Source organism: Streptomyces sp. NPDC093071 (genome assembly GCF_044754545.1).
In the GTDB taxonomy this organism is placed as follows: Bacteria; Actinomycetota; Actinomycetes; order Streptomycetales; family Streptomycetaceae; genus Streptomyces.
In genome coordinates this window covers 622,273-736,949 of record NZ_JBIVPH010000002.1, presented here as the reverse complement: position 1 = coordinate 736,949, position 114,677 = coordinate 622,273, and the positions used below count along the sequence as shown (strand labels likewise).

Annotated in this window: 93 protein-coding genes and 1 pseudogene (2 of these 94 only partly in view); 35 read left to right on the top strand and 59 right to left on the bottom strand. The window is 74.6% G+C overall.

Going from position 1 to position 114,677, the window contains the following annotated elements; all coding sequences use genetic code 11:
• A protein-coding gene (locus ACIQD7_RS09070) for a molybdopterin-dependent oxidoreductase (RefSeq protein WP_402440876.1) crosses the window boundary here: on the bottom strand, positions 1-523 show its start. 3,710 nt of this gene lie to the left of the window's left edge; the window shows 523 of its 4,233 coding nt (coding positions 1-523); its start codon is at positions 521-523; its stop codon lies off the left edge, out of view.
• Between the two features lie 231 nt (positions 524-754).
• On the opposite strand from ACIQD7_RS09070, the gene ACIQD7_RS09065 reads away from it, so the two are divergent.
• Complete coding sequence (locus tag ACIQD7_RS09065; protein WP_402440874.1) at positions 755-1,153, top strand: molybdopterin-binding protein; 399 nt, start codon at positions 755-757, stop codon at positions 1,151-1,153.
• Positions 1,154-1,208: 55 nt separating this feature from the next.
• Here ACIQD7_RS09065 and ACIQD7_RS09060 read toward each other — a convergent pair whose 3' ends face one another.
• Positions 1,209-2,738: a PucR family transcriptional regulator gene (locus ACIQD7_RS09060; protein ID WP_402440872.1), complete on the bottom strand. Its 1,530-nt coding sequence runs from the start codon at positions 2,736-2,738 to the stop codon at positions 1,209-1,211.
• 261 nt (positions 2,739-2,999) lie between these two features.
• On the opposite strand from ACIQD7_RS09060, the gene ACIQD7_RS09055 reads away from it, so the two are divergent.
• The 5 genes from ACIQD7_RS09055 (at position 3,000) to ACIQD7_RS09035 (ending at position 10,568) form a co-directional block, all read left to right on the top strand.
• Positions 3,000-3,836 (top strand): FAD binding domain-containing protein, encoded by an 837-nt coding sequence (locus ACIQD7_RS09055; protein WP_402440870.1) that lies wholly within the window; start codon positions 3,000-3,002, stop codon positions 3,834-3,836.
• The gene (locus ACIQD7_RS09050) at positions 3,833-6,646 is read left to right on the top strand and encodes a molybdopterin-dependent oxidoreductase (protein ID WP_402440868.1); all 2,814 of its coding nucleotides are present in this window, start codon (positions 3,833-3,835) and stop codon (positions 6,644-6,646) included. The genes ACIQD7_RS09055 and ACIQD7_RS09050 overlap by 4 nt, the downstream gene beginning before the upstream one ends.
• Positions 6,647-6,763: 117 nt before the next feature.
• Complete coding sequence (locus tag ACIQD7_RS09045; RefSeq protein ID WP_402440866.1) at positions 6,764-7,294, top strand: molybdopterin-dependent oxidoreductase; 531 nt, start codon at positions 6,764-6,766, stop codon at positions 7,292-7,294.
• A gap of 389 nt (positions 7,295-7,683) precedes the next feature.
• Positions 7,684-8,499, top strand: a complete 816-nt coding sequence (gene modA, locus ACIQD7_RS09040) for a molybdate ABC transporter substrate-binding protein (RefSeq protein WP_402440864.1) — start codon at positions 7,684-7,686, stop codon at positions 8,497-8,499.
• Between the two features lie 92 nt (positions 8,500-8,591).
• Positions 8,592-10,568: an ABC transporter permease gene (locus ACIQD7_RS09035; RefSeq protein ID WP_402440862.1), complete on the top strand. Its 1,977-nt coding sequence runs from the start codon at positions 8,592-8,594 to the stop codon at positions 10,566-10,568.
• Positions 10,569-10,570: 2 nt separating this feature from the next.
• Here ACIQD7_RS09035 and ACIQD7_RS09030 read toward each other — a convergent pair whose 3' ends face one another.
• On the bottom strand, positions 10,571-13,891 hold the full coding sequence (locus tag ACIQD7_RS09030) for an AfsR/SARP family transcriptional regulator (RefSeq protein ID WP_402440860.1): 3,321 nt from the start codon (positions 13,889-13,891) through the stop codon (positions 10,571-10,573).
• A gap of 305 nt (positions 13,892-14,196) precedes the next feature.
• On the opposite strand from ACIQD7_RS09030, the gene ACIQD7_RS09025 reads away from it, so the two are divergent.
• On the top strand, positions 14,197-14,649 hold the full coding sequence (locus ACIQD7_RS09025) for a hypothetical protein (protein WP_402440858.1): 453 nt from the start codon (positions 14,197-14,199) through the stop codon (positions 14,647-14,649).
• 362 nt (positions 14,650-15,011) lie between these two features.
• Here the strand turns inward: ACIQD7_RS09025 and ACIQD7_RS09020 are convergent, their stop codons facing one another.
• The gene (locus ACIQD7_RS09020; protein WP_276209179.1) at positions 15,012-15,707 is read right to left on the bottom strand and encodes an NADPH-dependent F420 reductase; all 696 of its coding nucleotides are present in this window, start codon (positions 15,705-15,707) and stop codon (positions 15,012-15,014) included.
• Positions 15,708-15,813: 106 nt separating this feature from the next.
• Between ACIQD7_RS09020 and ACIQD7_RS09015 the strand changes: the two genes are divergently transcribed.
• The gene (locus ACIQD7_RS09015) at positions 15,814-18,405 is read left to right on the top strand and encodes an MDR family MFS transporter (RefSeq protein ID WP_402440857.1); all 2,592 of its coding nucleotides are present in this window, start codon (positions 15,814-15,816) and stop codon (positions 18,403-18,405) included.
• A gap of 30 nt (positions 18,406-18,435) precedes the next feature.
• Here ACIQD7_RS09015 and ACIQD7_RS09010 read toward each other — a convergent pair whose 3' ends face one another.
• The 6 genes from ACIQD7_RS09010 to ACIQD7_RS08985 form a co-directional block, all read right to left on the bottom strand.
• Entirely contained in the window at positions 18,436-19,839 is a 1,404-nt protein-coding gene (locus ACIQD7_RS09010; protein WP_402440855.1) for a DEAD/DEAH box helicase, read from the bottom strand.
• A gap of 214 nt (positions 19,840-20,053) precedes the next feature.
• Positions 20,054-20,257, bottom strand: a complete 204-nt coding sequence (locus ACIQD7_RS09005) for a cold-shock protein (RefSeq protein ID WP_015031667.1) — start codon at positions 20,255-20,257, stop codon at positions 20,054-20,056.
• A 217-nt stretch (positions 20,258-20,474) separates the two neighbouring features.
• Entirely contained in the window at positions 20,475-21,305 is an 831-nt protein-coding gene (locus ACIQD7_RS09000) for a DUF817 domain-containing protein (protein WP_402440852.1), read from the bottom strand.
• A 104-nt stretch (positions 21,306-21,409) separates the two neighbouring features.
• Positions 21,410-22,855, bottom strand: a complete 1,446-nt coding sequence (locus ACIQD7_RS08995) for a glyceraldehyde-3-phosphate dehydrogenase (protein ID WP_402440850.1) — start codon at positions 22,853-22,855, stop codon at positions 21,410-21,412.
• A gap of 176 nt (positions 22,856-23,031) precedes the next feature.
• A complete protein-coding gene (locus tag ACIQD7_RS08990; protein ID WP_402440848.1) occupies positions 23,032-24,063 on the bottom strand; it encodes a serine hydrolase domain-containing protein in 1,032 nt (343 codons plus the stop codon).
• A 165-nt stretch (positions 24,064-24,228) separates the two neighbouring features.
• Positions 24,229-26,034: a VanW family protein gene (locus ACIQD7_RS08985; RefSeq protein WP_402440846.1), complete on the bottom strand. Its 1,806-nt coding sequence runs from the start codon at positions 26,032-26,034 to the stop codon at positions 24,229-24,231.
• Positions 26,035-26,676: 642 nt separating this feature from the next.
• Here ACIQD7_RS08985 and ACIQD7_RS08980 point away from each other — a divergent pair.
• Together ACIQD7_RS08980 and ACIQD7_RS08975 are read left to right on the top strand one after the other, a co-directional pair.
• Entirely contained in the window at positions 26,677-27,711 is a 1,035-nt protein-coding gene (locus ACIQD7_RS08980; RefSeq protein WP_402440844.1) for a LacI family DNA-binding transcriptional regulator, read from the top strand.
• A 73-nt stretch (positions 27,712-27,784) separates the two neighbouring features.
• The gene (locus tag ACIQD7_RS08975) at positions 27,785-28,087 is read left to right on the top strand and encodes a hypothetical protein (RefSeq protein WP_402440842.1); all 303 of its coding nucleotides are present in this window, start codon (positions 27,785-27,787) and stop codon (positions 28,085-28,087) included.
• Between the two features lie 19 nt (positions 28,088-28,106).
• On the opposite strand, the gene ACIQD7_RS08970 is transcribed toward ACIQD7_RS08975, so the two are convergent.
• A complete protein-coding gene (locus ACIQD7_RS08970; RefSeq protein ID WP_402440840.1) occupies positions 28,107-28,352 on the bottom strand; it encodes a hypothetical protein in 246 nt (81 codons plus the stop codon).
• Between the two features lie 148 nt (positions 28,353-28,500).
• Here ACIQD7_RS08970 and ACIQD7_RS08965 point away from each other — a divergent pair, with 148 nt between their 5' ends.
• The 4 genes from ACIQD7_RS08965 (at position 28,501) to ACIQD7_RS08950 (ending at position 33,933) form a co-directional block, all read left to right on the top strand.
• On the top strand, positions 28,501-29,574 hold the full coding sequence (locus ACIQD7_RS08965) for a phosphatase PAP2 family protein (protein ID WP_402440838.1): 1,074 nt from the start codon (positions 28,501-28,503) through the stop codon (positions 29,572-29,574).
• 44 nt (positions 29,575-29,618) lie between these two features.
• Positions 29,619-31,841, top strand: a complete 2,223-nt coding sequence (locus ACIQD7_RS08960) for an NADP-dependent isocitrate dehydrogenase (protein ID WP_402440836.1) — start codon at positions 29,619-29,621, stop codon at positions 31,839-31,841.
• Between the two features lie 97 nt (positions 31,842-31,938).
• The gene (locus ACIQD7_RS08955; protein WP_402440834.1) at positions 31,939-32,229 is read left to right on the top strand and encodes a hypothetical protein; all 291 of its coding nucleotides are present in this window, start codon (positions 31,939-31,941) and stop codon (positions 32,227-32,229) included.
• A gap of 147 nt (positions 32,230-32,376) precedes the next feature.
• Positions 32,377-33,933: a sigma-70 family RNA polymerase sigma factor gene (locus ACIQD7_RS08950; protein ID WP_402440832.1), complete on the top strand. Its 1,557-nt coding sequence runs from the start codon at positions 32,377-32,379 to the stop codon at positions 33,931-33,933.
• Positions 33,934-33,945: 12 nt separating this feature from the next.
• Here the strand turns inward: ACIQD7_RS08950 and ACIQD7_RS08945 are convergent, their stop codons facing one another.
• The 4 genes from ACIQD7_RS08945 to ACIQD7_RS08930 all read right to left on the bottom strand — a co-directional run bounded on the left by ACIQD7_RS08945 (position 33,946) and on the right by ACIQD7_RS08930 (position 37,918).
• The gene (locus ACIQD7_RS08945) at positions 33,946-34,656 is read right to left on the bottom strand and encodes a CAP domain-containing protein (RefSeq protein ID WP_402440830.1); all 711 of its coding nucleotides are present in this window, start codon (positions 34,654-34,656) and stop codon (positions 33,946-33,948) included.
• A gap of 138 nt (positions 34,657-34,794) precedes the next feature.
• Entirely contained in the window at positions 34,795-35,667 is an 873-nt protein-coding gene (locus ACIQD7_RS08940; protein WP_402440828.1) for a universal stress protein, read from the bottom strand.
• A 146-nt stretch (positions 35,668-35,813) separates the two neighbouring features.
• Entirely contained in the window at positions 35,814-37,304 is a 1,491-nt protein-coding gene (locus ACIQD7_RS08935) for an acyl-CoA dehydrogenase (RefSeq protein ID WP_402440826.1), read from the bottom strand.
• Positions 37,305-37,462: 158 nt separating this feature from the next.
• Entirely contained in the window at positions 37,463-37,918 is a 456-nt protein-coding gene (locus tag ACIQD7_RS08930) for an RrF2 family transcriptional regulator (RefSeq protein ID WP_401290480.1), read from the bottom strand.
• Positions 37,919-38,393: 475 nt separating this feature from the next.
• Between ACIQD7_RS08930 and ACIQD7_RS08925 the strand changes: the two genes are divergently transcribed.
• The 3 genes from ACIQD7_RS08925 to ACIQD7_RS08915 all read left to right on the top strand — a co-directional run bounded on the left by ACIQD7_RS08925 (position 38,394) and on the right by ACIQD7_RS08915 (position 42,233).
• On the top strand, positions 38,394-39,254 hold the full coding sequence (locus ACIQD7_RS08925; RefSeq protein WP_402440824.1) for a glutathione S-transferase C-terminal domain-containing protein: 861 nt from the start codon (positions 38,394-38,396) through the stop codon (positions 39,252-39,254).
• 145 nt (positions 39,255-39,399) lie between these two features.
• Positions 39,400-39,642: a DUF5133 domain-containing protein gene (locus tag ACIQD7_RS08920; protein WP_121833566.1), complete on the top strand. Its 243-nt coding sequence runs from the start codon at positions 39,400-39,402 to the stop codon at positions 39,640-39,642.
• Between the two features lie 203 nt (positions 39,643-39,845).
• Positions 39,846-42,233: an ATP-binding cassette domain-containing protein gene (locus ACIQD7_RS08915; RefSeq protein WP_402440821.1), complete on the top strand. Its 2,388-nt coding sequence runs from the start codon at positions 39,846-39,848 to the stop codon at positions 42,231-42,233.
• Between the two features lie 43 nt (positions 42,234-42,276).
• Here the strand turns inward: ACIQD7_RS08915 and ACIQD7_RS08910 are convergent, their stop codons facing one another.
• Positions 42,277-43,698 (bottom strand): D-alanyl-D-alanine carboxypeptidase family protein, encoded by a 1,422-nt coding sequence (locus ACIQD7_RS08910; RefSeq protein ID WP_402440819.1) that lies wholly within the window; start codon positions 43,696-43,698, stop codon positions 42,277-42,279.
• Positions 43,699-44,154: 456 nt separating this feature from the next.
• Between ACIQD7_RS08910 and ACIQD7_RS08905 the strand changes: the two genes are divergently transcribed.
• Positions 44,155-45,411: a cytochrome P450 gene (locus ACIQD7_RS08905; RefSeq protein ID WP_402441383.1), complete on the top strand. Its 1,257-nt coding sequence runs from the start codon at positions 44,155-44,157 to the stop codon at positions 45,409-45,411.
• Positions 45,412-45,427: 16 nt separating this feature from the next.
• Here ACIQD7_RS08905 and ACIQD7_RS08900 read toward each other — a convergent pair whose 3' ends face one another.
• The 5 genes from ACIQD7_RS08900 to ACIQD7_RS08880 form a co-directional block, all read right to left on the bottom strand.
• On the bottom strand, positions 45,428-45,673 hold the full coding sequence (locus ACIQD7_RS08900; protein ID WP_121833892.1) for a hypothetical protein: 246 nt from the start codon (positions 45,671-45,673) through the stop codon (positions 45,428-45,430).
• Positions 45,674-45,735: 62 nt separating this feature from the next.
• Entirely contained in the window at positions 45,736-46,212 is a 477-nt protein-coding gene (locus tag ACIQD7_RS08895) for an NUDIX domain-containing protein (protein ID WP_402440817.1), read from the bottom strand.
• Positions 46,213-46,298: 86 nt separating this feature from the next.
• Positions 46,299-47,519 (bottom strand): FAD-dependent oxidoreductase, encoded by a 1,221-nt coding sequence (locus tag ACIQD7_RS08890; protein WP_402440815.1) that lies wholly within the window; start codon positions 47,517-47,519, stop codon positions 46,299-46,301.
• Positions 47,516-48,964, bottom strand: coding sequence for an FAD-dependent oxidoreductase (locus ACIQD7_RS08885; protein WP_402440813.1), 1,449 nt, complete (start codon positions 48,962-48,964; stop codon positions 47,516-47,518). Before ACIQD7_RS08885 ends, ACIQD7_RS08890 begins: the two co-directional genes overlap by 4 nt.
• Positions 48,961-50,427 carry an FGGY family carbohydrate kinase gene (locus ACIQD7_RS08880; RefSeq protein ID WP_402440811.1) on the bottom strand — a complete coding sequence of 489 codons (1,467 nt, stop codon included), beginning with the start codon at positions 50,425-50,427 and terminating at the stop codon, positions 48,961-48,963. Before ACIQD7_RS08880 ends, ACIQD7_RS08885 begins: the two co-directional genes overlap by 4 nt.
• A 305-nt stretch (positions 50,428-50,732) precedes the next feature.
• On the opposite strand from ACIQD7_RS08880, the gene ACIQD7_RS08875 reads away from it, so the two are divergent.
• The 4 genes from ACIQD7_RS08875 to ACIQD7_RS08860 all read left to right on the top strand — a co-directional run bounded on the left by ACIQD7_RS08875 (position 50,733) and on the right by ACIQD7_RS08860 (position 55,127).
• Positions 50,733-51,707 (top strand): hypothetical protein, encoded by a 975-nt coding sequence (locus ACIQD7_RS08875; protein WP_402441382.1) that lies wholly within the window; start codon positions 50,733-50,735, stop codon positions 51,705-51,707.
• Positions 51,708-51,773: 66 nt separating this feature from the next.
• A complete protein-coding gene (locus ACIQD7_RS08870) occupies positions 51,774-53,306 on the top strand; it encodes an amino acid permease (RefSeq protein WP_402440809.1) in 1,533 nt (510 codons plus the stop codon).
• A 101-nt stretch (positions 53,307-53,407) separates the two neighbouring features.
• Complete coding sequence (locus ACIQD7_RS08865) at positions 53,408-54,148, top strand: class I SAM-dependent DNA methyltransferase (RefSeq protein ID WP_402440807.1); 741 nt, start codon at positions 53,408-53,410, stop codon at positions 54,146-54,148.
• A 73-nt stretch (positions 54,149-54,221) separates the two neighbouring features.
• Positions 54,222-55,127, top strand: coding sequence for an ADP-ribosylglycohydrolase family protein (locus ACIQD7_RS08860; RefSeq protein ID WP_402440805.1), 906 nt, complete (start codon positions 54,222-54,224; stop codon positions 55,125-55,127).
• A gap of 61 nt (positions 55,128-55,188) precedes the next feature.
• On the opposite strand, the gene ACIQD7_RS08855 is transcribed toward ACIQD7_RS08860, so the two are convergent.
• A complete protein-coding gene (locus tag ACIQD7_RS08855) occupies positions 55,189-55,941 on the bottom strand; it encodes a GntR family transcriptional regulator (RefSeq protein WP_402440803.1) in 753 nt (250 codons plus the stop codon).
• Positions 55,942-56,124: 183 nt separating this feature from the next.
• Here ACIQD7_RS08855 and ACIQD7_RS08850 point away from each other — a divergent pair, with 183 nt between their 5' ends.
• Positions 56,125-57,465, top strand: a complete 1,341-nt coding sequence (locus tag ACIQD7_RS08850; RefSeq protein WP_402440801.1) for a DUF2252 domain-containing protein — start codon at positions 56,125-56,127, stop codon at positions 57,463-57,465.
• Positions 57,466-57,519: 54 nt separating this feature from the next.
• Here the strand turns inward: ACIQD7_RS08850 and ACIQD7_RS08845 are convergent, their stop codons facing one another.
• From ACIQD7_RS08845 to dhaK, 6 genes are all read right to left on the bottom strand, one after another.
• Positions 57,520-58,911 (bottom strand): NAD(P)/FAD-dependent oxidoreductase, encoded by a 1,392-nt coding sequence (locus ACIQD7_RS08845; RefSeq protein WP_402440799.1) that lies wholly within the window; start codon positions 58,909-58,911, stop codon positions 57,520-57,522.
• A gap of 70 nt (positions 58,912-58,981) precedes the next feature.
• Positions 58,982-59,521, bottom strand: a complete 540-nt coding sequence (locus ACIQD7_RS08840; protein WP_121832754.1) for a PadR family transcriptional regulator — start codon at positions 59,519-59,521, stop codon at positions 58,982-58,984.
• A gap of 232 nt (positions 59,522-59,753) precedes the next feature.
• Positions 59,754-61,769 (bottom strand): FAD-dependent oxidoreductase, encoded by a 2,016-nt coding sequence (locus tag ACIQD7_RS08835; protein ID WP_402440797.1) that lies wholly within the window; start codon positions 61,767-61,769, stop codon positions 59,754-59,756.
• Positions 61,770-61,919: 150 nt separating this feature from the next.
• Complete coding sequence (locus ACIQD7_RS08830) at positions 61,920-62,321, bottom strand: PTS-dependent dihydroxyacetone kinase phosphotransferase subunit DhaM (protein ID WP_402440795.1); 402 nt, start codon at positions 62,319-62,321, stop codon at positions 61,920-61,922.
• A 56-nt stretch (positions 62,322-62,377) separates the two neighbouring features.
• Positions 62,378-63,001 (bottom strand): dihydroxyacetone kinase subunit DhaL, encoded by a 624-nt coding sequence (dhaL, locus tag ACIQD7_RS08825; protein WP_402440793.1) that lies wholly within the window; start codon positions 62,999-63,001, stop codon positions 62,378-62,380.
• A gap of 48 nt (positions 63,002-63,049) precedes the next feature.
• Positions 63,050-64,042 carry a dihydroxyacetone kinase subunit DhaK gene (dhaK, locus tag ACIQD7_RS08820; protein WP_402440791.1) on the bottom strand — a complete coding sequence of 331 codons (993 nt, stop codon included), beginning with the start codon at positions 64,040-64,042 and terminating at the stop codon, positions 63,050-63,052.
• Between the two features lie 258 nt (positions 64,043-64,300).
• On the opposite strand from dhaK, the gene ACIQD7_RS08815 reads away from it, so the two are divergent.
• Entirely contained in the window at positions 64,301-67,240 is a 2,940-nt protein-coding gene (locus tag ACIQD7_RS08815; protein ID WP_402440789.1) for an AAA family ATPase, read from the top strand.
• Here the strand turns inward: ACIQD7_RS08815 and ACIQD7_RS08810 are convergent.
• Positions 67,234-68,985, bottom strand: coding sequence for a putative Ig domain-containing protein (locus ACIQD7_RS08810; RefSeq protein WP_402440787.1), 1,752 nt, complete (start codon positions 68,983-68,985; stop codon positions 67,234-67,236). The two genes, ACIQD7_RS08815 and ACIQD7_RS08810, sit on opposite strands and share 7 nt — an antisense overlap.
• Positions 68,986-69,351: 366 nt before the next feature.
• Here ACIQD7_RS08810 and ACIQD7_RS08805 point away from each other — a divergent pair, with 366 nt between their 5' ends.
• Positions 69,352-69,852, top strand: coding sequence for a hypothetical protein (locus tag ACIQD7_RS08805; RefSeq protein ID WP_402440785.1), 501 nt, complete (start codon positions 69,352-69,354; stop codon positions 69,850-69,852).
• A 281-nt stretch (positions 69,853-70,133) separates the two neighbouring features.
• Here ACIQD7_RS08805 and ACIQD7_RS08800 read toward each other — a convergent pair whose 3' ends face one another.
• From ACIQD7_RS08800 to ACIQD7_RS08785, 4 genes are all read right to left on the bottom strand, one after another.
• A complete protein-coding gene (locus ACIQD7_RS08800) occupies positions 70,134-71,261 on the bottom strand; it encodes an MFS transporter (protein ID WP_402440783.1) in 1,128 nt (375 codons plus the stop codon).
• Between the two features lie 45 nt (positions 71,262-71,306).
• Positions 71,307-71,483 (bottom strand): hypothetical protein, encoded by a 177-nt coding sequence (locus ACIQD7_RS08795; RefSeq protein WP_402440781.1) that lies wholly within the window; start codon positions 71,481-71,483, stop codon positions 71,307-71,309.
• 20 nt (positions 71,484-71,503) lie between these two features.
• Positions 71,504-72,169: an SDR family NAD(P)-dependent oxidoreductase gene (locus ACIQD7_RS08790; protein WP_402440779.1), complete on the bottom strand. Its 666-nt coding sequence runs from the start codon at positions 72,167-72,169 to the stop codon at positions 71,504-71,506.
• Between the two features lie 94 nt (positions 72,170-72,263).
• The gene (locus tag ACIQD7_RS08785; protein ID WP_402440777.1) at positions 72,264-73,280 is read right to left on the bottom strand and encodes a zinc-dependent alcohol dehydrogenase family protein; all 1,017 of its coding nucleotides are present in this window, start codon (positions 73,278-73,280) and stop codon (positions 72,264-72,266) included.
• A gap of 208 nt (positions 73,281-73,488) precedes the next feature.
• Here ACIQD7_RS08785 and ACIQD7_RS08780 point away from each other — a divergent pair, with 208 nt between their 5' ends.
• On the top strand, positions 73,489-74,373 hold the full coding sequence (locus ACIQD7_RS08780) for a helix-turn-helix transcriptional regulator (RefSeq protein ID WP_402440775.1): 885 nt from the start codon (positions 73,489-73,491) through the stop codon (positions 74,371-74,373).
• A 134-nt stretch (positions 74,374-74,507) separates the two neighbouring features.
• On the opposite strand, the gene ACIQD7_RS08775 is transcribed toward ACIQD7_RS08780, so the two are convergent.
• A complete protein-coding gene (locus ACIQD7_RS08775; RefSeq protein WP_402440773.1) occupies positions 74,508-75,788 on the bottom strand; it encodes an MFS transporter in 1,281 nt (426 codons plus the stop codon).
• A gap of 339 nt (positions 75,789-76,127) precedes the next feature.
• Between ACIQD7_RS08775 and ACIQD7_RS08770 the strand changes: the two genes are divergently transcribed.
• Positions 76,128-76,277 (top strand): hypothetical protein, encoded by a 150-nt coding sequence (locus tag ACIQD7_RS08770; RefSeq protein WP_402440771.1) that lies wholly within the window; start codon positions 76,128-76,130, stop codon positions 76,275-76,277.
• A gap of 68 nt (positions 76,278-76,345) precedes the next feature.
• Here the strand turns inward: ACIQD7_RS08770 and ACIQD7_RS08765 are convergent, their stop codons facing one another.
• From ACIQD7_RS08765 to ACIQD7_RS08745, 5 genes are all read right to left on the bottom strand, one after another.
• Positions 76,346-76,909 carry a hypothetical protein gene (locus ACIQD7_RS08765; protein ID WP_402440769.1) on the bottom strand — a complete coding sequence of 188 codons (564 nt, stop codon included), beginning with the start codon at positions 76,907-76,909 and terminating at the stop codon, positions 76,346-76,348.
• 255 nt (positions 76,910-77,164) lie between these two features.
• Entirely contained in the window at positions 77,165-77,635 is a 471-nt protein-coding gene (locus ACIQD7_RS08760) for a hypothetical protein (protein ID WP_402440767.1), read from the bottom strand.
• 113 nt (positions 77,636-77,748) lie between these two features.
• Positions 77,749-78,324, bottom strand: a complete 576-nt coding sequence (locus ACIQD7_RS08755; RefSeq protein ID WP_402440765.1) for a hypothetical protein — start codon at positions 78,322-78,324, stop codon at positions 77,749-77,751.
• Between the two features lie 137 nt (positions 78,325-78,461).
• Positions 78,462-78,941, bottom strand: a complete 480-nt coding sequence (locus ACIQD7_RS08750) for a hypothetical protein (RefSeq protein ID WP_402440763.1) — start codon at positions 78,939-78,941, stop codon at positions 78,462-78,464.
• A gap of 229 nt (positions 78,942-79,170) precedes the next feature.
• A complete protein-coding gene (locus tag ACIQD7_RS08745) occupies positions 79,171-79,845 on the bottom strand; it encodes a carbonic anhydrase (RefSeq protein WP_161372477.1) in 675 nt (224 codons plus the stop codon).
• A gap of 257 nt (positions 79,846-80,102) precedes the next feature.
• Between ACIQD7_RS08745 and ACIQD7_RS08740 the strand changes: the two genes are divergently transcribed.
• Positions 80,103-80,981 (top strand): DUF4394 domain-containing protein, encoded by an 879-nt coding sequence (locus ACIQD7_RS08740; protein WP_402440760.1) that lies wholly within the window; start codon positions 80,103-80,105, stop codon positions 80,979-80,981.
• A 23-nt stretch (positions 80,982-81,004) separates the two neighbouring features.
• On the opposite strand, the gene ACIQD7_RS08735 is transcribed toward ACIQD7_RS08740, so the two are convergent.
• The 3 genes from ACIQD7_RS08735 to ACIQD7_RS08725 form a co-directional block, all read right to left on the bottom strand.
• Positions 81,005-81,751 carry an anti-sigma factor domain-containing protein gene (locus ACIQD7_RS08735; RefSeq protein WP_402440758.1) on the bottom strand — a complete coding sequence of 249 codons (747 nt, stop codon included), beginning with the start codon at positions 81,749-81,751 and terminating at the stop codon, positions 81,005-81,007.
• Positions 81,748-82,314: an ECF RNA polymerase sigma factor SigK gene (sigK, locus tag ACIQD7_RS08730; RefSeq protein ID WP_402440756.1), complete on the bottom strand. Its 567-nt coding sequence runs from the start codon at positions 82,312-82,314 to the stop codon at positions 81,748-81,750. The genes ACIQD7_RS08735 and sigK overlap by 4 nt, the downstream gene beginning before the upstream one ends.
• A 406-nt stretch (positions 82,315-82,720) precedes the next feature.
• The gene (locus ACIQD7_RS08725) at positions 82,721-84,220 is read right to left on the bottom strand and encodes a glutamate synthase subunit beta (RefSeq protein ID WP_402440754.1); all 1,500 of its coding nucleotides are present in this window, start codon (positions 84,218-84,220) and stop codon (positions 82,721-82,723) included.
• A gap of 267 nt (positions 84,221-84,487) precedes the next feature.
• Between ACIQD7_RS08725 and ACIQD7_RS08720 the strand changes: the two genes are divergently transcribed.
• Genes ACIQD7_RS08720 through sbnA form a run of 5 tightly spaced genes read left to right on the top strand, consistent with a single transcriptional unit; the run spans position 84,488 to position 92,588 of the window.
• A complete protein-coding gene (locus tag ACIQD7_RS08720; protein ID WP_402440752.1) occupies positions 84,488-86,998 on the top strand; it encodes a Pls/PosA family non-ribosomal peptide synthetase in 2,511 nt (836 codons plus the stop codon).
• A 41-nt stretch (positions 86,999-87,039) separates the two neighbouring features.
• Positions 87,040-89,502, top strand: coding sequence for an amino acid adenylation domain-containing protein (locus tag ACIQD7_RS08715; RefSeq protein ID WP_402441381.1), 2,463 nt, complete (start codon positions 87,040-87,042; stop codon positions 89,500-89,502).
• 25 nt (positions 89,503-89,527) lie between these two features.
• Positions 89,528-90,529, top strand: coding sequence for a TauD/TfdA family dioxygenase (locus ACIQD7_RS08710; RefSeq protein ID WP_402440750.1), 1,002 nt, complete (start codon positions 89,528-89,530; stop codon positions 90,527-90,529).
• A complete protein-coding gene (sbnB, locus tag ACIQD7_RS08705) occupies positions 90,526-91,572 on the top strand; it encodes a 2,3-diaminopropionate biosynthesis protein SbnB (protein WP_402440748.1) in 1,047 nt (348 codons plus the stop codon). Before ACIQD7_RS08710 ends, sbnB begins: the two co-directional genes overlap by 4 nt.
• Positions 91,573-91,631: 59 nt before the next feature.
• Positions 91,632-92,588 carry a 2,3-diaminopropionate biosynthesis protein SbnA gene (gene sbnA / locus ACIQD7_RS08700; protein ID WP_402440746.1) on the top strand — a complete coding sequence of 319 codons (957 nt, stop codon included), beginning with the start codon at positions 91,632-91,634 and terminating at the stop codon, positions 92,586-92,588.
• A gap of 5 nt (positions 92,589-92,593) precedes the next feature.
• Here sbnA and ACIQD7_RS08695 read toward each other — a convergent pair whose 3' ends face one another.
• The 13 genes and pseudogenes from ACIQD7_RS08695 to ACIQD7_RS08635 form a co-directional block, all read right to left on the bottom strand.
• On the bottom strand, positions 92,594-93,415 hold the full coding sequence (locus ACIQD7_RS08695) for a DUF1295 domain-containing protein (protein ID WP_402440744.1): 822 nt from the start codon (positions 93,413-93,415) through the stop codon (positions 92,594-92,596).
• Positions 93,412-94,698: a class I SAM-dependent methyltransferase gene (locus ACIQD7_RS08690; RefSeq protein ID WP_402440742.1), complete on the bottom strand. Its 1,287-nt coding sequence runs from the start codon at positions 94,696-94,698 to the stop codon at positions 93,412-93,414. The genes ACIQD7_RS08695 and ACIQD7_RS08690 overlap by 4 nt, the downstream gene beginning before the upstream one ends.
• Positions 94,695-95,972 carry a class I SAM-dependent methyltransferase gene (locus ACIQD7_RS08685; RefSeq protein ID WP_402441380.1) on the bottom strand — a complete coding sequence of 426 codons (1,278 nt, stop codon included), beginning with the start codon at positions 95,970-95,972 and terminating at the stop codon, positions 94,695-94,697. Before ACIQD7_RS08685 ends, ACIQD7_RS08690 begins: the two co-directional genes overlap by 4 nt.
• A 95-nt stretch (positions 95,973-96,067) precedes the next feature.
• Positions 96,068-96,844 (bottom strand): DUF1365 domain-containing protein, encoded by a 777-nt coding sequence (locus ACIQD7_RS08680; RefSeq protein ID WP_402440740.1) that lies wholly within the window; start codon positions 96,842-96,844, stop codon positions 96,068-96,070.
• Complete coding sequence (locus ACIQD7_RS08675; RefSeq protein ID WP_402440738.1) at positions 96,838-98,097, bottom strand: NAD(P)/FAD-dependent oxidoreductase; 1,260 nt, start codon at positions 98,095-98,097, stop codon at positions 96,838-96,840. The genes ACIQD7_RS08680 and ACIQD7_RS08675 overlap by 7 nt, the downstream gene beginning before the upstream one ends.
• Before the next feature lie 118 nt (positions 98,098-98,215).
• On the bottom strand, positions 98,216-98,425 hold the full coding sequence (locus ACIQD7_RS08670; RefSeq protein WP_121833869.1) for a Trm112 family protein: 210 nt from the start codon (positions 98,423-98,425) through the stop codon (positions 98,216-98,218).
• The gene (locus tag ACIQD7_RS08665) at positions 98,334-99,365 is read right to left on the bottom strand and encodes a hypothetical protein (RefSeq protein ID WP_402440735.1); all 1,032 of its coding nucleotides are present in this window, start codon (positions 99,363-99,365) and stop codon (positions 98,334-98,336) included. The genes ACIQD7_RS08670 and ACIQD7_RS08665 overlap by 92 nt, the downstream gene beginning before the upstream one ends.
• A gap of 5 nt (positions 99,366-99,370) precedes the next feature.
• On the bottom strand, positions 99,371-100,066 hold the full coding sequence (locus ACIQD7_RS08660) for a class I SAM-dependent methyltransferase (RefSeq protein WP_121833867.1): 696 nt from the start codon (positions 100,064-100,066) through the stop codon (positions 99,371-99,373).
• Positions 100,067-100,215: 149 nt separating this feature from the next.
• Complete coding sequence (locus ACIQD7_RS08655) at positions 100,216-101,520, bottom strand: condensation protein (RefSeq protein ID WP_402440733.1); 1,305 nt, start codon at positions 101,518-101,520, stop codon at positions 100,216-100,218.
• The gene (locus ACIQD7_RS08650) at positions 101,520-105,785 is read right to left on the bottom strand and encodes an alpha-(1->3)-arabinofuranosyltransferase family protein (protein ID WP_402440731.1); all 4,266 of its coding nucleotides are present in this window, start codon (positions 105,783-105,785) and stop codon (positions 101,520-101,522) included. Before ACIQD7_RS08650 ends, ACIQD7_RS08655 begins: the two co-directional genes overlap by 1 nt.
• Positions 105,782-106,501, bottom strand: coding sequence for a class I SAM-dependent methyltransferase (locus ACIQD7_RS08645; RefSeq protein WP_402440729.1), 720 nt, complete (start codon positions 106,499-106,501; stop codon positions 105,782-105,784). Before ACIQD7_RS08645 ends, ACIQD7_RS08650 begins: the two co-directional genes overlap by 4 nt.
• Positions 106,498-107,700, bottom strand: a complete 1,203-nt coding sequence (locus ACIQD7_RS08640) for a glycosyltransferase family 4 protein (RefSeq protein ID WP_402440727.1) — start codon at positions 107,698-107,700, stop codon at positions 106,498-106,500. Before ACIQD7_RS08640 ends, ACIQD7_RS08645 begins: the two co-directional genes overlap by 4 nt.
• Before the next feature lie 226 nt (positions 107,701-107,926).
• Positions 107,927-108,911 (bottom strand): annotated as a pseudogene (locus tag ACIQD7_RS08635) (DUF3068 domain-containing protein).
• Positions 108,912-109,088: 177 nt separating this feature from the next.
• Here ACIQD7_RS08635 and ACIQD7_RS08630 point away from each other — a divergent pair.
• Together ACIQD7_RS08630 and ACIQD7_RS08625 are read left to right on the top strand one after the other, a co-directional pair.
• On the top strand, positions 109,089-109,241 hold the full coding sequence (locus tag ACIQD7_RS08630; RefSeq protein ID WP_163013872.1) for a hypothetical protein: 153 nt from the start codon (positions 109,089-109,091) through the stop codon (positions 109,239-109,241).
• On the top strand, positions 109,238-110,452 hold the full coding sequence (locus ACIQD7_RS08625) for a CdaR family transcriptional regulator (RefSeq protein ID WP_121831315.1): 1,215 nt from the start codon (positions 109,238-109,240) through the stop codon (positions 110,450-110,452). Before ACIQD7_RS08630 ends, ACIQD7_RS08625 begins: the two co-directional genes overlap by 4 nt.
• A 122-nt stretch (positions 110,453-110,574) precedes the next feature.
• On the opposite strand, the gene ACIQD7_RS08620 is transcribed toward ACIQD7_RS08625, so the two are convergent.
• The 4 genes from ACIQD7_RS08620 to ACIQD7_RS08605 form a co-directional block, all read right to left on the bottom strand.
• Positions 110,575-111,189 (bottom strand): TetR/AcrR family transcriptional regulator, encoded by a 615-nt coding sequence (locus tag ACIQD7_RS08620; RefSeq protein WP_402440724.1) that lies wholly within the window; start codon positions 111,187-111,189, stop codon positions 110,575-110,577.
• A 141-nt stretch (positions 111,190-111,330) separates the two neighbouring features.
• Positions 111,331-112,926 (bottom strand): succinic semialdehyde dehydrogenase, encoded by a 1,596-nt coding sequence (locus ACIQD7_RS08615; protein WP_402440722.1) that lies wholly within the window; start codon positions 112,924-112,926, stop codon positions 111,331-111,333.
• Between the two features lie 32 nt (positions 112,927-112,958).
• Positions 112,959-113,945 (bottom strand): acetoacetate decarboxylase family protein, encoded by a 987-nt coding sequence (locus ACIQD7_RS08610; protein ID WP_402440720.1) that lies wholly within the window; start codon positions 113,943-113,945, stop codon positions 112,959-112,961.
• Between the two features lie 71 nt (positions 113,946-114,016).
• On the bottom strand, positions 114,017-114,677 hold the 3' portion of the coding sequence (locus ACIQD7_RS08605) for an NADH:flavin oxidoreductase/NADH oxidase family protein (protein WP_402440718.1). The gene runs 584 nt beyond the window's last position; 661 of the gene's 1,245 nt are visible here — the last part of the coding sequence; its start codon lies beyond the right edge, outside the window — the gene reads right to left on this strand; the stop codon is at positions 114,017-114,019.

The following is a 114,677-nucleotide window of genomic DNA, read 5'->3' as shown; positions in this document are numbered from 1 at the left end:
CGTCCGCGTGGTCGAAGTCCCCGTACGAGCCGGGCGGCCCGTCCGCGCCGAGCGACAGCTTGTAGCCGGAACCGGCCGACGCCATGCACAGTCGCGAGTTCGACTCGATCTGGTTCGTGCGGACGAAGCCCTTGGCCAGTTTGTTCGCCAGGTACTGCGCCTCCAGGGACATCTGTCCGGAGACGTAGAAGGACAGCGCGTCGGGCCCGTGCTCGTCCAGGATCGCGCGCAGCCGCTCCGCGACCCCGGCGACGGCGGCGTCGACGTCCGTCTCGACCGGCTCGCCCCCGCGCTCCGCCCGTACCAGCGCCTTCCCGATCCGGCCCGGGGCCGCCATCATGTCGGCGCTCGTGGCGCCCTTCGTGCACAGCCGTCCGGAGTTGGCCGGGTGCGCCTTGTCGCCGGACGCCTTCACGATCCGCCGCAGCCCGGTCGCCGGGTCGCGGGCGACGTCGAGGACGATGCCGCAGCCGACCCCGCAGTACGAGCAGACCGTCCGCGAAGTCCCGCCCTCCGGCTCCATCGGCACCCCTCCTCATCGCCTCCCGGACGGGAGGTCTCCCACGGCCACGACCGTAGGAAGTCCCGGTTTCCGGACGATCACGCCCCTCGCGCACGGGGCGTTACACCGGACGCACCACGAGGGGCGGAGCGCCGTGAGCACCGCGCAGGTACGCCATTCTCCCCGGTCGCGGCGGATGCCCCGGCCGCGTCCGCCCGACCCGGTCGGCACGACACCCCCTAGAGTGCGGGGATGCCGTCGTACAGCATGGGGCAGGCCGCGCGGCTGCTCGGAGTGAGTTCGGAGACCGTTCGCCGGTGGGCGGACGGGGGCAAGCTGGCCGTGGAGCGCGACGGGGCCGGCCGGCGGGTGATCGGGGGCGTGGCCCTGGCCGCCTTCGCCCGGGAGCGGGGCGCCGGGCCGCACGCCGTCCCGGAGGACGAGGTGGCGACCTCCGTGCGGAACTCCTTCGTGGGCCTCGTGACCGGGGTGCGGGTCGACGACGTGGCCGCCCAGGTGGAGGTGCAGGCGGGACCGCACCGGCTGGTGTCCCTGGTGACCCGCGAGGCGGTCGAGGAGCTGGGGCTCGACGTCGGGACCACGGTCACCGCCCGGGTGAAGTCGACCAGCGTGCACATCGACCTGACCTGACCCCGTCCGACCCGTTCCGTTCCGATCCGTTCCGTGTCGATCCGTACGGACCGGGTCAGCGGCAGAGGAGGGCGGCGCGCAGGTCCACCCGGTCGTCGAGCCGGGACAGGTCCCGGCCGGTGAGGGTCTCGATGCGCTCGACGCGGTAGTGGACCGTGTTGACGTGGATGTGCAGCGCCTCGGCGGTCCTCGCCCAGGAGCAGTCGTGCGCCAGGAACACCTCCAGGGTCTCCAGGAGCATGGCGCCCGACCCCCGCCCGGCGCCCAGCAGGGGGCCGAGGACCGTCGCGCGGTAGACCTCTCGTACGCCGGAGGGGACACCGGCGAGGAGCAGGGCCAGCCCGCCGAGATCGCGGAGCCCGGCGACCCGGGGCGGCGCGGCGGGAGCCGCCGCGAGTGCGTAACGGGCCTGCGCCAGCGCGGTGTTCAGCGACGTGGGCTCGGTCACGGGCAGGCTCAGACCGACCCGCCAGGTGCTCTCCGGCCGGCAGTCCCGGACCAGCGGCCACGCCGCGCGCAGGCCCTCCTCCACCTCGTCCGCCGCGTCCCCCTCGTGGGCGAGGACGGCCACCGCCTCGCCGTCGGCGCCCCGGGCGACGGCGAACGCGGCGGACGGCAGGTGGCCGAGCGCCTCGGCGAGGGCGGCGACGCCGTCGGCACCGGCGTCCCCGTCCGGCTCCAGGGCCGCGGCGACCACCGTGTACGCGGCCCGGTCCGCCAGGCCGCAGGAGTCCAGCGCGCCCCGCAGCCGGTCGGTGTCGGCGCGCAGGGCGCCGACGGCCTCCACGAGCCGGGCGGAGGCGAGGTCGCGCGCCGCCCGGTGCCGGTCCCGGCCGCGCCGGTGCCGGCCGAGGAGCTCGGATATCTCCTGGAGGACCCTCGGGGGCACCCGTCCCTCCTCCGGCAGGTGCAGGTGCCAGGTGTCGAAGTCCGTGCCCTCGGCCTCGACGCGCAGCGTCGTCCCCCGTCCGTCGCGCAGCGCTTCCGCGGCCTCCGGGGCGGAGAGGACGGCGGCGTCGCCGGTGCGGGCGACGGTCCGGCCGGTGGCGGTGAGCAGGTGGCAGACGGGCGCGCCGAGGTGGGCGAAGGCCCGGCCGAGGAGTTCGCCGGTCGTCGCGCCGCTCTCCAGGGCGTGGTCGAGGTCCCGGCGGACGTTCTCCGGCAGGGCGTGGTGGCCGCCGGGGGCGCCGTGCCGGCCGAGCTCGCCCCACTGGCGCAGGTAGACGGCTTCGGTGACGGCCCGGAAGCTGGTGTGCGGGGGCACGGAGACGAGGGCGACGCGGTGCCTGCGGCACGCGTCGACCAGCTCGCGCGGCACGTGCCCGTGGGTCTCCTCACCGGCGAGCAGCGCCACCGCCCCCGCCCGGCGCAGGGCCGACACGAAGCGGTCGGTCTTGGCCGGTGCGTCGTCCCGGCTCCACCACACGAGCCCGCTGAGCACGACCTCGCCCGGCTGGAGGAAACGCGTCGGGTCCTCCAGATCGGTCGCGGTGACCCCGGCGATCTCCTGGCCGAGCAGCGTCTCGTCGCCCCAGACGAGGGAGAGGTCGAGACGGTCGAGTCGGAGGAGGTGGTCGACGTGCATACGAGGCTCCTTGCGCGGTCGCGGGACGGGCCCGCCCTCACATTCACGAGGCGAATGCGGGTCGCTGCATCGTAGATGCGCGGCTCCGGGCGGAGAACGCCTCCTGGTGGATCATCCAGCGCGGGGGTCCGGGAGCCGGACGATTTCCGGGTTCGCGTCCAGTCGTGCCGAGGGCCCCCGCCGGGCTTCACTGGCCTGAACGAACCGGTCGGAAGCCGGCGGTCGGAACGCGGAACCCGGCGGCCAGGAGGCAGGGGTGGGATGGATCTGAACACGATCACGGACGTGAGGGACGCGCGCCGCGCCGAGCCCTGGCGCCCCGGGGACGCGTGGCTGGGCGGCGGGACCTATCTGTTCTCCGAGCCCCAGCCCCACCTGCGCCGTCTCGTCGATCTGGGCCGGATGGGCTGGGAGCCGCTCACCCGCCACGCGGACGGCTCCCTGGAGATCGCCGCGACCTGCACGATCACCCAGCTGTCCCGCTTCGGGCGGCGCCTTCTCGACGCCCCCGCCGCCCCGCTCTTCGAGCAGTGCTGCCGGGCCTTCCTCGCCTCCTTCAAGATCTGGAACACGGCCACCGTCGGCGGGAACCTGTGCAACGCCCTCCCGGCCGGGCCGATGATCTCGCTCGCCGCCGCCCTCGACGGAAGTTGTCTCCTCCGGGCGCAGGACGGCTCCACGCGCGAGGTGAAGGTGGCCGGATTCATTCGGGGCGCGGGCCTTAAGGACCTCGCGGAGGGCGAACTCCTGCGCTCGGTGACGCTGCCCGGACGCGCACTGGAGTGCCGTACGGCCTTCCGGCAGGCCTCGCTGTACGGGCTCGGCCGGTCCGGGGCGCTGGTGATCGGCACGCTCGACCCGGTGGACGGCTCGCTGGCGGTCACGGTGACCGCCGCCACCACCCGTCCGTTCCGGTTCTGGTTCCCGCTCCCGCCCACGCGCGCGGGCCTCCGGTCCGCGATCGACGCCGCCGTACGGGACGAGGACTGGTTCGACGACATCCACGGACTGCCCGAGTGGCGCCGGCACATGGGCCTGCGCCTCGCCGAGGAGGTCCGCCGCGAGCTGACCCGGGACCGGGGGAAGGACGACCGATGAGCTTCGAGGTCCACGTCAACGGACGCCCGTCCGACATCGAGCCGCGCGCCGGCCAGTGCCTGCGCACCTATCTCCGCGAGCGCGGCTGGTTCGGCGTGAAGAAGGGGTGCGACGCGGGCGACTGCGGGGCCTGCACGGTCCACGTCGACGGCGAACCCGTGCACAGCTGCCTCTACCCCGCCGTGCGGGCGGAGGGCCGCTCCGTCACCACGGTCGAGGGGCTCGCCTCCCCGGACGGCGAACTCCACCCCGTACAGCGGAAGTTCCTCGACGCCCAGGGCTACCAGTGCGGCTTCTGCACCGCCGGGTTCCTCATGACGACCGCCGCCCTGGAGGCCGAGCGGGACACCCCGCACGACGACGGCAAGCTCGACGACCTGCCCCGCGCCTTCAAGGGCAACATCTGCCGCTGCACCGGCTACCGGGCGATCGAGGACGCCGTACGGGGCGTGAAGCACACCGAACGGCCCCGCGCGGGAAAGGCGGTGGGCCGCAACGTCCGCGCCCCCGCCGGCCCCGGGGTCGTCACCGGCACCGCCCGCTACACCTTCGACGTCGAGGTCCCCGGCCTGCTGCACATGAAGCTGCTGCGCTCCCCGCACCCGCACGCCCGGATCCTCGCGATCGACACCTCCGCCGCGCTCCGCGTCCCCGGCGTGCACGCCGTCCTCACCCACGAGGACGCCCCCGCCACCCTGTACTCCAGCGCCCGCCACGAACACCCCACCGAGGACCCCGACGACACCCGCGTCCTGGACGACGTCGTCCGGTACGTCGGCCAGCGGGTCGCCGCCGTCGTCGCCGACAGCGAGCGGGCCGCCGAGGAGGGCTGCCGCCGGATCGAGGTGACGTACGAGGAACTGCCGTACGTGATCGACCCGGAGGAGGCCATGCGCCCCGGCGCGCCCGTCGTCCACGCGGGCAAGGGGCCGGAGCAGCGCATCGCCCGGGTCGCGGACAACGTCGCGGGCGAGGTCCACGGCGAGATCGGCTCCGTCGAGGACGGCTTCGCCGAGGCGGACGTCGTGTACGAGGAGACCTTCCGGACCCAGCGGGTGCAGCACGCCAGTCTGGAGACGCACGGCTGCGTCGCCTTCTTCGAGCCGAAGGAGGACGGCACGGGCGAGCGGCTCACCGTCCGCTCCTCCACCCAGACCCCGTTCCTGACCCGGCGGGCCCTGTGCGCGCTGTACGGCCTGCCGGAGGACGGGGTGCGGGTGGTCGCGGGCCGGGTCGGCGGCGGCTTCGGCGGCAAGCAGGAGATGCTCACCGAGGACGTCGTCGTCCTCGCCGCCCTCAAGCTGCGGCGGCCGGTGAAGCTGGAGTACACCCGCGCCGAGCAGTTCCACGGCGCCACCACCCGCCACCCCTTCACCGTCCGGATCAAGGTCGGCGCGCGGAAGGACGGCACCCTCACCGCCGTACGGATGCGGGTGGTGTCCAACACCGGCGCGTACGGCAACCACGGCCCGGCGGTGATGTTCCACAGCGTCGGCGAGTCCTTCGCCGTCTACCGCGCCCCGCACAAGAAGGTCGACGCCTACTCCGTCTACACCAACGTCGTCCCGGCCGGAGCCTTCCGCGGCTACGGCCTCGGCCAGGTCACCTTCGCCGTCGAGTCGGTGATGGACGAACTGGCCCGTCGCCTCGGCATGGACCCGCTCGTCTTCCGGGAGAAGAACGTCATCGGCCCGGGGGAGGCCATGCACAGCCCGATCGGCGAGGAGGAGGACCTCCACATCGCCTCGTACGGACTCGACCAGTGCCTCTCCGTCGTGCGGAACGCCCTCGCCGGGGACCGCAGCGCCGAGGACGCCCCCGAGGGCTGGCTCGTCGGGCAGGGCACGGGCCTGGCGATGATCGCCACCGGACCGCCCGGCGGCCACTACGCCGACGCCCGCGTCTCCCTCCTGGAGGACGGCACGTACGACATCGCGGTCGGCACGGCCGAGTTCGGCAACGGCACCACCACCGTCCACCAGCAGATCACCGCCGGCGCCCTGAACACCACCGAGGACCGGACCGCCGTCCGCCAGTCCGACACCGACGTCGTGCGCCACGACACCGGCGCCTTCGGCTCCGCCGGCACCGTCGTCGCCGGCAAGGCCGTCCTGCTCGCCGCGACCTCGCTCGCCGAACGGCTGCGCACCCTCGCCGCCCGGCACACGGGCACGGCCCGGCACCTGTGCGTGCTCGGCGCCGAGTCCGTCGACTGCGCGGGCCGCACGGTGACCCTGAAGGAGCTGTACGGGGCGGGGCACGCGCTCGGCGCGGCGGAGGAGCTGGCGGCGGACGGGCACTGGGGCGGCTCGCCGCGCTCGGTCGCCTTCAACGCCCAGTGGTTCCGGATCGCCGTCGACCCCGGCTCCGGGGAGATCCGCGTCCTGCGCAGCGTCCACGCCGCCGACGCCGGCAAGGTCATGAACCCGATGCAGTGCCGGGGCCAGGTCGAGGGCGGGGTCGCCCAGGCCCTCGGCGCGACCCTCTTCGAGACCGTGCGCGTCGACGGGCGCGGCGAGGTCACCACGGCCGCGTTCCGCCGCTACCGCCTTCCCCAGTACGCCGACGTGCCCCGCACCGAGGTCCACTTCAGCGAGACGACCGACGCCATCGGCCCGCTCGGCGCCAAGTCGATGAGCGAGAGCCCCTTCAACCCGGTCGCCCCCGCCTTCGCCAACGCCCTGCGGGACGCCACGGGCATCCGCTTCACCGAACTGCCGCTGACCCGCGACCGCGTCTGGCTCGCCCTCGACCGCCGGGCGCGGGACGTCGGCGGGAAGGACGGGCACGTAGGAGGCGAAGCCTCGTAGGAAGCTCACAGATGCGGCGGTACGAGCGGGATTCGGGTGGCAATCACGGTTCCCCGCTCCGGCGGCCGGGTATCACTGCGCGCAGCCGCAGCACCGACCGCCGCGAGGGGACCGACGATGAGCCGACCGAACACCGCACCCCGACCGAACACCGCACCCCGACCGACGCCCGCCGCCCCGCCCGTACCCGCCGGATCCTTCGCCCTGTGGGGAGACGTGGCCCGCCCCGTCACGCTCGCCGTCGCCGACCTGCGCCGGGGAGGGGAACAGCACCGGGTCGAGGTCGTCTTCGACTGCGCCACCGACGGACCGCGGCGCCACACCTTCGCCGGACCCCTCCTCCGGGAGGTCGTCGCCGCGGCGTGCCCCCGCTTCGACCCCGCCCGCCGCAAGGAGCGCTCCCGCTTCCTGCTCGCCGTCAGCGGCGGCGACGGGCACCACGCGCTCCTGTCGTGGGCGGAGATCGACGCGGACTTCGGCGACGCCCCCGTCCTGCTCGCGACCCGGATGGACGACCGCGACCTCGACGGGGACGGCCCGCAGCTCGTCGTCCCGTCCGACCGCTGCGGAGCCCGCTACGTCAGCGCCGTCACCGGCATCTGGATCGGCTCCGCCCGGCTCGCCGGAGTCCTCCCGTCCGGGACGTGAGACGGGAGCGCCGCTCCTCGTGGATTCCTACGACCCTCCTCTCATCCGCGATGGAGAGTCCCACCAGTTTGTTGCAGATGAGAGGGATCGAGGCCTAACGTGTCGCACATGCAGCCCCGTACCACCGGGCGCGTCGCGCGGGAACGGGCACCGGAAACCGACACGCGGGCCACCGCCCGCGCACGGCCGGACGGCGTGCGCACCGACCGCACCTGACCGCCCCTCACACGGCTCCGGAACCACGCGACTCCGGACATCACGCGGTCCCGGAACCACGCGGTCCCGGAACCACGCGGTCCCGGAACCACGCAGTACCCGAACACCGCGGCCGTCGGCGCGGCCGGCCCGTCCACGCACCTTCCGTTCGTTCCCAAGGAGTCCAGATCCCCATGTCCCTCACCCCCGCCGGGCGCCGTACCGCCGCCGCCGTGCTCACCGCCGCCCTGCTCGTCCCGCTCGCCGCCTGTTCGAGCGACGGCGGCGAGAAGGACACCGGCGGCTCCACGGCCACCGCTTCCGGCTCCGCGAGCGGCGCCCCCGCGGCGAAGCTCACCGTGCTCGCCGCCGCCTCCCTCACCGACGTGTTCAAGACGGCCGGCGCCGCGTACGAGAAGTCCCACCCGGGCACGGAGCTGACCTTCTCGTTCGCCGGTTCGCAGGAGCTCGTCGCCCAGGTCTCCCAGGGCGCGCCCGCCGACGTCCTGGTGACCGCCGACACCAAGAGCATGGACAAGGTGAAGGCCGACACCGGCGCTCCGGCGGTCATCGCGAAGAACCGCCTCGTCATCGCCACCGGCGAGGGCAACCCGCACAAGGTCGACGACCTGAAGGACCTCGCCGACACCAAGCTGAAGGTCGTCCTCGCCGCCCCCGAGGTGCCCGCCGGCAAGTACAGCAAGCAGATCCTCGACAAGCAGAAGATCACGGTGAAGCCGGTCTCCCAGGAGCCCAACGTGCGCGCCGTGCTCAGCAAGGTCGAGCTGGGCGAGGCCGACGCCGGACTCGTCTACAAGACCGACGCCGAGAGCGCGAAGGACAAGGTCGACGCCGTCGAGATCCCCGACGACCAGAACGCCGTCGCCCAGTACCCCGCCGCCACGCTGAAGGACTCCGAGAACGCCGAGGCGGCCGCCGCGTTCGTCGCCTGGCTGTCCTCGCCCGAGGGGCAGAAGATCCTCCAGGACGCAGGCTTCCAGAAGCCGTAACGTACGGGATCGTCCACGATCGGGAGGGGCTGCCCGTACGGAAGAACGGGCAGCCCCTCCGCTCCACGCCTCCACCTCTCCGGGACCGAACGATGAAACGAGCAGGCACCCGCGTCTCAGGGAGGCGTCCCGGGACCTCCCGGCCGCCCCTCGCCCTCGCGCTGCCCGCGCTGGCGGCCGTGGCCTTCCTGGCGCTGCCCCTGGTCGGCATCCTCGTACGGACCGAATGGGGCGGGCTCGCCGGCCACCTGACGGCACCGGGGACCGTCGAGGCGCTGCGGCTGTCGCTCCTCGTCTCCTTCTGGGCGCTCGGCCTCTCGCTGCTCCTCGGCGTCCCCCTGGCGTGGCTCCTCGCGCGCGTCCCCTTCCCCGGCAAGGCGCTCGTCCGCTCGCTCGTCCTGCTGCCGATGGTCCTGCCGCCGACCGTCGGCGGCGTCGCGCTGCTCCTGGCCTTCGGCCGGCGCGGACTGCTCGGGCCGTGGCTGGAGGACACCTTCGGCCTCACCCTGCCGTTCCACACCTCCGGCGCGGTGGTCGCCGCCACCTTCGTCGCGATGCCCTTCCTGGTGATCAGCCTGGAGGGCGCCCTCGGCGGGCTCCGGCCCCGGTACGAGGAGACGGCGGCCTCCCTCGGGGCCTCGCCGGTCCGCGTCTTCTTCACCGTCACGCTCCCGATGGTGGCGCCCGGGATCCTCGCCGGCGCGGCCCTCACCTGGGCGCGGGCCCTCGGCGAGTTCGGCGCCACGATCACCTTCGCCGGGAACCTGCCCGGCACCACCCAGACCCTGCCGCTCCAGGTCTACCTCCTGCTCCAGGAGGAACCCGGCGCCGCCACCTCGGTCTCCCTCCTGCTCCTCGCCATCGCGATGGCGGTCCTCATCGCCCTGCGCGGCCGCTGGACCGGCACCCCGACGGACCGGAGGCGCCGGCCCGCCCCTGCGGAGGAGCCGGTCGCGACGGGACCGGCCGCGGCGGGATCCACCACGACGGGACCGGTCGCCCCGGGACCGCCGAACGGAGGCGCCCCCGGCGGCCGGTGGGCGCTGCACGCCGACGTCACCGGCTTCACCCGGCTCACCCTGGACGCCGGACCCGGCACCACCATCGCCGTCGTCGGCCCCAACGGCGCCGGCAAGACCACCCTGCTCCGCGCCCTGCTCGGCCTCACCCCCCGCGCCCACGCGGACCTCCGGCTCGGCGACGAGGACGTCACCGCCCTGCCCCCGCACCGCCGCCACGTCGCGTGGGTGCCGCAGGACGGCGCGCTCTTCCCGCACCTGTCGGCCCTCGCCAACACCGCCTACGGCCTGCGCGCCCAGGGCGTCGCCCGGGCCGGGGCCCGCCGCGAGGCACAGGCCTGGCTCGACCGGCTCGGCGTCGGCCACCTGGGGCACCGGAAGCCGGCCCAGCTCTCCGGCGGCCAGGCCCAGCGGGTCGCCCTCGCCCGGGCGCTCGCGGCCCGCCCCCGGCTGCTCGTCCTCGACGAACCCCTCGCCGCCCTCGACCAGACCACCCGGGCACACGTCCGGCACACCCTGCGCACCCACCTCGCCGGCTTCGGCGGCGTCTGCCTCATCGTCACCCACGACCCGGTCGAGGCCGTCTCCCTCGCCGACCGCGTCCTCGTCCTCCAGGACGGCCGCACCCTCCAGGACGACACCCCCGCCGAGGTCACCCGCCATCCCCGGTCCCCCTGGGTCGCCCGGATGCTCGGCCGCAACGCCTGGCCCGGCACGGCCACCCCGGACGGCCTCGCGCTCGACGGCGGCGGCACCCTGGTCGCCGCCGAACCCCCGCCGCCCGGCACCCCGGCGCTCGCGATCGTCGCGCCCGAGGCGGTGTCCCTGCACCGCGAGAGGCCCGCGGGCAGCCCCCGCAACGTCTGGCCCGGCACCGTACGCGAGATCACCGCCAGCGGCAGCCGGCTCCGGGTCCTGGTCACCTCGCCCGACGCCCCCGACCTCGTCGCCGAGATCACCCCGCAGGCCGCCGCCGAACTCGGCCTGGCGGACGGGGTGCCGGTCTGGACCGGCCTCAAGGCGACCGAGACGACGATCGTGGCCCTCTGACGTCAGGAACCCTCCCCCGGAGCCGGAGCCGGAGCCGGAGCCGGAGCCGGAGCCGGAGCCGGGCTCGGAGTCGGGGTCGGGCTCGGAGTCGGGGTCGGGACCGAGGGCGTGGCGCCGGCCAGCCCGTCGCGAGCCAGGCCGTACTCGTGCGGATGGCTGTCGGCACCGGGCAGGGCGAGGACGGCCTCGAACTCCCGGCGGGCCTCGGCGTGCCGCCCCGCGGCGGCGTAGGTGCCGCCCAGCCGGACCCGGACCTGCATCTCCAGCCACGTGCTGGTGTGCCGGGTCAGCGCGGACAGGGCCTCGTGGTGGGTGTCGACGGCCGGGCCCAGACGGCCCCGGGCGTGCTCGGCGGCGGCGAGCCGGGAGAGCGTCGCCGCCCGCAGCGGCGGGTCCTCGGCCTCGCGGGCCAGATCGGCCGCCCGCCGCAGCAGCCCGACGGCCTCCGCCGTCCGCCCCAGGGCCAGCTGCGCCTCGGCGACGAAGCACAGACTGCTGGCGACCGGACGGGGCCGGCCGCTCTTCTCGGCGAGCGCGAGGGCCGTGGTGTAGTCCTCCAGGGCCTCCTCGTATCGTCCCCGCCGATGGTGGATCGCGCCCAGGTTGCAGTGCACGACCCCGGTCAGCCAGTCGTCGCCGAGCCCGGCCGCCCGCTCCACCGCCTCCTCCAGCAGGGCCGTGCCCTCCTCGACGCGGCCCTGCGTCCACTCCGTGACCCCCATGCCGGCGACGGCCCGGACGCGGTCCCGGGGGTCGCCGTGGCCGGAGCCGTGGCGCAGCGCGTCCGCGAACCAGGAGTGCGCCTGCGGGAACCGTCCCCGGTGCACGTCGAGGAACCCCATGCAGTTGCGCAGCGACGCGGGCATCCGCAGGTCCGACGACCGGTCCGCACAGGACAGGGCAAGCTCCAGGGCGGCCCGGCACTCGTGGTGCTGGCCCTGCCCGAGCAGGTGGTCGACCAGCGCCTCCGCGATCCAGCAGGCGTGGTCGAACTCCCCGGCGGCGACCGCGTACGCCACCACGTCGACCAGCTCCCCGCCCGCCGCGCCCAGCCACGCGGACGCCTCCCGCCAGTCGGCGAACGGAGCGTCGCCGGCGTCCTCGGGCCCGGTGGGGAACGCGTCCGGGCCCCAGTCGGCGGCGAGCCGCCCGGCGGCCGTGTAGAGCCGCAGGACCGCGTCCCGGTCCGCCGCGGCCTCCTCGGGCGCCTCCCCGGCGAGCTGCCGCGCGTGGGCCCGTACGAGATCGTGCAGCCGGTACCGGCCGGGGTGCGGCTGCTGCACCAGGCTCGCGTCGACCAGGTCCTCCAGGACCTCCTCGGCGTGCCGCCGGGAGCGGCCCAGCATGACGGCGAGCACGAGGTCGTCGAACCGGGCCGTCGGAGCCAGGCCCACCGCCCGGAAACCGCGCCGCAGCCCCGGGGCGAGCTGGTCGTACGACAGCCGGAAGGCGGCCTCCACGCTGCGGTCCTCGGCCCGCAGCTCGCCGAGGCCCCGCGCGTCGTCGGACATCCGCCCGGCCAGGAACGCCAGGGTCCACGACGGGCGGTTCTGCAGCCGGGCGCTCGCGATGCGCAGTGCCAGCGGCAGTCCGCCGCAACGGCGGGCGAGTTCGCGGGCCGCCTCGGGCTCGCGGTCCGCCCGGTCCGTGCCGAGGAGCTCGCGGAGCAGCCCGACCGCGACCCCCGTGTCCAGGGGCTCCACGGTGAGCCGCACGTCGGCGTCGAGTCCCGGCAGGCGCTGCCGGCCCGCGACGAGGACCCGGCTCCCGGGTCCGGCGGGCAGCAGCGGACGGACCTGCTCGGCGCTGCGGGCGTCGTCCACGACGAGCAGCAGCCGCAGCCCGCTCGTGGCGGCCCGCCAGGCCGCGACCAGCTCCGTCAGGTCGTCCGGACCGTCCCCGTCCTGTGCGCCCCGCGGCTCGTCGGGGACACCGTGGCCCCGGTCGCGGACCGCGCGCAGCAGCCGGCGCAGGGCCCGCCGCGGGTCGACGGCCTCGTGGGCGGCGCCGTGCGCGTGCAGGTCCACGAACAGGCAGCCGTCGGGATGGGCGTCGGCCAGCGCCCAGGCGGCGCGCACCACCAGGGCCGTCTTGCCGACCCCCGCCGTACCGTCGACGGTCATCACGGACACCGCTCCCGGGGCCACCGGGGCGGTGAGCAGGGCGAGTTCCGCCTCGCGCCCGATCAGACAGGCGGTGTCGCCCGGGAGTTCGTTGCGGTGCCGGAGGGGGCGGCGCGGCCGGTCGGGGTGACGGGGGCGGCCGGGGCGCTCCTCGTGCCGGGGGCGGGGGAGACCGGAGGGGGCGGAGCCGTCCGCGAGGTGGTGCTCGCCGTCCGAGCTATCCGTACCGCTCGTACCGCTCGTACCGCTCGTACTGCCCGCACCGCTCGTACGGCCGAGGGGGCGGGGCGCGCCGTCGTGCCCGGACTCGCTCCCGGCGGCGGGCCGGTCTCCACCGCCGGAACCCTCATCGGACCTGGCGTCGCCCCGGGTCCCGCCCGCCCCGCCGAGCAGGAGTTCGTCGTCCCGCCGCAGGACGGCCCGGTGCACGCGGCGCAGCTCCTCGCCCGGCTCCACGCCCAGTTCGTCGAGGAGCCGGCGGCGCGTCTCCCCGTAGACGGCCAGGGCCTCGGCCTGCCGTCCGCTGCCGTACAGCGCGCGCATCCGCAGGGCGGCGAGCGGCTCGTCGTGCGGCGGGTCCTGCGGCGCCGCCATGAGCCCGTCCAGCGCCTCCGCGTGCCGCCCGAGCAGGACGAGGCACTCCGCCCGGTCCTGGAGGAGCGCGCGCCGCTGCCGGGCGAGGCGCTGCCGCTCGCTCCCGGCGAGGGGCCCGGGCAGTCCCGGCAGGGGCTCGCCGTGGAGCAGTTCCAGGGCCCGGCCGCCGTGGTCGAGCGCCGCGTCGAGGTCGCCCGCGGCCTTCGCCCGCCGGGCGCGGGCGGTCCGTTCGGCGAGTTCGGCGAGATCGGTCCCGGCCCCCTCGGGCACGAAGCGGTAGCCGCCGCGCCCGCCGAGGATCACCGACCCGCCGGGCCCGGCGTCCGGCGCGTCGAGCGCCTTGCGCAGCGCGTAGACGTAGCTCGGCAGGACCCGGTGGCCGGTCCCGGGCGGCTCGGCGCCCCAGACGTCGTCGAGGAGCCGCTCGTACGTCACGAAGGCCGGCGCGCGCAGCACCAGGGCGGCGAGGACCGCCTGCCTGCGCACCGGACCGAGGGCGATCCGCGTTCCGCCGCGCCGGGCCCGGACGGATCCGAGCAGGTCGATCCGCAGGCGTTCCTCCGCACCGGCCGGGGCTCCGCCCGGCCCCGTTGCCCGCTCGTCCACTTCGCGTCCCCGTGTCTTCCGTGCGCCCCGTGCCCGCGTAGTTCTTCAAGGTCCTTGCTTCAACAGGATTTCATCGCCCTTGCAACGCGGTGCGCCAGGGTTGGCCGAGTTGTGTCGGGTGCCCACGCATCGACGGGGGGCGGAGGTGCCGGGTGACGACGCACAGGGCGGGGCGGCAGTGTCGGCTGCCGCCCCGCGGCCGTCGCGGGACCGGACCACCGTGACGGTACGGATCGCGAACGCGGCCCGCCCTCCCCGCCGAACCGCCCACCGCTCCACCGTCGAACTGTCGAGAGAGGTCCCCCATGTCCTCGTCCCCGCCCCCGGACGCGTCCGGCGCGCGGCCCACCCGCCGTGGCGGCGGCTGGGAGCGCTACCGCGTCGCCCGTCCCTTCTCCGCCCGGGACCGGGTGGGCCTGTGGGGCGCGATCGCGGGCGTGATCGCCCTCGCCCTGCTCCTCGGCCGGGCGCTCGACATGAAGGGCGGCGTCGTCAGCGTCGCGGCGGTCCCCTTCGTCATCGGCTGGTACGAGAACCGGCGCACGGCGTTCCAGTTCGACGCGGCCGGCGCCCGGTTCGGCACCGCGCTGCTTCCGTGGAGCGACGTCCCCCAGTCCGTCGTGGCCGAACCGGCCCATGTCGCCGTCCCGCGCGCCGAGTTCGATCTGGCCAGAATGGTCCGCAAGGCGCGCGCGTACGCGCCCCCGGACGTGCGGATCGTGGTCGCCGACCCGTCCGGCGAACGCGCCGCGCACTGAATCGCATACCGCACCGAGCACCACACCGCGCACCGAATACCGCACCGCGCACCGGGTCCGGCCGGCGTGAAGAAGGAGAAAGACCGATGGAGCGCCCGCCGCGGCCCTGGTACGCGTCACGTCCGACGCCGACCGCACCCCGCGCCCCCGCGACCCCCGCCTCCGGGGACGCCGCGCAACTCGGCCTGTACGCGGGCACGTCGGCCTCCGCGCACGGCCGGATCGTCGTCGTACCCTCCCTCGTCGACGGCGCCGGCACCGGCGCGCCACGAGGTCCGCAGGGCGTCCTCCGCCCCGGGGGAGGCGCGAGCGGCCCGGCCCGGGACCGTGCGGTCCGCCGGGCCGGGCGCGGTGCCGCGCGCTCAGCCCCGGAAGGCGGCGGGGCGCTCGGGGGAGGCCTTGGCGAGGGCCTCGGTCACGGCGTCGACGCCCGCGCGCAGCCCGTACACGGGGGTGTCGGGCTGCTGCCGCCAGGAGTCGTCGATGCCGCCGGCGTCGACCGTGTCGAAGCCGAGTTCGTCGATGAGGGCGCGGACGGTCTCCTTGGCCGCCTCGTCGTCACCGGCGACCGGCAGGGCGATCCGCCCGGGGTCGCCGGCCGGGCGCGGCAGGTCGAGGATGTCCTGGGCGTAGGTGCCGTTGAACGCCTTGACGACGGGATGGCCCAGGTGCTTCTCCGTCCACCGGCTCTCGGTCAGGCCCTCGTCCTCGATGGCGGCGATCCGCCCGTCGCGCTCCCTCGGGTAGTAGTTGTTGGTGTCGAGGACGACGAAGCCCTCGGCGGCGCCGGAGAGGACGTCGCCGGGCAGGTCGGGGACGTTCTTCAGGGGGATGGTCACGACGACCAGTTCCGCGTCGCGGGCGGCCTCGGTGACGGGGACCGGGGTGGCCCCGGTCTCCTCGGCGAGCGCGGTGAGCGTCTCGGGGCCGCGGGAGTTGGCCACGGACACGTCGTGCCCGAGGGCCGTGAGACGACGGGTGAGGTTGCCGCCGATGTTGCCGGCGCCGATGATGCCGATCTTCATGACACGTCCTTCGTGAGCGCGGTGGGGGCGGATCCGGAACGGCCCGGTAGCGTGTCCCGGGTTCGTCCGGAGGGGCGCCGGTGAGCGCCGTGAACCCCCCGTCGGTGAAGAAGAACGTCACGACCCGGAGGTTTCTTCCGTGGAACAGCTGATGTCCGAGGACCCGGCCGCCATCGGCCCGTACCGCATCGTCGCCCGCCTCGGCGCGGGCGGCATGGGCCTGGTGTACCTCGGCCGCTCGGAGGCCGGGCGGACGGTCGCGGTGAAGGTGGTGCAGGCCGAGCACGCCCGGCACCCCGAGTTCCGCCGCCGGTTCGCGCGCGAGGTGGCGGCCGCCCGCCGGGTGGGAGGGGAGTGGACGGCGGCCGTGCTGGACGCCGACACCGAGGCGCCGGTGCCGTGGGTGGCGACCCAGTACATCGCGGGCCCCGACCTGACGACCGTCGTCGCCCGGGACTTCGGGCCGCTGCCCGAGCACTCGGTCCGCGTCCTGGCCCACCGGCTCGCCGTGGCCCTGGGGTCGGTGCACGGCGCCGGTCTGATCCACCGCGACCTGAAGCCGTCCAACGTCCTGGTGACGGTGGACGGGCCGCGCGTCATCGACTTCGGCATCGCGCGGGCCATGGACGGCCTCGCCGGGGACAGCCTGCACACCCGTACCGGGATGCTGATCGGCTCGCCCGGCTTCATGTCGCCGGAGCAGGTGCGGGGCCGCGAACTCACGCCCGCCAGCGACGTGTTCTGCCTCGGCGCCGTCCTCGTGTACGCGGCCACGGGGCGGCTGCTCTTCGGCGCCACGGAGACCGGGCTCAGCGCGCACCTCTTCCGGATCGCGGAGGAGGAGCCCGACCTCACGGGCGTGCCGGAGTCGCTCGTCGACCTCGTCCGCGCCTGTCTGGAGAAGGACCCGGCGCGGCGGCCCACGCCCGCCGAGGTCGCCGCCCGCACGGTGCCGGACCGGGACGAGGAGTGGCTCCCCGGCTCCGTCCTGGCCCAACTCGGGCGTCGCGCAGCCCAGTTGCTGGACTTCGCGCCGGAGGTGCGGGCGGTGGTGCCGGATCCGAGGATCCCGGCCGCGCCGGTCCCGCAGCCCCGCCCGGTCCCCGCCCCGCCCGCGTACGCGCCCACGACCCCGGCGGCGGGCTTCGGCCCCGCCATCGGTGCGGTGCCGGGAGCCCGGCCGGGCGCCTGGTCGGCGACTCCCACCGCCGCCGACGCTCCCGCGCCGTCACCCCGGCGCTGGTGGGGCCTGACGGCGGCGGTACTGGCCCAACTCCTCGTGGTCATGGGCGCGTCGACCGTCGACGCGGCCCTGCCGGCCATCAGTTACGACCTGGGGCTCGCCGCGAGCGGCCTGGGGCTGATGTACCTCGCCCACGCGCTGGCGTTCGGCGGACTGCTGATCCTCGGCGGACACGTCGCCGATCTCCTGGGGCGAGGGCGGGCGCTGACCGTCGGCTCGATCGGCTTCGCCGGGGCCTGCGCGATCGGCGCCACGGCGGGCGGCTCCGTCCAGCTCGTCGTCGCCCACGCCCTGCAGGGCGTGTTCGCCGCCCTGCTCTCGGCGGCGTCCCTCGCGCTGGTCTGCGGCGGGTTCACCGACCCGAGGGAGCGCGGCCGGGCCTTCGGGATCTACGCGGTGACCGTCGGCGGCGGCCTCGCGATCGGCGCGTACGCGTCCGGGCTGCTGGTCGACGCCCTCGACTGGCGGGGGAGCCTGTACGCCGCGGTGCCGCTCGCGGCGGTGGTGGCCCTCGTCGCGAGCCGCCTGTGGAACGACCGCCCGGACCGCGCCTCCGTACGGTTCGACGGGCTGGGCGTGCTGCTCGGCACCGGCGGGCTGCTCGCCCTGGTCTACGGCCTCCACACGGTCGCGGGGACGTACGGCTCCGACGGGCGCGGCTGGAGCGACCCGTGGACCGTCGTCCCGCTGGTGGCGGGCACGGTCCTGCTCCTGGCCTTCGCGGGGTGGCAGACCCGGACGGGCGGCCCGCTCGTCGCCCCGCGCGTCCTCGCGGACCGCCACCGCGCGGGCTCCCTGCTCGCCCTGCTCTTCGCGGGGGCGGGCGCGCTCACGCTGTTCCTGCTCCTGTCCCGTTACCTCCAGGGCTTCCAGTACCGCACCCCCGGGGCGGTCGGGCTCCTCCTGCTGCCCATGGCGGGCGGGGTCCTCCTCGGCTCCACCCTGGTCGCGGGCAACCTCCAGCACCGGCTGCCGCCCCGCCACCTGATCGCACCGGGCCTGCTGCTCGCCGCGGTCGGCACGGCGCTCCTGACCGGTCTGGACGCGGACACCTCGTACCTCCCGCTGCTCCTGCCCGCCACCCTCCTCGTCGGCCTCGGCCTCGGCCTCGCCCTGGGCCCGCTCCTCGCCACCGCCACCGGAACGGCCACCCCCTCCCACGCCGGAGGCACGGCGGCCACGGTCCTCACCGCCCACAACCTGGGCGGCTGGATCGCCTTCCCCCTCCTCGGCACCGTCCTCGCCGCCCTGATCCCGACCCGGATCGGCCCGGAGCAGAACATCCCGCAACCCCTGGTCGAGGCGGCGAAGAACGGCTTCCCCCTCACCGAGGACGACCTCCCGGACGCCCTGGCGGACTCCGTCGCCCAGCTCAACGCCGCCGTCCTCGACGGCTACTCCGTCGCCTTCTGGTGCGCGTCGGCCCTCCTGCTCCTGGCGAGCCTGCTCGCGGGCACGCTGATCACGACGCGGACCCCGGAGCGCTGAGGGGCGGACCGCTACGGCCCCCCGCCGGGGTCACCCGCCCCGGCGGACCTTCGCCGCTCGGCGGGCCTCGGCGGTCTGGCGGGTCTCGGCGGCGCGGCGGGACTCGTTCTTGGCGCGGCCCGGGCGGCCGGGGACCGTGCCGATGCCGCGGAAGGCGGCGCCGCCGCGCTTGGGGCCCTCCTGGGTGGGGGCGCTGCCGGCGACCGGGACGCCCGAGGGCTTGCGGGCGCCGGTGATGCGGGTCAGTTCGGCCTCGCCGGAGCGGACCCGGGTGACGTGGGGGCGGATGCCCGCGTCGGCCATGACGCGGGCCACGTCTCGGCGCTCCTCGGGGGTGACCAGGGTGACGACGACGCCGGACTCGCCGGCGCGCGCGGTGCGGCCGCCGCGGTGCAGGTAGTCCTTGCCGTCGGCCGGCGGGTCGACGTTGACGACGAGGTCGAGCGCGTCGACGTGGATGCCGCGCGCCGCCACGTTGGTGGCGACCAGGACCGTCACCTCGCCCGTCCTGAAGCGGTCCAGGGTGCGGGTCCGCAGCGGCTGGGACTTGCCGCCGTGCAGCGCCGCCGCCCGGACGCCGCTGCCGAGGAGGTGCTTGGTGAAGCGGTCCACGGCGTGCTTGGTGTCCAGGAACATGATCACCCGCCCGTCGCGGGCGGCGATCTCCGTGGCGGTGGCGAACTTGTCGGGGCCGTGCACGTGGAGCACGTGGTGCTCCATGGTGGAGACGGCGGCGGCCGACGGGTCGACCGAGTGCACGACCGGGTCGCTGAGGTAGCGCTCGACGAGCAGGTCGACGTTCCGGTCGAGCGTGGCGGAGAACAGCATCCGCTGCCCCTCGGCGCGCACCTGGTCCAGGAGCTCGGTGACCTGCGGCATGAAGCCCAGGTCGGCCATCTGGTCGGCCTCGTCGAGGACGGTGACCGCCACCCGTTCGAGCCGGCAGTCCTTGCGCTCCACCAGGTCCATGAGGCGGCCCGGCGTCGCGACCAGGACCTCGGCCCCGTCGCGCAGCGCGGTCGCCTGCCGGCCGATCGACATGCCGCCGACCACGGTCGCCAGGCGCAGCCTCAGCGCGGCGGCGTACGGGGCGAGCGCGTCGGTGACCTGCTGGGCCAGCTCCCGCGTGGGCACCAGGACCAGGGCGAGCGGCCTGCGCGCCTCGGCCCGGCGTCCGGCGGTCCGCACGAGCAGCGGAAGGCCGAAGGCGAGCGTCTTGCCGGACCCGGTCCGTCCGCGCCCGAGGACGTCGCGGCCCGCGAGGGCGTCGGGCAGGGTGGCGGCCTGGATCGGGAACGGCTCGTCGACACCCTGACGGCCGAGCACCCGGAGCACCTCGGCCGGCAGGCCGAGCTCGGCGAAGCCGGTGACCGGTGTCGAGGACGACGCGCATTCGTCCTTCCGGGCGTCGTCCGTACGGGGTGTGCTGTTCATGTGACCTTCCTCGAAACGGTGCGCTCCGAGGAATTCACGACGGGTCGTGGACCCGTGAATCATCGCGACGTACCGAAGGGCGTGTGCGGTACGGATCCGGACGCGCCGCGGGCGCGGCGAACGGCCTTCCGGTCCGTGGGAAATCCGGAAAACGCGACGGGCCGGTGTCCTCACCACACGGGTGAGGACACCGGCCGCGTCGGACGTGTCAACGTCAGGCGGGGAGGATGTTCTCCGCCTGCGGGCCCTTCTGGCCCTGCGTGACGTCGAAGGTCACCTTCTGGCCTTCCTGGAGCTCACGGAAGCCGGAGGTGGCGATGTTGGAGTAGTGGGCGAACACGTCCGGGCCGCCACCCTCCTGCTCGATGAAGCCGAAGCCCTTTTCCGAGTTGAACCACTTCACGGTGCCATTGGCCATGTCAATATCTCCTTCGGGGCGTAGCCCTGGGAACCGCACTGTGCGGAACCCGGAGTCGCCGTGATGATTGCCCCGTCCGGAAACTGCACCGAAAACAAATCAAGTGCCTGACGATGTCGAATCGTCGAAGGCACTTGTAAGTATTTGGGAACCACAACTGCAACTGACGTCGACTGTAGCACGTCGGCGGCTCCGGCGCGGGAAATCCACAAATCTCTCACCCGGGCGCGTCGAGAACAAATTTCCGGCCACCGCCCCGGCCACCGCCCTGGTCACCGTCCCGGACCCCGTCCCGCCCGCCGCCGCCCGCCACCAGGACGAAGGTGACGCTGATCAGCAGCGCCCACGCGCCGAACTTGGAGAGGGGGACGGGCTCCCAGCCGCCCAGCTGGTGCGGATAGCTCCAGGCGCCGACGTACGTGGCCGCGTTCTCCGCGACCCACAGGAAGAAGCCGATCAGGACGAACGACAGGGCCAGCGGCATCCGGTGCTCCCGGGCCCCGACCCGGAACCGCACCCACGTGCCCGCCGTCGCGACGAGCAGCAGCGCCGCCAGCGCCCAGCGCGCGTCGGGCAGCCAGTGGTGGCTGAAGAAGTTCACGTACACGGCGCCGGCGAGGACCGCCGTCACCCGGGGCCGGTAGCCCGTGAGCCGCAGGTCGAACAGGTGCCAGGCCCGGCACACGTAACTGCCCACGGCCGCGTACAGGAACCCGCCGTACAGGGGGACGCCGCCGAACTTCGTCAGCGCCTCCTCCGGGTAGCTCCACGAGCCCATCCGCACCTTGACCAACTCGAAGAGCAGACCGATGGCGTGGCAGCAGGCGATCACGGCGACGTCCCGGCCGGTGTCCCAGCCGAGCCGCCACGCGAGGAGCGTGAGCCCGATGCCGTACAGGAGGAGCAGGTCGTAGCGGGCGATCGGCAGGTCGGGCAGCAGCGTCGAGGCGGCGATCCCACCGACGAGCGCGACGGCGAAGGCGCAGCAGCGCACCTCCAGGACCGCGAAGCGCAGCAGCTGGCGTGTCCCGTGGACGAACGTCTTCATGGCGGGAGGGACGCCGGTGACCGCGCCTCCGGTTCGCCGCCCCGGGAACGGGAGCGCGCCGCACCCCGGCGGGGGGTGCGGCGCGCTCGTCGGCGTCGCGGAGGTCAGACCGCCGGAGACGGGAAGGTCGGGTACTCCACGCCGGAGACGTGCTGGACGACCCGGATGACCTGGCACGAGTAGCCGAACTCGTTGTCGTACCACAGGTACAGGATCGCGTTGTCGCCGTCGACCTTGGTCGCGCCGGCGTCGACGATCGACGCGTGGCGCGAGCCCACGAAGTCCATCGAGACGGCGTCGGGGGCCGTGGTGAAGTCGATCTGGCGCTTCAGCGGCGAGTGCAGCGAGACGTCGCGCAGGTACTCCAGGACCTCGTCGCGGGTGGTCTCGCGGCCCAGGCGCAGGCTCAGGATCGCGATCGAGACGTCCGGGACGGGGACGCGGATCGAGCTGCCGGTGATCGGGGCCTTCAGCTCCGGCAGCGCCTTGGCGACGGCCGAGGCGGCACCGGTCTCGGTGATCACCATGTTGAGCGGCGCGGAACGGCCGCGGCGGTCGGCCTTGTGGTAGTTGTCCAGGAGGTTCTGGTCGTTGGTGAACGAGTGGACGGTCTCCACGTGGCCGCGCAGCACGCCGTACTCGTCGTCCATCGCCTTCAGCGGCGGGACGATCGCGTTGGTGGTGCAGGAGGCGCAGGACAGGATCCGCTCGTCCGGCTTGACCGTGTCGTGGTTGACGCCGTGCACGATGTTCGGCACGTCGCCCTTGCCGGGCGCGGTCAGGACGACCTTGTCGATGCCGGGGCGCAGGTGCTTGGAGAGGCCCGCGCGGTCGCGCCACTTGCCGGTGTTGTCGATCAGGATGGCGTTCTCGATGCCGTACGCCGTGTAGTCGACCTCGGAGGGGTCGTTGGCGTAGATCACCTTGATGGTGTTGCCGTTGGCGACGATGGAGCTGTTCTCCTCGTCGACCGTGATCGTGCCCTGGAACTGGCCGTGGATGGAGTCGCGGCGCAGCAGCGAGGCGCGCTTCACGAGGTCCTGCTCACCGCCGCCGCGCACCACGATCGCGCGCAGTCGCAGGCCGTTGCCGGAACCGGCCTTCTCGATGAGGAGGCGGGCGACGAGGCGTCCGATGCGGCCGAAGCCGTAGAGGACGACGTCGCGTCCGTCGCGGCGCTCGATCTTGTTCTCACCGGTGGCGCCGGCCACGGCCTCGGCGGTGAACTCCGCCACCGAGAGACCGCGGTCGTCGCTCTTGTAGTCGGCGGCCAACATGCCGATGTCGATCTGGGAGGGGCCGAGGTCGAGGGTGGTGAGCGTCTGGAGGAAGGGGAGCGTCTCGGTGACCGACAGCTCCTCGCCGGCTATCTGCCGGGCGAAGCGGTGGGTCTTGAGGATGCTGACCACCGACTTGTTCACCAGGGAGCGGCTGTGGAGGAGGACGGTGACGTCCTGCTCCCGGTGCAGCTTCCCGATGATCGGGATCATCGACTCCGCGATCTCCTCGCGGTTCTTCCAGCTGGTGAACGAGTCGTCATTGACAGTCACAAGTTTATCTTTCGAGCTAGGCGGCGCTCATATGGTAACCCCCGGCCCGTTCGATCGATCAAGGGGTACGGGGTGTGACGAGGGCCCCTCCGTGCCCTGTTGACGGGACGGGGGCGGGGCGGAGGCGGGGCGGAGGCGGGGCGGGGGGCAAGACGGGGGACAGGACGGGCGGCCGGTCAGGAGAGGGCCAGGGTCCGGAAGGCGTCCCTGACCCGGGCCAGCGGTCCGGGATCGCGGGTGAGGTAGAGCCGGTTGGTCAGCAGGACGGCCCAGCGTCCCCGCGCGGGCGAGACCCACAGGCCCGTGCCGGTGAAGCCGAAGTGCGCCCAGACGTCGTCCGCCGGACCCGTGCCCGGCGCCGGGTGCCAGAAGAGCCCGCGCGGCGGGTCGAGCGGCCCGGTGCGCACGCGCAGCGATGCGGCGGTCCACGCGGCGGAGAAGGTGCCGGGCACCGGATCGAGCAGGTGGCGCAGGAAGCGGCCGATGTCCCCGGTGGTGGTGAAGACGCCCGCGATGCCGCAGGCCCCGCCGAGGAGCCGCGTCGAGAAGTCGTGGACGGTGCCCCGGAGCCGGGCGCCGCTCTCCTCGTCGTACTCCGTCGGCGCGCACCGCTCCCGGAGGGCGTCCGGCAGCGGCCCGTAGCGGGTGTCGGTCATGCCGAGGGGCGTCCAGACCCGGTCCCCGGCGAGCCGGGGGAGCGGCCGGCGCGTGAGGTGCTCGGCGAGGTAGCCGAGGACGAGGGCCGCCCGGTCGGTGTACGCGACGGCCTCTCCGGGCCGGTGCCGCAGCGGCTCGGACAGCACCCCGTCCCGTACGTCCTGCGGGTCGGAGCCGTACAGGTGCCGCAGGTTGGCGCGCAGCGGCAGGCCCGCCGTGTGGGTGAGGAGGTGGTGGGCCGTGACGTCGGCGAGCGGCCGCCCGGCGGCCTCCGGCCAGTACGAGCCGAGCGGGGCGGACGGGTCGAGCTTGCCGGCGTCGACGAGGGTGCCGGTCACGGCCCAGACGGCGAGGACCTTGGTGAGGCTCGCGACGTCGAAGAGGGAGTCGGGGCGCGTCGGTCCGGCGGGGTCCGCCGGGTCGAGGAGGCCGACGGCCCCGGCCGACAGGGTGGTGCGGGCGTCGCCCGCGGCCCACGCGGCGCCGGGCACGACGCCCGCGCGCACGGCGTCGCCGAGCAGCCGCTCGCAGGGGTCGGTGCGCTGTGCCAAGGCGGGCCTCCGGCGGATCGGCCGGCCCGCCGGGGGGGTCCGGGGCCCGGCCGGAAGGCCGCGCCCGGCCCGTGGTGTCCGGGGGCGTTCCCGGCGGGCCCCTGCGGGCCGCGCTCCGAAGTCATGCCCGGGCCGGACGGGAAGACACCCTTCCGGCGGCGCGCGTCAGCGCCCGTCGGCGATCTCCTGCGGAGTCTTCGCCGGGGCCTTCTCGGGGGTTTCCCCGCCGTCCACCGTGCAGGTCACCTCGTCGCGCGGGGTGTAGTGGGTCTTGAAGGTCTCCCGCTTGACCTCGGCGCCGCCGTTCTTGAACACCCGGTCCACCGAGATGTCGAAGCCCTCCAGCGGGGGCTGCGGCACGCAGGCCTTGCCGGTGCCCTCGCGCTTCGTCGGCTGCGTGAGGTGGGTGCGCGGACCGGCGACCGCCTCCACCGAGTCGTACTTCTTCGTCCCGAGGAAGCTCACGGTGACCGAGGAGTCCGTCGCGCTCGCCTTGATGTAGATCGGCTTGCCCGTGTCGTTGCGGAACTTCAGGTCCAGGCTGCCCCAGGCGACGGTCGCCTCGCGGCCGGCCGGGTAGCGCTCGATGTAGAAGGAGTGGGCGCCGTACTCGACGGGCTTCACCCCGGCGAAGAACATGGCGTTGAAGACGGTGGTGGCCATGGCGGACACGCCGCCGCCGGGCGCGGAGCGGTACTGGCCGTCGAGGATCATCGTGCCGTCGACGAAGCCGTTGTCCGGGGTGCGCTCGCCCACCGTCTTGTTGAAGCTCCACACCGCGCCGGGCTGCACGAGCGAGCCGTTGATCAGCTCGGCCGCCCGGCCGATGTTCGTCGTCCGGTACGGGGCCGAGGGGAAGTTCACCGTGAACGACGACATCTGCTCGGTGATGCCGAGGCGGGCCAGCGAGTCGGAGGTCAGGTCGGGCTGCGTGACCTTGGTGGCCACCGTGGCCGTACGGGCCGCGTCGCCGGTCTTGGTGAGCAGCGGGCGGACGGCGTCGCCGAGGGCCTTCGCGGTCACCTCGTGGCCGGGCCGGCCCTCCGACTCCACGACGACCTTGCCGTTCCGCACGCCGAGGGTGGACTGCGTGGGCGCGTTCGTCAGGGAGGAGAGCGGCCGTGCCACGTCCGGGTCGCGCAGCAGCGCGTCCGCGTCCAGGTTCCCGCTGAGGTGCCCGTCGTCGTTCTTCACGGTGAGGTGGTCGCTCAGGGTGGCGGGGGAGATCCGCAGGCGCTCGCTCCCCGCCGTGAGCGTCACGGGGCCGGAGAGGGCGGGCTTCGCGTACGTGTCGAGGAAGCGGTTCACCTCGGCGGCGGGCAGCTTCGGCTGGGTCAGGGCGACGGGGAGGGCGACCGGCGCCGCGCCCGTGGCGGCCGGGTAGGCCGCGCGGAGGGACTCGACGGCCCGGCCGGTGTCCAGCTTCCGGCCGGTGACCGGCTGGGTCGCGACGGCCTTCCCGTCGCGGAAGGCGACGGAGCCCTCGCGGACCGCGCGGTCGTTGCGCTTCGCGAGGTCGGCCACGGTGGCCTTCGCCTTGGCCTCGTCGTACGCGAAGACCGGCCGGAGGTCGCGCTCGCCGGAGGAGAAGAGGCGCCGGACGACGGTGACCGGGTCGCGGGAGGGGTCGGCCGCCTGCTCGGCGGTCTTCGCCACGTCCACGGTCAGCCCGGCGGCGGCCGGGTCCACGGTCGAGGCCTCGTCGCCGAGCCGCACGGGGATCGGCGCCTTCCACTCGGCCGGGGCCTCGGCGGCGAGTCTCGCCTCGGCCTGCGAGCGGCTCATGCCGCCGATGTCTATGCCGGCGACCCGGGTGCCGGCGGATATGTCGTCCCCGGTGGCGAGCAGGCCCGCACCGTACAGGCCGCCGGCGGCCACCGCGACCACGCCTGTCGCGATCGCGGCCGTCCGGAGACGCGGACGGCGCCCCTCGCGGGGCGTCGGGGCATGGTCGGTCGTGGAGCGGGGCACGCGCTCTCCCGGGGCGTCGAAGAGTAAGGGAACCCCACGACGGTACGCCGAAAGAGTGTCTTATGCACATAAGGCCGGTTTGACCTGCGGCAATACGGAGGGCGGCGGAGACGGTACGGAAAGTGGCCTCCGGACCTCCCGGCACCCCCGGCGGCGCGGTCCGTGCCGACGCCCGGAGCGGGTTCCGCCCCGGCCCCGCCCCGCGATTCGAGCCGGGCCCGGGCCGGGGATCGGGTGGTGCTGGGACGGGCCCGGAACGGAGGCCCGGACCCGGGATTCGGGAGGGGCCGGGACGGGACTGAGGCGGAGATCCGGACCCGGCTTCGGGCAGGCCTGGGACGGGGTTCCGGGCCGGGCTCCGGGCAAGGCCGGAGCGAGGGTGAGACGGGGGGCCCGGACCGGGCTCCGGGCAAGGCAGGGACGGGGCTCAGACGGGGATCCGGACCGGGGTTCGGGCAGGGCTGGGGCGGGGTCCGGACCGGGGTTCGGGCGAGGCCGGGGCAGGGGCCCGGACGAGGTCGGGGCGGGGCCCCGGGCCGGGCTCCGGGCCCTTCCCTCAGGCCCCGGGAAGCGCCCCGCCCCGCCTGATAGGTTCGCGGGCGACGCAGGCGGGGGCGACGGCCCGAGGGGGAGGAGCGGCACATGGCGGCGAGCGGGCGGCAGACCGGCAGGCCCACCCTGGAGGAGGTCGCCGCGCGTGCCGGAGTCGGCCGCGGCACGGTCTCCCGGGTCATCAACGGCTCCCCGAAGGTGAGCGAACAGGCCAAGGCCGCCGTCGAACGGGCCGTCGCCGAGCTCGGCTACGTCCCCAACCGGGCCGCCCGCGCCCTCGCGGGCAGCCGCACCGACGCCGTCGCCCTGGTCATCCCCGAGACCGAGGCGCGGCTCTTCGCCGAGCCGTACTTCCTCGACATCATCCGCGGTGTCAGCGCCGAACTCGCCGACGCCGACAAGCAGTTGCTCCTCACCCTGATCCGCAGCGAGCAGGAGCGGCAGCGCTTCGAGCAGTACCTCGCCGCGCAGCGCGTCGACGGCGTCCTCCTCGTCTCCGTGCACGACGACGACCCGCTGCCCGACCAGGTCCGCGCCCTCGGCCTGCCCGCCGTCCTCAACGGCCGCCGCTCCCAGGGCGAGAGCGTCGCCTTCGTCGACTCCGACAACACCGGCGCCGGCCGGGCCGCCGTCGCCCACCTCGCCGCGCGCGGCCGTCGCGCCGTCGCCACCATTACCGGACCGCTCGACATGTACGTCGCCCGCTGCCGCCTCGACGGCTACCGCGAAGGCCTCGCCGAGGCGGGGCTCGCCGCCGACGAGGGCCTCGTCGCGAACGGCGACTTCACCGAGGAGGGCGGCCGCCGGGCCATGCGGGAGCTCCTGGACCGCCGGCCCGGCCTGGACGCCGTCTTCGCCGCCTCCGACGTGATGGCGGCGGGCGCGCGGGCCGTCCTGCGCGAGGCGGGCCGCCGGGTCCCCGAGGACGTCGCCCTCGTCGGCGTCGACGACTCGGCCGTCGCCCGGCACATGGACCCGCCGCTCACCAGCGTGCGCCAGCCCATCGAGGAGATGGGCCGCGCGATGGCCCGCCTGCTCCTCCAGGAGATCGCCTCGCCCGGCGACCCCGACGACCAGCCCCGCCGGATGCTCCCCACCGAACTGGTGGTCCGCGCCTCCTCCTGAGGGTCCGGTCCGTCACCCCTGTGGCATGATCACGCCGACCCCGGCAGGGCGCCGGGGACACAGGGGGTGGACCGTGCCCTGGCGATCCGCGTACCTCGCGCTGCCCTCCGGGATCTTCGCGCTGCTGCTCGTCGCCGCCGGCGCGGCGGCCTTCCGCACCGGCCGGCTGCTGCCCCCGCAGCGGCGGTACGTCCAGCGGGTCGAACTCTTCGGCCGGGCCCAGCTGGTGACGGCGGGCGCGTTCGCGGTCCTGACGGTCTCGGCGCTGCTGGACGACCCCGCCCTGAGGAGCGGCGTCGGCACCCTCGGCTTCGTCGGCGTCTTCTGCGCCCTCGTCCTCGTCGTCCGCGCCCAGCTGCCGCGCCGGGACCGCTGACCGCCCGGCCGTGCCCCCGTCAGGGGCGGGGCCCCCGGTCCTCGTCGTGGAGGAGCCAGCGCCCGTCCCCACCCCGGCCCGGCCGGAACCGGCGCCCGTCGGGCCGGTGGGAACGGTGCGACTCGCTCATCGCCTCGAAGGCCACGAACCCCGCGATCGCCAGGGCGATCACGATCGCGCCCAGGACGTACCAGCCGTTCGGCGCCAGGAACCCGAACGCGATCAGGACCAGCAGTCCGATTCCGATCTTGCGCGGCATCGACATGTGAGACGTCTCCCCCCGGAGTGTGCGTACGGTCTCCGGGGCAGACGCGGGGGCCGCCCGCCCGGTTCCCGCTCCCGGCGCGCCGCCCGGCGTGTCGTTCGGACGAGCCCAGCGGGCGGGGCGGCCGGGCGTGGGTTCGAATCGGGGCATGGCTTCCTACGACAGGCCCCGCACCGGCGGCTCCCCGAGGCCGCTGAGGGCCGGTGACACCTGGTGGTACGCCGCCGTGGCGGGCGAGGCCGCCGGCTCGTTCGCCACTCGCGTCCGCACCCGCACCCGGCGCGGCTGCCTCGGGGCCGTCCTCCTGCTCACGGTCGTCTACGCGGGACTCGTCCTCACCGCGACCGGCCGCCGCTGGGGCGACGCCGCCACGACCGGCCGCCGCGCCGACACCGCCGTCGCCGCCCTGCTCCGCGACCACCCCTCCCTCACCGGGCTCACCACCCTCTCCCTGGCCCTCGGCTGCGTCCTCCTCCTCGCCGTCGGCCTCATACGCAGGCGGTACGCGCTCACCGGCCTCGCCGCCGGCGGAGTCGTCACCGCCCTCGCCCTCACCGGACTGCTCCGGCTGTACGCGCCGCGCCCCCGCCTCACCGACACCGGCGGCGCCCTGCTGCCCAGCGGCTTCCCCAGCGCCCAGACCGTCCTCGCCCTGGGCGTGGCCTTCGGCCTGGTCCTCGTCGTCCCCCACCGGCTGCGCGCCCCCGCCGTCGGCGCCGCCACCCTCTGGGCCGCCGCCGTCGGTGCGTACACCCTCGCCGACGGCCGGCACCGGTCCGGCGACGTCATCGCCGCCGCCCTCCTCGTCCTCGCCGTCTTCTGCGGGATCCTCGCCCTGCGCGCCCGCAAGGGCGACGTGCGCCCCGGCCCCCGGCGCCTGCCCGCCCCGGCGGCCCTCCTGGTGCTCCTCCCGCTCGTCCTCGTCGCGGCCGGCGGCCTCACCGCCGGGATCTGGCTCCTCGGCGACACCCTCGCCCTGCCCGCCACCGCCCCCTACGACCCGGCCGAGCTCCGGCTCGCCCACCGCTGCGGACAGGCCCTCGCCGCCGGCGTGACCGCCGCCGCCGGGATCGTCCTGCTCCTGCTGCTCCGCCACGTCGACGTGGACGGCCCCCCGCCCCCGTACCGGCTCGGCGGCCCCTTCGCGGAGGCCGCCGGGGCCCCGGAGGACGAGGAGCTCGTGGGGCCCTTTACCGAGGACCGCGATCACGAGATATCTTGATGTCGAGCAATCTCGCATACGCAGACGTGGAGCGGAGCACCCTGGTGACTGACTCGACCATCATCTACACCCACACCGACGAGGCGCCTGCCCTGGCGACCTACTCGTTCCTGCCCGTGGTCCAGGCGTACGCCTCGCAGGCCGGAGTCACGGTCGAGACGCGGGACATCTCCCTCGCGGGCCGCATCATCGCCGTCTTCCCGGAGTACCTGGAGGAGGGCCAGCGCATCGCCGACGCCCTCTCCGAGCTGGGCGAGCTGGCCAAGACGCCGCAGGCCAACATCATCAAGCTGCCGAACGTCTCGGCGTCCATCCCGCAGCTCAAGGCGGCCGTCGCCGAGCTCCAGGCCCAGGGCTACGCCCTCCCGGCCTACCCGGACGACCCGAAGACCGACGAGGAGCGCGAGATCCGCGCCCGCTACGACAAGATCAAGGGCTCGGCCGTCAACCCGGTCCTGCGCGAGGGCAACTCCGACCGCCGCGCGCCGGCCTCGGTGAAGAACTACGCCAAGGCCCACCCGCACCGCATGGGCGCCTGGACCCCCGAGTCCAAGACGAACGTCGCCACCATGAGCGAGAACGACTTCGCCTCCACGGAGAAGTCCGTCGTCATCGACGCGGACGACACCCTCCGCTTCGAGTTCACCGCCGCCGACGGCACCGTCAGCGAGCTCCGCGACCCGCTGAAGGTCGTCGCGGGCGAGGTCGTCGACGCCGCCGTCATGCGCGCCGCCGCCCTGCGCACCTTCCTGAGCGAGCAGGTCGCCCGCGCCAAGGCCGAGGGCGTGCTCTTCTCCGTGCACCTCAAGGCCACCATGATGAAGGTCTCCGACCCCATCGTCTTCGGCCACGTCGTGCGCGCCTTCTTCCCGGCGACCTTCGCCAAGTACGGCGAGGCCCTCGTCGCCGCCGGCCTCTCCCCGAACGACGGCCTCGGCTCGATCCTCAACGGCCTGGACGGCGTCCCGCACCTGGGCGCCGAGATCAAGGCCTCCTTCGAGGCCGAGCTCGCCGAGGGCCCCGCCCTCGCGATGGTCGACTCCGACAAGGGCATCACCAACCTGCACGTGCCGTCCGACGTCATCGTCGACGCCTCGATGCCGGCCATGATCCGCACCTCCGGCCACATGTGGGGCCCGGACGGCCAGGAGGCCGACACCCTCGCCGTCCTGCCGGACCACAGCTACTCCGGCGTCTACCAGGCCGTCATCGAGGACTGCCGCGCCCACGGCGCCTTCGACCCGTCGACCATGGGCTCCGTACCCAACGTCGGCCTCATGGCGCAGAAGGCCGAGGAGTACGGCTCCCACGACAAGACCTTCGAGATCGCCGAGGTCGGCACCGTCCGCCTGGTGAACTCCGCGGGCGACGTCGTCCTGGAGCAGGAGGTCGCCGAGGGCGACATCTTCCGCGCCTGCCAGACCAAGGACCTGCCCATCCAGGACTGGGTCAAGCTCGCCGTCACCCGCGCCCGCGCCACCGGCGACCCGGCCGTCTTCTGGCTGGACGCCGAGCGCGCCCACGACGCGCGGCTCATCGCCAAGGTCGAGCAGTACCTGCCGCAGCACGACACCGAGGGCCTGGACATCCGCGTCCTGTCCCCGGTCGAGGCCACGAAGTTCTCCCTGGAGCGCATCCGCCGCGGCGAGAACACCATCTCGGTCACCGGCAACGTCCTGCGCGACTACCTGACCGACCTCTTCCCCATCCTGGAGCTGGGCACCAGCGCCAAGATGCTGTCGGTCGTCCCGCTGATGGCGGGCGGCGGCCTCTTCGAGACCGGCGCCGGCGGCTCCGCCCCGAAGCACGTCCAGCAGCTCGTCAAGGAGAACTACCTCCGCTGGGACAGCCTCGGCGAGTTCTTCGCCCTGGCCGCCTCCTTCGAGCACCTGGCGACCACCACGGGGAACACCCGCGCCCAGGTCCTCGCCGACACCCTCGACCGCGCCACCGGCACCTTCCTCAACGAGGACAAGTCGCCGACCCGTCGCCTCGGCGGCATCGACAACCGCGGCAGCCACTTCTACCTGGCCCTGTACTGGGCCCAGGAGCTGGCCGCCCAGACCGAGGACGCCGACCTCGCCAAGGCCTTCGCCCCGTTCGCCGAGAACCTCGCGGCCAACGAACAGAAGATCGTCGACGAGCTGATCGCCGTCCAGGGCTCCCCGGCCGAGATCGGCGGCTACTACCAGCCCGACCCGGCCAAGGCCGCGGCCGTGATGCGCCCGTCCGCCACGCTCAACGAGGCCCTCGCGTCCCTCGCCTGATCCGGCGCGCGGCCCCGTACCGCCCCGGCCGGAGTCTCCTCCGGCCGGGGCGGTCCCGTCGGTGGCGCATACGGCATCCGGGTGTGAACCTGGATGGATGAGTTGGGCATCTTGGACGACCACCGGTGTCTACACCGGGCGAGGTGGGGTGCTGACCGACGAGGCCGGGACCGTCACGGGCGATCTGACCGTGCACACCACCTGGACCGAGCGCGAAGCACGTGTGGCCGTGCAGTACAGCGGCGCGTCCGACTGGTTCACCATGTCGGGCAGTCCCGTCCCCTGCGCATCGGAGGAGGAGAGCCGCGAACTCCACGACGCCGTCGTGGAGGCCGTCCGGGAGGGCCACGGGGCCACGGTCCCGAGACTGCCCGGGCCCCTGGTGTAGGACCCGGCGGCCCGGTGCCGCGAACACCCGGACCCCGGGGGAACCCGCACACGACACACATCCGGTACCGCGAGAAGTGTTATCCCTCCCGCGCCCACGGGTCTCCGGAAGACGGGGGACACGGACCCGGGACGAGGGAGCAGATCCATGCACAGCGACGAGCGCCGCACCACCGCCCTTGTGGAGGCGGCCGGGGCCGGTGACGTCCACGCCAGGGACGAACTGGTCCGCGCCTACCTGCCGCTCGTCCACAACATCGTCGGCCGCGCCCTCGACGGCCACGCCGACACGGACGACGTCGTCCAGGAGACGATGGTCCGCGCCCTCGACGGCCTGCCCGGACTCCGCGACCCCGCCAGGTTCCGGTCCTGGCTCGTCGCCATCGCGATGAACGGCATACGGCGCCGCTGGCGCGAACGCCAGCAGGCCCCCGTCCCCGGCCTCGACCACGCCGCCGGCCTCGCCGACCCGGCCGGCGACTTCACCGAACTCACCATCCTCCGCCTCGGCCTCTCCGGACAGCGCCGCGACGTGGCCCGCGCCACCCGCTGGCTCGACGCGGACGACCGGGAGCTCCTCGCCCTGTGGTGGCTGGAGGCCGCGGGCGAGCTGACCCGCGCCGAACTCGCCGAGGGCCTCGGCGTCCCCCCGCAGCACGCCGCCGTGCGGGTCCAGCGCATGAAGGAACGCCTGGAGACCGGCCGGGCGGTGGTCCGCGCCCTCGACGCCCTGCCGCCGTGCCCGGAGCTGACGGAGGTCCTCGGCCCCTGGGACGGCGCCCCGGCCCCGCTCTGGCGCAAGCGGATCGCCCGCCACCTGCGCGCCTGCGCCACCTGCACGGCCCGCGCGACGGGCCGCCGGGGCCTCGCCCCCGTCGAGGGCCTCCTCGTCGGCATCGGACTCGTCCCACCGCTCGGGATCGCCGCCGTCACGGCGACCGGACCCGACATGGAACCCGCCGGGTACGGGGACGGGACGGGCACGCCCCTCGACACGGCCCGTGAGCACGCCGCCACCGGGAGCGGCCCGGCTGACGGGCCCGCCATCCCCGCGAACGGCTCCGCCGGCCGGTGGGCGCCCGGGCGCGGGGCGGTCCTCGCCGGGGTCGCCGCCGTCGCCGTGCTCGGGGCCGTCTCCCTCCTCGTGCCCTCCGGACCGGAGGCGCGCGTGCGGCCCGAGCGGCCCGTCGCCGCGCCCCCGGCGCCACCCGCCCCGACCACCACGCCCCCGGCCCCGCCGTCCACCACCCCGGCCCCCGTGCCGACGACCACCACCCCGACACCCCGCCGCACCACCCCGCCCCCGCCGCCGCCCACCCCCGGCGAGCGGGTGACCCGCCTCGTCAACCGGCTCCGGGCGGAGGCCGGCTGCGCCCCGCTGCGCACCGACCCCCGGCTCGTCGCGGCGGCCCGCGCCTACGCCCGCGACATGGTCGCGCGGGGCTACTACGGCCACAGCAGCCCGGAGGGCGACTTCGCGGACGCGCGGATCACCGCCGAGGGGTACGACTGGAGCGCCTGGGCCGAGAACCTGGCCAGGGGCGCGGCCGATCCCGAGGCCGTCGTCGAGGACTGGCGGGACGGCTCGATGCACGAGGAGAACATGCTCGACTGCCGCTACCGGGACACCGGCGTGGCGTCGGTGCCAGGCCCCCGGGGCACGGTCTGGGTGCAGAAGCTGGCCGCGCCCGCCCCCAACCGGTGACGACGGCCGGACTCAGCGCCGCGCGCCGAAGTTCTGCACCCACCAGGGGCCGCCGGAGTCCAGGGACACCCCGACGCCGATGTCCTTGAAAGCGCAGTTGAGGATGTTCGCCCGGTGGCCGGGGCTCTCCATCCAGTCCGCCACGGCCAGGGCCGGGCTCTTCGGCCCGCGGTGGATGTTCTCCCCCCAGGTCGACCACGCGTAGCCGGCGCTCCTCATCCGGTCGCCCCCGTCCCGGCCCTCCGGACTGCCGTGCGCGTAGTAGTCGCGGGCGGCCATGTCGTCGGCGTGCGCCTGGGCCGCCGCCCGTAGCCGCTTCTCGGAGCGCAGCCGCCCGCAACCGGCCTCCGCCCGCTCGGCGTTGACGAGGGCGACGACGTCCCTGGCGTACCGCTCGGCCTTCCCGGCGCCCGCCGTCCCGCCCCCGGGGACCGGGACGGGCCGCGGCTCCCGCAGCTGCGCCCGCGCCTGCCCCGGCCGGAACTCCGGTTCCGGTTCGGCCCGTACGGGCGCGGGGGCGGGGGAGGAGGTGACCGCCGGGCCGCCGGCCGCCGTCGAGGCCAGGTACGTCCCCGCCGTCACCGTGAGCGCGAGGGCCGCCGCTCCCGCGACGGTGACGACCGTGCGGAAACCCGGGCGGCGGCGCGCCCCGTCTCTGCCGCGGTGCCGCCCGCCCGCCCGCGCGGGCCGGTCGGAGTGTCGGGGACGGACGTGGTACCGCATGGGGCTCCGCTCTCTCGCCGGGGTCGCCGGACGGCCGGCGCTGGGGAGAGCCGCCGGGGCAACGGTGACACCTCTTTCCGGCCCCGGCCGTCCCGACACCCCTCGTCAACCCGGCGCGTCAGCTCACGCGGAAGCCTTTCAGCCCTGCGGAACGACCGCCACCGGGCAGGGAGCCAGATGGAGTGCCGCGTGCGCCACGGAGCCGATCCGCGGACCGACGGCCCCCCGCCTGGCCCGCCGCCCGACCACGAGGAGCTGCGCGGCCCCCGACTGGGAGAGCAGCACCTGACCCGCGCTGCCCAGCTCGACGTGCTCCTCGACCCGGACCTCCGGGTACTTCTCCCGCCAGGGGTCGAGCGCCTCGCGCAGCGCCTTCTCCTCGTACGGGACGAGCCCGCCGGCCTCGTCGGCGAGGCGCATCGAGGCCGGGCTGTACGCGTAGAGGGACGGCAGGCTCCACGCCCGTACGGCCCGCACGGACGCTCCGCGCGCGGCGGCGGTCGCGAAGGCGAAGCCGAGGGCGGCAGCGCTGTCCTCCGGGCCGCCGAGCTGGCCGACGAGCACGTGTCCGGCGGGCGGTTCGGCCTGCTCGCCGTCGCGGGAGCGGACGGCGACCACGGGGCGGGTGGCGCCGGCGATGATCTGCTGCCCGTACGAGCCGAGCAGGAATCCGGCGACGGGGCCGTGGCCGCGCGAGCCGATGACGAGCATCTCGGCCCGCTCCCCGGTGCCGAGCAGCGCGGCGACGGGGGTGTCGGGCAGCAGCTCGGCCGAGAGCTCCAGGCCCGGGTGCCGACGGGCGATCTCCGCCTCGGCCTCGCGCAGGACCGCGTGCGCGGCCCGCCCCTGGGCCTCGGGGTCCTGGACCAGGGGGAGATCGAGGGGTTCCCAGCGCCAGGCGTGCGCGAGCCGTAGCGGGAGGCCCCGGTGGAGGGCCTCGCGGGCGGCCCAGTCGGCCGCGGCGAGGCTCTCCGGGGAACCGTCCACTCCTGCGACGATCTCACGACTCATCAGACTGCCTCCGTCGGTGCGGTGCCGGGTCCGCCGGCCGGCGTACCCTTCCCCACCAGCTTGGGCCCAACGGTCGTCCGGCGGCAGGGCCGTACGTCCCGACATGCCGTTCTGTGCCGGGACGGAGGGGCCCGGCCGGGCCCGGCTCAGGCCAGCAGGGTGAGCCGGGCGTGGGTGCCGTTGAGGTAGTGGTCCCCGATGTCCCGGAGCCGGTGGTCCGCCCGCGTCGGGGCGGTGAGGGCGCGGGCGTTGCGCCAGAAGCGGTCGAACCCCGGTCCGCCGCCCCGGGAGTCGGCGCCCGCCGTGCCGTCGACGAGTTCGAGGATGCGGGTGGTGATGTGGACGGCCGCCCGGCCGGTGACGGTCTCGGCCGCCGCTACGAGGACGGAGATGTCGGCGCGCTCCTCCAGGGTCAGCGACCACTCGGTGTGCAGACCGCGGGCGAGGGCGTCCGTCGCCCGCTCCACCACCGCGGCGGCGGCGTGCGCGGCGGTCGCCAGCTCCCCGTAGGCGAGGAGGAGGTACGGGTCGTCCCCGGACCCGACCGGGGCGGTGCCGTCCCCGGCCGCAGGGCCGCCCGCGCCGCCGGCCGGGACCGGTCCGGCCTGGTCGGCGCGGCTGATGTCCCGGGCCTCGGCCAGCGCCCCCTCGGCGATGCCGAGGCCGACCTGGGTGAGGAGCAGCCGCAGGGCGAGCGGGGCGAGGGTGGTGAACGGGGCGACGGCGTGCTCGTCGTGCGGCAGGACGCCGAGGACGTGCTCGGGCGGTACGGGGACGTGGTCGAAGGTGACGGTGCCCGCGCCGGCCAGGCGCTGCCCGACCCGGTCCGTGCCCGCGTCGGTGAACACCCCCGGATGGGCCGGGTCCACCAGGACGACCAGGAGGTCGCCGGTGCCGCCGGGGCGCGCGCCGACGACGAGCCGGTCGGCCACCGTGACGCCGGACGCGAAGGCGCGGCGCCCGTCGAGGATCCAGCCGCCGCCGCTGCCCTCGGCGGGGGTGAGGGTGAGGCCGGGTTCGCCGGCGGCGCGCGGCGGTTCGACGCCTCCGGCGAGCAGCCAGCGCTCCTCGGCCGTACACACGTCGAGGGCGAGCGGACGGCGGTGGGCGGCACCCGGGCGGCGTGCGCCGTCCGCCCCGGACGCGGTCTCCGTCCCGGACGGGGTCTCCATGCCGGACGCGTCCTCCGGTGAAGGTGTGTTCCCCGGCGCGGGCGCGGCGGTCGTCGCGGGCGGGGCGTCCGCCCGGTAGGGGGTGTGCGCCTCGTGCGCCGGGCCGAAGAAGCGGCTGCTCCAGGACAGCGCGTAGTGGTGGGCGAGGAGTTCGCCCACGGAGCTGTCGGCGGCGGAGATCTCCCGTACGACCGCGCACGCGGCCCGCCAGTCGGCGCCCCGCCGGGACGGTCCGGGGGCCGTGAGGAGGGCGGGCAGCCCCGCCTCCTGGAGCCGGGCGACCTCGTCGAAGGGCGCCTTCCCGGCCCGGTCCCTCGCCAGGGCGTCCACGGCGAGGTCGTCGGCGAGCTCCCGGGTGACGCGGGGCCAGATCTCGTCGTCGGCGGGCCGGTCGACGGCGCGGCCCGCCGGTGCGGAGGCGGTGCGTACAGCTGGTCTCTTCGGCGATTTCCTCGGCGTACTCACGTCACCTCACATGATCCCTAGTATCCCCACTGGAATAGTAGGGATAGTGGCAGAGGTGACCGCCCCTCCCCAAGAGGCGTCCGCAGGCTGGACAGGGTCGTCTTGATCGATGAGACGGGGTCAAGTCCGCGCAGGTCGCGCGGGGTTGACCCGGCGGATCAGGGGTTGGTCCAGGCCTCCGGATCGTCGGCGAGCGCGACGATCCCGGCCGGCAGCTGCGCCGCCGCCACCTCCGCGAGCGAGACCCCGAGCACCTCGCGGACCCCCGCCCGGAGCGCGATCCACAGCGTCAGGAGCGACTCGGCGGGCCCCGTGTACGACAGCTCCGGCGGACGCTCCCCGCGCACGGAGACCAGCGGGCCGTCCACGCAGCGGATGACCTCCGCGACCGAGATGGTCTCGGCGGGCCTGGCCAGCCAGTACCCGCCGTTGCCGCCCCGCTGGCTCTGCACCAGGCCGCCCTTGCGCATGTCCCCGAGGATGCCCTCCAGGAACTTGTGCGAGATGCCCTGGTCCTCCGCGATGGCCTCGGCCTTCAGCGGACCCGCGTCCCGGGCGGCGGCGAGCTGGAGGGCGGCACGCACCGCGTAGTCGGCCCTGGCTGAAATGCGCATGGGCGCATTATTCCGTACGGTCGGGACGGATCACGCGCCGTGGGGCGTGCCGTACCGCACGCCCGTGGGACGCCCCGTACCACGCGGTGAGACGGGCCGTACCGCACCCTTGACGCCGTCCGTGACCGGCCGGACACTCATGGACGGGAAAACCGAGCGAACGGGTAGGGAAACATGGGACGCACCGGCCGGAGGGACACCGCATCCGCCGCACCCGTCCCGCGTTCCCTGCCCCTGACGTCCCGCCGCCACATCGATCTGCTGCGGGTCTGCAGCGCCGCGTAGTCGCCGTCGCCTCCCGGGCGGCCGTACGCGCCTCCGCCCGCCGGGCCCCCTTCACCGCGGTCCGTCTGCCTCCTCCTGTACGCATCTCCGCCGATCCGGGCCCGTCCGGCCGGCACCGTCGTCGCGCCGCCGCGACCGACGCCGCCGCGCGCCGCCCCGCACCGGCACCGAGCACCCCCGAGGGAGAAGCATGTCCGTCGTCCCGTCCTCGCTGCTGCCCGCCTCCGCCGCGCCCGCCTTCCGCGGCCGCATCGGCGGCGACGTGCGCAGCGGCCACTACGCCGTACCGCACCGCTACCGCCTCCACGTCGCCCCGTCCAGTCCCGGCTGTCTGAGCATCGCCCTCACCCACGGCCTGCTCGGACTCGACGACACCCTCCCGCTCGCCGTCCTGCCCGACACCCCCGACGCGCCCGACGGCGGATACGCGGCGCTCCGCCCGCTGTACGAGGCCAGCGCCCACCTCTACGACGGACCCGCCTCCGCGCCCGTCCTCAGCGACGGCTGGACCGGCCGGATCGTCACCACCCACGTCCCCGACATCCTCCGCGACCTCGCCCTGCGCTTCCGCGGCGACGGCCCCGACCTGCTCCCGGAGGAGCACCGCGCCGAGATCGACGCCGTCGCCGACCTGTGCGAGCTGAGCGTCAACCGGGCCGCCCAGCGGGCCGGCGAACTCGGACTCGACGACCGGGCCGCCCACCACGAGCCCCTCGGCGTCCTCTTCGCCGCCCTCGGCTCCCTGGAGGACCGCCTCGCCCACCGGCCGTACGTCCTCGGCGACGGGCCGACCCTCGCCGATGTCCACGTCTGGGTCACCCTCGTCCAGCTCGACACCGTCCACCGCTGGCACCTGGACGCCGCCGCCATGGACCGCGTCGCCAGCCACCCCGCCCTCTGGGCATACGCCCAACGCCTCGCCGCCCGGCCCGAGTTCGCCCGCCACCTCGACATCGACGCCGTCCTGCGCCGCCACCGTTCCCACTGCCGGGGCCGCGAGGCGGCGGGCGCGGGCATCCGCATCGTCGACTGGCCGGCCGCCCCACGCTGACGGCCCGGGAACGGGGTCCGGGGAGCGGGCGCCCCGGACCCCGGCGCCCCCGCGTCCTCCCCCTCCGTCACCCACCGTGTCCGCGCGGGTCGCGGGCGTGGCCGACGGCCGCCAGTATGGAGCGACGCAGGAACAGGAGGACGCCATGCTGCTGCCCGACAGGAACACGGTCGACCGGTTGCTCCGGCACTACCGCGCCCAGGAGCGGACCGTGCTCGCCCGGCCCCGCGACCTGTCGGCCCTCCGGCGCTTCGAGGACACGGCGTACACCCTCTGCGTCCTGATGGGGGAGCGCAGCGCCCGCGCGGCGGTCCGCGCCGCCGAACGGTACGTGACCGGGAACCGCGCCCCGGCCCGGCCGGCCCTGGAGGGCCTGCCCGGAGCCTGACCCCCGGGCCCGGTCCCTCCCGCGCCGCCGGAGGAGGCCCGTACCGGCGGAGGAGACCCGTACCGCCGGAAGAGATCAGGAATCGAGAAGCGTCACCACCGTGCCGCCGTTAGCGTGACGGTCATGGGCATCGCGCCTCCCCGCCGAGCGGGACCGGACGCGATGGACCACCCTTTCGGCCCCGCGCGACAGCTGGAGACACGATGAGCAAGGCCCCCCGGTCGGACGAGCAGACGCCCGTGCCGCACGCCGCCGACCGCCACGACCTGATCCGGGTGCACGGAGCGCGCGAGAACAACCTCAAGGACGTCAGCATCGAGATCCCGAAGCGCCGCCTCACGGTCTTCACCGGCGTCTCGGGCTCGGGCAAGAGCTCCCTCGTCTTCGACACCGTCGCCGCCGAGTCGCAGCGGCTGATCAACGAGACCTACAGCTCCTTCGTCCAGGGCTTCATGCCGACCCTCGCCCGGCCCGAGGTCGACGTCCTCGAAGGCCTGACCACCGCGATCATCGTCGACCAGCAGCGCCTCGGCGCCGACCCGCGCTCCACGGTCGGCACCGCCACCGACGCCAACGCGATGCTCCGCATCCTCTTCAGCCGCCTCGGCAAGCCCCACATCGGCCCGCCGAGCGCGTACTCCTTCAACGTCCCCTCCGTGCGGGCGAGCGGCGCGATCACCGTCGAGAAGGGCGCCAAGAAGGCCGTGAAGGCCACCTTCGAGCGCACCGGCGGCATGTGTACGCGCTGCGAGGGCCGGGGCACCGTCTCCGACATCGACCTCACCCAGCTCTACGACGACTCCAAGTCCCTGGACGAGGGCGCGCTCACCATCCCCGGCTACACCGTCGGCGGCTGGAACTACCGCCTCTACACCGAGTCCGGCCTCGTCGACCCGGCCAAGCCGATCCGCTCGTACACCAAGAAGGAGCGGGAGGCCTTCCTCCACCAGGAGCCGACCCGGATGAAGATCGCGGGCATCAACATGACCTACGAAGGTCTGATCCCCCGCATCCAGAAGTCCTTCCTGGCCAAGGACAAGGAGGGGATGCAGCCCCACATCCGGGCGTTCGTGGAGCGGGCCGTCACCTTCACCACCTGCCCCGAGTGCGACGGCACCCGGCTCGCCGAGGGCGCCCGCGCCTCGAAGATCGGGAAGGTCAGCATCGCCGACGCCTGCGCGATGCAGATCAGCGACCTGGCCGCCTGGGTCCGCGGCCTCGACGAGCCCTCGGTCGCCCCGCTGCTCACCGCCCTCCAGCTGACCCTCGACTCGTTCGTGGAGATCGGCCTCGGCTACCTCTCCCTCGACCGCCCGGCGGGCACCCTCTCCGGCGGCGAGGCGCAGCGCGTCAAGATGATCCGCCACCTCGGCTCCTCGCTCACCGACGTCACCTACGTCTTCGACGAGCCGACCGTCGGCCTGCACCCCCACGACATCCAGCGGATGAACGACCTCCTGCTCCAGCTGCGCGACAAGGGCAACACGGTCCTCGTCGTCGAGCACAAGCCGGAGGCCATCGCCATCGCCGACCACGTCGTGGACCTCGGCCCCGGCGCCGGCACGGCCGGCGGCACCGTCTGCTTCGAGGGCACCGTCGAGGGCCTGCGGGCCTCCGGCACCGTCACCGGCCGCCACCTCGACGACCGCGCCTCCCTCAAGGACGCGGTGCGCGAGCCCACCGGCGCCCTGGAGATCCGCGGCGCGTCCGCGCACAACCTGCGGGACGTCGACGTCGACGTCCCGCTCGGGGTCCTCACCGTCGTCACCGGCGTCGCGGGCTCCGGCAAGAGCTCCCTCGTGCACGGCTCGCTCCCCGCCGGCGAGGAGGTGGTCTCCGTCGACCAGAGCCCGATCCGCGGCTCCCGGCGCAGCAACCCCGCCACGTACACCGGGCTGCTCGACCCGATCCGCAAGGCCTTCGCCAAGGCCAACGGCGTCAAGCCGGCCCTCTTCAGCGCCAACTCCGAGGGCGCCTGCCCCACCTGCAACGGCGCCGGCGTCATCTACACCGACCTCGGCATGATGGCCGGCACCTCCTCCACCTGCGAGGACTGCGAGGGCAAGCGGTTCCAGGCCTCGGTGCTCGAATACCTCCTCGGCGGCCGGGACATCAGCGAGGTCCTCGCGATGTCCGTGACCGAGGCCGAGGAGTTCTTCGGCTCCGGCGAGGCCGCCACCCCGGCCGCGCAGCGGATCCTCGCCCGGCTCGCCGACGTCGGCCTCGGCTACCTGACCCTCGGCCAGCCGCTCACCACGCTCTCCGGCGGCGAGCGGCAGCGGCTCAAGCTGGCCACCCACATGGGCGAGAAGGGCGGGATCTACGTCCTGGACGAGCCGACCACCGGCCTCCACCTCGCCGACGTCGAGCAGCTCCTCGGCCTGCTCGACCGGCTCGTGGACTCCGGCAAGTCCGTCATCGTCGTCGAGCACCACCAGGCGGTCATGGCGCACGCCGACTGGATCATCGACCTCGGCCCCGGCGCCGGCCACGACGGCGGCCGGATCGTCTTCGAGGGCACCCCCGCCGACCTGGTCGCCGCCCGCTCCACCCTCACGGGGGAGCACCTCGCGGAGTACGTCGGGGCCTGACGGGGGGAGAGGTGCGGGGCGGGGGCGCGTGACGCCGACGCCCTCACTCCTGCCCGGAGTCGCCCGCGCCCGACCGGCGCCGCCACCCCCACAGGGCGAGCGCCGCCGCGCAGGCCGCGCCGATCAGGCCCAGCGGGAGGCCGGCCGACGCGTCCGGGGCCGCCGCCGCGGCGGCCTCGCCGGGGTCGCCCCCGGACCGGGCGGCCTGCGCCGGTGCACCCTGGGCGGGGTCGCCCGGCGCCGACGGGTCCTGCGCCGACGCGTCCTGCGCCGGGGCCTCCTTCGCGGAGGGGGCCGACGCCGGAGCGTTCCGTGCCGGAGCGTTCTGCGCCGGGGTGCCCTGCGAGGGGGTGCCCTTCGCCGGGGCGTCCTTCGTGCCCGCCTCCCCGGCGGGCGCGGCTCCCGCCTCCGCCCCCGCCGCCACGGCCCGGGCGTCCGCCTCGGCCTTCGGGCGCTCCGGCAGCAGCGAGCCCACCGGCCGGACGCGCTCCGCCGCCTCGAAGCCCCAGTCGAGCAGGGACCGCGCCTCCTCGTACACGGCGTAGCCGCCGCCCTCCTGGGGGTTCATCACCGAGACGACCAGGGTCCGGTCGCCCCGCTTGGCCGCGGAGACCAGCGTGTTGCCCGCGTTGCTCGTGTAGCCGTTCTTGATGCCGATGAGCCCGGGGTAGCGGTCCACCCCGTTCTCCCCGGTCAGGAGCCGGTTGGTGTTGGCGATGCCGTACGACCACGAGCCCGCCGGGAAGTCCGCGTACCGCGTCGAGCAGTAGCGGACGAACGCGGGATCCTGGAGACCGGCCCGGCCGAAGACCGCCAGGTCGTACGCGGAGGACACCTGCCCCGGCGCGTCGTAGCCGTCCGGGGACACCACGTGGGTGTCGTTCGCCCCCAGGGAGCGGGCCTTCTCCTGCATCTTCCGGGCCATCGAGTCCCAGCCGCCGTTCATCGCGGCGAGCACGTGCACCGCGTCGTTCCCCGAGCTGAGGAAGACGCCGTTCCACAGGTCCGAGACCTTGTACGTGTACCCCTCCTTGATCCCGACCAGGCTGCTGCCCGCCCCGATGCCGGTCAGCTCGGAATCGGCCACGGTGTGCTGCTCGGAGGCGTCGTGGTGGGGGAGCGCGGTGAGGGCGAACAGGGCCTTGAGCGTGCTGGCGGGCGGCAGCTTCCGGTGCGCGTTCCGGGCGGCGAGCACCTCGCCCGTGGACGCGTCCGCGACCACCCACGACAGCGCGGAGGCCGAGGGCAGCCGGGGCGCGCCCGCCAGCGGCTGCACCTGCACGCCCGACCGGTCGAGCCGGGCCGGGTCGACGTGCCCGCGTACGGGCGGGGTGGGTTCCCCGACGGCGGAGGAGACGGACGGGACCGTGGGGGCGGGGGAGGCGACGGCCGCCGGAACGGGCAGCACGAACAGCAGGGCCGCGGAACCGGCGGCAGCGTGACGGACAGCTGACGTGACGATCATTCGGCCACCGTAGGGAGGAGGGGACGAACCCGCAGATCGGAGTGAGCCGACCGGGGGAGCGGGTGTGGCGTACGGCGGCGCGTCGTGAGCCGACCGGGTGGTCCGGACCGTCGCCGGGCGCACGGGGATCGCGGGTGACGCGCCCTCACACCCGTACGGGAGCACCCCCGTTCCGCACGGGAGCGTCCCCGCTTCGTACCGGAGCGTCCCCCCCCGCTTCGTACGGAAGCACCTCCCGCTTCGTACGGAAGCGTCCCCCGCTTCGTACGGGAGCCCCCTGCGCCCCGGTCTGCCGCCGCCTCCCGCCGGGCCGCCCTGCCGGGGATCCCGCCTTGCCGGACAACTCCCCACGGAAGCACCGTGGTTGACCGTAGGATCTGACCCCTCGCGTGCCGTACCGGCCCGTCCCCGCAGTCAGGAGTCCCTTCCGTGAACACCGTGAACGACGGGAACACCGTGAACACACCGCACTCCGCCGACGGGGCCTCCGACCGGCCGCCCTACCGCCCCGACCCGGCGGGCGGCTGCCCTCACGCGGACAACGCGCGGCTGCTCGCCGAGGGCGCCGTGGCCCGGGTGGTCCTCCCCGGCGAGGTCGAGGGCATGGCGGTGCTGGGCCACGACGCGCTCCGCGAGTTCCTCTCCCACCCCGACGTCGCCAAGGGCGCCCGGCACTTCACCGCCCTCGCCGAGGGCCGCATACCCGAAGGGTGGCCGCTGCGGACCTTCGCCACCGTCCCCGGCATGACCACCGCGGACGGCGCCGACCACCGCCGGCTGCGCACCCTGGTCAGCAGCGCCTTCACCGCCCGCCGGGTCGAGGAGCTCCGCCCCCGCGTCGAAGCGGTCACCGCCGGACTCCTCGACGGACTCGCCGCGGCCGCCGAAGCGGGCGACGGCGTCGCCGACCTGCGCCGCCACTACGCGCTGCCGCTGCCGCTCGGGGTCATCTGCGAACTCTTCGGCGTCGACCCCGCCCACCAGGACCCGCTGCACCGCCTCTCCAGCCTGGTCGTCGCCACCGACACCGAGCCCGCGCGGGCCGTCGCCGCCAACCAGGAACTCGTCGCGCTCCTGGCCTCCGTCGTCACCGCCAAGTCCGCCGCCCCCGGCGACGACCTCACCAGCGCCCTCATCGCCGCCCACGACGAGGACGGCGACCGGCTCAGCGGGCCCGAGCTCATCGGCACCCTGCTCCTGATGATCATCGCGGGCCACGAGACCACCCTGAACCTGATCACCAACGCGGTCCGGGCGCTCTGCGCCCACCGCGACCAGCTCGCCCTGGTCGTCGAGGGCCGCGCGACCTGGGCGGACGTGGTGGAGGAGACCCTCCGCTGGGACAGCCCGGTCAGCTACTTCCCGTTCCGCTACCCGACCCGCGACCTCATCGTCGGCGGCACCCGCATTCCCCGGGGCACCCCCGTCCTGGCCGGGTACTCGGCGGCGGGCCGCGACACCGGGGCGCACGGCCCGGACGCCGACCGCTTCGACGTCACCCGCGCCACGACGGCGAAGCACCTCTCCCTCGGGCACGGCCCCCACTACTGCCTGGGCGCCCCGCTCGCCCGCCTGGAGGCCACGACCGCCCTGGAGGCCCTCTTCACCCGCTTCCCCGAGCTGGACCTGGCCGTCCCGGAGGACGGCCTGGCCCGCCACGCCGGGTTCGTCGGCAACAGCGTCCGGACGCTCCCGGTCCGCCCGACCCGCTGACCGCCCGGCGGGGGCCTCAGCCCGCCCGGCCCCACGCCGACGGGGAGGGGGACCGCAGCGAGGAGACGACGCGCAGCAGCCGGTCCTCGTTCCCGGCGAGGCCGGCCGCGCGGAGCGCCTCGTCGGCCTCTGCCATCGGACGGGTGAGCATGGCCCCCGCGTACGGGGCGAGGCGCGGGTCCTCCAGCACGGCCCGGGTGGATTCGAGCAGCCGCAGATACGCCTGGGCCGCCGCGCGCTCGTCGGCGGTGATCGTGGTCATGTCGGGCTCCCTCTCGACAGTTCGGCTCCCACCACCTTCTCGCACGCCTCTGACAATCCGGCTCAGCCCCGCCCGCCGAGGTGCGCCGCCAGCCGCTCCAGGAAGGCCCGTTGCCCCGCGACGAGCAGCGGAGCCGCCACCTCCGGGGCGAACCAGCCGACCCGGTCGATCTCCGGGAACTCCTCCAGGCGGCCGGAGCGCGGCGGCCACTCCAGGGTGAAGGTGCCCGGCACGATCAGCTCCGGGTCCAGGTCGCCCTCGACGGCCCAGGCGGTGACCAGCTTCCCGTTGCGCTGCCGGCTCTCCCCGAGGTCGATCCAGTCGCCCTCGGGGGCGTCGAGGCCCAGCTCCTCCCGGAACTCCCGGCGGGCCGCCGCGCCGGGCGCCTCGTCCGGCTCGTACTCCCCCTTGGGGATCGACCAGGCGCCCTCCTCGCGGGACGCCCAGAAGGGCCCGCCCATGTGACCGATGAGGACCTCGACGCCCCCGTCCGCCGTCCGGCGGAAGACCAGGAGACCCGCGCTGCGTGTGACCGGCATGGGGCCCAGTCTGTCCGAAGGCCTCCGCCCGCGCAGCCTGCCGGGACGACCCCGTCGGTGTGCCCCGGCGCACGTCCGCCGGAGCCTCACGCCTCCGCGGACCCCTCCTCCGCCCGGACCGTCACGGGCCCGCCCGCCGGATCCGCCCCGCGCGTCCAGCCGGGTCCGAGCCGTACGGAACGCCACGGCACGAGCGTCCCGCGCAGTCGCTCGCTCCGCAGCCGTACGCCGTCCTGGGCGACGGTCAGGACCGGCCGTACGAGACGGCGATCCGGCCGTACGAGCAGGGGCGCGGCCTCCGGGCCGAGGAGACCGGGCGTCACCCACCGCAGCGGCCCCGCCGCCGTGACCGGCACCGTGCCCACGGTTTGTGGAAGGCCGCCGAGGTGGTCGAGCACCGCGTCGGCCGCCGCCCGTCCCTCGGCGGCGGCCACCGGGGCCGGTTCCCCGCCGTGCAGGAGGTCGCCGGCCGCGAAGACCCCGGGAGCGGGGGTGCGGAAGGCACCGTCCGTCACCGGGCCCCGGGTGCCCGGCGCGAGCGGCAGCCCGCGGGCGCGGGCGAGCTCGTGGTCCGGGATCCAGTCGCCGGTGAGGACCACCGTGTCGCACCGCAGGACGGACGCGCGGCCGTCCCGCCCCCGGACCGCGACCCCGGTCGGCCGGCCGCGTCCGAGCAGCTCCGTCACCACCGTGCCCGCGAGCACCGGCACGGCACCGAACCCGGCCGGTACGAAGGGGAGTCCGGTGACGACCGCCGCCACCTCCACCCCGGCCGAGCGCAGCGTCCGCACCGCGCCCCGGGCCACCGGTTCGCCGCCGACGACCACCGCCCGCCGGCCCACGTGCTCCCTCCGGGGCCCGAACAGCGCGACCGTCCGCTGGAGTTCGCCCGTGGTCAGCACTCCGGCGGGCCGGGTGCCGGGAATGAGCCGGGCGCTGCGGGGCCGTTCGCGGGCCCCGGTGGCGAGGAGCACCGCGCGGGCCTCGATCCGTTCGAGCCCGGCCGGGGAGGTGACGTCCAGGGCGAGCGGCCCGGACCAGCCCGTGGCCGAGACGCCGGTGCGGACGACGGCGCCGGCCCGCAGCGTCTCCCGCACCGCGCGCCGCGCGTAGCCCGGCCCGTCCAGGGGCCGCCCCCGCGCGTCCGCGCCGAACCCCGGGCGGGCGCAGTGGCGCGGGACCCCGCCCGCCTCCGGCTCCCGCTCCAGGACCTCGACGTGGCCCGCGCCCGCCGCCGCGAGCCGGGCGGCCGCGGCGAGACCGGCGGGACCCGCGCCCACGACGAGCACGTCGACCGTGCGGTTCACCGGCCGTCCCCCTCGTACGCTCCCGGAGGGTTCCGCGCCTCCTCGAACAGGGCCCGGACCTCCGCGCCGCAGAAGTTCCCCTGGCAGCGGCCGCCCCGCGCGCGGGTCCTGCGCCGCAGCCCGTCGAGGCCGCCCGGGGGGATCGTGGAGGCGAGCGCGGCCCGGATCTCGCCCCGGGTGACCCGCTCGCAGTGGCAGACGACCGCCCCGAAGTCGGGGTCGCGGGCGATGCGTCCGGCGTCCCGGTACGGCCGGGGGAAGGCCTCGCCCAGGTTCGGCACGAGGACCGGGGCGAGCGGTCGCTCCGGCCCGGGCGCGAGCCCGCAGTCGGCCAGGAGGCCGAGCACGTGCTCGGCGATCGCCAGGGAGGCGCTGAGCCCCGTGGAACGGATCCCGCCCACCGTCACGTACCGCAGGGCGGGATGCGCGGCGATCCGGTAGTCCTCCCGGCCGGTGGCGGCCCGCAGTCCCGCGTAGACGGCCGTGACCTCCTCGTCGAGCAGCGCAGGGAGCACCCGGCCGCCCTGTTCGAGGAGGCCGGCGATCCCCCCGGCCGTCGTGCCGGTCGCGGTCTTGTCGTCGAGGTCCTCGGCGGTGGGCCCGAGCATGACGTTCCCGTACACGGTGGGGGAGACGAGCACGCCCTTGCCGAGCGGTCCCGGCACGGGGAGCAGGATGTGCCGGACCAGGTCGCGGGCGAACTTGTCGAAGACGAGCAGCTGGCCCCGGCGCGGGGTGACGGTGAAGTCCTCGCGTCCGACCAGGGCGTCGAAGGCGTCGGCGTACAGCCCGCAGGCGTTGACGAGGTGGCGGGTCCGGAGCGTGCCGCGCCGGGTGACGAGCCGGTGGTGCGGGTCGCCCGCCCGCACCTCCTCCACCCGGCAGTTCAGGTACAGGTCCACCCCGGAGCGGACGGCCTGCGTGGCGTACGCGAGGACGGTCGTCCACGGGCAGACGATCGACTCGCCCGGCACGTCGAGCGCGGCGAGCGCGCCGGGACCCAAGTGGGGCTCGCGCGCGGCCAGTTCGGCGGCGTCGATGATCCGGGTGGAGCGGTGGCCGTTCCGTCCGGCCTTCTCCGCGAGGCGGGGGAGCGCGGCGCGCTGCGGCTCGTCACGGGCGACGAGCAGGGCGCCGAGCGGCTCCACGGGGATGCCGGTCTCCCGCGCGTACGCGGTGAGCAGCCGGTGGCCCTCGCGGACGAGCCGCGCCTCCAGGGTGCCGGGCACGGCGTCGAAACCGGTGTGCAGGATCGCCGTGTTGGCCTTCGAGGTGCCGTCGCCCACGTCGTTCGCGGCCTCCACGAGCGCGACCCGCAGCGGGTGACGGGCGAGCGCGCGGGCGATCGCGGTCCCGACGACCCCGGCCCCGACCACCACGACGTCGTACGCGGCGCCCCCGCCGGGCAGGGGCCCCGTCCGGGTGACCTTCCCGGCGGCCCTCACCCCGCCCTGCCGTCGGCCGCCGTCGCCCCCGGCCGCTCCAGCAGGGCCGCGACCTCCGCGCGGAACCGGGCCAGGCGCGCCTCCGCCTCGTCGGCGGAGATCCGGGGCTCGTACACCGCCGACGGCTTCCACTCCGGTACGGACTCCCGGAGCGTGAGCCCCGGGAAGCGGCCCAGGCGGGCGACCGCGCCGACCCCGAGGGCCGTGGCGTCGGGCAGGGCGGAGACCTCCACCGGCCGTTGCAGCAGGTCGGCCTGGGTCTGCATGAGGAGCGCGCTCCGGGTCAGGCCGCCGTCGGCGCGCAGCGAGGTCGGCGGCGCGCCCCGGTCCGCCGCCGCGGCCGAGGCGAGCTCCACGACCTGGGCGGCGACGCCCTCGCACAGGGCCCGCACCAGATGTCCGGGGCCGGTGTCCAGGCCGAGGCCGGTGAGCGAGCCGCGCACGTCCCCCCGCCACCAGGGCGCGGCGAGCCCCGCGAACGCGGGGACGAACGTGACGCCCCCGGCGTCCGGGACGGCGCCGCCGACCGCGTCGAGCTCCCCGGCCCCGGAGATCACCCCGAGGTCGGTGAGCCAGCGCACGGCCGAGGCCACCGTGTACACCTGGCCGTCCAGGCAGTGGGTGACGTGCCCGCCGAGCCGCCAGGCGACACAGCTCACCAGGCCCGAGGCGGCCCGCAGCGGCCCGGAACCGGTCCGCGCGAGCAGGAAGGCCCCCGTGCCGTACGTGCACTTGACGGCGGCCGGGTCGTCGGCGCTCTGCGCGAGCAGCGCCGCCTGCTGGTCCACCAGGAGGCCGGTGAGGGGGAGCGGAGGCCCGAAGGCGGTCGTGGTGCCCACGGGCGCGTCGCAGTCCACCACGCGGGGCAGCGGCTCGCCGCCGAGTCCGTACAGGTCGAGGGCGGTCGGCGACCAGGAGACCGTGTCGAGGTCGAGGAGCCCGGTGCGCCCGGCGGTCGCCGCGTCGGTGACGAAGGCGCCGGTGAGCCGGTGGACGAGCCAGGCGTCACTGGTGGTGACGGCGCCCGCGCCGGTGGCGTGGCGGCGGATCCAGGCCATCTTCGGCGCGGCGAAGTAGGGGTCCACCGGCAGACCGGTCAGACGGCGCAGCTCCTCCGCGTGCGGAGCGAGTTCCGCGCAGATTCCGGCGGCCCTGCGGTCCTGCCAGACGAGGGCGTCGGTGAGCGGTTCGCCGGTGGCGGGGTCCCAGGCGAGCACGGTCTCGCCCTGGTTGGCGAGGCCGACGGCCACCACCGGGACGCCCGCGTCGGCGAGCGCCGCCCGTCCCGCGGCGACCACGGAGCCGTACAGCTCGCGCGGGTCGACCTCGACCAGGCCGCCCGGCAGGTGGCGGGGCCGGACCGGAGCCGTACCGCTGCCGAGGACGCCGCGTTCCGGACAGAGGACGAGGGCCTTGGTGCCCGACGTGCCCTGGTCGACGGCGAGTACCGGGCCGCCCGTCATCCTGTCGCTCCCGTCCGATGGTCCCGTTCGGTGACCGTCCGGTCACCGAAAAGGGTCAGGGTGCCGTCGTCGCGGGGCTTCGTCAAGCTTCGCCGGGCGACCCCGTCAGGTCCGCGATCGAACCTGACAGTAAGTCAAATTCAGTCGTTGGCTTGATAGTTGTCGTCAAGAAAGAAAGAGGACCGGTCGAGTCCAGAGCGCTCTATAGTGATCGCCGATCAATGGCCGGGACACCGTCCAAGGGGCTGACCACCCCTCCCCATCCACCGAGGAACCATGCCGCCCACACCACGCCCCGCCCCCTGATGGCCGGCCAAGGCTTCCGGCCCGTCTACCACCCGGCGGGCCACGACCACGCCCTGCGCCACGCCCTCCAGGACTTACGCACCGGCCGCTGGGTGGCCATGGCCCGGCTGCTCGACGAGACCTCCGACTGGGGCGCCTGGACCCGGCGCACCCAGGTCCTCGCCACCGTCGCCGCCGGCACCGACGTCGTCCGCACCTGGCGCGCCGAGCAGCCGGAGAGCCCCGCCATGACGGTGATGCACAGCCGCGTCGCCGTCGAGCGGGCCGTCCGCGCCCACCGCTCCGGCCACGCCCGCGCCGGGCAGCTCCGGGAGGAGGCCAGGACCGCCTGCCACGAGGCCGCCGGCCACTCGCCCGCCGACCCGGTGCCCTGGATCGGCCTGCTCGCCCTCGCCGCCCTCGACGGCCCCCGGCACCGGGCCGAGCACCGGGCCGCCCCGCCGGCCCCCATGCTGCCGCCCGGCCCCTGGGGACTGCTCGCCGAGTCGGAGAAGCGCCACCCGCACAACCGCGAGGCGCACCACCGGATGCTCCAGTTCGTCTACGCCCGGCGCTCCGGACCGCTCTCCGAAGCCGTCAACTACTCCCACTGGGCCGCCTCCTCCGCGCCCGTCGGCTCCGCCCTGCACGCCCTCCCGCTCTACGTGCGCGTCGAGCGCTACCGGCGCGAGCGCGGCCACGAGCGCGCCCTCGACCTCCACTGGGTCGCCGAGGACGCCGTGCGCGACGCCCGGCGGGCCCTGGACACCTGGTTCTTCTTCTGCGCCGTCGACGAGGCCTCCCTGCTCGACCTCAACCACCTGGCGCACGCCCTCTTCGGCGCCCTCCTCTTCGACGACGCGACCCGGGTCTTCGAGGCGCTCGGCCCGTACTACACGACGCTGCCGTGGGCCCACCGGACCGCCCGTCCGGACGACCGCGCCCTCGCCGAAGAGGTCTTCCTGCGGGCCCGCGCGCGCTGTCTCGGCGACTGACGCCCGCCCGGCCCCCTTCCCGCACTCCCCCTTTCCCGCTCACCGTTCGTCCCCCCGGAGGTCCCCATGGCCCGCACCGAAGTCCCCGCCGACGCGATACGCAAGCCACCGCCCGTCCAGGACGAGGAGGAGCGGCTGAGGGAGCTCGGCTACCAGCCCGTCCTCGCCCGCCGCATGGGCGGCTTCGGCAACTTCGCGATCAGCTTCTCGGTCATCTCGGTCCTCTCCGGCTGCATGACCCTCTACGGCTTCGGCCTGGGCACCGGCGGCCCCGCCGTCATGCTGTGGGGCTGGGCGGGCGTCGGCCTCTTCGTCCTGTGCGTCGGCCTCGCCCTCGCCGAGGTCACCAGCGCCTACCCGACCTCCGGCGCCCTCTACTACATGGCCGACCGGCTCGGCGGACGCCGCTGGGGCTGGTACACCGGCTGGCTGAACCTCCTCGGCCTGCTCGGTGCCATCGCCGGCATCGACTACGGCGCCGCCCTCTTCACCGGGGCCTTCCTCAACCTCCAGTGGGGCTTCGAACCCACCGTCGGCTCCACCTTCCTCATCTTCCTGGCGATCCTGCTGCTCCACGCCGTCCTGAACCTCTTCGGCGTCCGCCTGGTCAGCGTGCTGAACTCCGTCAGCGTCTGGTGGCACCTGGCCGGCGTCGCGGTCATCGTCGGCGCCCTCGCGATCATCCCGGAGCGGCACCAGTCCGCCGAGTTCGTCTTCACCGAGTTCGTCAACGACACCGGGTGGGCCAACCCCTTCTACGTGGCCGCGATCGGCCTGCTCCTGGCCCAGTACACCTTCTGCGGCTACGACGCCTCCGCCCACCTCTCCGAGGAGACCTCGAACGCCTCCGTCGCCGCCGCCAAGGGCATCGTGCGGGCCATCTGGGTCTCCTGGATCGCCGGCTTCGCCCTGCTCGCCGGACTCACCTTCGCGATCCAGGACTACGCCGCCACGCAGAACAGCGCCACCGGCGTCCCGCCCGCCCAGATCCTCCTGGACGCGCTCGGCACCGGCGGGGCCACCGCCCTGCTGCTCGTCGTGATCGTCGCCCAGCTCTTCTGCGGCAACGCCGAGGTGGCCGCCGCGAGCCGGATGGTCTTCGCCTTCAGCCGGGACAACGCCCTGCCCGGCTCGGCGCTCTGGCGGAAGGTCAGCACCCGCACCCAGACCCCCGTCCCGGCCGTCTGGCTCTCGGTCGGCGTGGCCGCGCTCATCGCCGTGCCCTCGCTCTACTCGGCCACCGCCTACGGCGCCGTGACCGCCATCAACGTCATCGGCATCACGCCCGCCTACGCCATCCCGATCTACCTGCGGCTGCGCGCCGGGAAGCGCTTCACCCCCGGGCCGTGGAGCCTGGGCCGCTGGAGCAGGCCGATCGGCTGGACCGCCGTCGTCTGGGTGGCCCTGGTCACCGTCCTCTTCTGCCTGCCGCAGAAGTCCCCGGTGACGGTCGACACCATGAACTACGCCGTCATCGCCCTCGCCGTCGTCCTCGTCCTGGCCAGCGTCTGGTGGTACGTCGCCCGCCGCTCGTACGGCACGCCGACCGCGTACGGCACGGCCCGCGAGGAGGCGGACATCGCGGAGGGGATCGTCTAGGGCCCCGCCCGGCCCCCGCCCCGCCGGACGGGACCCGGGCCCCGTCCGGCGGGAGACAAATGCGTCGACAGCGTCCCCGGGGCCCGGCAGAGTGGACGCCCATGACGAGCAGCGAGCTGTGGACCCGTGCGACCGCCGACCGCTACGACGCCGAGGAGACCGAGATGTCCTCGGCCGCCGTCCTCGGACCGACCCTCGACTTCCTGGCCGACCTCGCCGGAGACGGCCGGGCGCTGGAGTTCGCCGTCGGGACCGGACGCGTGGGCGTCCCGCTCCGGGAGCGCGGCGTGCCGGTGGTGGGGATCGAGCTGTCCGAGCACATGGTGGCGGTGCTGCGCCGCAAGGCCGACGAGGACACGCTCCCCGTGGTCATCGGGGACATGGCCACCACGACCGTCCCCGGCGAGTTCGCCCTGGTCTACCTCGTCTACAACACCCTCTCGAACCTGCTCACCCAGAACGAGCAGGTCGAGTGCTTCCGCAACGCCGCGCGGCACCTGGAGCCCGGCGGCCGGTTCGTCGTCGAGCTGGTCGTGCCGCCGCTGCGGTCCCTGCCGCCCGGCCAGGTCGCGGTGCCGTTCGACGTCTCCGAGCGGCACCTCGGCTTCGACACCTTCGACCTGGTCGAACAGGTCCTCGTCTCGCACCACTTCACCCGCGACGGCGACGACGGCCGCTACCGCCGGGGCAACTCCCGGCACCGCTACGCCTGGCCGGCCGAACTCGACCTGATGGCGCGGATCGCCGGGCTCGACCTCGAACGCCGCGTCGCGGACTGGGACGGGTCGCTGTTCGTCCAGGACTCCGCGAAGCACGTCTCCGTGTGGCGCAAGCCCGCCTGAGGCCGGGGGCCGGAAGCCCGGCGGCGCCGAAAACGGAGTGCCGGGGGAACCGGCGCGTTGCGATACTGCGCCGATGACCGACACACCTGCCGCCGTACTGGATTCGCTGCACGGACTCGCGTTCGGCGACGCCTTCGGCGACCGCTGGTTCGGCATCCTGCGCAGGGACGGCACGGCGGCCCTGGAGACGCGGACGCCGCCCCCGGAGCCGCTGTGGCGGTGGAGCGACGACACCGCGCAGGCGCTGGTCCTCGTCCGGGAGCTGACCGAGGGCGGGGGCGCCGTCGATCAGGACCGCCTGGCCCGGCGCCTCGCGGCGGCCTACGCCGAGGACACGCACCGCGGCTACGGGGCCTCGATGCACGACGTGCTGCGCCGGATCGCCGCGGGCGAGCCCTGGCGGGACGTCGTGGCCGGACAGTTCGGCGGACAGGGCTCCTGGGGCAACGGCGCGGCCATGCGGGCCGCCCCGCTCGGCGCCTGGCACGCCGCCGACCTCGACGCGGCCGCCGAGCAGGCCGCCCGCCAGGCCGAGGTCTCGCACCACCACCCGGAGGCCGTCGCCGGAGCGGTGGCGGTCGCCCTCGCCGCGGCGCTGGCGGCTCGCAGCAGGGGCGGACCCGCCCCGGCCGGACCGGACTTCCTCCGGGCGGTCGCCGAACGGCTCCCCGACAGCGACGTCCGGTCGGGCGTGCGGATCGCGGCCCGGATGCCGGAGCACACCTCCGTCCGGCACGCCGCGGAGGTCCTGGGCTCCGGCTACCGGATGTCGGGGCCCGACACCGTCCCGTACGCCCTGTGGTGCGCGGCGGGGCACCTCGACGACCTGCACGAGGGGCTGTGGGTCACGGTCGCCGGGCGCGGCGACATCGACACCACCTGCGCCATCGCGGGCGGGGTCGTCGCCGCCCGCACGGGCGTCGCCGCCCTGCCTCCCGCCTGGCACGCGGCCCGTGAACCGCTGCCCCCGGTGGCGTGACGCGCCGAGGACCGGACGCCCGGGCCGCGTCGGCGCGGCCCGGGCGTCCCGTGTCGTGCGGTCAGGCGCTGAACTCGTAGGTCCAGGCCGCCGACCGGGCCGCGACATCGATGTCCGTGATCTCCAGGGCGCGCCCGTGCTGGTCGCTGACCACCCGGTGGACGAGCAGCCGGGCCGCGCCGCCGGCCGTCGTCCCGGGGTCGGCCGGCACGCCCACCGACTCCCGGTGGACGACCCGCAGCCCTGCCTGGTGCATCCAGTGGTAGAGCAGGCGCAGATCGGGCTGCTGGCGGCAGTCCCGGCCCCGCCGGTAGCGGGCCAGCTGGGGGATCTCGGCGAGCGCGGGCCGGGAGAACCACGACACCGCCCGCTGGAGCGCCGATCCCCGCGGATCGAGCACCGCGTGCCGGTGGACGAGCGTCGGTTCGCCGGGGGCGAGCAGCAGGCGCGGGGCGAGCGGGGCGGGCGGCGGCTCCCAGGCGAGCGAGGCCCGCACCAGGGTCCCCGCCGCGCGGGGCCCGCCGGGGAAGGACGGCCGGTGGACCCTGGGGGCGCAATCCTCGGTGCGGGCCTCGGCCCCGGGACCCGCGGCGAAGGTGCCGCGCCGGTCGGTGACGACGAGTCCCTCGTCGCGGAGGAGCTGGAGCGCGCTCCGTACGGTCTGCCGGTTGACGTGGTAGCGCTGGGACAGCGAACGTTCCGAAGGGAGTCTGCTGCCGGGGGAGATGCGCCGCTGGGCGAGATCCTCACGCAGGGCGGCGGCGACCCGGAGGTAGAGCGGCACTTCCGCCGCCCCGGAATCGGGCTCGGCCATGATCAACCCTCTCTTTGCTCAGCGTGACCGCATGGGCCGTATGGGTGATCAATTCCTATCATTGGTCTAAACCATTTTGCCAGTCCCGTCGGAAAGAGTGGCCGAAACGCGCGTTGCGCCTTGTAATGAGGTTCCAGGTGGCGGGGGCGAATCCGCCCCGGCGGGAGAGGCGGGTGAGGCCGGATGACGACGCCGTCGGAGCGCGCCGCACGGGGAAGGGAGGCCCGCAAGCGCGTCTCCCGATCCTCCCACGGCCGCTGGATACCCAGCTCCCAGCGGCCCGACCCGCTGGGCGTCCTGGAGCGCCAGGCCCGGGACCGGCTGCCCGACCTCGTCCCCCTCCGGTACGGCAGGATGGCGTCCTCCCCCTTCGCGTTCCTGCGCGGCGCCGCCGCCGTCATGGCCGCCGACCTCGGCGCCCAGCCCGACACCGGGCTCACCGTCCAGCTGTGCGGCGACGCCCACCTCCTCAACTTCGGCGTCTACGCCTCACCCGAACGGACGCTCCTCTTCGACGTGAACGACTTCGACGAGACCCTCCCCGGCCCCTTCGAATGGGACGTGAAACGGCTCGCCGCGAGCGTCACCGTCGCGGCCCTCCAGAACGGCGGCACCAGGACCAAGGCCCGCCGCGCCGCCCTCGTCGCCGTCGAGTCGTACCGCACGTCCATGCGCCGCCTGGCCGGCCTCGGGGAGCTCGCCGTCTGGTACGAGCGGATCGCCGCCGACGACCTCCCGGCCCTGGTCCGCCGGAGCGACCGCGGCCGCCTGGAGAACCGGCTCGCCCGCGCCCGCCGCCGCACCAGCCTCCAGGCCTTCGACAAGCTCACCGAGGCGGACGCGACCGGACACCGGCACATCGCCGACGACCCGCCGCTCCTGGAACGCACCACGGACATCGACCGGGTCACCCTCGGCAAGGTCTTCAGCGACTACCGCAGCTCCCTCGCCGAGGAACGGCGGCTGCTCCTCGACCGCTACCGCTTCCTCGACGCCGCCCGCAAGGTCGTCGGGGTCGGCAGCGTCGGCACCCGCTGCTTCGTCCTCCTCCTCGAAGGCCGGAACGAGGCCGACCCGCTCATCCTCCAGATCAAGGAGGCCGGCCACTCCGTCCTGGAGGAGTACCTGGCCCCCACCGCCTACCCCCACCAGGGGCAGCGGGTCGTCTGCGGCCAGCGCCTCATCCAGGCCGCCAGCGACATCTTCCTCGGCTGGATGACCGGCCCCGAACAGCGCCACTTCTACTGGCGCCAACTGCGCGACATGAAGGGCTCGGCCGAGGTGGAGACCATGTCCCCGGCCATGCTCCGGGACTACGCGCGGCTCTGCGGCCGGGCCCTGGCCCGCGCCCACGCCCGCTCCGGCGACCGCGTCGCCATCGCCGCCTACCTCGGCGGCTCGGACGTCTTCGACCACGCCCTCGCCGACTTCGCCCTCGCCTACGCCCACCAGAACGCCGACGACTACGCGGCGCTCGGCGCGGCCATCGCCGCCGGCATGATCACGGCGGCCCCGGGCGTCTGAACCGGACGCCGGCTTCCGCCGGCCGCCCCCGTCCCGGGGCCTCACCCGGACGGCCTACGCGTCGCGCCGCAGCGGCGGCCCGGACGGCGTCTCGACGGGCGGCCCGAACAGCACCGCCCGGGCCACCGACGGCGCGAACAGGGCCGTCAGCGGCGCGGTCAGGCCGAACACCGAGCGGAACGCCGCCCCCACGGCCGGATCGCCCGCCGCCCGCTGCTGCACCCGGCCCAGGTACCAGCCGACCGCGCGGTCCAGCGGACCGGGGCTCGCCGCGTCCCCCGTGGCCCCGGGCATCTTCTTGTCGGCGCCCGCCGAGATGTCCCACGCCTGCTTCGAGGCGTCCAGGAGCGCCCGCTGCACCACCCGCGTCGTCGGCGTCCGCTTCGGATCGGCGAGCGCCCGGCGCAGCGCGACCGCGCTGAGCGCGGCGACCGCCATGCCCTGCCCGTAGATCGGGTTGAAGGCGCACAGCGCGTCACCCGTGGCGAGGAAACCGGCCGGACGGCGCCCCGGACGGTCGTACCGGCGCCGGACGTTGGCGGTCTTCCGGAAGCCGTACACCGGCGACTCCGGCTCCACCCGGGCCAGCCAGTCGCTGATCACCGGATGCGGCAGCCGCTTGGCGTACTCCTCGAACGCGCCCTCCTCGGCGGGCGGTTCGTCACCGCGCAGCCCCGAGAGGGTGACCAGGTGCCGCCCGTCGCCGAGCGGCAGCACCACGCCGCCGTACACCTGCCCGGGGTTCGGCACGATGTAGTGGCCCAGCGCGTCGGTGTCCGGGCCGCCGGACGGCGTCCCGTAGACCCGGGTCGCGTACGCCAGGCCCGTGTCGAGGGTCTCCTCGTGCGGCGCCTCCGCGCCGATGCCCGCCAGCCAGTCCGCGGCCTTCGTGGACCGCCCGGAGGCGTCCACCACCAGATCGGCCGCCAGCGTACGGACCTCCCCGCCGGCCCCCGCGCCGCGCTCCCGCAGCCGTACGCCCCGCACCCGCGAGGAGTCCCCGGTCAGGCCCACGGTCTCGGTGCCCTCGACCAGCTCGATCCGCGGATCCGCGAACACCCGCCGCCGCACCAGCCACTCCAGCTGCGGGCGCGGACCGGTGAAGAAGTGCGCGGTCGCGGGCGTCCGGCGGTACCAGCTGCCGTTCTGCCACTGGATCATGTCCTGCGGGATGCCCACCTTCGGCGCGCCCAGCTCCCCCAGTTCCCGGGTGAAGCCGGGGAGCAGCTCGTCGAACGCCTCCTGTCCGCCCGCGATCAGGACGTGGAGGTGCCGGCCCTGCGGAACGCCGGGCCTCGCCTCCGGTCCCTCGGGGAAGCGGTCGCGCTCGACGACCGTCACCTTCTCCGCGTGCTCGGCGAGGACCCGTGCGGCAAGCAGCCCAGCGAGACTTCCCCCGATGACCACCGCGTGACGTGTCGTGCGGCGCCCCAAGTCGTCGGTCATACCCGCCCTTTCGTGTCGTGGAACCGGCAGGCACCCAGTATCGCCCGGCACCGGGCCGTACCCGCCGGGGCTACTCCTCCCGGTCCAGTTCCACAAGGGCGCCGGTCAGCCATTCCACCCAGAAGCGCTCCAGGTCGATCCCGCCCCGCAGGACGAGATGGCGCAGCCGGTCCGGCTCGGTGCTCCGCCGCTCCGCCGGGAAGTCCTTGGCCTCGATCGCCAGATACTCCGCCAACTGCTCGCGGTGCAGCGCGAGATGGCGCTCCAGCTCGGGCCTGAAGCCCGTCGCGCCGACCATCGCGGCCGCCCGCATCCGCAGCAGCAGGGCGGACCGCATCGGCTTCGGGTCCTCGGACCTGGCGACCCAGTCGCCCAGCTCGGCGCGGCCAGCGGGCAGCACCTCGTACTCCTTCCGCTGCCCCCGGACGGGCACCGGGGCGGGCAGGGCGCGGATGTGCCCGGCCTGCTCCAGCCTTCCCAGCTCGCGGTAGATCTGCTGGTGCGTGGCCGACCAGAAGTAGCCGATCGACTTGTCGAAGCGGCGCGTCAGTTCGAGGCCGGAGGACGGCTTCTCGAGCAGCGCGGTGAGGATCGCGTGCGGCAGGGACATGCTCGCATCCTAGGTTCGGGGGCCCGGGGGGGGGCCCGGGGGGGGGGGGGGGGCCGCCCGGGGGCCGGGGGGGGGGCGCCCCCCCCCGGCGGGGGGGGGGGGGGGGGGGGCGCGCCGCGCGGGGGGGGGGGGGGCGGGCCGGGGGGGGGGGGGGCCCCCGCCCCGGCGGGGGGGGGGGCCCCCCCCCCCCCCGCCGGGGGGGGGGCGCCCCCCCCCCCCCCCCACGGGGTGGTCACAGCGCGGCGGCGAGGCGGGTGCCCTGGTCGATGGCCCGCTTGGCGTCCAGCTCGGCGGCGACGTCCGCGCCGCCGATGAGGTGTGCCGTGCGGCCCGCCGCCACCAGCTCCTCGTACAGGTCCCGTCGCGGCTCCTGGCCCGCGCAGAGCACGACCGTGTCGACCGGGAGCACCCGGGACTCGCCGCCGACCGTGACGTGCAGGCCCTCGTCGTCGATCCGGTCGTACGTCACGCCCGCCACCATGGCCACGCCGCGGTGCTTGAGCTCGGTCCGGTGGATCCACCCGGTGGTCTTGCCGAGGCCCGCGCCGACCTTGCTGTCCTTGCGCTGGAGCAGGTGCACCTGGCGCGGGGGAGCGGTCCGCTCGGGCGTCCGCAGCCCGCCCCGGTTCTCGTACGAGGTGTCCACGCCCCACTGGCGGAAGTACGTCTCGGGGTCCTGGCTCGCGCCCTCCCCGCCGTCCGTGAGGAACTCCGCGACGTCGAAGCCGATGCCGCCGGCGCCGATGACCGCGACCCGCTCGCCGACCGGCGCGCCGTCCCGCAGCACGTCCAGGTAGCTGACGACGCTCGGGTGGTCCACGCCCTCGATGGCGGGGGTGCGCGGGGAGACGCCGGTGGCGACCACGACCTCGTCGTAGCCGTCCAGGTCGGCCGCCGCGACCGGGGTGTTCAGGCGCACCTCGACGCCGCGCTCGGCGAGCTGGACGCGGAAGTAGCGCAGGGTCTCGTCGAACTCGTCCTTGCCCGGCACCCGCTTGGCGACGTTGAGCTGGCCGCCGATCTCGGCGGCGGCGTCGAAGAGGGTGACGGCGTGGCCGCGCTCGGCCGCCGACACCGCGCAGGAGAGCCCGGCCGGGCCCGCGCCGACCACCGCGATCCGCTTGGCGCGGCGGGTGGGGGAGAGGACCAGCTCGGTCTCGTGGCAGGCGCGCGGGTTCACCAGGCAGGAGGTGATCTTCAGGCTGAAGGTGTGGTCCAGGCAGGCCTGGTTGCAGCCGATGCAGGTGTTGATGGTGTCGGCGCGGCCGGCCGTGGCCTTGGCGACGAAGTCCGGGTCCGCGAGGAACGGGCGGGCCAGGGAGACCAGGTCGGCGCGGCCGTCGGCGAGGATCTCCTCGGCGACCTCGGGGGTGTTGATGCGGTTGCTGGTGACGAGCGGCACGGTCACCTCGCCCATCAGCCTCTTCGTCACCCAGGTGTAGGCGCCGCGCGGCACGGAGGTCGCGATGGTGGGGATGCGCGCCTCGTGCCAGCCGATGCCGGTGTTGATGATCGTGGCGCCCGCCGCCTCGATCTCCTTGGCGAGCCGGACGACCTCCTCCAGGGTGGAGCCGCCGGGGACCAGGTCCAGCATCGAGAGGCGGTAGACCAGGATGAAGTCCTCGCCGACCCGCTCGCGGATCCGGCGGACGATCTCCAGCGGGAAGCGGACGCGGTTCTCGTACGAGCCGCCCCAGCGGTCGGTGCGGTGGTTGGTCGCGGCGGCGATGAACTCGTTGATGAGGTAGCCCTCGGAGCCCATCACCTCGACGCCGTCGTACCCGGCCTCCCGGGCGAGCTCGGCGCAGCGGACGTAGTCCTCGACCGTCTGCTCGACCTCGGCGTCGGTCAGCTCGTTCGGCGGGAAGGGGCTGATGGGGGCCTTAAGAGGGCTGGGCGCGACCAGGGCGGGGTGGTACGCGTACCGGCCGAAGTGCAGGATCTGCATCGCGATCCGGCCGCCCTCCCGGTGCACGGCGTCGGTGATGAGCCGGTGCTCGGCGACCTCCTCGGCGGTGGTGAGCTTGGCTCCGCCGTCCCAGGGGCGGCCGGCCTCGTTGGGCGCGATGCCGCCGGTGACGATCAGGCCCACGCCGCCGCGGGCGCGCTCGGCGTAGAAGGCGGCCATGCGCGCGAACCCGTGCTCGGCCTCCTCCAGGCCGACGTGCATCGAGCCCATGATCACCCGGTTGGGCAGGGTGGTGAACCCGAGGTCGAGCGGGCTGAGCAGATGCGGGTACGGGGTCATGAGGGCGCCTCCTCGCGCAGGATCGTCACCCCCTGTTGTAGGGGACCCCTGCGGGTTCTGCAACTAGTTGCAGAAGAATCGGGGCGTGATGTTTACTACTCGGTAACCGCGATTGGTGCCGAAGGGCCCGAGAGGCCCGGCCCGGCGCCCTCACGCCTTCCGGTAGGAGTACGCCTCCGAGGCCGCGGCCTCCACCGCGTCGAGGTCCCCGCCCGCGCTCGCCGTCACCACCGCGGCGACCGCGCCCTCGACGAAGGGCGCGTCCACCAGGCGGGAGTCCCCGGGCAGCTCGTCGCCCTCGGCGAGGAGCGCCTTCACGGTGAGCACGGCGCTGCCCAGGTCGACCAGGAGCGCCACCCCGGCACCCCGGTCGACGGCCTTCGCCGCCGCGGTGATCAGCTCGGAACTCGTCCCCAGACCGCCGTCCGGGGTCCCGCCCGCGGGCAGCACCAGGGGCGGGCCTTCGCCGCCGGCGAGCCCCAGGGCCAGCTGGGCCACCGCCGCCGCGACCGTGGCGCTGTGCGAGACGAGGACGACGCCGACGGGCCCCACACCCCCCGCCCCCTTCACTCCCCCTGTTCCCTCTGATCCTTCCGCTTCCGACGGACTCACCCTTCCTCCCCTTCCGAGGCAGCCGTGGCGGCGAGTGCCGCGAACAGCAGGGCCGACGAGGTCGCCCCCGGGTCCTGGTGTCCGACCGACCGCTCGCCCAGATAGCTCGCCCTGCCCTTGCGGGCGCGCAGGGGCACGGTCGCGAGGGCGCCCTCCCCGGCGGCCGCGCGGGCCGCCGCGAACGACTCCGGCAGCGCCTCCACGGCCGGTACGAGCGCGTCCAGCATCGTCTTGTCGCCCACCTGGGCCCCGCCGAGCTGCGACACGGCGGCCACGCCGGCGCCGAGCGCCTCCGCGAGCCGCTCCCGCCCGACCCGGTCGTCGTCGCCCAGCGCCTTCCCCGCGCGCCGGAGGAGCGTCCCGTACAGCGGTCCGGACGCGCCGCCCACCGTGGAGATCAGCTGCCGTCCGGCGGTGGTGAGCACCGCGCCGGGCGTCCCGGGCGGCTCCTTCGCCAGGGTCTCGGCCACGGCGGCGAACCCCCGCTTCAGATTGGCGCCGTGGTCGGCGTCGCCGATGGCCGAGTCCAGCTCGGTGAGCCGGTCCGCCTCGCGGCCGACGTCCTCGGCCACCGCCGTCAGCCAGCGCACCAGGAACTCCGCGCCGAAGGTCTCCGTCATGCCGTCTCCCACTCCCGTACCGTCGTCCACCGGTCCCTCCCGTCCCGTTCACAGTCCCCAGCGCAGGGCGGGGGTCCGTACGGGCGCGTCCCACAGGCGCAGCAGCTCCTCGTCGGCCTCGCACAGGGTGACCGAGCAGCCCGCCATGTCGAGCGAGGTCACGTAGTTCCCCACCAGTGTCCGGGCCACCGGCACCCCGCGCTCGGTGAGCACCCGCTGCACCTCGGCGTTGAAGCCGTACAGCTCCAGGAGCGGGGTCGCGCCCATCCCGTTCACCAGGGCGAGGACCGGCCCGGACGGGCGCAGGTCCTCCAGGACGGCGTCGACGGCGAAGTCCGCGATCTCCCGGGAGGTCATCATGGCCCGCCGCTCGCGGCCCGGCTCGCCGTGGATGCCGACGCCCAACTCCAGCTCCCCGGCGGGAAGGTCGAAGGTGGGGCCGCCCTTAGCGGGGGTGGTGCAGGCGCTCAGGGCCACCCCGAAGGAGCGGGACCGCGCGTTGACCCGGCGGGCGACCGACTCCACGCGCTCCAGCGGAGCGCCCTCCTCGGCGGCGGCCCCGGCGATCTTCTCCACGAACAGCGTGGCCCCGGTGCCGCGCCGCCCCGCCGTGTAGAGGCTGTCCGTCACGGCCACGTCGTCGTCGACGAGCACCTTGGCGACCTGGATCCCCTCGTCCTCGGCCAGCTCGGCCGCCATCTCGAAGTTCAGCACGTCCCCGGTGTAGTTCTTCACGACGAACAGCACCCCGGCCCCGCTGTCGACCGCGGCGGCGGCCCGCACCATCTGATCCGGCACCGGGGACGTGAAGATCTCCCCCGGACAGGCGGCGGCGAGCATCCCCGGCCCCACGAACCCCCCGTGCAGCGGCTCGTGCCCCGACCCGCCGCCGGACACCAGCGCCACCTTCCCCGCCACGGGCGCGTCCCGCCGCACCACGACCCGCCGCTCCACGTCCACGGTCAGCTCGGGATGCGCGGCGGCCATCCCGCGCAGCGCGTCGGCGACGACGGTCTCGGGGACGTTGATCAGCATCCTCATGAATACCTCCTGGTGACACCTGACGGTACGTCGGGGCGGGGTCGACGGGATGCGCCTCGCGTGCGCACGGCATGGCGGAATTATCGGCGCTCGACCGCGCGGGCGCACGGGTGCGACGCTCGGCCACGTACGCGCACGGGGGCGGCCCGGAGCCTCGCCCGCAGGTCGCGCCCGGGGGTCGAAGCGGCCGGGACGACCGGCGCACCCGGGCGGCGAGAGCCCGTTGGCCGCGCCACGGGTCGGTCGTACAGTGTGCGCATGACGTCGCGGACGATCATGCGCAGCCGCGTTCCCGCCGCTCCGGGCGGGCGGGACGGGCCCGGGCCGGAGGACGTCCTGCGTCTGCTCCGTACGGAGCGGCGCGTGGTGGTCCGCGGTCCGTGGGGGACGGGCAAGTCCACGCTCCTCGCCGCCGTGAACGAGCGCCTGCGCGCGGGAGCCCCGGCCGGCGCGGTGTTCCTGTCGGCGGCGCGGGAGGACGACCGTGCCTCCCCGTACGCGGTCCTGCGGAAGCTCCTCGCCTTCGGCTGCCCGCCCGGACACCTCCGCGCGCTGTCGGCCGCGTACGCGGACCGTCTGCTCGCCCTCGCCACGTCGTCCCCCGCGCAGGCCGTCCCCGAGCCCGACCACGGGCTCCTGCGGATCGCGGTGACGGCGCTGTTCGCCGCGCACCCGGGAGCCGTCCTGGTCGTCGACGGAGCGCAGTGGACCGACGAACGCAGCGCCGACGTCCTGGCGTACGCGGTCCACGCGCTCGCGGGCCCGGTCGGGACGGGCGGACCGCCGCTGTCGGTCCTCGCCGCCGAACGCGCCGCCGCCCGGCCCGGCGACACCCCTGCCGCCGAACGCCTCCTCGGCTCCTACGCGGCGGTCCTCCCGCTGCGGCCCCTCGACACCGCCTGGACGGCGGACCGGCTGACCGGGGCCGGACTGCCGAGCCGCTGGGCACCGGCGGTGCACCGGCACTGCGGCGGCCATCCCCTGCTCACCCGCGAGGCGTGCGCCGCGCTCGCCGGGACACCGGCCGGGAGCGGTCGCCTCGAACTCGCCGGCGCCGCACGTGACGCGGCACGCACCTGGCTGCGGACCCTGCCGCGGGACGTCCGTACGACCCTGACCGCGGCCGCGCTGGCCCGGCACCCGACCACCGGCCTCCTCGTACGGGCCGGACACCCGGACGCGGAGGCCCGGGTGGCCGTGGCGGAACGGGCCGGGCTGGTCGGCACCGACGCCTCGGGCACGGTGCGGTTCGCGTGCGGAGCGCTGCGCGAGGCGGCGGCCGACGACGCGGGAGCCCGGGGCGGGCGCCGCGTCCACCGGTCCCTGGCAGCGGCCACCCGGGACCCGGTGCACCGCGTCCGGCACCTCGCCCTCGCGCAGGAGACCCCCGACGGCGGGCTCGCACGGCGGGTGGAGCGGGCCGCCGGGAAGGCCCGCGCCGCGGCCGAACCCGCCCTGGCCGCGGAGCTGCTCGTCCTGTCCGCCCGGCTCACGCCCGTCGACGCCCGGGACGACGGCCTGCGCCGCCTGGCCCGGGCCGCCCGCGACGCCGCGGCCTCCTCGTCCGTCGGCGTCGCGGCGGAGGTCCGCGCGGAACTCGACCGGATGCGGGCCCCGCGCCGGGACCGGCTCGCGGCCGCGCTGGCCCTCGTCGACGCGCACGGCCAGGCCCTGGTCGAAGCCGAACCGCTCCTCGGGACCGCCCAAGCGCTCGCCGGCCGCGACCCCGGGCTCCTGGCCCAGGTGGAGCTGCGCCGCGCCATCCAGACCAACGTCTGCCGGGGCGAGCCCGAACGGGCCCTCCGGGCCGCGACCCGCTCCTCCGAACTGGCGCGCCGGGCGGGCGACACGACGCTCGAAGCGGCCGCGCTGACCATGCGGGCCCGGATGGAGCGCATCACCGGACGCCCGTCACCCGCACGGCACACCCTGGACCGGGCGCTCGGGCTCCACGCCTCCGCCGCGGCCATGGGGATCCGCAACAGCCCGGAGTACCTGGCCGCCCGGCACGCGGTCTTCGACGACCGGCTCACCGACGCGCGCGACCGTCTCCTCACCCTGCTTCCGCAGGCCGAGGCCCTCGGCAACGCCGAGGACCTCGTCGACGTCCTGCGCAGCCTCGCCGAAGCCGAAGCCCGCGCCGGACACTGCGCGGAGGCCCTGGAACGGAGCGCCCGGGCCGTCGGCCTGACGGCGCGGCACGGACTATCCCCCGGGCCCGCCTGGTACACGGCCGCGCTCGCCCAGCAGGCCGGCGGCAGCTTCGCCGAAGCCGTACGGCTGGCCGGTCTGGCCGTGCGCGCGAGCCGGGAGGAGCACGACGTCATCCACCTTTCGCGCAGCCTGTGGGTGCGGGCGGCCTGCCAGCTGGCCATGGGGGAGGCGGCGGTGGCCGCGAAGGCCCTGGCTGAGGTCGAGGCCGTCGAACGCGACCAGCGGGTGGCGGATCCGACGATGCTGCGCTGGCAGCCCGATGCCGTCGAGAGCCTCGCCGCCTCTCCGGGCACCCTCGACAGGGCGGAGGAGCTGCTGGAGCGCACGCGTTCCGGTCTCGCGGCCGGAGGCTTCTCCGTCGGCACCTTCACCGCCGGCCTGTACCGGGCCGAGGCCGCCTGCCTGCTGCGCCGGGGCGACGCCGGAGCGGCCGAGGCCCGTCTCCGGACCGCCCACGCACTCTTCGAGGACGCCGGGCTGCCGCTGGAGGCGGGCCGGACCCTCCTCGCGTGGGGGCGTCTCGAACGCTCCCGCCGCCGCCAGGCCGCCGCCCGGACGGCGTGGCGACGGGCCGAGGAGGTCTTCACCGCCTGCGCCGCCGAGCCCTGGCGGGAGCAGGCGGCCGATCTGCTGGGCAGACTCGCCGGACGGGCCGCCCCCGCCCGGACGGAGACGGCCGGGGCCGAAGCGCCCGAGTCGCTCCTCACCGCGTCCGAGCACCGCCTCGCCGTGCTCGTGTGCCGGGGCGCCACCAACCAGGAGGCGGCACAGCACCTGTTCGTGTCGGTCAAGACCGTGGAGGCGTCGTTGAGCCGCGTCTATCGGAAACTCGGCGTCCGCTCGCGCGGCGCCCTGGCCGCCTCCTTCGCGCCGCGCCTCGTTCCCGGGGACGCCGGAGAGCACGAGGACGGGGCCGGCGGCCCCCCGTGCCCGCCGGCCCCGCGTGCGTGGACGCCGCCCGACGAGCGGCGGCACAGTCAGTAGAAGACGCTCCAGCCGAAGGCGACCGAGGCGGAGCGCCCGGCGGCGTCGGTGACGGTGACGCGGGAGGTGGTCATGCCCCAGGTCGTGGGCGTTCCCGACACGGTGCCCGTCGTGGCGCCGATGGACAGTCCGGCGGGAAGGCCGGTCGCGCTCCAGGAGTACGGGGCGGTGCCGCCGGTCACGGAGAGCGGGAGGACGACGGCCCGGCCCACCCGGACGGTCTGGCTTCCGGGGTGGGCGAGGGCCGGCGGGGTCCCCGAGGCGTCGGTGACGGTCCAGGTGAAGGAGACGGAACCGGACGCGCCGGCGCTGTCCGTGGCGGTGAGGGTCACCGAGGACGATCCGGCGGCCGTGGGCGTTCCCGACACCGTGCCCGTCGTGGCGCCGATGGACAGTCCGGCGGGGAGGCCGGTCGCGCTCCAGGAGTACGGGGCGGTGCCGCCGGAGGCGCTGTTGGGCAGGGAGACGCTCCGGCCGAGCACGGAGCTCTGGCCGGCGACGGCGGCCACCGTGACGGTGCCCGGCTGCGGAGCCGAGGTCACCAGGCTCAGCCCCCACTTCGCGAGGGCCTCGTTGACCGGCTGGAAGATGGTGAACCTCTCGCCGCTGCCGCCCGAGCAGGTGGCCGAGCCGCCGCCGGAGTGCAGCCCGACCGCCTTGCCGCCCGTCGCCGTGACGTACGAGCCGCCGGAGTCGCCGCCGGCGGAGCAGGCGTCGGTGTACGACAGGCCGCCGATGACCACGTTGCCGTAGTCCACGGTCTGGTTCACCTTGGTGATCTTTCCGCACCGCCAGCCGCTGGTCTGGCCCGAACGGCACACCGAGGTGCCGACCACGCCTTCCTGCGCGCCGGTCACCGTCACGTCTCCGCCGCCGTGACCGGACACCTTCGGCGACAGCGCCCAGCCGGCCTGGTCGACCCCGACGAGACCGAAGTCCCCTTCGGAGGCGTTGACGCTGTGGGAGCCGCCCTGGTTGGACGTGCCGAGCCGCGTCCCGTCCTTGCCGTAGGCGGGCTGGTTCGCGTCGTTGGTGCAGTGCCCCGCGGTCAGGAAGCCCTTCGTGCCGCCCGACCCGGAGACCGAGAAGCCGATCGAGCACGGGCTCTCGCTGCCCGGCACCCACTTCTCCCCGCCGACGACGTCCCCCTGCTGCTGACGGGGACGCTCCGCCGCCACGACGCGCACCGAGGAACCCAGGTCCCGCAGCGCGGCGCGGACCCCGGCGACCCGTCCGGCCTCCACCCGTACCTCGACGTCGGCCGACGCCTCGTCCGCGCCCCAGCCGACCACGCCCGGGGCACGCCCCGCGCCGACGATCCGGCCGACACGGTCGACGGCGGCGTCCAGCGCGGCACGGTCACGGCCCACGACGCGCGCGTCGGCCCCGGCCGCACGGGCGGTGCGCGCGTCGGCCTCCGACGCCACCGCCACGTTCAAGCGATCCGTGGCCGCGTCGAACCACATGCCGGTCACCTTCCCGCCCGGCAGGACGGCACGGACCGCTCCGGCCGTGCGGTACGTCCGCTTCTCGGCGGCGAGGCGGTCGACCGCCTCTTGCGGCGTCAGCCCCAGATCACGCCGCACCGCGGCGAGCAGACCTGCCGGGACCGGCACGTCACCGGCCACCGGGGCGGGGGCGCCGGCCGGCACCCCCGCCCCGGCCGGCGAGACGCCGAGCCCGGCGACGACGAGCGCCGCGCCCACACCGGCCAGTACCGCTTTCCGCCAACGTTCTGCATGCACAAGGGACTTCACGTGACGTCCTCTCAGAGGGGGAAACTCCGTGAGCCGGAGAGAGCGCCACCCTGCTCCCACGAGCGGGACGTAGGCATCGGGGAAAACCCTTGTCGTCGGCGACACCCCGCCGGGGTCGGGGCGCGGAAATCTCCGCACGGCCACCGCTCCGGCGGCCGCCGACCGGGCCGTTCGCGCTTCGGTGGAGCAGGAGGAGGGAGACGGGGATGTCCCATGACAGGGTCCGGCCGTGATGTGTGATGTGTGGGGGCACGAGATGCGGCAGGCGCCGGTGGCGGAATTGTGAGAGGCGTACGCCTGCCAGTGGCTGACGGGGTATCACGCGCCCGGCAACGGCATGAGGGGAATGGGTTCATGGCTGCGGTGATCGCGATGCTGGAGGAACTCAGGGGCCTCGCCCGGCTGACCGCCGAGGGCGCGGCGGCGCGGTTCTCGGCCCGGGGGTGGACGCCCGGGGGCAAGCCCCGGGACGGTGTGGAGACCTCGTGGGACAAGGACGGCGTCGGGGCCTGGATCCGGACGTTCGGCGGTGGGGCGGTCTGCGTCTCGTTCGCCGTCTGGATCCGGGACGTCGACGCGTCGGGCTACTTCGACGACCTGGAAGCCGTCTACGAGGAGGGGGAGCGGGTCCTCGCCGGTCTCCTCCCCGGGATCGAGCGCTCCTCCTTCGCCGGGCACCTCGCCGAGGCCGGGCGGACGGAGGAGGACGAGGACGAGTTCGTCGCGCTGAGGAAGTGGACCCTCGACGGCCGGACCCTGACCGCCGGTGTGGTCCAGCACGACACGGACCTCCCGGTGATGGTCGTGGTGGCCCTGGAGGACCGGGCCGCGTCCATGGACCGGCACGAGGCGTAGACCCCGTACGGCTCGCCGATCCGGGACCTCACCTCGTCGAGGTCCTCCGGCCCGTAGTCCGTCAGGATCCCGCCCGAGAGGTCGAGACGGTACGCGTCCCCGTTCCAGTGGAGCCGCTCGTCACCCGTCGCGGGGTCCGGCACGGGACCGAGGGAACGGATCAGCCCTTCGAGCGACGGGCGTCGCTCCACAGGGGCGAGAACGATGACGGACGGCCAGGACACGGGCTTCCGTCTCCGCGACGACCGTAGCCGGACGGTTCTCGTGTGTCGTCCGGCTTTTCAGCTGCGGGGGAGCGGGTGCCGGGTGGTGCGGCCGTCGTGTACGCGTACGCCGCTGGAGTCGTGTGCGAGTGCGAGGGCGAGCGCGGTGAGCGGCAGGAGGGTGAGGGCGGCGGAGACGCCGCCGACCAGGGCCGGTCCGGTCAGGCCGAGGGAGGAGTCCAGGGCCGTCGCGGCGAGGGCGGAACCGGCGGCGATGCCGGTGTTGTAGGCGGAGGTGGTCAGCGCCGAGGTGAGGGTGGGGGCGTCGCCGGCGAAGCGGACGGCGAGGGAGGTGACGACGGGGTTGACGGTGAACCCGGCCAGGGCCGTCAGGAAGACCAGGGCGACGGCGGTGACGGGCCCGGTGGACAGCGGGATCAGCAGGAACAGGGCCAGGGCCGTCACGGCGGCGGCGGTGAGGGTGGCGGCCATCGGACGGCGGTCGCCGAGCCGGCCGCCGACGGCGGTGCCGCCCAGGGCGCCGAGCCCGAAGACGACCAGGACCAGCGGGACTGCCCCGGCCGGGATGCCGGCGCGGTCGGTCAGCAGCGGGGTGACGTAGGTGTAGGCGGCCAGGACCCCGCCCATGATGAGGACGGCGGCGGCCAGGGCGGCGAGGACGGCCAGCGCCCAGAAGGGGCCGCGCCAGCCGGTGTACTGGCCGACGAAGGCGCCGATCGGCACGCCGACGACGTTGGCCAGGGTCAGGCCGCCCATCATGACGCCGACGGCCCGGGTGGCCCGGGCCGGTCCCGCGGCGGCGGTGACGATGACGAACCCGACGGCCCAGAACGCGCCGGTGGCCAGCGCGGTCACCACCCGGGCGGCCAGGACGACGGCGAAGGAGGAGCTGAGCGCGGCGACGACGTGCCCGAGGGCGAAGACCGCAAGCGCCGAGACGAGGGTCAGACGGCGGGGGAGACGCAGGGTGGCCAGGGCCATGGCAGGTCCGCCGACGATCATGCCGATCGCGAAGGCGGTGATCAGCAGCCCGGCGCGGGAGACGCCGATGCCGAGGTCACCGGCGATCTCCGGGAGCAGTCCGGCGATGACGAACTCGGTGGTGCCCATCAGGAACGTGCCGGCGGCGAGCACCCACACGACGAGCGGCAGCTTGCCGGTGCGGGGGCCGGCTGGGGGAGACATACGGGTCCTTCTTCTTCCTCTGGTGAGTTCGGTCGGTCGCCCGGGTCAGGGGGCGGCTTCGAGGGTGACCCGGATGTCCATGGGAGTGCTCCTGCCGGGGGTGGACGGCGGGGTGGAGGATGGTGCGGCTTCTTGTGGGGTGCCGGAGCAGGCGGTCGCGGCCGGCAGCAGGGCGACTGCCGGGACGACGCCGGCCATGCGGCGACGGACCGCGGAGTTCATGGAAGGGACCCCCGGGGTCGTCATGCGGGCATGGGCTCGGCGTAGTGCCGGAACGCGCCGCGCTCGGTGTGGAGGGCGTACAGGCGCTCGGCCAGGGCCTTCGGGCTGGAGTGCTCGGAGTCCGGGCGGATCGCGCCGGGGACGATCAGCTGGGCGACGTGGATGTTCTCGCCGGCGACGGCGTCGTGGAGCATCCGTACGTAGGCGCTCTCGGCGGCGAACGCGATCGAGGTACCGGCCACGTCGGGATTCGGGCGTACGGCGCTGCCGCCGTTGACGAACAGCAGCGTGCCCCGGCCCAGCTCCCGCATCCCGGGCAGGACGGCGTTCACGCAGGTCACCGGGCCTTTGACGGAGAAGGCGAGCGGATCGTCCAGATCGGCGGCGGTGGTCTCCAGGACCGGCTTCATGAAGTCGCCGCGGGGCACCGGGCTGAACTGGAGGACCTCGACGGGCCCCAGGGCGTCGGCGGCCTCGCGCAGGGCCGTGGTGAGGGAGACCGGGTCGAGGACGTCGGCGGTGAACCCCCGGGCGTGGACGTTCTCCCGGGCCAGCTCGGCCACCAGCTCGTCCTGGTGCCGGACGTTCCGCGAGACGAGGGCGACGCGGTGGCCGGCGGCACCGAAGCGGCGGGCGGTGGCCAGGCCCAGACCCGGGCCGGCGCCGATGAGGGCGAAGGTGGTCACGGTAGTTCTCCTTGAGGACGGGGGCGGGGACCGGGTGGGGGCAGGACCGGGCAGCCGGCAGCGGGCAGCGCGGACAGCGGGCAAAGGGAGGAGATCAGGGCTTGAGGAGGACCTTGACGGCGCGGCGCTCGTCCATGGCCCGGTAGCCCTCGGCGACCCGGTCCAGGGGCAGGGTGAGGTCGAAGACCTTGCCCGGGTCGATCCGGCCCGACAGGACGCGGTCGATCAGATCGGGCAGGTAGCGGCGTACGGGGGCGGGGCCGCCGCGCAGGCCGACGTGCGAGAAGAACAGCTCCTGGCCGTCGATCGCGACCTCGTGCGGGACGCCGACGAAGCCGACGTTGCCGCCGGGCCGGGCCGAGTGCAGCGCCTGGCTCATGGCCTGGGCGGTGCCGACGCACTCCAGGACGGAGTCCGCGCCGATCCCGCCGGTCAGCTCCTTGATCCTCTCGACGCCCTCCTCGCCGCGCTCGGTGACGATGTCGGTGGCGCCGAAGGCCCGGGCGAGCTTCTGCCGGGACTCGTGCCGCGACATGGCGATGATCCGCTCCGCGCCCCTCTCCCGCGCCGCGATCACACCGCACAGCCCCACCGCGCCGTCGCCGACGACCACGGCCGTCGAGCCGGGCCGGACCTCGGCGGCGTCCGCGGCCCACCAGCCGGTGCCCATCACGTCGGACACGGCCAGCAGACCGGGCCAGAACTCCTCGGCCGGCACCTCGGCGGTGGCGACCAGGGTGCCCTCGGCGTTCGGGACGCGTACGTACTCCGCCTGGCAGGTGGACATGAACTCGCGGCGCAGACAGTTCGACTGGAACCCGTTCGCGCAGTTCGCGCAGGTGTTGTCCGAGGTCGCGAAGGAGCCGACGACGAACTGGCCGGGCCGGAGCGAGGAGACCTCGGAACCGACCTCCTCCACGAAGCCGACGTACTCGTGCCCCATCGGGTGCGGCTCGCCGATCGGTTCCGCACCGCGGTACGGCCACAGGTCGGAGCCGCAGACACAGGTGACGGCCGTACGGATGACGGCGTCGGTGGGGTGGAGGACCTTCGGGTCCTCGACGGTCTCGAAGCGGACGTCGCCGGGGGCGTGGATCACTGCGCCGCGCATGAGGGGGCTCCTTCGCGTGCCGGGGGATGCGGTGACGGGCGGTGCCGACCGCTGGGGATACGGGGTCCGTGGAACCCCCACCGGTACGGCCGGGCGGAGGGCACCACGCCATCCAGGTAACCCGCACTCCGTGCGCGCAGCGAGTCACCGACGAAGGGTGTACCGGTGGTACATCCCTCCGGCGGCGCGCCGGACGTACGGTCGGAGGGTGGACAACCAGGAAGAGGTCCGCGAGTTCCTCACCTCGCGGCGCGCGAAGATCACCCCCGGGCAGGCGGGACTGCCCGCAGGCCCCCGCCGACGCGTCCCGGGCCTGCGCAGGAGCGAGGTCGCGGCGCTGGCCGACGTCAGTGTCGAGTACTACGCCAAGCTGGAGCGCGGCAACCTCGCCGGCGTCTCACCGGGCGTCCTCGAAGCCGTCGCCCGCGCCCTCCGGCTCGACGACGCCGAACGCTCCCACCTGCTCCATCTGGCCCAGGCCGCCGACGGTACCGACGCCCTCACGCGGCCCCGCCTACGGCGCACCAAGGACCGGTGGAAGCCGCACCGCAGCCTGCAGTGGACCCTGGACGCGGTCACCACCGGACCGGCGTTCGTGCGCAACGGCCGCATGGACCTCCTGGCCGTCAACGAGCTCGCCCGCGCCTTCTACGCCGACGTCTACGCGGACCCGCACCACCAGGCGAACCTGGCCCGCTTCACCTTCCTCGACCCCACCGCCCGCCGCTTCCACCCCGACTGGGACCTCGCGGCCGACACCGCCGTCGCCATCCTGCGCACCGAGGCGGGCCGCAACCCCCACGACAAGGGCCTGCACGACCTCGTCGGCGAGCTCTCCACCCGCAGCGACGCCTTCCGCACCCGCTGGGGCGCCCACGACGTCCGCCACCACGGCACCGGCACCAAACGCTTCCACCACCAGGCCGTCGGCGACCTCACCCTCGCCTACGAGGGCCTGGAGATGGCCGCCGAACCCGGCCTCACCCTCACCATCTACACCGCCGAACCAGGCTCCCCCTCCGAAGAGGCCCTCCACCTCCTCGCCTCTTGGGCGGCCACCCACGGCGTCCACCATTCGTCCGTGGACCAGTGACTCCACTGAGGGGACCGGGCGCTGTTCGGCGGGAGCGGTGGTTGGTGGACTGCGATGAGCGCAGGGGGCTTCGGTGGAGCCGTATGGCGTCCGTTCTGTGACTATTCGAGGCCGGGAGGCGCAGGGGTAAGGCCTTACGCCGAGGCGTCTGCGCGGCGCTCCTCAGAGGCCTCTTCCTGGGCGAGCGCCTCTTTCCTCACCTGGGCGAGGCGCCTGTTGTTCAGTACGGGCAGGACCGCGAGGGCGGTGAGTGCCATGGCGGTGCCGCCTGCGTAGAAGGCGGCGGGGATTCCGAAGAACTTCGCCACCAGGCCGCCCGCGACGCCGCCGACGGTGAAGGCGCCCACGGCGACGGACCGGTAGGCCGCGGTGACGCGGCCCATCAGTTCGTTCGGCACGATCCGCTGCCGGAGGGTGACGACCTGGACGGTCTGGATCAGGACGGCGAAGCCGTCCAGTGCCATGAAGGCGACGGTGGCCGCCGGGCTGATCGCCAGTCCCATGCCGACGGTCGATCCGGCCGACAGCAGGTTCGTCACCAGGATCAGCGTGCCGATCGGCATCCGTGAGCCGATCTTGTCGGCCACGAGGCCGCCGGCGACCGCGCCGATGGCGCCGGCCGCGAGCAGGACGCCGTACCAGCTCGCGGTGACGCCGAGCACGTCCGTGGCGAGGAGGACGAGGATGCCGTAGGTGGCGGCGCTGACGGCGTTGCCCATCGCCGCGACGACGCTGAGCGACCGTAGTGTCGGCGACGTCCAGTACCACCGCGCGCCGACGGCGATGTCCGCGGCGACGCTCTTCACCGTCAGGGGTTCCGCGGGCGGCTCCTGACGGTGCCGGACGGCCGAGGGGATCAGCGCCAGCAGGCCGACGGCGGCCAGGTAGCCGCCGGCTCCGAGCACGAACGGGGCCGCGGCCGCGGAGGCGAAGAGGAATCCGCCCATCGGCGGTCCGATGAACTCGTTGCAGACGACGAACGTGGTCTGCAGCCGTCCGTTGGCCCGGCCCAGGCCGTCGGGGGTCACCAGGGTCGGGAGCCACGCGGACGACGCGCTGTCGTAGAGGGTCTCGGCCGTCCCGATGGCGAAGAAGACCGCGTAGAGCAGCGGCATGGAGACGGCGTCGCCGAGGACCGCCGCCGCGAGGGCCGCGAATCCGGCGACGCGGATCCAGTTCGCCGCCTGCGCGACGCGCTTTCGATCCAGCCGGTCCGCGAGAACGCCGGACAGGAAGGCCAGGACCAGCCACGGGGCCCTCTGCGCCACGGTGATGCCGGCGATCAGCGCCGGATCATGGGTCACGGTGGCCGCGAGCAGGGGCGCCGCGGCCAGGCTCACCCCGTCCGAAAGGTTCGACGTGGCGGTGGCCGCCCACAGCTTCCGGAAAGGCCGCCCGCCGGATACGGGTTTCATCGTCGGTTCTCCTTGAATGAGGCTTCACGGGCCACGGCTTCGGACAGGACGGCTACGGGGCGGGACTCGACAGAGCCCATGGAACGCGACGGGCACGGCTTCCAAGACCATGGAGTTCTACGCCCCGTGATCCGAGTGGAAGACCGTGCCGCCGACACGTCATCGCTGATCCCGCCCGCGCTTGACCAACTGTGCGACAGTCCGCAGGCCGGGCGAACCTCAACGACGTCCGTAACTGTGCGAACTTCCTTCCCGTGGCCGCAGGCAGGGGGTTTCCCGCCGACGCCTAAGTCCGACAGTCGACTCCACGGATATCGCCAGATGCCGAGCGGGCCCAGGATGGCGGGCAAGTCCTCCTGGAATGCCGCGTTCGACAAGGCTGTCGGTCTCGAATTCGGCGAGCGGCGACCCGTCTGGGAAGCCATGGAAGAACTCGCGGAACGGCATGGTGACGACAATGTGCGCTTCGTCGTGTGGTTCGACGACTGAGCGGGTCATTGCCGCCGTGCTCGTGGTGAGCAAGGTGCTTTCGAGGAGATCGGGCGGCCTGCGGATGGTCAGGAGGGAGATCGTTGTGACTCCACGACTCCGAGCAGGCGCTCGCGGTCGTCCACGCTGATCAGCCCGTCCGGAAGGGATTCATCCTCCAGCAACGCGCGCAGGGCGGAGGCGTGTGCGGCGAAGGCGGTCCTGCACCACTCGCGTTCCGGGTGATCGTCGTCCTTCCCGAACAGCAGCACTTGGTGTTCGTCGTCGGCGTCGACGGGGAGGGACAGCTCCGCGGCGACGACCAGGATTTCTATCAGGTCGGATCGGACCGCGATGTCGGGGACGGCCACCAGGCGGATCAAGAAGGGCAGGACGGCCGGCATCACGGCACTCATGTGGAAGACGCTGTTCATCAGGACGTTCTCCAGCACGGGCAGAGCCACCGGGCCGACCGCCTCGTCCAGGAGGCTGCGGAGCAGGACCGGGATTCCGGCAGGGCACCCGGGAATTCGCGACCAGTCGACGTCGGTGCGGCCCAGCAGTGCGGGGTGGTCGAACGCGGTCTGCGCCATCTGCGGATACTCACTGAGGAACCGGGCGACGGCGGCTTCTTTGACCGCCGTATCCATCACGCACATCTCTTTGCCTTGCTCCTGTCCCTGCGACTTCGCTCTGAACGGCGTCCGTGAAACTCTTCCCGATATGGCCATGAGCGGTTACAGAGGCTCTGGGTAGAGTCTTCGAATATGGCGAGCGGCATCAATGGTCTGGTGTCGGTCGACTCCGCGGCCGCCTGATCCCGCCTGGTGGAGCGGTGCTTCAATCGCCTCAAGCAGTGGCGAGACATGGTCACTCGCTACGGAAAACCGCCGAGGGGACGGCCGCGATCAATGCGTATCGAAACCCAGGCGATTCGGTACATCGCTCATTGTGCAAAGTGCTGTGACCTGCTCCTCCAAGTGGCTCAGGGCGTCCGTGAGGGAAAGCTGATCGACCCGTTCGTGATAGAGAGTGTGGGCATCGGCGTCGAAATCTCCCCGGGGCCGTTCAAGGACCACATCCGCCATGGCTTCGATGATGCACCCGGCCGAGGTGATGGTCACACCTGCCGAGAACCGCAGCTCACTGACATCCGAATCGCCCTCCGCGAAGAATCCGAAGCAGTGATGGGTCCTCAGTTCGGGTCCCGCAGCGTGCTTCTCGATCAAGAGGGAGGGAACCAGGCCGGAATCTTCCCCGAAGTCGTAGGAGATGTAAAGTCGAGTGGTGAAATCGTCCAGCTGCTTGTGCAGTCGGTGCATCGTGGTCAGTAAGAGAGCCGCGCTTTCGGCATCTTCTATGCCGGTGACGTTCAACATCGGTGAATCATCGCTCATTTCCGGGCCGGCAGTTCGGTCTTGTCTCGCTCGCGGCGATGCGGAATCGTCAGCCGGAGCCCAGGAGCCGTCACGCTCCGATCCTGATCGTGTCATCAGGTCGACGTCGGCCAGAAGCGGCTCGGCAGCATCAACGTCATCTCGGTGTGTTCCGGAGCGATGAGCAGAGGGAAGACCGACTCGCTCAGTGTCCGGCCCGGGAGATGTCTGCGGGCGACGATGATGTCGGTGCAGTAGACGGCGGCACCGCCGGTGAGCCGCCGGGGGACCTCCAGCCGCATCTCCCGGTCCATCTCGCTGGCGAGCATCCGCGAGAACGTGGCGAGTTCCGGATCCTGCTGCCGGGTCCCCTTCAATCGGTACAGCTTTTGCGCGATGTCGAGGAGCAGGTCAGGGTCGCCGTCGAATACCGCGGCGTCAGGGCTGTAGATCACGGCAGCCGGGAGGTCGTGCCAGCCACGTACGAACAGATCGGCGTTCGCCTGCACGATGGCGCCCCAGACCAAGCGGCCCTTGGCCAGCAGCACGTCCTGGGCCTTCAAGATCTCCGCCAGCGGATCCTCGCGCTCCACCCAGTCGGACCTGGGTATGCGCAGGTATCGGAACTTGTCGAACCAGGAGAAGCGTCGCGGCGCCTCCCCGAGCGATGTCCTGCACTGGTCGATCACCATCGTTGATCCCGTCACGCCGCAGAGCGTAGCCACCAGTCCCGGCAAGCCTGGGCCCGGCCCCGCGTCCTGCAGACGTTGCACCGTCCGGCACACCGCTTTTGAGCATCGGATTTGTCCATCCGGGCCACCTGCCGCGCTCAGCCGCACCCGCAAACGCAGGTACGGGACGGCCTTGAGGACCTGGTTCCTCCGCCGTTCGCAGGCTGCGGCGTTTGCGGGTGTTCCGCGGCCGTGCCGTCAGGGTTCCGTCCGAAGGCGGCCTCCAGGACGTCGGGGAGGTCTTCCTTGGGGACCGTGAGACGGACGTCCGCCAGAACCTGGGAAAAGGAGTCGTCGTCGATGACGCCCATGTACTCCTGGCGGAGTTGGCGGATGATCTCGACCAGCTCCGGTCTCAGCCGCATCCAGGCGCGGGAGGTGCGGACCTCTTCGTCGACCTGGTGCATGAACCAGCGCATGACCTCGTACGGGATGTCAGTGTGCGTTGCGTGCGGGTTGAAGCACACCGTGGGTTCCCGTGCCGGATCCTCGTCGGGGACGATTGCGGTGATGAGATTCCGTTGTACGGCCGCGAGATCCAGTTCCAGGTACCAGGCGTCATCGGGTACGGAGTACATCGTGGTGATCGCGTAGTCGCCGTCGGGGTGTCGAAGGGCCATTGCCGCATGTTGCCACGTTGCACCGGGGAAGTCGTCTCCGAATTATGCGGCCCAACGCCTTTATGCCCGAGCCCGGATGAGGAGGGTGCTGCCTGGTGGGCGGCGGCGTTCCTGTCCATGCCCTGATCCACGAGCGGGTGCCGTCCCCGCAGGGACGGCACCCGGCCTGCGTCGGACCGGACGGGGGCTACGGGGTGGGGGCCTTCTCCCCGGTCCGGGCCGCCGCCAGGGCGGCCGGCGTTCCCTCCGGGGCCTCGACGCCGCGCGTGGTCACGACGCGGGCGCTGCCCTCGGCGAGTGCGTAACCCAGTCCGACGACGGCGACCTCGCCGGCCGCGACCTGCTCGGAGAGCAGGCGGGAACGGTCGAGCAGCAGGTCGGCGGTGTGACGGATGTGCTCGTCGACCACGTCGCTGTCCGAGGTGAGACCGGCGGCACGCGCGGCCAGGATGCTCGGCGTGACGCGCTCCACCACGTCGCGGACGAAGCCGCTCGCCGCGAAACCGTCCTCGACCGCCGCACGGGCGGCGGCGACGGCACCGCACGAGTCGTGCCCGAGCACGACGACGAGACGGGCCCCGAGGACGCTGGTGGCGTACTCGACGCTCCCCAGCACCTCGGAGCCGATCACGTGCCCCGCGGTCCGCACCATGAACAGGTCCCCCAGGCCCTGGTCGAAGATGATCTCGGCGGCGAGCCGCGAATCGGAGCAGCCGAGGACGACGGCGAACGGATCCTGTCCAGGGGCCAGCTCCGCTCGGCGGGCCGCGTCCTGGTTCGGGTGCTCGGGCGAGCCCGAGACGAAGCGCTTGTTGCCCGCGAGGAGGGCGTCGAGGGCGACGGAAGGAGAAGTTCTAGGCATGGCATCACCTTACGGCCCGGCGTCGACGGGCCGTGGCATACGACGGGTGACGTGCGCCGACCCCGTCCCCGGGAGAAACCGGCCAGACCCACCGCAGCCACGCGTGTCGACCTGTGCGCGGGCGTGCCGGTAGGACTTTTGTGGGCCGTCCGGGGGGTTGTGGAATCCGGCACCCATCCCCGGCGGACAGCGGCGCCGAAGGGTCTGCGGATCCGCGCCGACGAGGGCGCGGACCGCCGACCGATCGGAGCCCTCTCGTGCGTACCCGAGTCGTCCCCACGGCCCTGGCCGCCGCCGCGGTGGCCGCTTCCCTGATCTCCCCCGCACTGGCCTCGGCGAAGGCGGAGGGCGCCGGGCCCTCCGCGCCGCACCGCGCCGCGCACCACCGTCTGACGAGCGTGGGGCTGACCTCGGACCAGCGGCTCGTGGAGTTCGCCGTCACCGACCCGTCCGGCGCCCGGTCCCTGGGCAAGGTCGGCGGGCTCAAGGGCGACGGCAAGCTGGTCGGGATCGACTTCCGCGTCCAGAACGGCAAGCTGTACGGCGTCGGAGACAAGGGCGGCGTCTACACCCTCGACCACAAGGCCGCGGCGGTGAAGGTCTCGCAGCTGACCGTCGCCCTCCAGGGCAAGCACTTCGGCGTCGACTTCAACCCCGCCGCCAACCGCCTGCGGGTCATCAGCGACACCGGCCAGAACCTGCGCCACAACATCGACGACCCGGCCGCCCCGAGGACCACCACCGCCGACGGCACCCTCACCAACCCCACCACACCGCCGTCCACGGCACTCGGCGTCACCGGTGCCGCGTACACCAACAACGACCTCGACGCGGCCACCGCGACCACGCTGTTCGACGTCGACACCGTCAACAACCGCGTCTCCCTGCAGTCCCCGGCCAACGCCGGCACCCTCGCCCCCACCGGCAACCTCGGCGTCGACGCCGGTCCCTCGGCCGGATTCGACATCTACTCCAAGCCCTCCGACGGGACCAACCACGGCTTCGCCGCCCTGAACACCGGCGGAAAGCAGCGCTTCTACACGGTCGACCTCCTCACCGGCCGCGCCGCCCTCGTCGGCGCCTTCCCCGCGTCCCGCCAGGTCGTCGACATCGCCCTCCCGCTCAACCAGCGCTGACCCCGCCACCGGCCCGCGCCGGCTCATGCTCCGATGGGGACGAGGCCCAGCGGCTCGGTGGTGGGCTGCTCGGAACCCCCGGCGGGTTCGACGGTGATGCCGACGGCGACGGCGTCCCCGAGGGAACCTTCGAGCAGCCGGGTCGCCGCCTCGCCGGTCCCGGGGAGCAGGCCGGCGGGCCGCAGGCCGCCCGCCTCGGCGGCGTACCAGAGTTCGTAGACCCGGTCGTCGGTCAGGGCCGGCAGGCCTCCGGCGGTGAACGCCGCCCGGTCCTGGCTCCGGGAGACGACGACGGCGACGTCCGTCCCGTCGTCCAGCCGCTCCGTGTGGAGGGTGGCGTCGGAGGCGGTGAGGACATCGGCGAAGGCCGAGCCGTAGCCGCGCGCCCGCTCCTCGGCCAGGGCGGCTTCGGCGCGGGCGTCCTCGGCCCGGGAGTGCTGCCACAGGGCGATGCCGCCGAGGGCGACGGCCGCGGCCAGGGACGCCGCCAGGACCATGTCCAGCACGCGCCTGCGGGGCCGGGGCGGGCGGGGCGCGTGCTCCTGGCGGACGGTCCCGATCCGCTCGAGGGTCCGCCGCCGCAGCTCGGGGGGAGGGGTGACGCTTTCGGCGGACGCGAGCAGGGTCGTCGCCCGCCGGAACTCCTCGACCTCGGCGCGGCAGGCGTCGCAGCCCGCGAGGTGGTTCTCGAAGGCGGCCTCCTCGGCGGGGGAGAGGGCGTGGAGGACGTACGCCCCGACGTCGTCGTGCGGGCTCCCGGCAGGCTTCATGATCCGCCCTCCAGACAGGCGCGGAGCTTCCGCAGGCCCGCGCGCATCCTCGACTTCACCGTTCCCGCCGGGGTCGACAGGGAATCGGCCACTTCGAGGCAGGTCAGCCCCTCGTAGTAGGCGAGCACGAGCGGGACCCGGTGGACGGGGTCGAGCCCGCCGAGACAGCGGTACACCCGCCGGTACTCGTCCCTGCCCTCGACGGTCTCCGCTACCTCGTCGAAGGAGCGCGCGGAGGACAGCATCGTGGCCCGCCGCTCCCGGTCCGCGCCTGCTTGCACGGCACGCACCCGGTCGACGGCACGGCGGTGGGCGAGGGTGAGGACCCACGTCCTGGCCGTGCCGCGTTCGAGCCGGTAGCGGTCGGCGGTGCGCCAGACCTCGATCATGACGTCCTGCGCCACCTCCTCGGCCTGCGCCGAGTCGCGCAGGATCCGGTGGGCCAGGCCCAGGACCGAACCGACGAGGGCGTCGTACACGCCGGTGAACGCCTCCCGGTCCCCGCCGGCCGAACGGATCAGCAGCTCCTCCAGCCCCGCGTCGTGCTCGGGTCCCTGCGGCACGCGCTGCTCACCGTCCTCTGCGTCGGTCGGCCGCCGCCCTCGCGCCACGGCTTCGGTGCACGGGGGTCGCCCTTGCCCGACTCTGCCCGCGATCCCGCGCGGACGCCGTACGGCGGGGGCAATCGGGTGAGCGCTCCGGCGCCGTACGGGGGGCGTCGCACCGGGCGGCGGCGTCGTGGCGATCATGACTGCCCCCTGGAGGGGTCGGGCCGGTGGGGACGGACCGGCGGCCGTGGAGCTTGTACTGAGGATGCCGTGGAGCTGTACTGAGGATTCGGAGCCGTGCCGCCGCCGGATGACGCGCCGGGGTGACGGATCATCGCCGGTACGGCCCGGGAACGACCGGAACCCGGCCTCCGCGGGCCCGCCCGGCCGTCCGGGCCCGTTCCCTCCTTCCCCGTACCGGCTACGCCAGCGGCCCGTCCGACGCCGTGATCGGGGCGGGGAGGTCGCTGGAGCCCCTCAGGTAGCGGTCCGCGGCCGCCGCGGCGGAGCGGCCCTCCGCGAGGGCCCAGACGACGAGGGACTGTCCGCGTCCGGCGTCGCCCGCCACGAAGACCCCGTCCGGGACCGGCCCGCCCGCCGGGTCACCCGGCCGCGCCGCGAAGTCGGCGGCGCGGGCGAAGTTGCCCCGGTGGTCGGGGACGAGCCCGAGCGCCGCCGTGAGGGGCGTGCCGTGCCGGGGGCCGCGGAACCCCAGGGCGAGCAGCACCAGTTGCGCGGGCAGCGTCCGCTCGGTTCCCGGGCGCGGCGCCCGGTCCGAGGGGTCCACCTCCGTGAGGCACACCGCCTCGACACGGCCGGCCGCGTCGTGCTCGAACCACAGGGCGGCCGTGCCGAAGACCCTCGGGTCGCCGCCGTCCCGGTCGAGGGCCTCCTCGTGGGCGTGGGAGACGCGGTGGATCCGGGGGTGGACCAGCGGCCACGGCTCGCTCTCCCGCCGGGACGGGCCCGCCATCGGGTTGATGTCCACGTGCACGACGGACGCGGCGCCCTGGCGCAGGGCGGTGCCGAGGCAGTCCGTCCCGGTGTCGCCGCCCCCGATGATCACCACGTCCCTCCCCTCGGCCGTCACGGCCGGCCGGGAGCGGTCGCCCCCGGCCGCCCGGTTCGCCGCCGTCAGGTACTCCATGGCCTGGTGGACGCCCTCCGACGCCCTTCCGCGTACGGCCAGTTCACGCGGCTCCGTCGCCCCGACGGCCACGATCACCGCGTCGTGCGCGTCCCGCATCGCGGTCGCGTCCAGATCGGTGCCGACGTCGACGCCGGTGCGGAACCGCGTGCCCTCCTCCCGCATCTGCGCGACGCGCCGGTCCAGCCACCGCTTCTCCAGCTTGAAGTCGGGGATGCCGTAGCGCAGCAGCCCGCCGACCCGGTCGGACCGCTCGAACACCGTGACGCCGTGACCCGCCCGGGTGAGCTGCTGCGCCGCCGCGAGGCCCGCCGGGCCCGAGCCCACCACCGCGACCGACCGGCCCGTCAGCCGCCCCGGCGGGTGGGCGCGGACGTGGCCCCGCTCCCAGGCCTCGTCGGCGATGGCTTGCTCGACGTTCTTGATGGTCACCGGCTCCCCGGTGAGCGCCAGGACGCAGGCGTCCTCGCAGGGCGCCGGGCAGACCCGCCCGGTGAACTCGGGGAAGTTGTTGGTCGCGTGCAGCCGTTCCGAGGCGGTGCGCCAGTCGTCGTGGGCCGCGTACGCGTTCCACTCGGGGATGAGGTTGCCCAGCGGACAGCCCCCGTGGCAGAAGGGGACGCCGCAGTCCATGCAGCGACGGGCCTGGAGGGCGACGAGCGGCAGCAGGGCCTGGCCCGCGTACACCTCGTCCCAGTCGCCCCGGCGCTCCGGGGAAGGCCGCGCGGGAACGGGCCGGCGGGGGGTGGTGAGGAAGCCGAAGGGGTCGGTCATGCCGCCCTCCGCAACGCTGCTCGGGGGTCCGACGTGAGTCCTCCCAGCGTACGTCCGCGACACGGCGGCGGGGCGGCGCGCCGGGCCGCCAAGGAGGACGGGGGAGGACGAGGGAGGGCGAGGGAGGGCGAGAAGTTCGCAGGGATCTTCGTCGCTCCGGGGGACGGCAACGAATCACCTGTACGACATCCGTCGAAGACCGCCCCGCCGCACGGGCCGGTCGACCCGAACCCCATCGCACGGCAGCCGCCCCCGGGGAGCCCCCTCATGACGCAGAAGTCGCTCGACGCCGAGAACCGCGCGGCCACCGGAACGCAGCGGGAGCTGGCCCGGCTGCTCGCGGACGTCGCCCACCTGGACGACGTGCCCCCCGACAGCCACTTCTTCGACGAACTGGGCACGGACTCCCTGGTCATGGCGCACTTCTGCGCACGGGTGAGGAAGCAGGACGGCCTTCCCGACGTGTCGATGCGAGACGTCTACCGGCATCCGACGATCAGAAGCCTGAGCACCGCCCTCGAAGCCGACCGGCCGGCCCCCGCCGCCGCAGCCCCCGCCGCCGTTCCCGCCACCGGGGCCCGCCCGCCCGGCCCCGCGCCCCCGCCGGGACACCGGCGCCAGGTGCTGTGCGGCGCGTTGCAACTGCTGTGCTTCGCCGGCTACGCCTTCCTCCTCGCCCTCGTCACCGCCCGCGGCTACGACTGGATCTTCGCCGGCACCGGCCTCTGGGACGACTACCTGAGGTCGGTCGTCTTCGGCGCCGCGGCCCTGCTGCTCCTGTGCACCCTGCCGATCGCCGCGAAATGGGTTCTCGTCGGCCGCTGGAAGCCGTGCCGGATCCCGGTCTGGAGCCTCGCGTACGTCCGGTTCTGGCTGGTCAAGACGCTGATACGGACGAATCCGATGGTCCTGTCCGTCGGCTCCCCGCTCTACGTCCTCTACCTCAGGGCCCTCGGCGCGCACATCGGACGGGGCGTGACCGTCCTCGCCCGCGGCGTTCCCGTCTGCACCGACCTGCTGACGGTCGGCGACCGCACGGTCATCCGCAAGGACGTCCTGCTCGGCTGCTACCGCGCCCACGACGCCGCGATCGAGACGGGCCCGGTCGTCCTCGGGCGCGACGTGGTCGTCAGCGAGGCCACGGTCCTCGACATCCGCACCTCGATGGGCGACGGGGCACAGCTCGGGCACGCGTCCTCGCTGCACCCCGGCCAGCACGTGCCCGACGGCGAGCACTGGCACGGCTCCCCGGGACAGCCGACGGACGCCGACTTCCTGGCCGTGGCCCCGGCCCGCTGCGGCACGGCACGGCGCGCGGCCCACGCCGCCGCCCAGATCGTCCTCGCGCTGCTGGTCCTCGCGCCGCTCGCCGTGGGCTGCCTGGACGTCCTGCTGGCGAAGGCCCCGCAGCTGACGACGCTGCTCGAACCGGGGCCCGCCGCGCTCGCCGACTGGGTCTTCTACGCCGACCTGCTCCTCGTGACGGGCGTCGTCTTCTTCGGCGCCGTTCCGGTCGCCCTGATCGCGCTGGCCGTCGTCCCCCGCGTCCTCGGCCGGCTCGTGACCCCCGGCCGGGTCTACCCCCTGTACGGCGTCCACCACGCGGCCCACCGGACGGTCGCCCTGCTGACCAACAGGAGGTTCATGACGCGCCTGTTCGGCGACAGCTCCGCCGTGGTCCACTACCTGCGCTGGATCGGTTACGACCTGTCCACCGCCGAGCAGACCGGCTCGAACTTCGGCACCGCGGTCAAGCACGAGAGCCCCCTGCTCAGCTCCGTGGGCCGGGGCACCATGGTCGCGGACGGCCTGTCGCTCATGAACGCCGCGTACTCGAGCACGTCCTTCCGCGTGACCCGCGCCGCGATCGGCGCGCACAACTTCCTCGGCAACAGGATCGCCTACCCCTCCGGGGGCAGGACCGGCGACAACTGCCTCCTGGCGACCAAGGTCATGGTCCCCGTCCACGGCCCGCTCCGGCACGACGTGGGCCTCCTCGGATCGCCGAGCTTCGAGATCCCCCGCTCGGTGGCGCGGGACGGCGCCTTCGACGACCTCACCCGGGGCGACGGGCTGCGTCGCGGCCTGCGCGCCAAGAACCGGCACAACGCCGCCACCATGGCCTGGTTCCTGCTCACCGGCTGGCTCTACTTCTTCGGCGTCACGCTCCTCTACGCGGCGGCGGCCGACCTGTACGCCCAGTGGGGCGTCACGGCCGTCGCCCTCGCCAACGTCGCTCTGCTGCCGTTCACCGTCCTGTACTCCGTGCTGGTCGAGCGCCTGGTCACGGCGGTCCACCCGCTCGGGCCGCTCTTCTGCTCGATCTACGACGTCCGCTTCTGGCGGCGCGAGCGGTACTGGAAGGTCCCGGCGGAGACGTACCTGCAGGCCCTGAACGGCACCCCGTTCAAGCCCCTCGTATGGCGGCTGCTCGGCGTCCGGATCGGCGCCTCGGTGTTCGACGACGGCTGCGGCCTGACCGAGCGGTCCATGGTCACCATCGGGGACGGCTGCACCCTGAACGCGGGCAGCGTCGTCCAGTGCCACTCGCAAGAGGACGGCACCTTCAAGTCCGACGCCAGCCGGATCGGTTCCGGCTGCACGCTCGGCGTGGGCGCCCTCGTCCACTACGGCGCCACGGTCGGCGACGGCGCCCACCTGGCGGCGGACTGCTTCCTGATGAAGGGCGAGACGGTCCCCGCCCACGACCGCTGGTCGGGGAACCCCGCGCGACCGGCGGTCCCCGAGCACGACGCCCACGGAGGCGAACGACGATGACGGACACGACGACCACGGACACGACGACCACGGACACGACGATGAGGGACGCGACCGTCGCGGGCGCGCCGCGCGCGGAAACCCCCGGCCTCCCCGCGTACACGACCCTGCCCCGGTGGGCCCCCGACCCGGTGCCGGGCACCGCGGAGCACACCGGGACCGTCCTCCCCGCCCGGCTGGCCGCCGCGCTGCGGGCCCGCGCCGACGAGTTCGGGGTGCCGGTCGCGGCGGTCCTCCTGGCCGCCCACGCGAAGGTGCTCGCCGTCCTGTCCGCCGACACCGAGGTCACGACCGGGTACCTGCTCCCGGGAGCCTCCCGCCCGGCGCCCTGCCGGCTGGTCGTCCGGCCCGGCACCTGGCACCGCCTGGTGACGGACGCCCACGACGCGCTCCGCCTCCTGTCCCGCCCGGGGCGCCCGGGAGCCGACGCGTTCCCCGAGACCCCGCCCGAGGTCGTGTTCGACCCGTACGGGGACGGAGCCGCTCCGGACGGCACCGCCCTGTACGTGAGCGTCTCCGAGGACGCCCCCCGCGTCCTGCGCCTGCGCCACCGCACCGACGTCCTCGACGGCGGCGCGGCCGCCCGCATCGGCGGCTACCACCTCCGCGCCCTCGAACGGATCGCCGCCGCCCCCGAGGAACGCCACGAGCACGGCACCCTGCTGTCCGCCGAGGAGATCCGCTTCCAGACCGAGGAACTCGCCGGCCCCGACCGGCCGCTGCCGGACCGCCGCTTCCACGAACTGTTCGAGGAACGGGCGCGCGAGCGGCCCGACGCCGTCGCGGTCGAACACCGGGACACGCGCTGGACCTATCGCGAGCTGAACGAGCGGGCCAACCGGCTGGCCCGCGCCCTGCTCTCCGAAGGACTGGAGCCCGAGGATGTCGTCGCCGTGGTCACCGAACGCACGCCGCACTGGATGGCGGCGGTGATCGCCGTCCTCAAGGCCGGCGGCGCCTATCTGCCCGTCGACCCCCACCACCCGCCCGGACGCATCGCCGCGATGCTCGCCCGCGCGGACTGCGACCTCGTCCTCGCCCAGCCCGACGCCTCCCGGAACCTCGACCGCGCCCTCGGCACCCGCTCCGGAACGCGCACGCTCCCCGTCCCCGCCGTCGCCGAGGGCGCCGCCCGCGCCGACGACCCCGCCGTCCCGGTGGCGGCGGACCAACTGGCCTACGTCTACTTCACCTCCGGATCCACCGGCGAGCCGAAGGGCGTCCTGTGCGAACACGCCGGGATGCTCAACCACCTCCTGGCGAAGGTCGAGGACCTCGGCATCGGCGAGGACGACGTCGTGGCCCAGACCGCCTCCCAGTGCTTCGACATCTCGCTCTGGCAGCTCCTCGCCGGGCCGCTGGCCGGGGGACGGACGCTCCTCGTCGGGCAGGAGGCCGTCCTCGACGCCGCCGCGTTCCTCGACACCGTCACCGACGGCCGCGTCACGGTGCTCCAGGTCGTCCCCTCGTACCTCGACGTCCTGCTCTCCGCGCTGGAGCGCGCACCCCGCCGGCCGCCCGGCCTGCGCCGCGTGTCGGTCACCGGGGAGGCGCTGCGCAAGGGGCTCGTCCGGCGCTGGTTCGCCGCGCTGCCCGGGATCCCGCTGGTCAACGCGTACGGCCTGACGGAGACGTCGGACGACACCAACCACGAGGTGCTGACGGGCGTGCCGGACGGCGACCGGATACCGCTGGGCCGGCCCGTGGCCAACGTGCGGATCCACGTGGTCGACGACAACCTGACCCCGGTGCCGCTCGGCGCCCCCGGAGCCATCGTCTTCTCCGGGGTCTGCGTGAGCCGCGGCTATGTGAACGACCCGGAGCGCACCCGGGAGGCGTACCTCCCCGATCCGCGCCGTCCCGGCCGACGGCTCTACCGGGGCGGCGACTTCGGCCGCTGGCTGCCGGGAGGAAAGCTGGAGTTCCACGGCCGCCGCGACGCCCAGGTGAAGATCCGCGGGTTCCGCGTCGAGATCGGCGAGGTCGAGAGCGCCCTGCTGCGCCTTCCCGGCGTCCGCGACGGCGCCGTCGTCGTCACCGGCGAGGAGGCCCACGCACGGCAGCTGGTGGCGTTCTGCACCGGACCGCGCCCCGTGGCCGAGGACGTACTGCTCCGGGGGCTCGGCGAGCTGCTGCCCGCGTACATGGTCCCGTCCGCCGCGCACTGGCGGAAGTCCCTGCCGCGCACGGCCAACGGCAAGACCGACCGCGCGGCCCTCGGCACCCTCGCCCGGGACCCCGGCCGGTCCGACGGCGGCGGGCACCGCCCGGCCCGTACGCCGACCGAGCGGCGGCTCGCCGCGGCCTGGGCGCGCGTCCTGGACGTACCGGCCGACGGCATCGGCCGCCGGGACGACTTCTTCGACCTCGGCGGCACCTCCCTGTCCGCCGTCCGCCTGGCCGTCGCCCTGGACCGGGCCGTCTCCCCGCGCGACCTGACGGCCCGTCCCGTCCTGGCCGACCTGGCCGCCCTGATCGACGAACGGACCCCCGCGACCCCGTGACCCCGTAGTGAGGGAGAGAAGCGACATGCTGTCCGCACTGTTCCGCAAGCAGCAGACACCGGAACCCATGACGATCCGCGAAAGCCAGGCGCCCCCGGACCCGGCCGCCTGGACCGATGCCCACCGGAAGGAGCTGCGCGATCTGGTCGCCGCCCACGGCGCGGTCCTCGTCGGCGGACTGGACCTGCGCGGCCCGGCCGACGTCGAGGCGGCCGTCCGGAAGGTGGCCGGCCGCCCCCTGAGGGAGACGGAGGGCTTCGCCGCCCGGGAGACGCGCGGCGAAGGCGTCTACTCGTCGGCCGTCTGGCCCGCCAACCAGCCGATGTGCATGCACCACGAGCTGAGCTACGCGCGCCGCTGCCCCGGGCTGCTGTTCTTCGCCTGCCTGGAGCCGCCGGCCGACGGCGGGGCCACCGCCCTCGCCGACGCCGCCGACGTCCTCGACGCCCTTCCCGCGTCCCTGGTCGAGCGCTTCGAGGAGGAGGGCTGGCTGCTCGAACGCTCCTACAACGGCGAGATCGGCGCCACCCTGTCCCAGGCGTTCGGCACCGAGGACCGGGGAGCCGTCGACGCGTACTGCGGGGCCCACGACATCGAGACCGCGTGGCAGCCTGACGGAACGCTGCGCACGCGCCAGCGGCGCGGCGCGGTGGTACGGCATCCGGCCGACGGCCGGCGCTGCTGGTTCAACCAGATCGCCTTCCTGAGCGAATGGACCCTGGCCCCCGAGGTGCGGGAGTTCCTGATCGAGGAGTACGGCTCCGGGGGCCTGCCCTTCACCACGCGCTACGGCGGCGGCGATCCGGTGCCGCGCGACGTGGTCGAGCGGATCAACGAGGCCTACGACGGGGCGACGGTCCGCAGGCCGTGGCGGGCCGGCGACCTGATGGTCGTCGACAACCTGCGCACCGCCCACAGCCGGGAGGCCTACACCGGGCCGCGCGACGTCCTGGTGGCCATGGCCGACCCGATCGACCCGGTCGACCCGCAGTCCCCGGGCCGGTCGCCGAGGAGGGCCGGGGCATGACCGCCACCGTCGCCGCACCCGTCGTACCGCCGTTCGCCGTCGTCCCCGGGCGGCAGGTCAAGGAAGTGCTCCACGGCCGGGAGGCCGACGTGACGGAGGTCGTCGAAGCGACCTACCGGCTGCACGCCGCCGGGCGGACCGTCAACCCGCCCTCCTCCTTCCTGCGGTTCACCGACCGGCCCGCCTCGCGCATCATCGCCCTCGCCGCCTCCCTGGGAGGGGAGGGGACCCGGGTGGACGGGCTCAAGTGGATCGCGAGCTTCCCCGCGAACGTGCGCTCGGGCCTCCCCAGGGCCTCGGCCGTCCTCATCCTCAACGACCCCGCCACCGGCTACCCCTTCGCCTGCATGGAGAGCTCGGTCATCAGCGCCGCCAGGACCGCCGCGTCCGCCGCGGCGGCGGCCGACCGGCTCAGCCGGGGCCGGCCGAGGCCCACCCGCGTCGGCTTCGTCGGCACCGGACTGATCGCCCGTTACGTCCACACCTATCTCGCCGGCACCGGCTGGACGTTCGAACACACCGGCGTCCACGACCTGTCGGCGGAGAGCGCGGCCGGCTTCCGGCTCTACCTGGAGCAGACGGGGAACACCGGTCCCGTCACCGTGCACCACGACGCCGAGACGCTCATCCGCAGCAGCGACCTGGTGGTCTTCGCGACCGTCGCCGCCCGGCCGCACGTCACCGAGCCCTCGTGGTTCGACCACAACCCGCTCGTGCTGCACATCTCGCTGCGCGACCTCGACCCCCGGGTCCTGCTGTCCGCGACCAACATCGTCGACGACGTCGAGCACGTCCTCCGGGAGTCGACCTCGCCCCACCTCACGGAACGGCTCACCGGCGACCGGGCCTTCCTCCACGGCACGCTCGACGACGTCATGGCCGGACGCGTGACGCCACCGCCCGACCGGCCCGTGATCTTCTCGCCCTTCGGCCTGGGCGTCCTCGACCTCGCGGTCGGCAAGTACGTGTACGACGAGGTGGCCCGGTCCGGCGGGCTGCTGCTCGTCGACCGCTTCTTCGACGAACTGAACCGCTACGGATGAGGCGGCCCCGTCCCGCCGGGCCCCCGGCCGGACGGTCCGACCACGAGAAGGAGAGCACCGTGACCGTCATATCCGTCCCGGAGGCCTTCAACGAGGAGGACCTGTACGTCGACCTCGGGCCGACGACCGGGCACCCGCTGTTCCTCAAGTGCGAGGGCTTCAACTTCGCCGGTTCCATCAAGCTGAAGGCGGCGACCGAGATGGTGGAGGCCGCCGAACGGAGCGGGCTCCTCACCGACGACTCGATCCTCGTCGAGTCGTCCTCGGGCAACCTCGGCGTCGCGCTGAGCATGATCGCGGCCGGCAAGGGCTACCGCTTCCTCTGCGTCACCGACTCCCACTGCAACCTGACCGCCCGCCAGATGATGGAGGCGCTGGGGAGCGACGTGCACGTCGTCTCCGACGAGGCGGGCAGCGGCAGCCTCCTCGGCGCCCGGCTCGCCCTCGTCCGCGCCCTGTGCGCCTCCGACGACCGGTGCGTGTGGCTCGGCCAGTACACCAACCCGAACAACTGGAAGGCCCACTACCGCAGGACGGCGCCCGCCATCGCCCGCGCGTTCCCGCAGCTCGACACCCTCTTCGTCGGGGTCGGCACCACGGGGACGCTGATGGGCTGCGCGCGGTTCTTCCGCGCCTGGAACCCGTCCGTGCGCATCGTCGCCGTGGACAGCGTCGGCTCCGCCGTCTTCGGCGGCGCCCCGGGACGCCGGATGATCCCCGGCCTCGGCATGAGCATGAAGCCGCCGCTGCTCGACGAGGCGTACGTGGACGAGGCGGTGTCCGTCGAGGAGGCGGACACCGTCCGCACCTGCCGGATGCTCGCCCGGCGCGGATTCCTCTTCGGCGGCTCCACCGGCACGGTCGTCAGCGGCGCGACCGGCTGGCTCGCCCGCCACGGCACCCGGGGCACCACCGCCGTCGCCATCGCCCCGGACCTCGGCGAGCGCTACCTCGACACGATCTACCAGTCCAACTGGGCCCAGGCGCTGTACGGCGACGACGTCCTCGTGCCGTGAGGGCGTCACCTCCTGTGCCGCGACGGGCCACGGCGCGGCGGCCTGGGCAGGAAACCGCTGGTCCGGGCGGCGTACGCGGCGTAGCCGGGGCGGTCGGCCATGTGCTTCTCCAGCAGCCGCTTGCCGCTGCCGACGGTCAGCAGCAGGGTCATGACGACGGGGGAGACGAGCCCGGCCAGGGCCGTCTGCCAGGTGGTGCAGGCCAGGAGGTACAGCCCCCACCAGACGAGGGCGTCGCCGAAGTAGTTCGGGTGCCGGGTCCACGCCCACAGCCCCCGGTCCATGATGCGGCCGCGGTGCGCGGGATCGGCCTTGAAGCGGGCCAGCTGGCGGTCGCCGACGGCCTCGAAGACCAGCCCGGCCGCCCACACGGCCGTCGCGACGGCGTCGAGCGGGCCCAGTGGCGAAGGGCTGTGCGCGGCGAGCTGGACCGGCAGCGAGATCAGCCAGACGAGGCCCGCCTGCGAGAGGTACACGGTCCGCAGCGCGTACCGGGTGCGGTTCCCCGGCGCCTTGTCGAGGAGTTCGGCGTAGCGCGGGTCCTCGCCGTGACCCCGGGAGCGGTGGGCGATGTGCAGCGAGAGCCGCAGCCCCCAGACGACGGTGGCCGCGGTGACCAGCAGCCGCCGCCCGTCGTCGCCGTGCCCGTCGGACAGCACGAAGGCGACGACGGCGACGGCGGCGAAGGCGAGGCCCCAGGCGACGTCCACGATCCGGTGCAGGCCCCGGCGGACGGCGACGGCGAACGTGACGAGCAGGACCGCCACCGCCGCGGCGGCCGTGGCGAGGAGGCAGGGGACGAGCGCGCTCCAGTCGGGCGCGCTCACGGCCGTCCGTCCGGTCCGTACCAGGCGGCGGGCGTGGACGGCACGCCCGCACCGCCCTCACGGGTGGGGCGGACGGCGAGGATCTGGTCGACGCCCATGCGCCGCTCCGAGAACGCGAGGGAGGCACCGGCCAGATAGAGGCGCCAGACGCGGCAGGTCGTCGTGCCGACGAGCGCCTCGAACCGGGGCCACCCGGATTCGAGCCGGTCGCGCCAGGCGTCGATGGTCCGCGTGTAGTGCTCGCGGACGGACTCGACGTGCCGGGCCTCGAAACCGGCGGACTCCAGCACGTCCACGGTCCTGCCGACCGGACGCATGTGCATGTCGGGGGCGATGTAGGTCTCGATGAACGGCCCTCCGCCCGGCGCGTGCGCGCCCCGGGACATCTGCTGCACGAACAGCCGTCCGCCGGGGCGCAGCGCGCCGTACAGCTTCGCCCCGAACTCCGGGTACTCGGCGTCGCCGACGTGCTCGCCCATCTCGACGGTGGACGCCGCGTCGAAGCCCGCCGTGTCGATGTGGCGCCAGTGCCCGAACTCGACGTCCACGAGCCCGGCCACGCCCTCGCGCACGCACCGGTCGGCCACGAAGTCCCGCTGGGCGCGGGAGAGGGTGACGGCGGTGACGCGGACCTTGTGCTCGCGGGCGGCGTGCACGGCGAGCGAGCCCCAGCCGCAGCCGACGTCGAGGAGCCGGTCCCCGGCGCGCAGGCCGAGCTTGCGGCAGATCAGCTCCAGCTTGTCCCGCTGGGCGTCGGCCAGACCGTAGGAGGGGTCGTCGGGACGGGTCCAGTACCCGCACGAGTACGCCATCGACTCGTCGAGCAGCAGGGCGTAGAAGTCGTTGGAGAGGTCGTAGTGGTGGCTGATCGCGGCCCGGTCGCGGCCCGTGGTGTGCAGCCGTCCGCCGAGGCGGGCGCGGCCGTCGGGGCGGCGCGGCGGCGGCCCGGCCGCGCCCAGGCCCACGGCCAGGGCCCCGGCCGCCGCCAGCCCGGCCGGACCCGGCCGGACGGTCCCCTGCTCGCGGACGGCACGGCCGGCCCGGGACAGGGCCGACGCGAGGTCCCCCTCGACGTCGAGCTCCCCGGTGACGTACGCCTCCGCCAGCCCCAGCTCGCCCGGCTGCCACAGCAGGCGGCGCAGGGCGGCGGGGGAGCGGAGCGAGACGAGGGGCGCGTCGGCGGGACCGGCCGTGCTGCCGTCCCAGGCGCGCAGCCGTACCGGCGACGGACCGGTGACGAAGTGGCCGAGCAGTTCGGCGAGACGGTCGGCGGCGGGCCTCATCGGGGGGTCCCTTCGGTCAGGAGGAGCTGGCGGACGTCGAGGTAGCCGGAGCGGAAGCCGGCTTCCGAATAGGCGAGGTACAGCTCCCACATGCGGCGGAAGACGGCGTCGAAGCCGAGGGCGGCGACGTCGTCCCGCCGGGCGGTGAATCGCTCCCGCCACAGGCGCAGGGTCTCCGCGTAGTGCGGGCCGTAGCCGTTGTCGGCGACGGTGCGCAGCCCGGCGGCGGCGGAGTGCGCGTCGATGGCCTCGCGGGAGGGGATCAGCCCGCCGGGGAAGACGTACTTGCTGATCCACGTGTGGGTGGCCGCGGTGTGCAGCATCTGCCGGTGGCCCATCGTGATGGCCTGGAGGGCGACCCTGCCGCCGGGGGCGAGCGCGTCGCGCAGCGTCCGGAAGTAGGAGGGCCAGTACTCGGCCCCGACCGCCTCGATCATCTCGACGCTGACGACGGCGTCGTAACGGCCCTCGGCGTCCCGGTAGTCGCACAGCCGGATGTCGACCCGGTCGGCCAGGCCGGCCTCCCGCACGCGCGCGCGTGCGAGGTCGGCCTGCTCGGAGGAGAGGGTGAGGGTGGTGACCCGCGCGCCCCGGGCCGCGGCGCGCAGGGCGAGTTCGCCCCAGCCGGTGCCGATCTCCAGGAGCCGCGTGTCCGCGCCGACCCGGGCGAGGTCCAGGAGCCGGTCGATCTTGCGGTGCTGGGCGTCCCGCAGGGACGCGAAGCGGGCGGGGAAGGCGGGGAACACGGCGGAGGAGTAGGTGAGGGTCGGGTCGAGGAAGGTGGCGAACAGCTCGTTCGACAGGTCGTAGTGCCGGTGGACGTTCTCCCGTGCCCCGTCGGGGGTGTTGCGGTCGGCGGCGGGCCGGGCCGCCACCCACAGGGAGCGCAGTCGGCGCAGCGGGGCGGGCACCAGGTCGTCGGCGTGCGCGGCGAGCCGGGTCAGAACCTCGGGCAGGTCGTCGCTGTCCCACTCCCCGGCCATGTAGGACTCGCCGAAGCCGATCAGGCCGTCGCCGCCGATCCTGCGGTAGAAGGCGTCCGGGTCGTGGAGCACCAGCCGGGGAGGGGCCGGTGCGGCGGGGTCCGCGTCCCCGTCGTCGGGCGCGAGGAGCGACAGGTTTTTCAGCGCTCCGCGCACCAGGTACCGGGCGAGGGCCGTCCGGCCGGGCCGCGCCTTCGGCGGCCGGGCCACGTCGGGCCAGCGGCCCGCGTCCACGGGGTCCGCGGCCGCGCCGACGCGAACGGCCGCGGCCGGACCGGGCTGGACCGGCACGCACACGGCGCGCCCCGGAGCATGGGCGCGATCGGGGAAGACCGGGGAGGGAGGGTTCACAGCGGTGTGTCCTTCTGCGGGGAAGTGCGGTGGGGTCAGCGCGTGCGGGCGGTCGGCCGACCGCACGGCGGGGACGGCGGACCGGTCCCGGGACGGGGCTGTACGGGCAGGCCGCGCAGCCACAGGCGGACGCCGTGGCGGCGGATCCCGGCCCACACGGCGGCGGTCGACCACGGCCTGCGCACCGCGCACCCCAGCAGGGCCGCGGTGGTGGCGGGACGCCGGCGGCCCCGTACGGTCGCGGTGAACGGGCGGCCGTCCGCGGTCCGCAGCTCCACCGTCAGGCGCAGTTCCTCGTCGGGCGTCGGCAACCGCATCCGGTAGCGGCCCTCGACGGCGAAGAACGGGGAGACGTAGAAGGCCTTGTCCGCCTCGGCGGTCCCCTCGCCGTCGGGCCGGAGCAGGTAGCAGTGCCGCTGCCCGTACGTGTTGTGGACCTCGGCCACCACGCACACCGGGGCGCCGGTCGCGTCGTGGCACCAGTACACGCTCAGCGGATTGAAGACGAAGCCGAGCACGCGCGCGTGCGCGAGCATCACGACGCGTCCCCCGCCCAGGTCGACGCCCTGGCCGGCCAGGTACGCGTCGAGGTCCGCCCGGATCGACCCGGCGCGGCCGGTGAAGTGGTCGCGGGCGTCGAACCGGGCCAGCGGCCGGACCGGGGCGGGCAGCACCGGCAGGGCGTCGAGGTCCACGCACCACAGGTAGGTGTGGTGCCGGAAGGAGTGGCGCAGCGGCGCGGTGCGCGCGTGGGCGACCACGCACTCGTACAGGGCGGGCGTCGCCGGACCGGTGCCGGTGGGGGTCACCACCGCACCCCCAGGGCCCGGGCGGCGAGCACTCCGGAGCGGCAGCCGTCCTCGTGGAACCCCCAGCCGTGCCACGCGCCCGCGTACGCCGTCACCCCGGTGTTCAGACCGGGGAGTTCCTTCTGGGCCGCGACCGAGGCGGGCGTGTAGACGGGGTGTTCGTACACCATCCGTTCCACCACCCGGTCCGGGGCGACGAGATCGTCGCCGCCGAGGGTGACGACGTATTCGGCCCCGGCCGGCAGGCGTTGCAGACGCCGCATGTCGTAGCTGACCCGCACCGGATCGGCGGAGGGGTCACAGCCGGTCAGGTGGTAGTTCCAGGACGCCCGGGCGCGCGGCGAGCGGGGCAGGACGGAGGTGTCGGTGTGCAGCACGGTGGGGTTGCGGGAGTACGTGAAGGCGCCGAGCACCCGCCGTTCGTCGGGGGTCGCGTCGGCGAGCATCCGCAGCGCCTGGTCGGGATGGGTGGCGACGACGACGGCGTCGTACGTCTCGGTGGCGCCGTCCCGGGTGGTGACGAGGGCGCCGCGCCCGGTGCGCCGGACGGCCTCGACGGGGCTGGCGGTGCGGACGCGCTGGACGTGCTTGGCGGCGGCCTCCACGTAGGCGGCCGAGCCCCCGGTGACGGTCTTCCACCGCGGGGACCCGGTGACGGACAGCAGGCCGTGGTGGTCGAGGAACGCGAAGAGGTAGGCGGCCGGGTGGGCGAGGGCGGTGCGGGCCGGGCAGGACCACACCGCCGACACCAGCGGGAGCGCGAAGTGGCCGACGAAATAGGGGGAGAAGCCGTTGTCGCGCAGGAAGTCCCCGAACGTGGCGCCCGGATGCCCGCCCCGGGCCAGCAGGCGCCGGGCGGCGCGGTGGAAGAGGGGGACCTCGGCGAGCAGGCGCAGGTGGCGGCCGCGCAGGGCGGCGCGCGAGGCGAACAGCCCGCCGGGTCCGCGGGCACCCGCGTACTCCAGCGCGCAGCCGTCGCACCGCACCGACATGCTCATCTCGGTGTCCTGCGTGCTGACGCCGAGCTCGCCGAAGAGCCGCAGCAGGGTGGGGTAGGTGCGCTCGTTGTGCACGATGAACCCGGAGTCCACGGCCACCGTCCGGCCTCCGCGTCCGGCCAGTTCCCGGGTGTGGGCGTGACCGCCGAGCCGTCCGTCCGCCTCGTACAGGGTGACCTCGCGCGACGAGGACAGGACGTAAGCGGCGGTCAGCCCCGCCACCCCGGCGCCGACCACTGCCACCTTGCGTCGTTCCACACGAATCTCCCGCCACCCGACACGCCGCGACCGCGACGCGATTCACCCGTACTTCGCAGCCGCCGGGCGGGTGGATTGGAGGACGATCCACGGAGTGCGCCGTTCGCTCCCGGGCCGCTCAGCCCTCCGCCGCACCCGCGTACCGCTCGTGCTCCTCGGCCGAGACGCGCAGGCCGGAGGACGGGAGCAGCTGCGGAATGCCGTCCACGATCGGGTAGCGCAGGCGCAGCCGGGGGTTATAGAGCGCGTCCCGGCCCGGGGGCAGGGTGAGCGGCCCCTTGTCGAGGGGGCAGGCCAGGATGCGCAGCAGGGTCTCGTCGGTGTCCATGGGGATCCTCGCTGTTCGGTGGTGGACAGGTCCGGTCCCGGCGCCGCGCCGCGCGCGCCGGGGACGGGGGATCGTGGCGGGGCATGGCGAGCAGCACCGACAGGGCCAGTGCCGTCCCCGCCACGCGGAGGAACAGCGGCAGCGGATCGTCCGGGAGCCTCTCCCCGAAGACCGGCGTCCCCACCACCGCCGTGAACAGGGCCGTCACCGTCGTGCAGACGGGCACGATCAGGGACGCGCGGCACCGCTGGAGCGCCGTCTGCGACATGACGAGCCCGGCGACGGCGGTGAACAGCAGCAGGTACGGGTAGGGCGAGCCGAGCAGGGCACGTGCCACCTCGCCCGCCCCGCCGTCCGTGAGCCTGCCTGCCGCTCCCTTGACGGCGAGCGAGCTGACGCCGTACAGCAGGCCCACGGCCACGCCGTACCCGATGCCGTTGGTCGGCACCCGGTGGCGGCGCCGCGCCCGCCGCTCGACCTGCGCGTAGAGCGCCACTCCCGCCGCGAGCGTCGGGACGGACACCGCCAGGACCAGGCCCCACGGCGCCTCCCCGCCCACGACCTCGTCCCTCTCGCGCACCGACGCCACGACCATCAGGAGCGCCACGAGCACCGCGCCGAGCGCGTGGCGCTCCCGGCCCGTGGGCCGCTCGCCGAGGACGGCGGACGAGAGCAGCAGGAGCAGGACGAGACCGGAGACGAAGATGCCCTGCGCGGCGGCGATCGGCAGCGTCCGGTAGACGACCAGCTGGGCGGCGAAACCGGCGGCCAGCGCCAGCGCGCCGACCAGCCACAGCGGACTGGTCACCAGCGTGACGACCACGCGCACCGGCCGCCCGGCGGAGAGCGCGGGCAGCCCGCCGAGCGCCCGCTTCTCCAGGACGAAGCCGACGCTGTAGAGGAGGTTGGCGATCAGCGCCGCGCCCACGCCCCACCACACGGGCGCTACCTCCGCCGGGCGTGCGCCAGGAGGATGGACGCCGCCGAGGGCACCGCGCACGCGGCGCGGTCGATCAGGCGCAGTCCGCGCGGTACGCCGTGGAACGGCGCGGCGGAGACGCGCACGTCCTCGAAACCGGCCGACCGCAGGAACGAGCGCAGCGCCCGTGCCGTGAACAGCCGCAGGTGCCCCACCACTTCCGTACCGGGACGCCCGTGGATGCCCCGGAGGCTCACCTCGGAGAACACCGGCTGCCGCCCGGCGAGCAGCAGCGCGCGGTTGTACCAGGCCGCGAGGTTCGGAGTGGAGAGCATCAGGTGGCCGCCCGGCCGCAGGACGCGCCGCAGCTCGTCCATGGCCCGGTCCGGGTCGACGAGGTGCTCGATGACCTCGCTGAACAGCACGGCGTCCGCGCACCCGTCGGCGAACGGCAGCCCGCCGCCGTCCAGTTCGCCGCGCACGACGTGGGAAAGGCGCGGCCGGGCGCGGCGCAGCGCGTCGTGGGACCAGTCGACCCCCACGATCCGGTGCCCGGCGAGGATCGGCCCCGCGACGGCGGCCGCGGTGCCGTCGCCGCAGCCGACGTCGAGGACGAGCGCGCCGGGCCGGTCGAGCGCTCCCGCCAGCAGGCGGGCCTGGCGGCGGCTCCGGGCGTCCCCGGAGGCCACCGGGACGGCCGGGTTCTCGTAGAAGTCCCGCAACCCCGGCGGCCCGCCGGGGCCGGTGGGGCCGGTGGAGTCGGCGAGGCCGGCGGGGTCGGCGGGGTCGGTGGGGCCGGTGGGGTCGGCAGGGCCGGTGGGGTCGGCGGCGTGCGGTGTCTCCGCGCCGGTCGTCACGCCGTTCGGGCCGCTCACAGTGCCTCCGCGTCGGTCGCCGCCAGCCGTTCGGTGAACATCTCGCACAGCAGTGCCCCGTCCTCGTCGCCCAGCAGGGTCCGCGACCAGCGCAGCGCCAGATGGAGCCGGCCGCCGGTCGAAGCCGTGGTGAACGTCAGACCACGCGGCATCGCGGCCGGTGCCGACATCCAGACCGCCTGCGCCCGGCCCGCCTCGCCGAAGTCGAACGGGTAGGGGATCCGGCCGAGGTTGCTGAGCAGCGTCGTCGAGATCCACGGGGCCGCGAGGCGGCGCACGCCCCGCGTCAGCGCCGCCCGGGCGGCGACCGGGAGGACCGGCGAGGCGAGCAGCGCGGCCCCGCGCCCCAGGGGCGGCCGGACGACCGCCTTGAGGGCGCGGGTGCGCTCGGCCGTGGTCCGCAGCAGGGCGCCGATGTCCGTCCCGGCCGCCAACTCGGCCGGAAAGAAGCCGACTTCGACGAGACGGGTGCCGTTGCCGATCGGCATCGCGGGCCCCCGGGTCCGGTCGTCGACCGGCATCGTGACGCGCAGCGGCCGCTCGGGCGCCCCCCGGCGGCGGTTCCAGTCGGCGACCGTCAGGGCCGTGGCGACCATCAGCTGGTCGTTGACGGTGTGCGAGGCGCCCGGGGCGCGCCGGGGCACCGGCAGTTCGGTGACCAGCAGCGCGTTCCCCGGAGCGCCCTGCGGGCTTCCCGGCGCGACCCGCGCCACCGCCGCCCACGACCCCGCGGGCCGGGGCACGGGCCCCGCCGGCGGACGGGCCGGCGGGGCGACGGGCTGCGCGGTGGAACCGCCGTAGATCTCCGCGGCGGTCGCGACGATCCGCAGGCAGGCGGGCCCGTCGAGCGCCGTGTGGTGCACGGCGAGGACCAGGACGCACCCGTCGGAACCGGGCTCCTCCACCACTTCGAGACGCAGCGGCGGCGCGGCGAGCAGCGACGGGGCCACGGCGAGGGCCCGCTCCCGGGCCCGCGCGAGCGCTCCGGGCGCGCACGGCGGGAAGAGCACCACGTCCGCCCGGGGACGGTCCGTCAGCTCCCACTCGTAGCGCCGTGCGAACGGCCCGCGCCGCCGCTCCCGCATCAGCGCCCTCGGGTGCCGGGCCAGCGCCCGGCCGAACGCCTCGCGCAGCCGGTCCGGCTCGATCCGGCCCGGCAGGTGGATCTCCAGGTGCACGGTGTTCGGCTCGCGCGCGTCGGCACAGTGCCGGGCGATCTCGTCCGCGACCGGGAACGGCACGCGCGGCGGCTCGCGGTCCGGGGCCGGTCCGAAGACCTCCGCCCGCTGTCCGGTGGCCATCAGCGCCTCCCTTCCCCGGCGCGTCCCGGCCGGTCGGGCGGCCACGGACCCCCGGCGTCCCGGCCCGCAGGCCCGGACGTCTCCCGCCCGCCGGGCGCCTCCCGTCCTTCGGACGGCGGCCGGGGCGCCGTCCCGGCGCGGTGCGTGCCGCCCCGGGGGACGCGCTCGCCGCGCACGGTGACGAGCGCCGCGAACAGCGCGACCAGGGCCAGGAGTTGGGCGATCGGCCCGTACGCCCCCCGGCCCAGGGCGGTCGGTTCGCCGCTGCCCGTCAGGGCGGCGATCCCGGCCCCGGTCATCGCCACGAGGGCGAGGGGGCCGAGCAGGGCCGGACGCAGCCGGGCGACCACGGCGAGCACGGGCACGAGCAGCGCCCACGGTCCCGCGATCACCACGCCCACCAGGGTCAGCACGACCGTGCCGAGCAGCGGGCCGGGCGCGGGCGGTTCCTCCTCCACCCCGTTCTGCGCCGGTACGGAGCGGCCCCGGCGACCGGCGAGCGCGAGTCCGGTGAGCACCAGGAGCAGCACCCCGGCGACGGCCAGCCCCGCCTCGTACACGCGGGAGGGCTCGTACACCAGCGTCACCGAGCCGCCCGCGCCGGCGGGGACGAGCCAGGCCTGCTGCCAGCCGTCGACGCGCAGCGGCCGCAGCTCCCGCCCGTCGAGCTCGGCCTTCCAGCCCGCGTTGTGGTTCTCGTGGAGCTGGAGGTAGGCGGCCTCGCCCGCGCCCACCCGCAGGACGCGCCGGTCGCCGCCGCCGGACACGACCTCCACCGTCCGGGGCGCGGCGGAGGCGGCCGGCGCCTCGCCGTTCGCCAGGTCGACGCGGGTGATCGCGAGGGGACCGGTGTCACCGGCCTCGACGGTGCGGGTGCCGCGCTCCAGGGAGACCCGGCCGCCCTCGGCGCACGGGGAGACGGCGATCGGGCGGCGCTGCGTCAGGTCCCCGATCCGGCCCTCGGCCCGGGTCTCCAGGAACCGGCCGTCGACCGAGAGGACCGGGCCCTTCCCGCACGGCAGCGTGAACCTCTTCTCCGGGTCCGGCTGCGGCGCCCGGTACGCGGCGAGGGCCGGGACGTACAGCTCGCTCAGGCCCACCGGCAGCTGCAACTGCGCGTCCGCCACCGGGTTGTGCAGGGTCAGCGGCGCGACGCGGGAGATCGTGATGTCCATCCGGTCGGTGACGACGGGGGAGAACCGCGCGATCCCGTTCTCGTCGACGGACGCGATGGCGGCGCCGTCGGGCGAGCTGATCCGGATCTGCTCCGGCCGGCTCGCCAGGCCGCCGGCCGCGGCGAGGACGATCTCGCCGACGGAGGTCTTCTCCGGCCAGGACAGCCGGAGCACCGGCCGGTCGCCGGCGACCCACGCGGTGGTCAGGTCGCCGTCCGTCAGGTTGCGCGGGCTCAGGTTCGTGCCGAGCCGGGCGGTGGAGTCCGCGCTCACCAGGATCTTGTCCCGTTTGCCGGTGAGGGCGAACAGCAGGTCGTCGAGCTCCTTGCCCGGTACGGGCAGGGCGGAGGCCCGCACGGTGTACTCGCCGGACCTGGCCGCCGTGAACTGCCGGTGGAGCCCCACCTCGGCGGGCGCGACGGACAGCCCGCCGGGATCGCTGCCGCGGTTCAGCGAGTACGCCACCGCGCCGGTGACCTCGCCCGGCGCGTCGTCCGGGAGCCGCAGCATCCGGGTGACCCGCACGCCGGGCACGGAGACCTCGGAGAACCCGGCGCCGGTCAGCCCCGGGCGGCCCTGCTGGGACGCGAGGACCGTCACCTTCAGCCACGTCGCCTCGCCCTCCGGCGCGGCGACCCGCTGGGTGCTGCCGTCGGGGCGGAGCGGGCTGACCCGGCTGCCCCGGTCGGTCTCGATCCGCACCGACGTGGGCGCGGCCCGCACCTCGCTGCCGGGCAGCGGGGTGAGGTCGAGGCTCCCGGGGACCGGGGTCGGGCCGGTGAAGGCGATCCGCAGCCACTCGCCCCGGGGCGATCCGGGGGAGCCCTCGGCCCAGGCGGTCTCCGGGTCGCCGTCGAAGGCGTTGACGGGGTCGTACTGGGGCAGGTGGAACAGCCAGTTGCCCACCGACGAGGCCGTCACCGACTCCGCGCCCCGCAGGACGGCGGTGGTCTGGTGGCGCGTGCCGGAGACGGGCAGGATCTGGCGCGGCTCCGCTCCCGGGTCCTGGACCGCCCCCTCGGCGTTGCGCTCCCCCTCGGCGTACGTGTGGGACGTGCCGGAGCTGACCAGGCCGAACCGGGTGTCGGCGCGGCGCAGTCCGTCGCCGGCCGCGTAGAGCGCCGGGGCGTCCGCGCCGGGGTGGGCGTCGCCGGCCAGGACCGTCGCCCGGCCGGTCACGGCGCCCGACGCCGACAGGGGCAGCAGGGACTCCGGTCCGCCGCTGACCACCGCCAGGTCCGCCACCGGTGTCGTCCGGGCCGGGCCGGGACGCGGCGTGCCCTCCGGGGGCGCGTAGATCTCGACCGCGCGCTGGCGCGGATAGAGCCCCTCGACCTGCAGGGGCGTGTCGTCGGGGATGCGGCCGCCGGTCAGGAGCGGGCCGAAGCCGGTGATCCGGCGGTACCCGGAGGCCTCCAGGGTCCGCTTCACCGTCGCCGTGGGCACGTGCCCGAGCTGGTCCGGGTCGAGGTCGTTGCGTACGACGACGTGGTACAGACCCACCCGGGTCAGGTACGCGGCGAGCCCGGGCACCTCGCCGCCGGAGGCCAGGGCCTGCTCGACGGCGTCCAGGGCGCGCCGGTTGCCGGGGGTGCCGAACGGCACGTAGTCGCGCTGCGCCCAGGGGGAGCGGGCGAGGACGTCCAGGGGCTGGTCGATCGTCGAGCCCCAGACGTGGATGCCGTGCGCGGTCGCCGGGACGACGAGGGCGCGGTCCTCGGGGGCGTGCTCGGCCAGCCAGTCGGCGGTCGCCTCCCAGTGCGAGGGCAGCTTCCGGAACGCCCCCGGCTGGAGGATCGTGCCGTTGAGGTACGGCCAGGCGAGGCCGGGCAGGACGAGGACGGCGACCACGACGGGCCCGAGACGGCGGGCCCGGGCCGGCAGCGACCGGGGGAGGCCCCGGGAGGCGAGGTGCACGAGGCCGAGGACCAGGGCGAGGGCGAGGCCCGTCTGGAACTTGTAGACGTTCCGGAACGGCACCAGCGGCCCGTCCAGCCAGTCCTGCACCGTCGCGTGGAAGGGGCCGCCGAACGCGCCGCCGTACCCGGCGAGGGTGATCAGCGCGGTGACGGCGACGGTCAGCACCAGCCAGCGCCGCTCCGGCAGGTCACGGCGGGCCAGGCCCGCGAGGCCGAGCGCCGCGGCGAGCGCGGAGCAGAGCACCACGAGGGCCGACGAGACGACGGTCCAGCCGGCGGGCAGCCACGGCTCGCCGAAGTTCAGGTAGCCCACCCAGTTCCCCGCGCCGCGCAGCACCTCGGTCGCCGACATCGTGCCCGTGGTCGTCCAGGAGGTCTCCACGTACGGCATGAAGTTCTCGCCGTACACCCCCAGGAGCAGCAGCGGGACGATCCACCAGGACGTCGCGAGGATCACGCACGGCGTCCACCAGGCGATCAGGGCCCGCTTGCGGGGGCCCCGGGGGCGGGACAGCAGGTACAGGCCGACGGGCAGCAGCGAGGCCAGCGTGGACGCGGCGTTCACCCCGCCCATCAGCGGGATCAGCAGCGCGGAGCGCGCCGCGGCCACCCGCGGGCTCGTCTCCGCGCGGGTGAGCGGCAGCAGCACCCACGGCAGCATCGCGCCGGGCAGGGCGGCGGCGGACGTGGAGCCGACGACGATGGTGAACGTCGGCCACAGCGCGTAGGCGGCCGCGCCGACGAGCCGCGGGCCGTGCGCGCCGACGCCGAGGCGTTCGGCCAGGCGCAGGGCGCCCCAGAAGGCGGTGGTGACCACGATCGAGAGCCAGAGCCGCTCGGCCAGCCAGACCGGCAGCCGCACCAGGTCGGCGGCGGCGTGGAAGGGCAGCATCGGGATCAGATAGCCGACGTACTGGTCGGCGATGCCGCCGAAGCCGGCCCGGTCGTGCCACAACTGGCCCAGGTCGCCGAGGAACTTCCACGGGTCGGTGACGACGCCCAGTTTGGTGTCGAACGTCATCCGGCCCGGTGAGACCGCCAGGAAGGCGAGGAGGACCGCCGCCCAGAAGCCGAGGAGCCAGCGCCGGGACGCCCTCGGCGGCGGCGACGGCGCCGTGCCGGTCTCGGGGCCGGGCGGGGCCGGCGGACGGGCGTGGAGCGTGGTGGTCATGGGCACCGCCGAAGTAGGAGGAGGAGGTTCCACGTCGCGAACTCGCGGAGCACCGGCACCCGGGTGACGGCCCCGGGAAGCACCGGCCAGTAGCGCGAGCGCGCGGAGACGATCTCGACGTCGTCCCGGTTCCTGACGCGGCGCAGGGTCGGGCCGACGCCGATCGCGAAGAGGTTCTCGCCCAGCCGGTGCTTGGCCGGCCGGCCGGTGCGCCGCTCGTAGCGGGCCCGCGCGCGCTCGGCGCCCAGGTAGTGCCAGGGCGCCCACTCGTGGCCGCCCCACGGCGAGAGCCAGTTGGTGAACGAGACGTAGATCAGGCCGCCGGGCCGGGTGACCCGGACCAGCTCGCTGAGGAACGTGCCGGGGTCGCGCACGTGTTCCAGGACGTTGGAGGAGAAGCAGACGTCGGCCGTGCCGTCGGCCAGCGGCAGCAGGTAGCCGTCCGCGACGACGGCCCCCGCCCTCCGATCGGACGCCAGTCCGGCGAGGTCGGGTTCGAACAGGTAGCCGTGGGCGCCCCGGCGGCGGAACTCCCTGGTGAAGTAGCCGGATCCGCCGCCGACGTCCAGGACGATCCTGCCGTCCAGCCGGACGTGGCGTTCGATCTGGTCGGCGGCGTCCCGGGCCAGGAGCTCGTACGCGGTGTGCGGGTCGTCCTGCTCGCGCAGGAAGGCCCGGAAGAGCGTCAGCGAACGGCGGAAAGACGGATCCCTCACGTGCGCGCGCCTTCCGGGGGCCCGCCCCGGCCGCGCGGCCGGGAGCGTTCCACCGCCTCCGAGGCGATGGCGCGGAAGCGGCGCACCGTACCGCTCCACCGGAACGCGGCAGCGTGCCGGGCGGCGGCCTCGCCCATGGTCTCCCGGCCCGTGGTGTCGAGGGCCAGCGTGCACCAGGCGGCGGCGAAGGAGGACTCCCCGCGCGCCAGGACGCCGGTGACGCCGTCCCGGACGGAGTCGCGCAGCCCCGGCACGTCGAACCCGAGGGTCGGCGTGCCGCGCGCGCCCGCCTCGGTCACGACGAGCCCCCAGCCCTCGACGGCCGCCGGGTGCAGGAGCAGCCACGCCGCGCACAGCAGGCGGTGCTTCTCCTCCTCGGACACCTGGCCGGTGAACTCGACGCCGGCGCCCGCCAGTCGTTCGAGGCGGTCGCGTTCCGGTCCGTCGCCGACGACGACGAGCCGTCCGCCGGTCACCGGCCGGACCCGCTCCCACAGGCGCAGCAGGAGGTCGATGCGCTTGTAGTCGACGAGCCGGCCGAGCGCGACGAACAAGGGCGTCGCCGACCGGGGGGTCCGGGGCGGGGGCTCGTGGACGCCGTTGTGCACGACCCGGATCCGCTCCGGCGGCACCCCGATCGCGCGCAGCGCCTCCTCGGTCGAGGGGGACACGGCGACCAGGAGGTTGCCCCGGTGGGCCCGGGCGAGCGCCCAGTGTTCGAGCAGCCGTCCCGTACGGGCGACGGGCCGGGGGAAGCGCATCCCCCACAGATCGGTGTGCACGTGGTTGACCAGGCAGACGGTCGGGCCGTCGTGCCACAGCGGCGACAGGTAGGGCATCCCGTTGCACACCTCGACGAGCAGATCGCACGAACCGACGTGCCGGGCGAAGGCGGACCGGGCGCCGGCGAAGTGCCCGAAGGGGCCTCCGGCCGACACGACGCGGTAGGGGCGGGGCGCCGCCGCGCCGCCGCACAGCAGCGTCACGTCGTGGCCGGCCCCGGTCAGTCCGGAGGCGATCTGGTCGATCAGGACTTCCGAACCGCCCGCGGCGGGGTTGCCCAGGCCTCGGTGGGCGAGGAAGGCGATGCGCCGGGGCGGTTCGCTCCGGCGTGCGCGGGTCTGCACGGTCCCGACCAGGGGCTGGTGGGGAGGCGGCGGGACCGGCGCGAGCGGTGGGGAAGGGACGTGCTGGGGCATGTGCGCTCCCACTCGTTCGGCGGGGAAGGAGACTTCGGCGGGGAGGAGACCGGGGCCGGGGACACCGGTGGCGGGGAAGGAGGAAAGAGGGCCGTGGGGGTGGGGCGGAAGCGGAAAAGAGGGTGGGCAGGGGAGACCGGGGTGAGGTCGTGCGTGGTTGGGGACGACAGTCTTCGGCAGGTGATCGACGCAGGGCTACTCACCGGTATGACAACTTGACCGCCGCTCAGACGGGGCGATGTGTCACCAAGTGAGCGTCAGCCGCGCGCGGTTGGGACATTTCGCCCCCGCGCCACCAGAATTCCGCCGATCAGCGCGAGTACTCCTCCGAACACGCCCGCTCCCAGGGGAAGGGTGCCGCCGAGCAGCCGCAGCTTGTCGCCGTCCGCCGCCGCGAGACCCACCTGCTGCCGCTGGGTGGCCTCGGTGAGCGCGAGCTTCCCGCTGGACAGCAGCACGACGGCGTCCTTGTCGGACTCGGGCGCGCGCAGGGTCTTCCGGGGTCCGATCGCCGCGTAGAGGATCCGCCCGGTGGGCCGGTCCACGATCAGCTCGATGCCGCCGTTGGCGTACCACTCCTCGGCGAGCACCTGCGGCCGCTCCGGGAGGCCCACCAGCTTGCCCGGCACCTGGCGCACGCCGGTCCGGGTGGGCGGGACGCTGCCGGTGAAGCGCAGCCCCTCGTGCCCCTGCACCGTGCCGGGGCCCGCGTAGCGGAGCGGTACGACGGCGCCCAGCGTGCCGTCCCACCAGCGGTAGTCGCGCTCCTCGACGTCGAAGGGGAACTTCAGGTAGGCCTCGCCGTCGAAGACGGGCGACTCGCCGCAGCAGTGCGCCGGCTCGTTGGTGCGACGGTCCGTCACCCACCGCTCCAGGGTCCACTGGAGGGAGTCCCGGGTGTCGGAGGCCGGCAGGGTGGCGTCGGTGTCGACCGACGTGGACACGTCCCAGACGGCGTTGCCGCTCTTCACGCCCTCGGCGACGTCGCCGCGCACCTGCCGCGTGATGGTGATCGGCCGGTCGTGCACCGTCTTCAGGGCTTTGGTGTCGAAGTAGCTGCCGCTGCCCGTGAAGACGGTCGTCGTGTCGACGTCGAGCGGGGTGCGCTTGGCCTCCGGCAGGACGTGGGACACCAGCAGGGGGGCCAGGACCAGCAGGAACACCCCCGCTCCGAGCAGGAACAGGGACAGTGGTGAAGCGGTACGGCGCATCCGGGACTCCTGGTGGGACAACTCGCACGGAGACGCACGGACCTCAGGACCCGGTCAAGCCCTTGTGGCCGACGACGCTAGGCAGCACTTGACGCGATGTCAATGTCCTGTCAACACTGTCGGTCGGCTGTGGGGGCCGGGGTGGGGACGCCTCCGACGAGGAGCTGACCCGACACAATGAGCAGACTGATCGCCGCAACAGCAACCGTCGTGATCGCCTCGGTGCTCGCCGTGGGCGCCGCCTTCGGGATCGTGGCCGTGCTCGACGCCGTGCCCGAGCAGCCCAACGTGCCGCTGGTCACCTATGACACGGCCCCGGCGAGCCGATGACGCGAATCGTCTGGGGCGACGTGCCCCCGCCCAAGGTGGACCGCTTCGCCGCCCTCGTGCTGTCGGAGTCGGCGGAGCTCGCGGGGGAGATCCTCCGCGCGATCCGCTACGAGTTCCCCAGCCTGCGCCCCGCGGAGGAGGTGCCCGGCGAGCCGAAGTCCCTCGTCGGGATCCGGCGCGCCATCGAGGGCTTCGTCCAGCAGCTCCTGTCCGGGGAGGCCGACCCGGGCGTGCCCGACGAGGTCTTCCAGGAGTTCGGCCGGGCGGAGGGGCTCAGGGGGCGCAGCCACGATTCGCTCCAGGCCGTCTACCGCCTCGGCGTCCGGCTCGCCTGGCGGCGCTTCGCCGAGATCGGCCAGCAGGTCGACATCGCGGCGCCCGCCATGTACGAACTCGCCGAGGCCGGCTTCAAGTACCTGGACGGCCTGGTCGAGCAGTCGGTACGCGGCTACGCCGAGGCCATGGCCCGGCAGGAGGGGGAGCGCCTGCGCCTGCAGCGGCGGCTGATCGACCGGCTGCTGTCGGGCCGGCACTCCGACCCCGCCCAGGCCCTCGGGGAGCGCGCCGCGCGCATCGGCTGGGAGCTGCCGGCCACCGTCGCGGTGGGCGTCCTGATCCGGCCCGCGCGCGAGGCCGTCGCCCCCGCCCTCGGCCGGGGCGTCCTCCTCGACATGGAGAGCGAGCAGCCCCGCGTGGTCGTCCCGGACCCGGACGTCGCCGGCCGCGCCGATCACGTCCGCCGGGCCACGGCCGGATGGTCCGGCGCGATCGGGCCGACGGTGCCGCTCGCCGCCGCGGTGGAGTCGCTGCGCTGGGCGGAGACCGCCGTCCGGCTGGTCGAGGACGGCCTGCTGCCCCACGACGGGCTGCACCACTGCACGGACCGCGTCGAGGAACTGCTCCTGCTTCCCTCCCGGGAGCTCATCGACGCGGCGGCCGCGCGCTGTCTGACCCCCCTGAACGACGTCGCCCCCGCCCAGGCGCGGCGCCTCGCCGACACGCTGCTCGCCTGGATCGAGACCTCCGGCGGGGCCCCGGAGGTCGCCCACCGCCTCGGCGTGCACCCCCAGACGGCCCGCTACCGCCTGCGGCAGATCCGCGAACTGTGGGGCGACGTGCTCGACGACCCCGACCGCCGGTTCGAGATGCTCCTGGTCCTGCGCTCCCGGCGGCTGCGCGACGAGTCCCCCGGCGGCGGCGAACAGGGATAGGCGCGGCACGGGGGCCCACGACCCCACGCCGCCGCACAGGCCGGCCATGGCGGAGGAGATGCCCTTCGGCTCCCTAGCCTGCCGCTGAGCGCGCGTCCCGGGATCGGGCCGGTGCCGTCGGCTCAGACCGCCGCCCGCGCGGCGGCCGCCGTCCCGGACATCGTGGGGGCGGCGTGGAACAGCGCCTGGACGGCGGCGGTGACCTGGGCGGCGACCACCTCGGGGGTGGAGGCGTCGAGCTTGCCGTCGAGGTGCAGGAAGGCCAGGCCGTGGACGAGGGCCCACACCGTGGTGGACAGGGCTTCCGCGTCCGCGTCGGGGAAGGTGGCCCGCACGATGCCCCGGACGTACTCCGAGATCGCGGCGGTCGCGGCGACCCGCTCCGCGCTGGTCGGGTCGCAGGGCTCGGCGAACATCGCCCGGAACAGGGCCGGGTGCTCCAGCGCGAACCGCACGTAGGCGACGGCCACCGCGGCGAGTTCGTCGGGCGTCGAGGGCGAGGGATGGGCCCCCGCCAGGTGTTCGGCGAGTTCGCGGTACCCCTCGGCGGCCACGGCGGAGACGAGCGCGTCGCGATCGGCGTAGTGGCGGTAGGGGGCGGTGGCCGACACCCCGGCGCGACGGGCGACCGCGCGCAGCGACAGGCCCGCGCTGCCGTCCTCCTCCAGGAGCTCGCGGGCGGCGCGCAGGCAGGCGGCGCGCAGGTCGCCGTGATGGTACGTGCCGGTCTGTGCCATGGGTCACACATCCTTAAGTGCTCACATCGCTCACATTTCCTCTCTAATGTGAACGCCGTATACATCGTAAGCGATCGAAAAGGAAGAGGGAACCGGGACGACCGGCGAGCCGTTCCCCCGTTCCTGCGCTCCGGCCGCCGTTCAGCGGACGCCGGCCGCCTTGAGGACCTTGAGCGCTCCGGTCAGGAGGGCGGCCCAGGTCTCGGGACCGATGCGGGCCGGCGGGGTGAAGCCCTGGACGCGCTGGTGGGCGACGGTCTGGGGCTCGGTGTACTTGAGGAGGCCTTCGGCGCCGTGACGCCGGCCGAGCCCGGAGTCGCCCATGCCCCCCATCGGGGCGTCGACGCTTCCCCAGGCGGCGGCGAAGGCCTCGTTGACGTTGACGGTCCCGGCATGGACGCGGGCGGCGACGGCCCGGCCCCGGGCCCCGTTCCGCGACCAGACGCTGGCGTTGAGCCCGTAGGCCGTGGCGTTCGCCCGCTCGACCGCGTCGTCGACGTCCCGGTAGGTGTAGACGGAGACGACGGGACCGAAGGTCTCGTGGGAGTGCAGCGTCATGTCGGGCGTGACGTCGGTGAGGATCGTCGGCTCGTAGAAGAGGGGACCGAGGTCGGGGCGCGCCTTGCCGCCGGCCAGGACGGTGGCGCCCTTGGCCACGGCGTCGTCGACGTGCTCGGTGACCGTCTTGAGCTGGGCCGGGGTCGTGAGGCTGCCGACGTCGACGCCGTAGTCGTACGCCGCGCCGATCTCGAGCCTCTGGGTACGGGCGACGAACGCGGCGACGAACGCGTCCCGGACGGACTCGGCCACGTACAGGCGCTCGATGGAGACGCACAGCTGCCCGGCGGAGGGGAAGCAGGCGGCCACCGCGCCGTCGGCGGCCTTCTCGATGTCGGCGTCGTCCAGGACGATCATGGCGTTCTTGCCGCCGAGTTCGAGGGAGGCGCCGATCAGCCGCCGGCCGGCGTCGCTCGCGATCTGGCGCCCGGTGGCCGTGGAGCCGGTGAACATCATGTAGTCGGCGTTGTCCATCAGCGCGCCGCCGAGGGAGCCGCCCCGGCCGATCACCATCTGCCACACGCCCTCGGGCAGGCCCGCCTCGTACATCAGGTCCATCGACCACAGGGCGGTGAGCGCGGTCTGGGTGTCGGGCTTCTGCACGACGGCGTTGCCGGCCGTCAGGGCGGCGATGGTGTCGCCGGCGGCCATGCTCAGCGGGTAGTTCCACGGCGAGATGACGGTGACCACGCCCTTGGGGTGGCGCAGCTCGGTGGTGTGGGTGAGCAGCGGGATCGCGCCGCGCCGCCGCTTGGGGCTCAGGTGCTTGGCGGCGTTGCGCGCGTAGTAGCGGGAGACGACGCCGATGTCGACGACTTCGAGGAACGCGTCGCGCCGGGTCTTGCCGTTCTCGGCCTGCATCAGGTCGAGCGCCTCGTCCTGACGGGCGAGCACCAGGTCGTGGTAGCGCAGCAGGATCCTCTTGCGCTCCGCGATCGGCGTGGCGGCCCAGGTCTTCTGCGCGGTGCGGCCGCGGGCGAACGCGGCCTCGACGTCTCCCGGGGTGGAGACCGGGAGGTCGGCCAGGGGAACGCCGGTGTAGGGCGCGCTGGTGGTGACCCGGGCGGCGTTCGGCGCGGCCGAGACCCGGGCGGTCAGCCGCTGGAGGAAGTCCGGGGTGAGGGACGGGGGGAGGTTCGGGCCGCGGGCGGCCGTCGGGCGGGCGTGGGTGGTGACCATGGCGGGGCTCCTTCGCTGATTGTTCCTGCGTGTTACTTGACGCGGCTCCGGACCGAGGTGGGCACCGGCATGTGCAGGGCGGCCTGACCCTCGGTCATCACGTCGAACTGGATGGTCCGCTTCGGCTTGAGCGAGCGCAGGTCGTCGGACATGCGGCCCTCGCCGAGCTGGAGGATGACGCCGCCGGTGCCGCGCGTCGTCCCGGCGTTCAGCACGTGGGTCTGGTTCAGGGTGGAGTGCCAGGCGCCGTCGATCGTCGTGTACGAGGTGAGCGAGCCGACCCGCTCGCCGCTCGGGTGGGCGGTCTGCTTCGGGGTGCTCGCCAGGAGCGCCATGTCGACCCCGCCGGAGTCGTTGGCGACCCGCGCGGTCGTCCGGTGGTGGTCGATGGAGACGTCGAGGTCGGTGACCCACTTGGGGAAGCCGTAGCCGTCGTGGCCCCGGACCTGGGCGATCTCCGAGTTCACCGGCAGGGACAGGACGTAGGAGTGCAGGTGCTCGTTCTTCAGGCCGGAGACGAGGTCGAAGAAGCCGAGCCCGCCGTGCCGGGCGGGCTTCACGGCGATGCCCACGGCCGCCTCGGTGTAGAAGTCGATGTCGGCCACGTCGTAGCGGAAGAACATGACCGAGACCAGGCCGAGTCCGGGCGCGACCTCCAGCGGGGAGAGCTCCTCGGGCAGCCGGGCGCGGATCGCGCGGGACGGCGCGAGCATCGTGAGCCGGGCGGTCGAGACGGCGTAGTAGAAGTTCGGGGTGAGCGTGGGGCCGATCGGCGAGTCGACCTTGACCTTCGGCATCCGCCGGAAGAAGTCCACACCGCCGACCCGGGGGTCGCGGGCGATCGCGTCGAGGTCGGGGGCCATGCGGTAGCGGTCGTACAGGCCCCCCTTGGGGACGGTGACCTCACGGCCTCCGAGGTCGACCTTGACGGTGTCCTGCGAACCGGAGGGCAGGGGCCGGCCCGAAGACGGGGACCGGTCCGAAGACAGGGCTGGTTTGAAGACACGAGGCTTCCTCACTCTTATGTAAGCGGCGCATACATGACGGTAAAAGGTCATGTTTGCGGTGTCAACTACGGGGCCGGGGTCGCTCAGGCGGCCTTCCGGGGCCCGGCCAGCCAGGCGCGGTAGCCGCGCAGGGCCTTGCGCTGCTTGAGCTGTTCGGAGACCAGAGCGATGGCCGGGTGGGTGCCGGGCCGGGGGCTGCTCCCCCGGGCGAGGCGGCGCATCTGGTGCCGGACCTGGGCCATGCTCGCGGCGGAGGCGAGGGCCTTGTCGGACCAGGTCACCGGCCGTATCTGCCGGTCGGCCTCGCGGTCCCGGCGCCAGCGGTCGGGCAGGTCGGGGGTGACGGCGAGGGCGGTGCCCATGCCGACGACGGCCACGCCGCTGTCGAGCACCCTCTCGGCGGTGGCGCGCCTGGTGATGCCGCCGGTGAGCATGAGGGGGAGCGGGCTGGTCCTGACGAGGTCCTTGGCGAGGTCGAGGAAGTACGCCTCGCGCGCCCGGGTCCGGCTGTCGGCGGAGCGGCCGGTCATGGCGGGGCTCTCGTAGCTGCCGCCGGAGAGTTCGACGAGGTCGACGCCGAGGGGTTCGAGCATCCCGATGACCTGGCGGGCGTCGTCGGCGTCGAAGCCGCCGCGCTGGAAGTCGGCGGAGTTGAGCTTGACCGCGACGGCGAAGGAGGGGGAGACGGCGGCGCGGACCGCGCGGACGATGTCGAGGAGCATCCGCGCGCGGTTCTCCAGGGAT

Coding starts and splice junctions, on each gene's coding strand:
- dhaK (WP_402440791.1), bottom strand. CDS start 64,042: ATGAGGATGCTGATCAACGTCCCCGAGACCGTCGTCGCCGACGCGCTG.
- ACIQD7_RS09005 (WP_015031667.1), bottom strand. CDS start 20,257: ATGGCCAATGGCACCGTGAAGTGGTTCAACTCGGAAAAGGGCTTCGGC.
- ACIQD7_RS08615 (WP_402440722.1), bottom strand. CDS start 112,926: ATGGTCACCACCCACGCCCGCCCGACGGCCGCCCGCGGCCCGAACCTC.
- dhaL (WP_402440793.1), bottom strand. CDS start 63,001: ATGACGGAGACCTTCGGCGCGGAGTTCCTGGTGCGCTGGCTGACGGCG.
- ACIQD7_RS08915 (WP_402440821.1), top strand. CDS start 39,846: ATGAGCAAGGCCCCCCGGTCGGACGAGCAGACGCCCGTGCCGCACGCC.
- ACIQD7_RS08900 (WP_121833892.1), bottom strand. CDS start 45,673: ATGACCACGATCACCGCCGACGAGCGCGCGGCGGCCCAGGCGTATCTG.
- ACIQD7_RS09065 (WP_402440874.1), top strand. CDS start 755: ATGCCGTCGTACAGCATGGGGCAGGCCGCGCGGCTGCTCGGAGTGAGT.
- ACIQD7_RS08845 (WP_402440799.1), bottom strand. CDS start 58,911: ATGACCGACGACTTGGGGCGCCGCACGACACGTCACGCGGTGGTCATC.
- ACIQD7_RS08945 (WP_402440830.1), bottom strand. CDS start 34,656: ATGCGGTACCACGTCCGTCCCCGACACTCCGACCGGCCCGCGCGGGCG.
- ACIQD7_RS08860 (WP_402440805.1), top strand. CDS start 54,222: ATGACCGACACACCTGCCGCCGTACTGGATTCGCTGCACGGACTCGCG.
- ACIQD7_RS08725 (WP_402440754.1), bottom strand. CDS start 84,220: ATGACCGACCCCTTCGGCTTCCTCACCACCCCCCGCCGGCCCGTTCCC.
- ACIQD7_RS08895 (WP_402440817.1), bottom strand. CDS start 46,212: ATGCCGGTCACACGCAGCGCGGGTCTCCTGGTCTTCCGCCGGACGGCG.
- ACIQD7_RS08920 (WP_121833566.1), top strand. CDS start 39,400: ATGCTGCTGCCCGACAGGAACACGGTCGACCGGTTGCTCCGGCACTAC.
- ACIQD7_RS08655 (WP_402440733.1), bottom strand. CDS start 101,520: ATGGCCACCGGACAGCGGGCGGAGGTCTTCGGACCGGCCCCGGACCGC.
- ACIQD7_RS09050 (WP_402440868.1), top strand. CDS start 3,833: ATGAGCTTCGAGGTCCACGTCAACGGACGCCCGTCCGACATCGAGCCG.
- ACIQD7_RS08910 (WP_402440819.1), bottom strand. CDS start 43,698: ATGATCGTCACGTCAGCTGTCCGTCACGCTGCCGCCGGTTCCGCGGCC.
- ACIQD7_RS08745 (WP_161372477.1), bottom strand. CDS start 79,845: ATGCCTAGAACTTCTCCTTCCGTCGCCCTCGACGCCCTCCTCGCGGGC.
- ACIQD7_RS09045 (WP_402440866.1), top strand. CDS start 6,764: ATGAGCCGACCGAACACCGCACCCCGACCGAACACCGCACCCCGACCG.
- ACIQD7_RS08930 (WP_401290480.1), bottom strand. CDS start 37,918: ATGCGCATTTCAGCCAGGGCCGACTACGCGGTGCGTGCCGCCCTCCAG.
- ACIQD7_RS08760 (WP_402440767.1), bottom strand. CDS start 77,635: ATGTTGAACGTCACCGGCATAGAAGATGCCGAAAGCGCGGCTCTCTTA.
- ACIQD7_RS08980 (WP_402440844.1), top strand. CDS start 26,677: ATGGCGGCGAGCGGGCGGCAGACCGGCAGGCCCACCCTGGAGGAGGTC.
- ACIQD7_RS09055 (WP_402440870.1), top strand. CDS start 3,000: ATGGATCTGAACACGATCACGGACGTGAGGGACGCGCGCCGCGCCGAG.
- modA (WP_402440864.1), top strand. CDS start 7,684: ATGTCCCTCACCCCCGCCGGGCGCCGTACCGCCGCCGCCGTGCTCACC.
- ACIQD7_RS08775 (WP_402440773.1), bottom strand. CDS start 75,788: ATGAAACCCGTATCCGGCGGGCGGCCTTTCCGGAAGCTGTGGGCGGCC.
- ACIQD7_RS08735 (WP_402440758.1), bottom strand. CDS start 81,751: ATGAAGCCTGCCGGGAGCCCGCACGACGACGTCGGGGCGTACGTCCTC.
- ACIQD7_RS09025 (WP_402440858.1), top strand. CDS start 14,197: ATGTCCTCGTCCCCGCCCCCGGACGCGTCCGGCGCGCGGCCCACCCGC.
- ACIQD7_RS08965 (WP_402440838.1), top strand. CDS start 28,501: ATGGCTTCCTACGACAGGCCCCGCACCGGCGGCTCCCCGAGGCCGCTG.
- ACIQD7_RS08625 (WP_121831315.1), top strand. CDS start 109,238: ATGACGCGAATCGTCTGGGGCGACGTGCCCCCGCCCAAGGTGGACCGC.
- ACIQD7_RS09000 (WP_402440852.1), bottom strand. CDS start 21,305: ATGAAGACGTTCGTCCACGGGACACGCCAGCTGCTGCGCTTCGCGGTC.
- ACIQD7_RS08710 (WP_402440750.1), top strand. CDS start 89,528: ATGCTGTCCGCACTGTTCCGCAAGCAGCAGACACCGGAACCCATGACG.
- ACIQD7_RS08715 (WP_402441381.1), top strand. CDS start 87,040: ATGAGGGACGCGACCGTCGCGGGCGCGCCGCGCGCGGAAACCCCCGGC.
- ACIQD7_RS08955 (WP_402440834.1), top strand. CDS start 31,939: ATGAGTTGGGCATCTTGGACGACCACCGGTGTCTACACCGGGCGAGGT.
- ACIQD7_RS08640 (WP_402440727.1), bottom strand. CDS start 107,700: ATGCCCCAGCACGTCCCTTCCCCACCGCTCGCGCCGGTCCCGCCGCCT.
- ACIQD7_RS08940 (WP_402440828.1), bottom strand. CDS start 35,667: ATGAGTCGTGAGATCGTCGCAGGAGTGGACGGTTCCCCGGAGAGCCTC.
- ACIQD7_RS08925 (WP_402440824.1), top strand. CDS start 38,394: ATGTCCGTCGTCCCGTCCTCGCTGCTGCCCGCCTCCGCCGCGCCCGCC.
- ACIQD7_RS09035 (WP_402440862.1), top strand. CDS start 8,592: ATGAAACGAGCAGGCACCCGCGTCTCAGGGAGGCGTCCCGGGACCTCC.
- ACIQD7_RS09060 (WP_402440872.1), bottom strand. CDS start 2,738: ATGCACGTCGACCACCTCCTCCGACTCGACCGTCTCGACCTCTCCCTC.
- ACIQD7_RS09010 (WP_402440855.1), bottom strand. CDS start 19,839: ATGAACAGCACACCCCGTACGGACGACGCCCGGAAGGACGAATGCGCG.
- ACIQD7_RS08835 (WP_402440797.1), bottom strand. CDS start 61,769: ATGACCCCGTACCCGCATCTGCTCAGCCCGCTCGACCTCGGGTTCACC.
- ACIQD7_RS08805 (WP_402440785.1), top strand. CDS start 69,352: ATGGCTGCGGTGATCGCGATGCTGGAGGAACTCAGGGGCCTCGCCCGG.
- ACIQD7_RS08880 (WP_402440811.1), bottom strand. CDS start 50,427: ATGACGGGCGGCCCGGTACTCGCCGTCGACCAGGGCACGTCGGGCACC.
- ACIQD7_RS08855 (WP_402440803.1), bottom strand. CDS start 55,941: ATGGCCGAGCCCGATTCCGGGGCGGCGGAAGTGCCGCTCTACCTCCGG.
- ACIQD7_RS08750 (WP_402440763.1), bottom strand. CDS start 78,941: ATGTACTCCGTACCCGATGACGCCTGGTACCTGGAACTGGATCTCGCG.
- ACIQD7_RS08770 (WP_402440771.1), top strand. CDS start 76,128: ATGGCGGGCAAGTCCTCCTGGAATGCCGCGTTCGACAAGGCTGTCGGT.
- ACIQD7_RS08970 (WP_402440840.1), bottom strand. CDS start 28,352: ATGTCGATGCCGCGCAAGATCGGAATCGGACTGCTGGTCCTGATCGCG.
- ACIQD7_RS08850 (WP_402440801.1), top strand. CDS start 56,125: ATGACGACGCCGTCGGAGCGCGCCGCACGGGGAAGGGAGGCCCGCAAG.
- ACIQD7_RS08755 (WP_402440765.1), bottom strand. CDS start 78,324: ATGGTGATCGACCAGTGCAGGACATCGCTCGGGGAGGCGCCGCGACGC.
- ACIQD7_RS08650 (WP_402440731.1), bottom strand. CDS start 105,785: ATGACCACCACGCTCCACGCCCGTCCGCCGGCCCCGCCCGGCCCCGAG.
- ACIQD7_RS08630 (WP_163013872.1), top strand. CDS start 109,089: ATGAGCAGACTGATCGCCGCAACAGCAACCGTCGTGATCGCCTCGGTG.
- sbnB (WP_402440748.1), top strand. CDS start 90,526: ATGACCGCCACCGTCGCCGCACCCGTCGTACCGCCGTTCGCCGTCGTC.
- ACIQD7_RS08840 (WP_121832754.1), bottom strand. CDS start 59,521: ATGTCCCTGCCGCACGCGATCCTCACCGCGCTGCTCGAGAAGCCGTCC.
- ACIQD7_RS08795 (WP_402440781.1), bottom strand. CDS start 71,483: ATGAACTCCGCGGTCCGTCGCCGCATGGCCGGCGTCGTCCCGGCAGTC.
- ACIQD7_RS08785 (WP_402440777.1), bottom strand. CDS start 73,280: ATGCGCGGCGCAGTGATCCACGCCCCCGGCGACGTCCGCTTCGAGACC.
- ACIQD7_RS08620 (WP_402440724.1), bottom strand. CDS start 111,189: ATGGCACAGACCGGCACGTACCATCACGGCGACCTGCGCGCCGCCTGC.
- ACIQD7_RS08815 (WP_402440789.1), top strand. CDS start 64,301: ATGACGTCGCGGACGATCATGCGCAGCCGCGTTCCCGCCGCTCCGGGC.
- ACIQD7_RS08670 (WP_121833869.1), bottom strand. CDS start 98,425: ATGGACACCGACGAGACCCTGCTGCGCATCCTGGCCTGCCCCCTCGAC.
- ACIQD7_RS08875 (WP_402441382.1), top strand. CDS start 50,733: ATGGCCGGCCAAGGCTTCCGGCCCGTCTACCACCCGGCGGGCCACGAC.
- ACIQD7_RS08950 (WP_402440832.1), top strand. CDS start 32,377: ATGCACAGCGACGAGCGCCGCACCACCGCCCTTGTGGAGGCGGCCGGG.
- ACIQD7_RS08865 (WP_402440807.1), top strand. CDS start 53,408: ATGACGAGCAGCGAGCTGTGGACCCGTGCGACCGCCGACCGCTACGAC.
- ACIQD7_RS08800 (WP_402440783.1), bottom strand. CDS start 71,261: ATGTCTCCCCCAGCCGGCCCCCGCACCGGCAAGCTGCCGCTCGTCGTG.
- ACIQD7_RS08870 (WP_402440809.1), top strand. CDS start 51,774: ATGGCCCGCACCGAAGTCCCCGCCGACGCGATACGCAAGCCACCGCCC.
- ACIQD7_RS08690 (WP_402440742.1), bottom strand. CDS start 94,698: ATGAGGCCCGCCGCCGACCGTCTCGCCGAACTGCTCGGCCACTTCGTC.
- ACIQD7_RS08720 (WP_402440752.1), top strand. CDS start 84,488: ATGACGCAGAAGTCGCTCGACGCCGAGAACCGCGCGGCCACCGGAACG.